The sequence below is a fragment of the Kocuria oxytropis genome (assembly GCF_040981195.1).
GTDB lineage: Bacteria > Actinomycetota > Actinomycetes > Actinomycetales > Micrococcaceae > Kocuria > Kocuria oxytropis.
The window spans coordinates 1-82,547 of the sequence record NZ_JAVFXA010000014.1; the positions used below are offsets into that span (position 1 = coordinate 1).

At 74.2% G+C, this 82,547-nt stretch carries 73 protein-coding genes, 1 tRNA gene and 1 pseudogene; 32 read left to right on the forward strand and 43 right to left on the reverse strand.

The features are described 5' to 3' along the window. The first annotated feature begins 271 nt into the window (after positions 1–271). From QYM41_RS13955 to QYM41_RS13975, 5 genes are all read left to right on the forward strand, one after another. Positions 272–1,084, forward strand: coding sequence for an alpha/beta fold hydrolase (locus QYM41_RS13955; RefSeq protein ID WP_368800380.1), 813 nt, complete (start codon positions 272–274; stop codon positions 1,082–1,084). Positions 1,085–1,257: 173 nt separating this feature from the next. Further along, on the forward strand, positions 1,258–2,196 hold the full coding sequence (locus tag QYM41_RS13960) for an SDR family oxidoreductase (protein ID WP_368800381.1): 939 nt from the start codon (positions 1,258–1,260) through the stop codon (positions 2,194–2,196). 137 nt (positions 2,197–2,333) lie between these two features. Then, positions 2,334–3,101 (forward strand): hypothetical protein, encoded by a 768-nt coding sequence (locus tag QYM41_RS13965; protein WP_368800382.1) that lies wholly within the window; start codon positions 2,334–2,336, stop codon positions 3,099–3,101. Further along, on the forward strand, positions 3,098–3,571 hold the full coding sequence (locus tag QYM41_RS13970) for a phage holin family protein (protein ID WP_368800383.1): 474 nt from the start codon (positions 3,098–3,100) through the stop codon (positions 3,569–3,571). The genes QYM41_RS13965 and QYM41_RS13970 overlap by 4 nt, the downstream gene beginning before the upstream one ends. Further along, positions 3,568–4,203: a DUF3618 domain-containing protein gene (locus QYM41_RS13975; protein ID WP_368800384.1), complete on the forward strand. Its 636-nt coding sequence runs from the start codon at positions 3,568–3,570 to the stop codon at positions 4,201–4,203. Before QYM41_RS13970 ends, QYM41_RS13975 begins: the two co-directional genes overlap by 4 nt. Positions 4,204–4,296: 93 nt before the next feature. On the opposite strand, the gene QYM41_RS13980 is transcribed toward QYM41_RS13975, so the two are convergent. Continuing rightward, entirely contained in the window at positions 4,297–5,142 is an 846-nt protein-coding gene (locus tag QYM41_RS13980) for an SGNH/GDSL hydrolase family protein (RefSeq protein ID WP_368800385.1), read from the reverse strand. A gap of 75 nt (positions 5,143–5,217) precedes the next feature. Then, on the reverse strand, positions 5,218–6,237 hold the full coding sequence (locus QYM41_RS13985; protein WP_368800386.1) for an LLM class flavin-dependent oxidoreductase: 1,020 nt from the start codon (positions 6,235–6,237) through the stop codon (positions 5,218–5,220). A gap of 145 nt (positions 6,238–6,382) precedes the next feature. Between QYM41_RS13985 and QYM41_RS13990 the strand changes: the two genes are divergently transcribed. The 4 genes from QYM41_RS13990 (at position 6,383) to QYM41_RS14005 (ending at position 9,245) form a co-directional block, all read left to right on the forward strand. Then, positions 6,383–7,090 carry an alpha-ketoglutarate-dependent dioxygenase AlkB family protein gene (locus QYM41_RS13990; RefSeq protein ID WP_368800387.1) on the forward strand — a complete coding sequence of 236 codons (708 nt, stop codon included), beginning with the start codon at positions 6,383–6,385 and terminating at the stop codon, positions 7,088–7,090. A 4-nt stretch (positions 7,091–7,094) separates the two neighbouring features. Then, on the forward strand, positions 7,095–7,646 hold the full coding sequence (locus QYM41_RS13995; RefSeq protein ID WP_368800388.1) for a flavin reductase family protein: 552 nt from the start codon (positions 7,095–7,097) through the stop codon (positions 7,644–7,646). 187 nt (positions 7,647–7,833) lie between these two features. After that, positions 7,834–8,520: a flavin reductase family protein gene (locus QYM41_RS14000; RefSeq protein WP_368800389.1), complete on the forward strand. Its 687-nt coding sequence runs from the start codon at positions 7,834–7,836 to the stop codon at positions 8,518–8,520. 128 nt (positions 8,521–8,648) lie between these two features. Beyond that, positions 8,649–9,245 (forward strand): YceI family protein, encoded by a 597-nt coding sequence (locus tag QYM41_RS14005; RefSeq protein ID WP_368800390.1) that lies wholly within the window; start codon positions 8,649–8,651, stop codon positions 9,243–9,245. 82 nt (positions 9,246–9,327) lie between these two features. Here the strand turns inward: QYM41_RS14005 and QYM41_RS14010 are convergent, their stop codons facing one another. Together QYM41_RS14010 and QYM41_RS14015 are read right to left on the reverse strand one after the other, a co-directional pair. After that, positions 9,328–9,534, reverse strand: coding sequence for a hypothetical protein (locus QYM41_RS14010; RefSeq protein ID WP_368800391.1), 207 nt, complete (start codon positions 9,532–9,534; stop codon positions 9,328–9,330). Beyond that, on the reverse strand, positions 9,531–9,932 hold the full coding sequence (locus QYM41_RS14015; protein ID WP_368800392.1) for a cell division protein CrgA: 402 nt from the start codon (positions 9,930–9,932) through the stop codon (positions 9,531–9,533). Before QYM41_RS14015 ends, QYM41_RS14010 begins: the two co-directional genes overlap by 4 nt. Positions 9,933–10,073: 141 nt before the next feature. Here QYM41_RS14015 and QYM41_RS14020 point away from each other — a divergent pair, with 141 nt between their 5' ends. Then, entirely contained in the window at positions 10,074–10,712 is a 639-nt protein-coding gene (locus QYM41_RS14020) for an anthranilate synthase component II (protein ID WP_368800393.1), read from the forward strand. Positions 10,713–10,808: 96 nt separating this feature from the next. Here QYM41_RS14020 and pknB read toward each other — a convergent pair whose 3' ends face one another. The 7 genes and pseudogenes from pknB to QYM41_RS14055 form a co-directional block, all read right to left on the reverse strand. Further along, positions 10,809–12,839, reverse strand: coding sequence for a Stk1 family PASTA domain-containing Ser/Thr kinase (gene pknB / locus QYM41_RS14025; RefSeq protein ID WP_368800394.1), 2,031 nt, complete (start codon positions 12,837–12,839; stop codon positions 10,809–10,811). A 3-nt stretch (positions 12,840–12,842) separates the two neighbouring features. Next, complete coding sequence (locus QYM41_RS14030; protein WP_368800395.1) at positions 12,843–14,579, reverse strand: protein kinase domain-containing protein; 1,737 nt, start codon at positions 14,577–14,579, stop codon at positions 12,843–12,845. Next, on the reverse strand, positions 14,576–16,021 hold the full coding sequence (locus tag QYM41_RS14035; protein ID WP_368800396.1) for a peptidoglycan D,D-transpeptidase FtsI family protein: 1,446 nt from the start codon (positions 16,019–16,021) through the stop codon (positions 14,576–14,578). Before QYM41_RS14035 ends, QYM41_RS14030 begins: the two co-directional genes overlap by 4 nt. Before the next feature lie 410 nt (positions 16,022–16,431). Next, positions 16,432–17,790, reverse strand: a pseudogene (locus QYM41_RS14040) (FtsW/RodA/SpoVE family cell cycle protein); the annotation flags it as partial. Then, a complete protein-coding gene (locus QYM41_RS14045; RefSeq protein ID WP_368800397.1) occupies positions 17,787–19,310 on the reverse strand; it encodes a Stp1/IreP family PP2C-type Ser/Thr phosphatase in 1,524 nt (507 codons plus the stop codon). The gene QYM41_RS14045 and the pseudogene QYM41_RS14040, both read right to left, overlap by 4 nt. Positions 19,311–19,313: 3 nt before the next feature. Then, entirely contained in the window at positions 19,314–19,811 is a 498-nt protein-coding gene (locus QYM41_RS14050) for an FHA domain-containing protein FhaB/FipA (protein ID WP_368800398.1), read from the reverse strand. After that, positions 19,812–20,582: an FHA domain-containing protein gene (locus QYM41_RS14055; protein WP_368800399.1), complete on the reverse strand. Its 771-nt coding sequence runs from the start codon at positions 20,580–20,582 to the stop codon at positions 19,812–19,814. Positions 20,583–20,754: 172 nt separating this feature from the next. Here QYM41_RS14055 and QYM41_RS14060 point away from each other — a divergent pair, with 172 nt between their 5' ends. The 3 genes from QYM41_RS14060 to rraA are packed head-to-tail and all read left to right on the forward strand — an operon-like array spanning position 20,755 to position 23,616. After that, entirely contained in the window at positions 20,755–21,486 is a 732-nt protein-coding gene (locus QYM41_RS14060) for a PepSY domain-containing protein (RefSeq protein ID WP_368800400.1), read from the forward strand. A gap of 19 nt (positions 21,487–21,505) precedes the next feature. Next, positions 21,506–23,095, forward strand: a complete 1,590-nt coding sequence (locus tag QYM41_RS14065; protein WP_368800401.1) for an MDR family MFS transporter — start codon at positions 21,506–21,508, stop codon at positions 23,093–23,095. Positions 23,096–23,136: 41 nt separating this feature from the next. Beyond that, positions 23,137–23,616: a ribonuclease E activity regulator RraA gene (gene rraA / locus QYM41_RS14070; protein ID WP_368800402.1), complete on the forward strand. Its 480-nt coding sequence runs from the start codon at positions 23,137–23,139 to the stop codon at positions 23,614–23,616. 12 nt (positions 23,617–23,628) lie between these two features. Here rraA and QYM41_RS14075 read toward each other — a convergent pair whose 3' ends face one another. From QYM41_RS14075 to QYM41_RS14090, 4 genes are all read right to left on the reverse strand, one after another. After that, a complete protein-coding gene (locus QYM41_RS14075; RefSeq protein ID WP_368800403.1) occupies positions 23,629–25,257 on the reverse strand; it encodes an amidohydrolase in 1,629 nt (542 codons plus the stop codon). A gap of 68 nt (positions 25,258–25,325) precedes the next feature. Continuing rightward, complete coding sequence (locus QYM41_RS14080; protein ID WP_368800404.1) at positions 25,326–27,362, reverse strand: oxidoreductase; 2,037 nt, start codon at positions 27,360–27,362, stop codon at positions 25,326–25,328. A gap of 70 nt (positions 27,363–27,432) precedes the next feature. Beyond that, complete coding sequence (locus tag QYM41_RS14085) at positions 27,433–27,984, reverse strand: hypothetical protein (protein WP_368800405.1); 552 nt, start codon at positions 27,982–27,984, stop codon at positions 27,433–27,435. A 37-nt stretch (positions 27,985–28,021) separates the two neighbouring features. Continuing rightward, positions 28,022–28,246: a hypothetical protein gene (locus QYM41_RS14090; protein WP_368800406.1), complete on the reverse strand. Its 225-nt coding sequence runs from the start codon at positions 28,244–28,246 to the stop codon at positions 28,022–28,024. Between the two features lie 197 nt (positions 28,247–28,443). On the opposite strand from QYM41_RS14090, the gene QYM41_RS14095 reads away from it, so the two are divergent. Further along, the gene (locus tag QYM41_RS14095; protein WP_368800407.1) at positions 28,444–29,007 is read left to right on the forward strand and encodes a Dps family protein; all 564 of its coding nucleotides are present in this window, start codon (positions 28,444–28,446) and stop codon (positions 29,005–29,007) included. A gap of 83 nt (positions 29,008–29,090) precedes the next feature. After that, on the forward strand, positions 29,091–29,858 hold the full coding sequence (locus QYM41_RS14100) for an endonuclease/exonuclease/phosphatase family protein (RefSeq protein ID WP_368800408.1): 768 nt from the start codon (positions 29,091–29,093) through the stop codon (positions 29,856–29,858). Positions 29,859–29,898: 40 nt separating this feature from the next. On the opposite strand, the gene QYM41_RS14105 is transcribed toward QYM41_RS14100, so the two are convergent. From QYM41_RS14105 to QYM41_RS14130, 6 genes are read right to left on the reverse strand one after another with little or no spacing between them, the layout of a single operon-like run. Continuing rightward, the gene (locus QYM41_RS14105; protein WP_368800409.1) at positions 29,899–31,533 is read right to left on the reverse strand and encodes an SLC13 family permease; all 1,635 of its coding nucleotides are present in this window, start codon (positions 31,531–31,533) and stop codon (positions 29,899–29,901) included. A gap of 38 nt (positions 31,534–31,571) precedes the next feature. Beyond that, positions 31,572–32,690 (reverse strand): ABC transporter ATP-binding protein, encoded by a 1,119-nt coding sequence (locus QYM41_RS14110; RefSeq protein WP_368800410.1) that lies wholly within the window; start codon positions 32,688–32,690, stop codon positions 31,572–31,574. Then, positions 32,687–33,724, reverse strand: coding sequence for an ABC transporter ATP-binding protein (locus QYM41_RS14115; RefSeq protein ID WP_368800411.1), 1,038 nt, complete (start codon positions 33,722–33,724; stop codon positions 32,687–32,689). Before QYM41_RS14115 ends, QYM41_RS14110 begins: the two co-directional genes overlap by 4 nt. Then, positions 33,724–34,692 carry an ABC transporter permease gene (locus QYM41_RS14120; protein ID WP_368800412.1) on the reverse strand — a complete coding sequence of 323 codons (969 nt, stop codon included), beginning with the start codon at positions 34,690–34,692 and terminating at the stop codon, positions 33,724–33,726. The genes QYM41_RS14115 and QYM41_RS14120 overlap by 1 nt, the downstream gene beginning before the upstream one ends. Next, positions 34,689–35,645 carry an ABC transporter permease gene (locus QYM41_RS14125; RefSeq protein ID WP_368800413.1) on the reverse strand — a complete coding sequence of 319 codons (957 nt, stop codon included), beginning with the start codon at positions 35,643–35,645 and terminating at the stop codon, positions 34,689–34,691. The genes QYM41_RS14120 and QYM41_RS14125 overlap by 4 nt, the downstream gene beginning before the upstream one ends. Continuing rightward, positions 35,642–37,180, reverse strand: coding sequence for an ABC transporter substrate-binding protein (locus QYM41_RS14130; protein WP_368800414.1), 1,539 nt, complete (start codon positions 37,178–37,180; stop codon positions 35,642–35,644). Before QYM41_RS14130 ends, QYM41_RS14125 begins: the two co-directional genes overlap by 4 nt. 242 nt (positions 37,181–37,422) lie before the next feature. Between QYM41_RS14130 and QYM41_RS14135 the strand changes: the two genes are divergently transcribed. After that, positions 37,423–38,148, forward strand: coding sequence for a DUF1028 domain-containing protein (locus QYM41_RS14135; RefSeq protein WP_368800415.1), 726 nt, complete (start codon positions 37,423–37,425; stop codon positions 38,146–38,148). Positions 38,149–38,239: 91 nt separating this feature from the next. After that, positions 38,240–39,460, forward strand: coding sequence for a CapA family protein (locus QYM41_RS14140; RefSeq protein ID WP_368800416.1), 1,221 nt, complete (start codon positions 38,240–38,242; stop codon positions 39,458–39,460). 3 nt (positions 39,461–39,463) lie between these two features. On the opposite strand, the gene QYM41_RS14145 is transcribed toward QYM41_RS14140, so the two are convergent. The 3 genes from QYM41_RS14145 to serA form a co-directional block, all read right to left on the reverse strand. Then, entirely contained in the window at positions 39,464–40,351 is an 888-nt protein-coding gene (locus QYM41_RS14145) for an endonuclease/exonuclease/phosphatase family protein (protein WP_368800417.1), read from the reverse strand. A gap of 157 nt (positions 40,352–40,508) precedes the next feature. Further along, positions 40,509–43,520 carry a glycosyl hydrolase family 65 domain-containing protein gene (locus tag QYM41_RS14150; RefSeq protein WP_368800418.1) on the reverse strand — a complete coding sequence of 1,004 codons (3,012 nt, stop codon included), beginning with the start codon at positions 43,518–43,520 and terminating at the stop codon, positions 40,509–40,511. 51 nt (positions 43,521–43,571) lie between these two features. Then, positions 43,572–44,768, reverse strand: coding sequence for a phosphoglycerate dehydrogenase (serA, locus tag QYM41_RS14155; RefSeq protein WP_368800419.1), 1,197 nt, complete (start codon positions 44,766–44,768; stop codon positions 43,572–43,574). Positions 44,769–45,057: 289 nt separating this feature from the next. On the opposite strand from serA, the gene QYM41_RS14160 reads away from it, so the two are divergent. After that, on the forward strand, positions 45,058–46,245 hold the full coding sequence (locus tag QYM41_RS14160) for a M14 family zinc carboxypeptidase (protein ID WP_368800420.1): 1,188 nt from the start codon (positions 45,058–45,060) through the stop codon (positions 46,243–46,245). Between the two features lie 94 nt (positions 46,246–46,339). On the opposite strand, the gene QYM41_RS14165 is transcribed toward QYM41_RS14160, so the two are convergent. Beyond that, positions 46,340–46,426, reverse strand: a tRNA-Leu gene (locus QYM41_RS14165). Between the two features lie 148 nt (positions 46,427–46,574). On the opposite strand from QYM41_RS14165, the gene QYM41_RS14170 reads away from it, so the two are divergent. After that, complete coding sequence (locus tag QYM41_RS14170) at positions 46,575–47,432, forward strand: formate/nitrite transporter family protein (protein ID WP_368800421.1); 858 nt, start codon at positions 46,575–46,577, stop codon at positions 47,430–47,432. Positions 47,433–47,436: 4 nt separating this feature from the next. On the opposite strand, the gene QYM41_RS14175 is transcribed toward QYM41_RS14170, so the two are convergent. Both QYM41_RS14175 and QYM41_RS14180 read right to left on the reverse strand, forming a co-directional pair. Then, complete coding sequence (locus QYM41_RS14175) at positions 47,437–48,219, reverse strand: metal-dependent hydrolase (RefSeq protein ID WP_368800422.1); 783 nt, start codon at positions 48,217–48,219, stop codon at positions 47,437–47,439. A gap of 147 nt (positions 48,220–48,366) precedes the next feature. After that, positions 48,367–48,654: a hypothetical protein gene (locus QYM41_RS14180; RefSeq protein WP_368800423.1), complete on the reverse strand. Its 288-nt coding sequence runs from the start codon at positions 48,652–48,654 to the stop codon at positions 48,367–48,369. Positions 48,655–48,700: 46 nt separating this feature from the next. Between QYM41_RS14180 and QYM41_RS14185 the strand changes: the two genes are divergently transcribed. Further along, positions 48,701–48,952, forward strand: a complete 252-nt coding sequence (locus QYM41_RS14185; RefSeq protein WP_368800424.1) for a hypothetical protein — start codon at positions 48,701–48,703, stop codon at positions 48,950–48,952. A 4-nt stretch (positions 48,953–48,956) separates the two neighbouring features. Here the strand turns inward: QYM41_RS14185 and QYM41_RS14190 are convergent, their stop codons facing one another. After that, positions 48,957–49,616 carry a YdcF family protein gene (locus QYM41_RS14190; protein ID WP_368800425.1) on the reverse strand — a complete coding sequence of 220 codons (660 nt, stop codon included), beginning with the start codon at positions 49,614–49,616 and terminating at the stop codon, positions 48,957–48,959. 170 nt (positions 49,617–49,786) lie between these two features. Between QYM41_RS14190 and QYM41_RS14195 the strand changes: the two genes are divergently transcribed. Beyond that, the gene (locus QYM41_RS14195) at positions 49,787–50,260 is read left to right on the forward strand and encodes an acyl-CoA thioesterase (RefSeq protein ID WP_368800426.1); all 474 of its coding nucleotides are present in this window, start codon (positions 49,787–49,789) and stop codon (positions 50,258–50,260) included. Positions 50,261–50,391: 131 nt separating this feature from the next. Here QYM41_RS14195 and QYM41_RS14200 read toward each other — a convergent pair whose 3' ends face one another. Continuing rightward, on the reverse strand, positions 50,392–52,257 hold the full coding sequence (locus tag QYM41_RS14200; protein ID WP_368800427.1) for a bifunctional sugar phosphate isomerase/epimerase/4-hydroxyphenylpyruvate dioxygenase family protein: 1,866 nt from the start codon (positions 52,255–52,257) through the stop codon (positions 50,392–50,394). Then, complete coding sequence (locus tag QYM41_RS14205) at positions 52,257–53,699, reverse strand: MFS transporter (RefSeq protein WP_368800428.1); 1,443 nt, start codon at positions 53,697–53,699, stop codon at positions 52,257–52,259. The genes QYM41_RS14200 and QYM41_RS14205 overlap by 1 nt, the downstream gene beginning before the upstream one ends. Before the next feature lie 172 nt (positions 53,700–53,871). On the opposite strand from QYM41_RS14205, the gene QYM41_RS14210 reads away from it, so the two are divergent. Then, complete coding sequence (locus QYM41_RS14210; RefSeq protein WP_368800429.1) at positions 53,872–54,642, forward strand: IclR family transcriptional regulator; 771 nt, start codon at positions 53,872–53,874, stop codon at positions 54,640–54,642. Positions 54,643–54,654: 12 nt separating this feature from the next. Here QYM41_RS14210 and QYM41_RS14215 read toward each other — a convergent pair whose 3' ends face one another. From QYM41_RS14215 to QYM41_RS14225, 3 genes are read right to left on the reverse strand one after another with little or no spacing between them, the layout of a single operon-like run. Next, the gene (locus tag QYM41_RS14215; protein ID WP_368800430.1) at positions 54,655–55,611 is read right to left on the reverse strand and encodes an aldo/keto reductase; all 957 of its coding nucleotides are present in this window, start codon (positions 55,609–55,611) and stop codon (positions 54,655–54,657) included. Next, a complete protein-coding gene (locus tag QYM41_RS14220) occupies positions 55,608–56,321 on the reverse strand; it encodes a tetratricopeptide repeat protein (protein ID WP_368800431.1) in 714 nt (237 codons plus the stop codon). Before QYM41_RS14220 ends, QYM41_RS14215 begins: the two co-directional genes overlap by 4 nt. A gap of 43 nt (positions 56,322–56,364) precedes the next feature. After that, positions 56,365–56,628 carry a PLDc N-terminal domain-containing protein gene (locus QYM41_RS14225; protein WP_368800432.1) on the reverse strand — a complete coding sequence of 88 codons (264 nt, stop codon included), beginning with the start codon at positions 56,626–56,628 and terminating at the stop codon, positions 56,365–56,367. Between the two features lie 146 nt (positions 56,629–56,774). On the opposite strand from QYM41_RS14225, the gene QYM41_RS14230 reads away from it, so the two are divergent. Continuing rightward, positions 56,775–57,893 (forward strand): DUF2382 domain-containing protein, encoded by a 1,119-nt coding sequence (locus QYM41_RS14230; RefSeq protein WP_368800433.1) that lies wholly within the window; start codon positions 56,775–56,777, stop codon positions 57,891–57,893. A 248-nt stretch (positions 57,894–58,141) separates the two neighbouring features. Next, positions 58,142–60,367 (forward strand): catalase, encoded by a 2,226-nt coding sequence (locus QYM41_RS14235; RefSeq protein ID WP_438612600.1) that lies wholly within the window; start codon positions 58,142–58,144, stop codon positions 60,365–60,367. Between the two features lie 100 nt (positions 60,368–60,467). On the opposite strand, the gene QYM41_RS14240 is transcribed toward QYM41_RS14235, so the two are convergent. Beyond that, a complete protein-coding gene (locus QYM41_RS14240) occupies positions 60,468–61,850 on the reverse strand; it encodes a TIGR01777 family oxidoreductase (protein WP_368800434.1) in 1,383 nt (460 codons plus the stop codon). Between the two features lie 230 nt (positions 61,851–62,080). On the opposite strand from QYM41_RS14240, the gene QYM41_RS14245 reads away from it, so the two are divergent. From QYM41_RS14245 to QYM41_RS14260, 4 genes are all read left to right on the forward strand, one after another. Next, complete coding sequence (locus QYM41_RS14245; RefSeq protein WP_368800435.1) at positions 62,081–62,290, forward strand: hypothetical protein; 210 nt, start codon at positions 62,081–62,083, stop codon at positions 62,288–62,290. Positions 62,291–62,370: 80 nt separating this feature from the next. Further along, positions 62,371–62,949 (forward strand): histidine phosphatase family protein, encoded by a 579-nt coding sequence (locus tag QYM41_RS14250; protein ID WP_368800436.1) that lies wholly within the window; start codon positions 62,371–62,373, stop codon positions 62,947–62,949. A 134-nt stretch (positions 62,950–63,083) separates the two neighbouring features. Then, the gene (locus QYM41_RS14255) at positions 63,084–68,006 is read left to right on the forward strand and encodes an NAD-glutamate dehydrogenase (protein ID WP_368800437.1); all 4,923 of its coding nucleotides are present in this window, start codon (positions 63,084–63,086) and stop codon (positions 68,004–68,006) included. Positions 68,007–68,014: 8 nt separating this feature from the next. Continuing rightward, positions 68,015–69,457: a phytoene desaturase family protein gene (locus tag QYM41_RS14260; RefSeq protein WP_368800438.1), complete on the forward strand. Its 1,443-nt coding sequence runs from the start codon at positions 68,015–68,017 to the stop codon at positions 69,455–69,457. 7 nt (positions 69,458–69,464) lie between these two features. Here the strand turns inward: QYM41_RS14260 and QYM41_RS14265 are convergent, their stop codons facing one another. Together QYM41_RS14265 and QYM41_RS14270 are read right to left on the reverse strand one after the other, a co-directional pair. Beyond that, a complete protein-coding gene (locus QYM41_RS14265; RefSeq protein ID WP_368800439.1) occupies positions 69,465–70,088 on the reverse strand; it encodes a lytic transglycosylase domain-containing protein in 624 nt (207 codons plus the stop codon). An 84-nt stretch (positions 70,089–70,172) separates the two neighbouring features. Then, on the reverse strand, positions 70,173–72,860 hold the full coding sequence (locus QYM41_RS14270; protein WP_368800440.1) for a multicopper oxidase domain-containing protein: 2,688 nt from the start codon (positions 72,858–72,860) through the stop codon (positions 70,173–70,175). A gap of 84 nt (positions 72,861–72,944) precedes the next feature. On the opposite strand from QYM41_RS14270, the gene QYM41_RS14275 reads away from it, so the two are divergent. Beyond that, positions 72,945–73,445: a DUF456 domain-containing protein gene (locus QYM41_RS14275; RefSeq protein ID WP_368800441.1), complete on the forward strand. Its 501-nt coding sequence runs from the start codon at positions 72,945–72,947 to the stop codon at positions 73,443–73,445. A gap of 180 nt (positions 73,446–73,625) precedes the next feature. On the opposite strand, the gene QYM41_RS14280 is transcribed toward QYM41_RS14275, so the two are convergent. The 6 genes from QYM41_RS14280 to QYM41_RS14305 all read right to left on the reverse strand — a co-directional run bounded on the left by QYM41_RS14280 (position 73,626) and on the right by QYM41_RS14305 (position 77,806). Continuing rightward, positions 73,626–74,993: a molybdopterin molybdotransferase MoeA gene (locus tag QYM41_RS14280; protein ID WP_368800442.1), complete on the reverse strand. Its 1,368-nt coding sequence runs from the start codon at positions 74,991–74,993 to the stop codon at positions 73,626–73,628. Continuing rightward, a complete protein-coding gene (locus QYM41_RS14285; protein WP_368800443.1) occupies positions 74,993–75,289 on the reverse strand; it encodes a DUF6457 domain-containing protein in 297 nt (98 codons plus the stop codon). Before QYM41_RS14285 ends, QYM41_RS14280 begins: the two co-directional genes overlap by 1 nt. A gap of 39 nt (positions 75,290–75,328) precedes the next feature. Further along, a complete protein-coding gene (gene mobA / locus QYM41_RS14290; protein ID WP_368800444.1) occupies positions 75,329–75,922 on the reverse strand; it encodes a molybdenum cofactor guanylyltransferase in 594 nt (197 codons plus the stop codon). Between the two features lie 4 nt (positions 75,923–75,926). Continuing rightward, the gene (locus QYM41_RS14295; RefSeq protein WP_368800445.1) at positions 75,927–76,193 is read right to left on the reverse strand and encodes a MoaD/ThiS family protein; all 267 of its coding nucleotides are present in this window, start codon (positions 76,191–76,193) and stop codon (positions 75,927–75,929) included. A 6-nt stretch (positions 76,194–76,199) separates the two neighbouring features. Then, positions 76,200–77,345 carry a GTP 3',8-cyclase MoaA gene (locus QYM41_RS14300; RefSeq protein ID WP_368800446.1) on the reverse strand — a complete coding sequence of 382 codons (1,146 nt, stop codon included), beginning with the start codon at positions 77,343–77,345 and terminating at the stop codon, positions 76,200–76,202. A gap of 125 nt (positions 77,346–77,470) precedes the next feature. After that, the gene (locus QYM41_RS14305) at positions 77,471–77,806 is read right to left on the reverse strand and encodes a biopolymer transporter Tol (protein WP_368800447.1); all 336 of its coding nucleotides are present in this window, start codon (positions 77,804–77,806) and stop codon (positions 77,471–77,473) included. A gap of 49 nt (positions 77,807–77,855) precedes the next feature. On the opposite strand from QYM41_RS14305, the gene QYM41_RS14310 reads away from it, so the two are divergent. Beyond that, on the forward strand, positions 77,856–79,088 hold the full coding sequence (locus tag QYM41_RS14310; RefSeq protein WP_368800448.1) for a molybdopterin molybdotransferase MoeA: 1,233 nt from the start codon (positions 77,856–77,858) through the stop codon (positions 79,086–79,088). 118 nt (positions 79,089–79,206) lie between these two features. Then, entirely contained in the window at positions 79,207–79,593 is a 387-nt protein-coding gene (locus QYM41_RS14315) for a hypothetical protein (RefSeq protein ID WP_368800449.1), read from the forward strand. Between the two features lie 48 nt (positions 79,594–79,641). Here the strand turns inward: QYM41_RS14315 and QYM41_RS14320 are convergent, their stop codons facing one another. Continuing rightward, a complete protein-coding gene (locus QYM41_RS14320) occupies positions 79,642–80,475 on the reverse strand; it encodes an alpha/beta fold hydrolase (protein ID WP_368800450.1) in 834 nt (277 codons plus the stop codon). A gap of 204 nt (positions 80,476–80,679) precedes the next feature. Here QYM41_RS14320 and QYM41_RS14325 point away from each other — a divergent pair. Continuing rightward, positions 80,680–82,547: molybdopterin-dependent oxidoreductase (locus QYM41_RS14325; protein ID WP_368800451.1), on the forward strand; the 1,868-nt coding region annotated here is incomplete at its 3' end.

The following is an 82,547-nucleotide window of genomic DNA, read 5'->3' on the forward strand; positions in this document are numbered from 1 at the left end:
CTAAGACCCACAGCGCCGATGGTACTGCACCCGGAAGGGTGTGGGAGAGTAGGACACCGCCGGACCACACCACCAGGGTCGAGCCCCCGCACACCAGAGTGCGGGGGCTCCCCGCATTAACCCCCGCACAGGCCCCACCACCACGGTGCGGGGCCTGCCCGCGTTCCAGGGGCCCGCCTGTTCCACCGGCCGGGGCGGCCCGGAGTCCACCATCGCCGTTCGCTACGCTGGGAGTGTTCCTGCCGTATGCCCGCGAGAGGGGTCTCCCACCATGCCCGACGTCAGTGCTGCCACCGCCCGGATCAACGGGGTCACCATGACCTACACGGACCGGGGGGAGGGGCCCGTGCTGCTGCTGCTGCACGGACACGCCTACGACCGGAGCATGTGGGCCCGCCAGATCGAGGTCTTCGCCGGCCGGGGGTGGCGGGTCGTCGCCCCCGACCTGCGTGGTTTCGGCGACTCGGAGATCACCGAGGGGATCGTCTACACGGAGGAGTTCGCCGACGACGTCGCGGGCCTGCTCGACCACCTGGGGATCGACCGGGCGGTCGTGGTCGGCTTCTCGATGTCCGGGCAGATCGCCCTGGAGCTCCTGCACCGTCACCCGGACCGGCTCCGGGCGCTGGTGATCAACGACACCGTGCCGGAGGCCGAGGACTCCGCCGGCCGGAGGCGCCGTCACGTCACCGCCGACGCCATCCTGATCGGCGGAATGGAGGCCTACGGGCGCAGCGTGCTCCCCAAGATGATCGCCGAGTCCACCGTGGAGTCCCGGCCCGGGGTGGCCGCCGAGGTCCTGGCCATGCTCCAGGGGGCTCCGGCGAAGGGCGCCGCCGCGGCGATGCGCGGGCGGGCCGAGCGCAGGGACTTCACCGAGGTGCTCCGCGGCGCCCGGATCCCCGTGCTGGTCGTGGTGGGCGCGGACGACGCCTTCGACGGGGGCGCGGGGCAGCGGATGGCCGAGCTGGCGCCCGCGGCAGAGCTCGTCGTCGTCGACGGCGCCGGGCACACCCCGAACATCGAGCAGCCGGCCGCCTTCGACGAGGCCCTGGACGGCTTCCTGCGTCGCCTGGAGGCCTGAGCGGCGACCGGGCGACGACGGAGGGCTGTCTCCGCGCCACCGCACCCCGTGCTCCCCGGCGGTTCCTCCGCCGGGGAGCACCGGGTGTGCTGTTCTCCGAGAGAGAACCGGTGACATCCCCGCGCAGTGATAAGTATGCTGTCCACATCAGTGCACGACGACAAGGAGTGGACATGACCGAGACGAACAGCGGCAATTCGGACGACGCCGACCGCGTGGCGGTGGACCAGCTCACGCTCCAGAACCCCGTGACGCGCTATCCCGCCGTCGCGCCCCCGAAGCAGGACCAGCCCGAACCCGGCCTGGACGTCGAGCTCGAGCCGAGCACCGACCGCGGGGAGTTCTCCTACCGGGGCACCGGCCGCCTGGAGGGACGCAGGGCCCTGATCACCGGGGCCGACTCGGGCATCGGCGCGGCCGTGGCCATCGCGTTCGCCAAGGAGGGCGCCGACGTCGCCCTGAACTACCTCCCGGACGAGGAGCAAGACGCGCAGGTGGTGAAGGGGATCATCGAGAAGGCCGGGCGCACGGCCGTCCTGCTGCCCGGTGACCTGACCGACAGGGCCTTCTGCGAGCAGCTCGTCGAGGACGCCGTGGAAGGACTCGGCGGCCTGGACGTCCTCGTCAACAACGCCGGCAAGCAGGTCGCGGTCGAGCGCCTCGAGGACCTGAGCGACGAGCAGCTCACCGACACTTTCACCGTCAACATCGTGGCGATGTTCCGGATCACCAAGGCCGCGCTGCGCCACCTCCCCGAGGGGGCGTCGATCATCAACACGACCTCGATCCAGGCGTACCAGCCCTCCCCGGACCTGCTCGACTACGCGTCGACGAAGGCGGCGATCAACAACTTCACCAAGGGTCTCGGCCAGCAGCTCGCTCCCCGGGGCATCAGAGTCAACGCCGTGGCGCCGGGTCCGTTCTGGACCCCTCTGCAGGTCTCGGACGGGCAGCCGAAGGAGGCGCTGCCCGAGTTCGGGCAGTCGACGCCCCTCGGCCGGGCGGGCCAGCCCACCGAGCTGGCCCCCGCCTACGTGTTCCTGGCGTCGCCCGAGTCCAGCTACGTCATCGGCGAGACGCTCAACGTCAACGGCGGCAGCCCCTCGCCGTGACGGCCCCCGCCCCGGGCCGTCGCGCGGAGGGGGCACCGACCCGCGGGCGGGGTCTTGGCCCCGCGCGGCCTCCGCTCTAGGCTGGGGACGAACCGCACCATCAGTGGACTTATGAAATGTTCCAGAAAGGCGGAATCATGACCACCAACCCCTATGACGCGACCCCCTACGAGGCGGGCTCGAGCCACCCGGCCGAGACCGGCGCCTCGAAGAAGGACGTCGCCGCGGAGCAGGGCAGGGCCGAGGCGGAGCATCTGAAGACCGAGGCCGTGGACTCCGGCCGCCGTGTCAAGGAGACCGCCAAGGACCAGGCCGTGACGGTCAAGGAGGAGGCCGCCCACCAGGCGCAGGACCTGTTCGGCCGGCTCCGGAGCGACCTCCGGGAGCAGACGGGACCCCAGCAGGACCGCCTCGCCTCCACCGTGCGCTCCGTCAGCGACGAGATCAACGCGCTGTCCCGCGGGGAGAAGCCCGAGTCCGACTACGTGACGGGTCTCCTCGGCAGCGTCTCCGGGCGGGTGGAGTCCCTCGCCTCCTCCCTGGAGACCAAGGACGCCGGGGAGCTGCTCGACGACGTCCGCCGGTTCGCGGCCCGCCGTCCCGGCACCTTCCTGGCCGTGGCCGCCGGCATCGGCCTGCTGGCCGGGCGCGCCACCCGGGGCGCCCGGGACAGCGACGACATCGCGACCGACCGTCAGGGCGCCCAGGAGTACTTCGGGGTCTCTGGCGACGCCCAGCAGTACGACCAGGGCTACGAGCGCAACCTCACCGGGACCGAGACCTCGGGCTACACGCCGGCCGATCCCTACGCCTACCGCTCCGACGAGCAGGGCGAGGCCGCCCGCACCTACACCGACCGCGTGCCCGGCACCGTCTACCCGGATCAGGAGGGTGACCCTCGATGAGCCATCCCCTTCCTCCCTCGGACGCCGAGCACAGGGCGGAGCGCGAGTCCCTCGGCGAGATGTTCACCTCGCTGAGCACCAACCTCTCCACCCTCATCCAGCAGGAGATCGCGCTGGCCAAGGCCGAGGCGACGCAGGCGGTGCAGGAGGCCAAGCAGTCCGCCACCGACGCGGGCAAGGGCGCTGGCATGCTCGCCGGGGCCGGAGTGGCCGGGCACTTCGTCCTGCTCTTCCTCTCCCTCGCCCTCATGTGGGCGCTGAGCAGCCTGGTGGGCCTGGTCTGGTCCTCGGTGATCGTGGCGGTCGTCTGGGCCGTCGTCGCCGGAGTCCTGGCCGCCCTCGGCAAGAAGAACATCGACCGGGGCAAGCAGGAGATGACGGACGCCACCCGGGATCCGCTGCCCCTGACCCGCGAGACCGTCACCGAGATCCCGGACACCGTGAAGCCCTCCCCGAAGGAGAACCGATGAGCCAGCAGAACCCCGAACAGATCCGGGCCGACATCGAGGCCACGCGCGCCCGGCTCGGCTCCGACGTCGACGCCGTCGCCGAGAAGGTGACACCCGGACGCGTCGTCGACCGGCAGAAGAGCAAGGTCCAGGACACGGTGCGCGGAGTGCGGGAGCGGGTCATGGGCTCCTCCGACGACCCCTACGCCGGGGGCGGCCGCTCCGGCGGTGACGTGAGGGACCAGGCGGCCCAGCGGGCCGAGCAGGCTCGGGACGCGGTGCAGCACGCCCCCGCCGCCGCCCGGGAGAGGACCCGCGGCAACCCGCTGGCCGCCGGGCTGATCGCCCTCGGCGCCGGATGGCTCGTCGGCTCGCTGCTGCCCTCCTCGCAGAAGGAGCAGGAGCTGGTCTCCGACGCGGCGGACCGGGTCCGTCCCCACGCCCAGCACGCGGTCGAGTCCGCGAAGGGCATGGCCCAGGAGGTCGCCGAGGACCTGAAGGTGCCCGCCCGCGAGGCGGCGCAGTCCGTCAAGGAGACCGCGCAGTCCGGCGCCCAGGAGGTCAGGTCGCAGGGCCAGGGTGAGGCCCAGCAGCTGAAGTCCTCCGCCCAGGACTCGGCGCGCTCCGTCAAGGACGAGACGAAGAACGCCTGAGCACGCCCGGCCGTTCGGCGGCCGAGGCCACGTCAGCACGGGGAGGGCCCCGGACCGGCAACGGTCCGGGGCCCTCCCCGTGCCGGCAGGTGGTCAGCGGGCCCGGGCGACCTGCCCCAGGAGCTGCGGGAAGTACCCCGAGAGGTAGCCGCGCTCGGTCGGGTGCAGGTTGTTCGGGTTCCCCGGGACGGTCGGGTCGAAGAAGATCCACGGGTCCTCCGAGCCGACCCCGTGACCGCGGAAGCGGTCGGTGACGTCCACGAAGACGGCACCCTCCTCCGTCACGGCCGCCGCGAGCTCGGCGTTGAGCACGTCGGCCCAGTCGTTGAGCTCCGCGGCCCGCTCCGCGGAGAGCAGGGGGGTGTCCTGCCGCTCGTCGAACAGCCGCGGGTAGCCGAGGACCACGATCCGCGCGTCCGAGGCCTCCTCGATGGCGGCGACGGTCCGGGCGGCGGACCCGGCGGCCTCGTCGATGCGGGCTGGCGCCTCCCCGAGCCGGGCGTTGCACGTCGCCGGTCCTTGGACGGCCTCGAACGGGGCACTGCACGCCTGGATGATCTCGCTCCACCCGATGTCGTTGCCGCCCATGGTCAGGGTCACCACGTCCGCCTCCTCGAGGGCATCGGTCACCGTCCCGTCGTCGAGGAGGTCCCGCACCTGCCACGTCTCGTACCCGGCGCAGGCCGCGTCCAGGGTCACCTCGACCCGGGGATGGGAGTCCAGCTTGTCGACGTGGTCCCGCCCCGTGCCCTGCAGGCAGCCCGGAACGCCCTCGACCGGCCGGATCCCGCCCGTGCCGAAGGCCGCGGAGTAGGAGTCGCCCAGGTTGACGAGCTGGACGGTGCGGGGGCTCGCGGCCGCCGGCGAGGCGGCCGCGGCGGCGAGGGCGAGCGCCGAGGCGAGGGCGGTGACGGTGCGACGAGCGGGCAGGGAGCGCATGGACAGGGCCTTCCGGGAGGGATGGGCGCCTCCCGGGGGCGGCGCCGTGGCGGCGGGGCCGCCGACTCCCTGAATTTACAGTCGGGATGCCCCGGACGGAAGGTCCGCAGTGCGGTCCGTTCCCCACGCCCCGGCCAGGAGGTCGAGGGAGCGCAGCACCTGCTCCTGGGTGGGGGAGGCGGGGGCGATCATGAGCTCGTCCGCGTCGGCCGTGGCCGCGAAGTCCTCCAGGCCCGCGCGGACCGTGTCGCCGGTGCCGGCGACCGACCAGTGCAGCATGTGCAGGATCTGCTGCGCGGCGGGGCTGTCCATCACCATGTCCAGCTCGGCCTCGCTCAGCTCGCGGCCGCGGCCCACCATGGCCCGCACCCGTTCGCGCCGGGCGGTCCCGAGCTGCTGCGCGGCGTCCTCGGCGGTGTCCGCGGCGATGACGTTGACGGCGGCGACGACGTAGGGCTCCGCGAGCTGCTCGGAGGGCCGGAACTGTGCTCGGTACGCGGCCACGGCCTCCACGAGGGCGTCGGGGGCGAAGTGGGACGCGAAGGCGTAGGGCAGCCCGTAGGCCGCGGCGAGCTGGGCGCCGAACAGCGAGGAGCCCAGGATCGTGAGGGGCACGTCCGTCCCGGCGCCGGGCACGGCGCTGACCCCGGGCACCACCGACCGCCCGCTGAGATAGCCCTGCAGCTCGCGGACGTCCTGCGGGAACTGCTCGGCCGCGGAGGGGTCGCGGCGCATGGCCCGCACCGTTCGCAGGTCCGTGCCGGGGGCGCGGCCCAGGCCCAGGTCGATGCGCCCGGGGTGCAGCTCGGCGAGCGTGCCGAACTGCTCCGCGATCACGAGGGGGGAGTGGTTGGGCAGCATGACCCCGCCCGCCCCCAGCCGGATGCCGGTGGTGTGCGCCGCGACGTGGGCGATCAGCACGGCCGGGGCGGAGGACGCGATCGTGGGCATGTTGTGGTGCTCGGAGTACCAGACCCTCAGGTAGCCCAGCCGCTCCGCGTGCTGGGCGAGCCGCACGGAGTCGGCGAAGCTCTCGCCCACGGACGCGCCGCGGCGGACGGTGGCGAAGTCGATGACGGACAGGGGCAGCGGCACGGCGGACCTTTCCTGGGGATCGGGGGAGACTCCACGCTACTCCTCCTGGCCCGGGAGCGCCGTGGCGGGCCCCACACGGGCCGGGGTGCCGGCCGGCAGCGGGCCGAGGTGCGCGGTCCCGGTGCCCACGGCTACGCTCGGCGGCATGACCGACCCCTCGATCCCCTGGGCGGCGCCCGAGCTGTTCGAGCTGCCCCGGGAGCGCGCCGAGATCGCCCCCGGGGCCGTCCACGTCCCGGGGTGGCTTCCGCCGCAGGCGCAGCGGGAGCTGGTGCTGCGGTGCCGGGAGTGGGCCGTGGGGCCGGCGCCCCTGCGCCACGCGGTGCTCCCGGGAGGCGGCCGGATGTCGGTGCGCTCCACCACCCTGGGGTGGGACTGGCAGCCCTACCGCTATCTGCGCACGGGGGACCGCAAGCGTGCCCCGGACATGCCCCCGTGGCTGAGCGAGCTGGGCCGCAGGGCGGTGCTGGACGCCTACGGGGCGGGCGCCCCGGACGTGCCGGGCTACCACCCGGACACCGCCCTGGTGAACTTCTACGACGCCGCCGCGCGGATGGGCATGCACCAGGACCGGGACGAGGCCTCCGCCGCGCCGATCGTCTCCCTCTCCCTCGGGGACGCCTGCGTCTTCCGCTTCGGCAACACGCAGACCCGTTCGGCGCCGTACCGCGACGTGGAGCTGCGCAGCGGCGACCTCTTCGTCTTCGGCGGCCCCTCCCGCTACGCCTTCCACGGGGTGCCGCGCGTCCTGCCGGGCACCGGACCCGCCGAGCTGGGCATGCGGGGCGGGCGGCTGAACCTCACCCTGCGGATGACGGGGCGGGCTGACGCGACGAGCCCCGTGCCACACTGACGGCATGGAACTGCCCGAGCCCGCACCGTGGCACCCGATCGACCCGGCGGCGCCGGACGCCGAGGACGTCGGCGCCTACCGTCTGCTCGCCGCCGACATCGCCTCCGGCGTGGCGGTCGTGGCCGCCCGGCACCGGCGGCGGGACGTCGCCGCGACCGTGACCGGGTTCCTCGACGTCTCCTACGACCCGCCCACCATGCTGGTGAGCCTGTTCGAGGAGGGGCGGATCTGCGACGCCGTGGAGTCCGCCGGGGCGTGGACGCTCTCCGTGCTGCGCCGGGACCAGGAGGGGACCGCCAACTGGCTCGCGAGCCCGGGCAACCCGGTGGAGGGACTGCTGGACCGGGTGGCCTTCCGCCGGGCGCCGCGCTCGGGGGCGCCGGTGCTGGACGGGGCGCTGGCGTGGTTCGAGCTCTCCACCGTGGCCGTGCACACCGCCGCGACGCACCGGCTCGTCGTGGGCGAGGTGACCGCGATGGGCCGCGGGGTCGCCGAGGCACAGGCCGACGACCCGCTGGTGCACTACGCCCGCGGCTACCGTGGCGTGACGCGCTGACCCGCTGCGGCGGCCGCCCGCCCGGGGCACGGACGGGCGGACGGCACTCGTGCAACACTGTGACGTCGGATGTCCTCCGCCCCGTCAGCGACGGAACCGATTGTCCCCGCGGCGGTTCTGGTCCTAGCGTGGTCCGGTGGGGCCGCCCGGCGGCACCCCTCCCACGGCTCTGCACGGAAGGAATCCCATGGCGGCCCAGCAGCACGAACGCCGACCTCGCCGAGGGCACGACGACGCCGCGCCCACCGGCGGACCGCCGGCGCCGGAGGAGTCCCCGCCGACCGCCCTCCCGCGGCCCGGCGCACCGGCCGAGCGCGCGGCCGCCGAGGTCGCCGACCTCGAGGTCCCGGCCGACCACCTCGAGGAGCTCGAGCACGTGGGCGAGGCGTTCAAGGCGGCGTTCGCCCACCACCCGGCCGGGGTCGCGATCATCACCGCGCGGGGTCCGGAGGGTCCCGTGGGCCTGACGGCGTCCTCGGTGTCCTCCGTGTCGGTCGTCCCGCCGATCCTGGGCTTCTCGCTGCAGGCACGGCAGGGTTCGGCCGCGCTGCTGGCCGAGGCCGACTCCTTCCTGGTGCACCTGCTGGACGCCGAGAACCTGGAGCTCGCCCGGTCCTTCGCCGTCTCCGGGGCCCCGCGGTTCGGGCCGGACATGCCCTGGAAGTACCTGGAGACCGGGGAGCCCCGGCTGCTGGGCGTCGCCCGGGTGCTGCGCGCGGTCCCGCTGGCCCGGATCAAGGCCGGACCGGCACTCGTCTTCAACGCCGCCGTCGTCGACGTCCTCGGCCACGAGGGCACGGGCATCCCGCTCGTCTACCATCGCCGCCGGTTCCACGAGCTCAACGACCGCTCCGCCCTCGACCCCGAGGCCTGAGCCCCGGGCACCCGGCCCTGCACCGCGTCGCGGACATTCTCCCATCTTGGTTGTTGACACATCACCAAGGTGCTCGTAGAGTAGTTGACGAAGCAACCACTTGCTCGTCACCCACCAAGGAGAACACCATGTCGCAGCTCAACGGTCTCGTCCCCGGTTCCTGGACCTTCGACCCCGCCCACTCCGAGGTCGGCTTCGCCGTCCGCCACGCCGGCATCTCCAAGGTGCGCGGCACCTTCGGCGAGGTCGACGCCCAGCTCGAGGTCGCCGAGCCGGTCGAGAACTCGACCCTGAACGCCACCGTCCAGATGGCCTCCATCGACACCAAGAACGCGGACCGCGACGCCCACGTGCGCAGCGCCGACTTCTTCGCGGTCGAGGAGTACCCCACGATGACCTTCACCTCGACCGCCGTGGCGTTCGACGGCGAGGAGGGCGCCATCACCGGTGAGCTGACCATCAAGGGCGTGACCCGCACGGTCGAGCTCGCCACCGAGTTCAGCGGCGTGGTCGTCGACGCCTTCGGCGTGACCCGCGCCGGCTTCTCCGCCGAGACCACCATCTCCCGCAAGGACTTCGGCATCACCTGGAACGCGGCGATGGAGGCCGGCGGGGTCCTCGTCTCCGACAAGGTCGTCATCAGCCTCGACGTCGCGTTCACCGCGCCGCAGGACGACCCCGCCGAGACCGTCGAGGGCCAGGAGGCCGTCTCGGCCCAGGCCTGATCCCGGCGAGCGCCTCGCGCTCACGCCAGCGGCCCGCACCCCGTCCGGGGTGCGGGCCGCTGGCGTCGGTGCCCGGCCGGCCTCAGCGCAGCTGCTGCACGAGGAACCAGACCGCGGGGCCCGCGATCAGCAGCAGCAGCGCCCACCGGCGCAGCCGCACCTCGAACCGCGCGGCGTCGATCCGCCGCCCCTCGGCCGGGCGGGACCGGGCGATCTCGTCCTCGAGGGGCCGGGGATCGGACTCGTGCGGGTCGCCGGACCCGGTGCCGGACGCCGACACGGAGGTCACCGCCACTTCGTGGTCATGATCAGCCCCGCCATCATGAGGGCCAGGCCCACCCCGATGTTCCACGTGCCGATCCCGGGCACGGGGTAGGCGCCCTGGAAGAGGTAGTAGAGGATCAGCCACAGCAGCCCGACCACCAGCAGGCCGAGCATGACGGCCTTGTACCAGGTGGGGGTGGGCGCGTGGGTCTCCGGGGAGCCGTGCCGGGAGCGCTCGGTGAGCTCCTGCGCCACCGCGTTGGCCGCAGCCTCCGGGTCGAAGGCGGTGGAGCCCCCGGGGAGGCCCTCCGCCGCCATCCGCGCCAGCTCCGCGTCGACGGTCGGGGCGGCGCCCGTCCCCGGGCGTCCGGAGCCGCCCGGGCGGCGGGTGGGCTTCTTGCGGCGGTTCTTGGACTCGGGCACTGATCCTCCTGGTCACCAAGCGGGCCGTCTGCACGGCGGGGGGTCCGCCCACCAGTCTAGCCGTCCGGTGCGCACCGTCCCCCGGGCGCGTAAGCTGGACGGGCGCACGCGCCGAGAGGCACCCCACTCCCAGGAGATCCTGTGACCGTCAAGATCCTCGTCGTGGACAACTACGACAGCTTCGTCTACACCCTCGTCGGCTATCTCGAGCAGCTCGGCGCCCGGACCACGGTCATCCGCAACGACGACCTCGGCACGGAGGCCGCGTGCGCGCTCGCCGACGAGCACCAGGGCGTCCTGCTCTCGCCCGGGCCGGGGGCTCCCGCCGACGCCGGCGTGTGCACGGCCCTGATCCGGCACGCCGAGCAGACGCAGCAGCCGCTGCTCGGCGTCTGCCTCGGCCACCAGGCTCTCGCGGAGGCGTACGGGGGGACCGTCACCCACGCCGAGGAGCTCATGCACGGGAAGACCTCCCGGGTGGAGCACAACGGCACCAGCGTCTTCGGCGGGGTGCCCAGCCCGTTCACGGCGACCCGCTACCACTCGCTGGCGGTGGTGGACCAGTCCGTGCCCGACGTCCTCGAGGTCACCGCGCGCACGCCGAACGGGGTGATCATGGGCCTGCGGCACCGGAGCGCCCCGCTGCACGGTCTGCAGTTCCACCCCGAGTCCGTCCTCACGGAGGGCGGCTACCTCATGCTCGGCAACTGGCTGGAGCTCGTGGGCCTCAAGGGCGCGGCCCGGGCGGCGGCCTCGCTGTCCCCGCTGATCACCGTCTGACCCGCGGCGGGCCCGCAGGGACCACGTCCGGGCGGGCCCGCCCGGACCACTCCGTCCGGACGGTCCCGTCCGGTCGTTCCGCCGGTCCCGTCCGGGCTACCGCTGGTCGCGCCCGCTCGGCCGGTCCCGGGGCTGCTCGAGCACCTCGCGGGCCCGGGCGGCCGCCGGCTCCGGGACCTCGTCCCGCCCGGCGAGGGCCTCGGCGTCCGGGGAGGACTCCGACGACTCCCCGGGGGAGTCGTCGGGGGAGTCCTCGGGCGAGCCGGTGGGCTCCTCCGCGTCGTCCGGGGCGGCGCTCTCCTCGGGCTCGTCCTCGGTCGGCTCCGGGGAGGGTGACGGGGTGGGCGAGGGGGAGGGCGGCGGAGCCGGGGCCGGCTCGGGGGCGACCGCCACCGTGAGCGTGATCGTCGCGCCCTGCGCCACGGACCGTCCGGCGTCGACGCTCTGGCCCAGGACCTGCCCGGCCGGCACCCCGGACCGGGGCGTGGTCACGACCTGGGCCGCGAGGCGGGTGTCGTCCGCGCCGAGGACCGCGACGGCCTCCTGCCGGCCCAGCCCCACGACCTGCGGCACGGTCACCCGTCCCGTGGACAGCACGAGCTCCACCTCCGAGCCGCTGCGCACCGTGGTCCCCCCGGCGGGGTCGGTGGCGACCACCATGCCCTCGGGCACCCAGGCGCTGTTGACCGAGCGGGTCCGGTCGGCGACCTCGAGTCCCGCGGACTCCAGCGCGTCCCGGGCGTCCTCCTCGGAGCGGCCCGCGAGGTCCCCGGGGACCTCCACCTCGGCGGGTCCCCTCGAGACGCCGAGGACCACGGTGGTGCCCTCCTCGACCTGGGTGTCGGCGGCGGGGTCGGTGCCGACCACGTCGCCCTCGGGCACCTCGTCGTCGAAGACCTCCTCGCGCTGCGGCACGAGCTCCGCGTTGCGCAGCACCGTCTCGGCCACCGAGGCGTCCATCCCGGCCACGTAGGGCACGGCGACGAAGGCCGGCCCGCTGCGCTGGTCCTGGACCCACTGGAGTCCCACGATCCCCAGGACGGCGAGGACCGCGAGGGAGAGGAGGGCGAGCAGGGCCGTGCGCAGGGGGCGCCGGCGTCGCCGGGCGGGGACCGGCCCGTCCTGCGGGGTCGCCGCGGCCACCGGCACCGGGGCCGTGGCGGGTCCCGCGGCCGGGGCCGCCGCGACCGGGACGGGCGGGAGGGTCTTGGTGTCCTCGTCCCGCTTCCGCACCGCCTGCAGGGGCTGGGTGGCGTCCAGGTCCTCCGGCACCGCGGGGCGGAGCTCGCGCAACGCCCGGCGCATCTGACCGGCGTCCTGGAAGCGGGCGGAGCGGTCCTTGGCGAGGGCCCTGGCCAGGAACTCGTCGACCCGGCCGTCGAGCCGGGGATCCAGCTCGGAGGGCGCCGGCGCTCGGTCCCGGACGTGCTGGGCGGCGATGTCCACCGAGGAGCCGCCCACGAAGGGCGCCCGCCCCGTGAGCATCTCGAAGAGCACGCAGGCGGCCGAGTAGAGGTCGGAGCGGGCGTCCACGGACTCGCCCCGGGCCTGCTCGGGGGAGAGGTACTGGGCGGTGCCGAGGACGGCCTGGGCCTGCGTCAGGGCCGGCGAGGTGTCCTCCACGGCCCGGGCGATGCCGAAGTCCATGACCTTCACCTGCCGTTCGGGGGTGACGATCACGTTGGCGGGCTTGATGTCCCGGTGCACGATGCCGGCCCGGTGGCTGTACTCCAGGGCGTCGAGGATCCCGAGCGTGATGTCCACGGCCTCCCGGGGGCTCACGGCGTTCTCGTGGATCAGCTCCCGCAGGGTCCGGCCCGGGACGTACTCCATCACGATGTAGGGGCGGTCCACGCCCTCGTCGGTCTCCGCGAGGATCTCGCCCGTGTCGTAGACCGACACGATCGCGTGGTGGTTCAGGGCCGCCACGGACTGGGCCTCGCGCTTGAAGCGCTCGTGGAAGGTGCCGTCCCGGGCCAGCTCGGGGCGGAGCACCTTGATGGCCACCCGTCGGCCCAGCCGCCGGTCCCGGCCGAGGTGGACGGTGGCCATTCCCCCGCGGCCGATGGTCTCGCCCACCTCGTAGCGGTCGTTGATCAGGGGGGGAACGGGGTTCCGGCCCGGCACGGCTCAGCCCTCCCGGCCGGGCCCGGTCGGTGTCGCGGTGGGCGAGGGCGACCCTTCGGCGGGGGAGGTCTCCGGGGCCGCGGCCACCCACATCTCGATGGTGTCGCCGGGCCGGACGGTGGACCCGCCCAGCGGCTGGGTGCGCAGCACGGTGCCGGGCTCGGCGTCCTCGGTGGTCTCGTCGTAGCGGATGATGTTGACGCCCAGGAGCCGGATGTCGTCGATCAGCGGATCCGCGTCCCGGCCGACCATCCCCGAGGGCAGCTGCACGGTGTCCGGGCCCGTCGAGTAGACCACCGTGATGGTGGCGTTCCGCGCCACCTGCCCCACGGGGTCCAGGGACAGCACGGTGTTCTCCTCCGCGTCCGAGGTCCGGCCCGAGCGCTCCACCGCGAAGCCCAGGTCCGAGAGCTCCTGCACCACCTGGTCCACCGGCCGGCCCTCGTACCGGGCGGCGAGGACCTCGACCGTGTCCGCCGCGTCCGGCGTCTGCGCCGCGGCGGAGGTGGGCGTGCCGGGCACCGGCGAGGTGGAGACGGTGCCCGTGGGGGAGGGCTCCTGGCTCACGGGCGCCGGCTCGCGCAGGAGGAAGAACCACAGCAGCCCCGCCAGCACCAGCAGCACGAGCAGCACCGGCAGCAGCCAGGACCACACCGAGCGGCGGTCCCCGGGCCGGTCCGCGCCGGGGTCGTCGTCCCGCAGGTCGTCCCCGGGGCCGCCGGGGTCCTCGACGACGTCCAGCTCGGCGGTGATGGGGCGCGCCGTTCCCGCCGCGGCGGCGCCGGCCGCCGCGGCCGCGCCCTCGCGGTCCAGGGGCCTGGTCGGCTCGTCGCGCACGGGGTCGAAGGCCTGGGTGGCGTCGTCGTCGGGCAGGTCGAGGAACGGGCGCATCCCGGGGACGGCCGCGACCGCGGCGTCCTCGTCCCCGCGCCGGATCGCGTCCACGGCGGTGCCCAGGGCCCCGGCCGTGGCCGGGCGGTCCCTCGGGTCCTTCGCCAGCATCGACATCAGCAGCGCCCGGACGGTCTCGGGCACGCTGTCGGCCAGCGGGGGCGGCGGGTCGTTGACCTGGGCGAGGGCGATCGCGATCTGCGACTCCCCGGTGAAGGGGCGGCGTCCGGCCAGGCACTCGTAGCCGATGATGCCCAGCGAGTAGATGTCCGAGGACCCCGTGGCGGTCTGACCGGTGGCCTGCTCCGGCGCGAGGTACTGGGCGGTGCCCATGACCTGCCCGGTGGCCGTGAGGGGCACCTGGTCCGCCAGGCGGGCGATCCCGAAGTCGGTGACCTTGACCCGGTTGTCCGGGGTGATGATGAGGTTGCCGGGCTTCACGTCGCGGTGCACCAGGCCCTGGGCGTGCGCGGCCGCCAGCGCCCGGGCCGTCTGCCCGATGTAGTTGAGCACCGTGTCCGGGGCGAGCGTCTTCTGCCGCTCGATGATGTTCGACAGCGGCTCGCCGGGGACCAGCTCCATCACGAGGAAGGCGGAGCCCTCCTCCTCGCCGTAGTCGAAGACGTTGGCGACACCGGGGTGGTTCAGCAGCGCCGTGTGCCGGGCCTCCGCGCGGAAGCGCTGCAGGAAGTTCGGGTCCCCGTTGTACTCCTCCTTGAGGATCTTCACGGCCACGATCCGGCCCAGGACGCGGTCCTTGGCCTTCCACACCTCGCCCATGCCGCCGATCGCGATCCGGTCGGTCAGTGCGTAGCGCCCGCCCAGGACGGTGCTCGACGATGGTCTCACTGGTTCAACACCGCCTCGAAGAGTTGCTTGGCGCTCGTGGTGGTCAGGGTGGAGCCGGTCGCCACGTCGACGTCCTCGAAGACGACGGCGAGGGCGACCTGCGGATCGTCGGCCGGGGCGAAGCCCGTGAACCAGGAGTCGTTGAGGCCCTCCTCCGATCCGATCTCGGCGGTGCCGGTCTTGCCGGCCACCTCCACCCCGGGCACGGACGCACCCTGGGCGATCCCGTCCTCCACGACCTCGACCATCAGGTCCGTGACGGTCTCGGCGACGTCCGCGCTGGTGGAGCGGCGCAGCTGCTCCGGGGTGAACGCGTCGATCACGGACAGGTCGGCGGAGCGCACGGTCTCCACGAGCTGGGGCTTCATCATCACGCCGTCGTTGGCGATCGTGGCACTCGTCATGGCCACCTGCAGGGGCGTGGTGCGCACGTCGTACTGGCCGATCGAGGACAGCGCGAGCTGCGCGTCGTTGAGCTCGTCGGGGAAGATCGAGGGCGTCACCTTGAGCGGGACCGAGAGGGGCTCGCCGTAGCCGAAGGCCTCGGCGGTCTGCCGGATCCTGTCCTCCCCGAGGTCGAGGGCGATCTGGGCGAACGGGGTGTTGCAGGACTGCTCGAGCGCGAACTCGAGGTCCGCCTGGGCCCGCGCCGTGCACCCACCGCCCACGAAGTTGGGCAGGGTCACGTCGGTGCCGGGCAACGGCAGCTCCTGGGGGTTCGGGATCAGCGTCTCCGTGGTGTAGTCCCCGGACTCGAGGGCGGCCACGGTGTCGATGATCTTGAACGTCGAGGCGGGGGCGTAGAGGTCCCCGGCGATCGCACGGTTGACGAGCGGCGCGTCGGGGTCCTCGTTGAGCCGCTCCGCGGCGGCGATCACGGAGCCCGCGTCGTGCGAGGCCAGCTCGTTCGGGTCGTAGCCGGGGCTCGAGACCATGGCCAGGATCGCCCCCGTCTCCGGGTCGAGCGCCACGATCGAGCCCTTCCGGCCCTCGAGCAGCCGGGCGGCGGTCTGCTGCAGCTCGGGGTCGATGGTGAGCTCCACCGACGCCCCCGTGGGCTGGCTCCCGGAGAACATCGAGACCACCCGGTCGTAGAACTGCTCGTCGGAGGCGCCGGAGAGCTCCTCGCCGAGGGCCGCCTCGAGCCCCGTGGCGCCGTAGACCAGGGAGAAGTAGCCCGTGAGGTGCCCGTACGCCAGCGGGTCCGCGTACACGCGCTGGTACTCGAAGTCGTCCTCCGAGGGCACCGAGGACGCCTTGGGGTCGCCGTCCACGAGGATCGCCCCGCGGTCCGCGCCGAACTGGTCGTAGAGGCTGCGGTTGTTCCAGGGGTGCGCCTCGAGGGAACGGGCCGCGAAGAACTGCACGTAGGTCAGCGCGAGGAGCAGCACGGTGAAGATCGCCACGCCGGCCACCCAGGTGTGTCGGATCGCCCGGTTCACGATGCTCCTCCGTTCTCGGTGCTCCGGGACCCTCCGGGGTCCCTGCGGTCCTGGTCGGTGAGGCGGGACATCGCCTCGGTGGGGGTGCCGCCGTGGTGCTCCGCGTCCTCCGCGTCGCGGCGCCCGCCGGGGCCCGCGGCGGCGATCGGCTCGGTGGCGGCGGTGTCCGGGGACACCGCCGGCCGGGGCACGGTGTCGGCACCGGCGTCCCGCGCGGCGGCCCGGTCCTCCCCGCCGGCCCGTGCCCCGTCCGCCCCGGTGCCGTCCGTCTCCGTGCCGTCCGCCTGCTTCCGGGGACGGCGGTCCTTGCGGCGTTCGAGGCGCTCGGCGCGCTCCTGGTCGTCCCGCCGAGCCGCCTCCCGCAGCGCGGCCTCGTAGGCGGCGACCTCGGCGAGGTCGGCCTCGGTGGCCGGGCCGGTGACCACCGGACGGCGGGCCGTGTGGGAGATCGCCAGGACGATCGCGGCGATGATCCAGTTGGACAGCAGCGAGGAGCCGCCGGCGGACATGAACGGCGTGGTGAGCCCGGTGAGGGGGATGAGGCGCGTGACGCCGCCCACGACCACGAACAGCTGCAGCACGATGACCGCGGACAGCCCGGCCGCGAGCAGCTTGCCGAACGCGTCACGGGTGCCCAGGGCCGCCCGGAAGCCGCGGGTGACGAACAGGAAGAACAGCACGAGCACCGCGCTGAGGCCGATCAGCCCCAGCTCCTCCCCGAACGCGGTCATGATCATGTCCGAGTTGGCGTAGGAGACGAGGTCCGGCCGCCCCTGGCCGAGCCCCTGCCCGAACAGCCCGCCCGAGGAGAGCCCGAACAGGCCCTGGACGATCTGCCCGGAGCCGCCCGGGGCGCGGTTGTACACCTCGGGGTCGAACGCGTTGATCCAGGAGTCCAGGCGGGCGGCCACGTGGCCGAAGACCTGGCTCGCGAAGAACCCGCCGACGAGCACGAGCAGCATCCCGATCACGATCCAGCTCAGCCGGCTCGTGGCGAGGTAGATCATGGCGAGGAACAGGCCGAAGAACAGGATCGCGGAGCCGAGGTCCCGCTGGAACACGAGCACGCCGATCGCGATGATCCAGGCCGCGAACATCGGGGCCATGTCCCGGAACCGCGGCAGGCGCACCGGGCCGAGCTTCTTGCCGGCCAGGAGGATGAGGTCCCGGTTGGTCGAGAGGTAGCCCGCGAAGAACACGGCCAGCGTGATCTTCGCGACCTCGCCGGGCTGGAACGTGCGCCCGCCCACCGAGATCCAGATCCGGGCGCCGTTGAGCTCCAGGCCCAGACCGGGCAGCAGGGGCAGCAGCAGCAGCAGACCGCTGAGCACCAGGCAGATGTAGGTGATGCGGCGCAGCACCCGGTGGTCCTTGAGGAACCAGAGCACCAGGCCGGCGGCCGTCATGGCGAAGGCCGTCCAGACCACCTGGGAGCTCGCCGCCGTCTGCTCCGTGGTGAGGTCGATCCGGTGGATCATGGCGATGCCCAGGCCGTTGAGGGCCACCACGATCGGCAGGACGTAGGGGTCGGCGTACTTGGCCCGCAGCCGCAGCACCACGTGCAGGACCAGGGCGCCGAGCCCCAGGACCAGCCCGGAGACGAGGATGTGGGGGTCCCCGGAGCCGAGCTGCTCGGGGTCCACCAGGATGTTGGCGCCCACGCCGATGCCCACGGCGACGACGAGCAGGAGCAGCTCGGTGAGCCGCCGCGGCTTCTGGCGCGGCTCCGAGTGCTCCTCGCGGGGGACGGTCCCGGCGGCGGTGCTCATCCGGCACCTCCCGGGGAGGCCGTGGGCGAGGGCGTGGGCGAGGCCGCCGGGGAGGCGGTGGCGCGCTGGACGGTGCCGGTCGGGCGCGGCTCGGGCCCGGGGGACTCCTGGGGCACGGAGTCCCGCAGCTCGCGCACGATCCGTTCCGCCTCCTCGAGGCTGTCCGCGGGGATGGCGTTGCGCACCCGCGCCTGGGCGAAGCCGGGAAGGTCCTCGACCCGCAGGTCCGTGGCGCGCTCGAGGTCGCTGAGGCTCACCGGTCCGAGGGACTGGGAGACGCCGTTGTAGATGGCCACGTTGCCCTGCTGCTCGCCGACGTAGTACTGGGAGCTGATCCAGGTGCCGGTGAGCAAACCCCCGGCCACCAGCATCAGGCCGGCGGTGGCCAGCGCGAGCACGGCGATGGCCCGCCGGTGGCGGCGCCGGCGCGGGGACGGGACGGTGGCGTCCGCCCGGTGCAGCGCCGACTCGACGTCCTGCGGGTCGGCCAGCGTGCCGGGCGCGGAGGTCTGCAGGAGGGTCGCGCGGCGTTCCAGGACGCTGTCGCTCACGGTGGGGATGCGCCCGGTCTGGGTGGCGTTGGCGGCAGCGCCCACCAGCAGGTGGGGGCGCGCGGCCAGGTCCCGGCGCAGCGCGGCGGCCGAGGACTCGGACGCGCTCCGCGCGGTGGCCTCACCGCCGGCCACCGCCCCGGCGGGGGCCTCGCCGGCGGTGATCTCGTCGGAGGTGCGGGCGAAGTCCGGGTCCGGGACCGCGCCGCGGGCCTCGCCCGCCTGCGGCACGGGCGCGGTGTCGTCGGTCGCGAAGACCTGGACGACCACCACGGTCACGTTGTCGGGGGCCCCGCGGTCCAGGGTCAGCTCCACGAGCGTGTCCACGATCTGGTTGAGGTCGTCGGTGGAGCCCAGCACCGACTGGATGGTCTCCGGGCGGACCACCGCGTTGAGCCCGTCCGAGCACAGCAGCCAGCGCTCGCCGCTCTCGGGGCGGAAGGTCTCCACGTCGATCTCCGGGGAGGCGTCGACGTCCCCGAGCACGCGCATCAGGACGTTCTTGTGCGGGTGGGACTCCGCCTCGTCCGGGCGCAGCCGGCCCTCGTCGATGAGCCGCTGGACGAAGGTGTGGTCCTTGGTGATCTGGCGGAACTCGTCGCCGCGGAGCCGGTAGGCCCGGGAGTCGCCGATGTGGGCCACGACGAGCTCGTCCTGGTCGGCCAGCAGGGCCGTGACGGTGGTGCCCATCCCGCCGAGGCGGGAGTTGCCCAGGACCAGCTTCGCGAGGTTCTGGTTGGCGTTCTGGATCTCGTCGGTGAGCACCGTGGCGCCGTCGCCCCGGTGGTCGGCCCGGTCCAGGCTCGTGAGGTCCATGACCGCGGAGGCCGAGGCCACGTCCCCGCCCACGTGCCCGCCCATCCCGTCGGCGACCACGGCGAGGTGCCGGCCGGCGTAGGCGGAGTCGTCGTTCTTCGAGCGGACCCGGCCCACGTCCGAGCGCGCGGCGTAGCGGAAGGCGATCGCCATGCGTCAGGACCTCAGTTCCAGGACGGTCTTGCCCACCCGGAACGGGGTCCCGGGCTCGAGCGGTACCGCCCGGGAGAGGCGCTGCTGGCCGACGAAGGTGCCGTTGGTGGAGCCGAGGTCCTCGAGGAACCAGCGGGAGCCCTGCGGGAACAGCCGGGCGTGCCGGCCCGAGGCGTAGTCGTCCCCGAGCGGGACGGTCGCCTCGGGGGAGCGGCCCAGCAGCACCGGGGCGTTGCCCAGGGGGTAGCTGCGCCCGCGCAGGGGACCCTCGAGGACCACCAGGGTCTGCGGGCGCGAGCGCTGCCCGGTGGTGGGGCCCGGGGCGGGCGGCACCGGCTTCTCCGCGGCGGCCCGGCGCTCGCCGCGGGACCGCGTGAGCACCGCCGGGAGCTTCCCGCCGACCGCCAGGTCACGTCCCTGGCTGGCGACGATGCTGAAGATGAAGATCCAGAGCAGGGCCAGGAACCCGAAGCGGAGGAGAGTAACGGTGAGTTCGGACATTCAGCGGTTCCCCTTCGGGGTCAGCAGGCGGAACGTGATCCTGGTCCGTCCCATGGTGATCACGGAACCGTTGACCAGTTCGGTGCGGCCGATCACCCGCTCCCCGTCCACGTAGGACCCGTTGGTCGAGCCGAGGTCCACGGCCACGAAGTGCTCGCCCTGCCGCCGGATCTCGAGGTGCTTGCGGGAGACCCCGGTGTCCTCCACGGTGATGTCCGCCTCGGCGGAGCGGCCCAGCACGATCGAGTCCGCGTTGATGGAGAACCGTGCGCCGTCGACGTCGAGCACCGGGATCCAGTGCTGCGCCGGCACGGCGCGCGTCTGCTCGTCCTCCTCCTGCCGGTGGCCCCGCGCGATCCGCTGCCCGCTCGGCGTGGCGGGCGTGTTGGGCGACTCCGCGGTGCGCTGGGCCGAGGAGTGCACGCGGAACTCGCCCGCCTCCACCTCCGGGTTGCGCGTGAAGGAGACCTTCACCGCCCCCTGGAGGGTGTAGGCCTGGCTGCGGGCGTGCTTGATGACCACGTCGCACAGCTCCTCCGCGAGCGGCGTGCCCCAGTCCTGGGCCCGCGGGAAGTCCTCGTCGGAGAACTCCACGACGAACACGTTCGGGGCCATGGTGCGGCCGGCGGAGATCGTGAACGCCTCGTGGTCGAGCTCCCGCCGCAGGGCGCTGGCGATCTCGACCGCCTCCACCCGCTTCCGGGAGCCGGTGGCGAAGGCGGCGCGGACGGCCTTCTCGATGTTCTTCTCGAGGCTCTCGAGGAATCCCATGCCGCCTCCTTCCTGGCGTCGATCATGGTGCGCATGCCCCCGGTCCCGGGTCAGGCGTTCTCCAGGATAGTAGACGCGACGCCTGTGAGCCCGGTGGGGGGTCCGCGCCGGGCGGGTCCGCGCCCGGGTCACGTCCTTGCCAGGGGGCCTGACGGGGAGAAGAATCCCGACCATGAAGCACACTGACAGAAGGCCCCTGTCCCTGGCCGCGCTCGCCCTCTCGGCCCTGCTCCTCGCGGGCTGCGGCGACGGGGGTGGAGGCGCCGGGGAGGGCGCCGCCACCGATCCGGCGGGGACGAGCGCGCCCGCGCAGGACACCGCCACCCCGGACGGCTCCGCGAGCCCCGACGGCTCCGCGAGTCCCGACGGCAGCGCGAGTCCCGACGGCAGCGCGAGCCCGGACGACGACGCCACCGACGACGGCACGGCCGGACCGTCCGGCAGCGCCTCGCCCTCGGGCAGCGCCGGCTCGGACGCCACCGGCGGTGGGGACGCGGCCGTGGTGTCCTCCGCCGTCGCCGCCGCGGAGGACGCGGTGGGCGGGGACGCCCGGGCCTTCGAGCTCGGGCGCGAGGACAGCCCCGCCAGCTGGCAGGTCGCCGTCACCGCGGACGACCGCGAGCACGAGCTGTACGTCTCCCAGGACGGCACGGACGTGATCAGCCAGGAGGAGGAGGGCGCCCTGGACGGCGACGACCGCGATCGGCTCGCCCGGGTCCGGGTGCCCCTCGAGGACGGGGTGCGCACGGCGCTGGGGACGGTCAACGGCACCCTCGACGAGGTCCAGCTCGAGACGGAGGACGGCACGACCGTGTGGGAGGTCGAGATCGAGGAGCCGAACGGCAACTCGGTGGACGTGTTCGTCGACGTCGAGAACGGCTCCGTGCTGAAGATCGACCGCTGACCCGGTGACCCCCGGCCCCGTGACCCCTGCCCCGGTGCCTCCCGCCGCGGTGCCGGAGGACCCCGGCCGCGCGGACCGCCGCCGGTTGCGGCTGACCTTCCTGGGGCTGCTCATGGCGGTGCTGCTGGCCGCCCTCGACCAGACGATCGTGGCCACGGCGCTGCCCTCGATCGTCGGCGACCTCGACGGGCTCGACCGGATCTCCTGGGTGGTCACGGCCTACGTGCTCGCCGCCACGGTGGGCCTGCCGGTCTACGGGAAGCTCGGCGACCTCTACGGGCGCAAGCGGATCTTCCTGGTGGCCGTCGTCGTCTTCCTGCTCGGCTCCGTGCTCGCGGGCGCCGCCCAGGACATGACCCAGCTCATCGTCCTGCGCGCCCTGCAGGGCCTGGGCGGCGGCGGGCTGCTCATCGGGGCGCAGGCGATCATCGCCGACCTCGTCCCCGCGCGCGAGCGCGGCCGGTACATGGGCGTGATCGGGGCCGCCTTCGGTCTCGCCTCGGTGAGCGGGCCGCTGATCGGCGGGTTCCTCACGGACCTGGTGAGCTGGCGGTGGGTGTTCTACATCAACCTGCCCCTGGGGCTGGTGACCCTGCTGTTCGTCCCCCGCTGCCTGCACCTGCCGCACGTCCCGCGGGGGCGGGTGCGCCTCGACGTCCTGGGCACGGCGCTGCTGGCCCTGGGCAGCGTGGCCTTCGTGCTCCTCACCACGTGGGCAGGGACGGCCCACGCCTGGTCCAGCCCCCGGATCCTCGGCCTCGCCGCGGCGACCGTGGTGCTCGGCGCCCTCTTCGTGCTGGTCGAGCGCCGGGCCCCGGAGCCCATCGTCCCGCTGCACCTGTTCCGCGTGCGCAACGTCGTGGTGCCCACCGCGGCGGCCGTCGGGATGGGCGTGATCATGTTCGCCACCATCACCTACCTGCCCACCTGGCTGCAGATGGTCGACGGCGCCTCGGCCACCGGCGCGGGCCTGATGATGATCCCCGTGACGGCCGGGATGCTCGTCGGCACGATCGGCACCGGCCGCCGCATCGCGCGGACCGGGCGCTACAAGCACTGGCCCGTGCTGGGGTCGGTGGTGATGGCGGCGGGACTCGTGCTGCTATCGCTGATCGACGACACCACCCCGTACGCCCTGACCGCCGCGGGCATGACCGTCACCGGCCTCGGCATCGGCTGCCTCATGCAGAACCTCGTGCTGATCGTGCAGAACGCGGTGCCGCCGGCGGAGGTGGGGGTCGCCACGGCGTCGTCGAACTTCTTCCGCCAGATCGGCGCGTCCTTCGGGATCGCCCTGTTCGGCTCGGTGTTCGTGGCCCGGCTCGAGACCGCGCTGGCGGGCCGTGACGTGCCCTCCCTCGACCTGGACGCCCTGAGCCCCCGGGTGCTCGCGGGCCTGCCCGCACCGGCGCAGCAGGCGGTCGCGGAGGCGTTCGCCCAGGCGCTGCCGCCGATCTTCCTGTGGGGCCTGCCCGTGGCGGTGGGCTGCCTCGTGCTGTGCCTGCTCATCGAGGAGATCCCGCTGGGCACGACCGCCGCTGCCGCCCGGGCCGGGACGCCGGGCCCGTCGCCGGAGCGGGCGGGCACCGACCGCGGCGCCGGTCGCTAGGCTGGTCCCGGAACCGCCACCGGATGCCCCAGGAGCAGCCCATGACCGATTCGCGCCCGTTCACCACCGCCGATCTCTACGACGAGCGCGGGGAGCAGCTGATGTCCTGCCCCCGCCAGTTCCTCGACCTCGGCGGCACGCCCGCGTTCACCGGGCCGGTGCGCACGGTCCGCTGCTTCCAGGACAACGGCCTGGTCAAGGCCGTGCTCAACTCCCCGGGCGAGGGCGCGGTCCTCGTCGTGGACGGCCACGGCTCCATGGGCACCGCGCTCATGGGGGACATGATCGCGGAGTCCGCGGTGCGCAACGGCTGGGCCGGGGTGATCATCAACGGGCCCGTCCGGGACCGGGTCGCGCTCGCGGGACTGCCCCTCGGGGTCAAGGCCCTGGGCTCCAACCCGCGCAAGTCCGCCAAGGACGGCGTCGGGGAGCAGGACGTGCCGGTCGTCATCGAGGGCGTCACCTTCCGGCCGGGCCGCACGGTCTGGGCCGACGAGGACGGGATCCTCGTCGAGGGCTGAGCGCCCGCCCGCTCAGCCGGCGCGGTGCGTGAGCCGGCCGCCCCGGTAGGTCGCGAGGACGCCGATGTGCTCGACCGACCCGCCCCGGCGGTGCACCTCGAGGGGGTTCTCCGCGAGCACCACCAGGTCGGCGAGCTTGCCGGGGGCGATCGAGCCGATCCGGTCCGCCATCCCCAGGGCCTTCGCGGCCTCGGTGGTGTAGGCGGCGAGGGCCTCCAGCACGCCGAGCCGCTCGCCGGCGGGGCCGAACCGTCGCCCGTCGCCGTCGAGCCGGTCGGTCCAGGCCTGGACCGAGCGCAGCACGTCGCCGTCGGCGACCGGGCGGTCGGAGCTGCCCGCGATCCGCACCCCGGCGTCCAGGAAGCTGCGGCCGCGGTAGGTCCAGTCCGTGCGCTCGGCCCCCAGGAGCCGGCGGAACTGGGTCGCCATGGGGCGCAGGAAGCCGATCTGCGGGGTCACCACGATCCCCGCGGCCGCGAGCCGCGGCAGCTGGTCGGGGCGGGTGATGCTCGCGTGCTCGATCCGGTTGGGCACCCGGCGGCGCCCGTGCTCGTCCTGGCACCGGGTGATCACGTCGATCGCGAAGTCGATCGCCCGGTCCCCGATCGCGTGGGCGGCCACCGACCAGCCCGCCCGGTAGGCGGCGTGGATCGCCTCCGCCATCTGCTCCGGGTTCTCCTGGAAGTAGCCGGTGGAGTGGCCCCCGCAGAACGCCTCGGTCACCGCGGCCGTCTCCCCGAGCAGCGAGCCGTCCACGAACACCTTGACCGGCCCCAGCCGCAGCTCGTCGTCGCCGAAGCCGGTGCGCAGCCCGAGGTCGAGCCCGCGCTCGGAGCCGTCACCGAGCCCGCCGATCCCGTGCAGGACGTCCAGCACGGGCATCACCTGCGCCCGCGCGTGCAGCACCCCGGCGTCCCGGGCCTGCTGGTAGGCCTGCAGCTCGGAGGGGTTGTGCCCGATCCACCCGGCGCCGACCCCGGCCTCCGCGAACGTGGTGATCCCCTCGGCCGCGTAGCGGGCGGTGGCGCGCTCGAGCGCGCCCACGATCTTGGCCACCGGATAGGGGCGGAACAGCTCCTGCACCACGGCCTGGGCGGTCTCCTCGACCAGGCCCGTGGCGCGCCCGGTGTCGTCCCGCACCACCCGGCCGCCCACGGGGTCCGGGGTGCCGGGGGTGAGGATCCCCGCCCGGCGCAGCGCCTCGGAGTTCACCACGGCCGCGTGCCCGGACGTGTGCCGGACGAACAGCGGCGTGCGGCCGGTGATGCGGTCGAGGACGTCGATGTCGGGCAGCGACCCGCCCACGGTGGCCGGGTAGAAGCCGGTGGCCATGAGCCACTCCTCGTCCGGCGGCTTCGCGGCCATGCCGCGCTCGAGAGCCGCGTAGAGCTCGTCCAGGGAGGTGCACCCGGCGAGGTCCACCTCGGCCAGACCGAGCCCGAACCACGTGGTGTGGCAGTGCGCGTCCACGAACCCCGGCAGCACGGTGGTCCCGCCCAGGTCCACGGTCCGTGCGGCCGGCACGTCCGGGTCGTCGAGGACCACGATCCGCCCCTGGTGCACGCCGAGGCTCGAGGCCGTCGGGCGCTCCGGTTCCATGGTCAGGACCGTCGCGTTGACGAGCTGGAGGTCGAGCTGCATGCCAATCCTTTCCGGGGGACTGCCCCCATGGTGGCACCCGCCGCCCGCCGGACGGGACGGGGCGGGGGTCAGGGGAGGGCGGCCACCAGCTCGGTGGCCTGCCGGATCGCGCGCTTGGCGTCCAGCTCGGCCGCGACGTCGGCACCGCCGATGAGGTGCACCGGGACGGCGTCCGTGTCGTGCCCGCCGCCGAGCAGGGCGTCGTGCAGTCGGCGCAGCGGCTCCTGCCCCGTGCACAGCACCACCGAGTCGACCGGCAGCACCTGCTCGGCCGGCTCCGTGCCGTCGGGGCCCGGCACGGTGAGGTGCAGCCCGTCGTCGTCGATCCGCCGGTACGTCACCCCGCTGAGGGTGCGCACGCCCCCGGCCCGCAGCGAGGCCCGGTGGATCCAGCCGGTCGTGCGGCCCAGCCCCGCCCCCGGCTTGCCGGGGGAGCGCTGCAGCAGCGTGATCTCGCGCGCGGGGCGCCCGGGACGGGGCGCCACCAGACCGCCCCGGGCGGACAGCGTCGTGTCCACGCCCCACGCGCGGTAGAAGTCCGTGCCCGGGGCGTGCAGGAGGAACTCCGCGACGTCGAAGCCGATGCCCCCGGCGCCGAGCACCGCCACCCGGCGGCCCACGGGGGCCCCGCCGTGCAGGACGTCCCGGTAGCCCACGACCGAGGGGTGGTCCACGCCCTCGACGGCGGGCACGCGCGGCTCCACGCCCGTGGCGAGCACGAGCCGGTCGAAGCCGCCGAGGTGCTCCGGTCCCGCCGGGGTCCCGAGGCGCACGTCCACCCCCAGCTCGGCGAGCCGCACGCCGTAGTAGCGCAGCGTCTCCGCGTACTCCTCCTTGCCGGGGATGCGCAGGGCCATCAGGAACTGCCCGCCGATCCGGTCCTCCGCCTCGAAGAGGGTCACGGCGTGCCCGGCCTCCGCCGCGCTGACGGCGAAGGCCAGCCCGGCGGGGCCCGCGCCCACCACGCCGATCCGCTCGGCCCGGCGGGTGGGCCCCAGGTGCAGCAGGGTCTCGTGCCCCGCCCGGGGGTTCACCAGGCAGGAGGCGGTCCGGCCCGCGAAGGTGTGGTCCAGGCACGCCTGGTTGCACGCGATGCACGTGTTGATCGCGTCCGCCCGCCCGTCGGCGGCCTTGGCCACGAAGTCGGGGTCCGCGAGCAGGGGCCGGGCCAGCGAGACCATGTCCGCGTCCCCGTCCGTCAGGATCCGCTCGGCGGTCTCCGGGGTGCTGATCCGGTTGACGGCGATCAGGGGGATCCCGACCTCCCCCTTGAGCCGGCGCGTGACCCACGAGAAGCCGCCGCGGGGGACGACCGTGGCGATCGTGGGGATGCGCGCCTCGTGCCAGCCGATGCCGGTGTTGAGCAGCGTGGCGCCGGCGGCCTCGACCGCCCGGGCCAGGGCCACGACCTCCTCGAGCGTGGAGCCGCCGGGGACCAGGTCCAGCATCGAGAGCCGGTAGACGAGGATGAAGTCCGGGCCGGTGCGCTCGCGCACCCGGCGGACGATCTCCACGGGCAGGCGCATCCGGTTCTCGAAGCACCCGCCCCACCGGTCGGTGCGGTGGTTGGTCTCGGCGGCGACGAACTCGTTGATGAGGTAGCCCTCCGAGCCCATGACCTCCACGCCGTCGTAGCCGGCCTCCCGCGCGAGCGCGGCGGTGCGGGCGAAGTCCTCGACGGTCCGCTCGATCTCCTCGGCGGTGAGCTCGTGCGGGACCACCGGGCTGATGGGCGCGCGCAGCGGGCTCGGGGCCACGGCGTCCGGCGTCCTGGCGTAGCGGCCGGCGTGCAGGATCTGCAGGGCGATCCGCCCGCCCTCGGCGTGCACGGCGTCCGTGACCGTGCGGTGGCGGGCGACCTCCTCCGGCGTGCGGAGCACGGCGCCGCCCGCGTGCGTGGCGCCCTCGGGGTTCGGGCCGATGCCGCCGGTGACGATGAGTCCCACACCGCCGCGCACACGCTCGGCGTAGAACGCGGCGAGACGCTCGAAGCCGCCGGGCAGCTCCTCGAGACCGGTGTGCATCGACCCCATGAGCACCCGGTTGGGCAGGGTGGTGAAGCCCAGGTCCAGGGGCGCGAGCAGGCGCGGGTAGGGCAGGGTCATGTGATACTCCTCGTCTCAGGTACTTGGGCCACCGTAGGCGAGCAGTGAACTGTCTCACAAGCGCGGCGCGTCAGGGGAGCGCGGCCAGCAGCTCCTTCCAGACCCCACGCCACCGGGCGACGTCCTCGGCGGAGGGCAGTCCCGTGTGCGCGACGGCCACCGTGGTGCGGCCGCGTCCCGCCTCCCCGAGGGTGGCTGCGACCCGGGTGCCGTCGGCGAGCCGGGCGCGCCAGTAGCGCCACTTCTCGGTCCTGGCCGTGCTGGGCGGCTGCCGGAACGGGACGCCGTCGACCTCGGTGCGCCCCGCCAGGAGCTCCGTCCAGCGGGTCAGCACCTCGTCCGGGGTGCCCGCCACCGTGCGGCTCGCGCTGGTCCCGAAGCTGCCGTCCCCCGTCTGCCCCGGGCGGCGCACCCCCGTGTGCTGCTCCCAGGCCACGGTGACGGACTGCGCCCACCACTCGTGGTTCTCGACGACGCCGTCCAGCTGCTCCGCGACGCGGCGGGCGATCTCGGCGTGGCTCATCGACCGGGCGCCGAGCTCCTCGAGCCGCGCCGTCCAGGTCTCCCAGGGAATGCCGGTGGCGCGGGCGATCCCGGCCGTGCTGGTGCCGCGAGTGCTCATGGGGACCACCCAAGGGGTGGCGTCCCGCCCCGCAGGGTCAGTCCCCGGCCGTGGGGCCGGGCCCGTCCGCGTCCACCCCGACGTCGGGGTCCGCGGGAGCAGCGGCGTCGCCGGCGCTCGGCACGCGCTGGCCGGCATTGGTCTGGCCCAGGGGCTCCTGGGCCGTCCCGAGGTCACGGGCCGGGGTGTCGGGCACCCCGACGTCGTCGGCCAGGTGCGGGTCGTCGGGAAGCGGGCTGCCGGCTCCGGATGTCGTGTCCATGGCTGCCAGCCAACCAGTGGCTGCCGGACCTGGCAAGGGGCGGTGCCGGGCCCGGATATCGCGGACAGCGAATGGACAGGGTGCTGACAGTCGGTGGGGGGCGTGCCATAGTGGGTCGGAGAGCCCGCTCCCGCGGGCCGCCCGAGACAGTCGACCCGGCCCGCCGCGCGGCGGGTCGGAGACGAGGAGACGAACCCATGGCTGCTTCCGACCAGCGCACCGCCCCCTACACCGTGCCCGGCCTGTCCACCGAGAACGGGCACGAGGTGGCCGAGACCCTGCAGCAGCGCCTGCACGCCCTCAACGACCTGCAGCTCACGCTCAAGCACGCCCACTGGAACGTGGTGGGCCCCAACTTCATCTCCGTGCACGAGATGCTGGACCCCCAGATCGAGCTCGTGCGCGGCTTCGTGGACGAGCTCGCCGAGCGCATGGCGACCATGGGCGTGGGCCCCAGCGGCCTGCCCGGCGACCTCGTCCGCAACCGCTCCTGGGACGACTACTCCGTCCACCGCGCCACCGCCGTGGAGCACCTGGCCGCCCTCGACGTCGTCTACAACGGCGTGATCGGCGACCACCGGGACGCGATCCGGAAGGTCGGGGAGCTCGACCCCGTCACCGAGGACATGCTCATCGGCCAGGTCCGGGAGCTCGAGCTCTTCCAGTGGTTCATGCGGGCCCACCTCGAGAACAGCGGCGGTGACCTCCAGCACGGAGGGGCCCGCACGGAGCAGGGCGCGGCGGAGTCCGCCGCCCGCTGACCCCGCCCGTGCCCGCGGCCACCCCGCCCCGCCCCGGCCCCGCCGACCCCCGCGGTCCGCGGGGCCGGGGCGCGTTCACGGCCATGACCTTCAACATCCGGCGCCCCCTGGGGGCGTACCGCCGGGCGGCGCCGGACGCCTGGTTCACCCGGGCGCCCGCGGTGCAGGCGGTGCTCCGGGCGCACCGGCCCCAGCTGGCCGCCCTCCAGGAAGTCCTGCCCGAGCAGCTCCATCCCGTGCAGGCGGCCCTGGGCCCGGACCACGTCCTGCTGGGCACGGGCCGGGACGGCGGGGGCCGCGGGGAGCGGTGCCTGCTGTCCGTGGACACCGCGCGGTTCGGGATCGAGCGGTGGGAGCAGCGGTGGCTGTCGCCGCAGCCGGAAGTCCCGGGCTCGAGGTGGCCGGGCGACCTCTTCCCGCGCACGCTGGTGCTGGCCGACCTCGTGGACCGGCGCACCGGGGTGGCCTGGCGGGCGGTCGCCACCCACCTGGACCCGTGGCCGGAGCACTCCCGGCTGCGCCAGCTCGCCGTCCTGCAGCGGCTGCTGCTGGGCCGGGACGGACCGCTGCTGCTCCTCGGGGACATGAACGCCGCGGCCGGCCGGTCCCGCACCTGGGACGCCGCGCTCGCCGGCGGGCTGCGCGACACCCTGCCCCCCGACGCGGCGGGCACCTTCCCCCGCTACCGCGAGCCCCGGGCGGGTGCGCCCCGGCTCGACTGGATCCTGTACGGGGGCCGCGTCCGCGTCCTCGGCTCCCGGGTCCTCGCGGAGCGGCCGCGGGGGGTGTGGGCCTCCGACCACTTCCCGGTCCTGGCCGAGGTCGAGCTCGACGACGGCCCCGGCGCCTGAGCGCGGGGGCCGCCGTGCGCCGCCGGACGGCGGGGACCGGTCAGTACACGATGCCGAACACCCACACCCCGAGGGTCATCGTCACCAGGGTGATCAGGGCGATGCCCACGATGTTCAGCCACAGCCCGCCCTTGATCATCTGCCCGATCGTCACGTAGCCGGAGCCGAAGGCGATGGCGTTGGGCGGGGTGGCCACCGGCAGCATGAACGCGCACGTCGCCGCCAGGGCGACAGGGATGGCCAGCAGCATCGGGTCCATGTCCAGGCCGAGGGCCACGCCGCCGGCGACCGGCAGGAACGTCGCCGCCGTGGCCGTGTTGCTCGTGAGCTCGGTCAGGAAGATGACGCCGGCGGCCACGACGAGGACGAGGACGACGACGGGCACGGCGCCCAGCGCCTCGACCTGGGTGCCGATCCACTCTGTGAGCCCCGAGGCCGAGAACTGGGAGGACAGCGCCAGGCCGCCGCCGAACAGCAGCAGCACGCCCCACGGCAGCCTGACCGCGGACTCCCAGTCCAGCAGCCGGACCCCGCGCTGGGCGCCCGCCGGCAGCAGGAAGAGCAGCACGCCGACGACCATGGCGATGCCGGCGTCGCTGATCGGCGGGGAGTCGAAGATCACGGGCACGAACACCCAGCTGAACGCCGCCAGCGCGAAGATCGCCAGCACGAGCTTCTCGCCGGTCGACATGGGACCGAGCTTGTGCAGCTCGTCGCTGATGAGCTTGCGCCCGCCGGGGATCTCGTCGATCTCCGGCTTGAACAGCACCTTGGTGAGCAGGAACCAGGCGATCGCGAGCATCACCACGGACAGCGGCACTCCCACGAGCATCCACTGGCCGAAGCCCACGGTGATGTCGTGCGACTCCTGGAGGTAGCCCACCATCAGCGTGTTCGGCGGTGTGCCGATGATCGTGCCGAGGGAGCCGATCGACGCGGCGTAGGCGATGCCGAGCATCATGGCCGTGCCGAAGTTCGAGGCGATGACCGCCTCCTTCACCTGCTCGCTCCGCGGGTCGGCGTTCTCGAGGTCGGCGTCGGCCGGCTCGGCGCCGGCCGCGGCGGCGGCGTCGTTCATCAGGTTGGGCAGCAGCAGCAGGACGGACACGCCGATGGGGATCATCATGACGGCGGTGGCGGTGTTCGAGACCCACATGCTGAGGAAGCCGGTGGCGACCATGAAGCCGGCCACCATCTGGGCGGGCTTGGTGCCCATGACCCGGACGGTGCGCAGGGCGATCCGGCGGTGCAGGTTCCAGCGCTGCATGGCCAGCGCCAGGAGGAACCCGCCCATGAACAGGAAGATGATGTTGCTGCCGTAGGATGCGCCCACGTCGTCGACGGCGACGTTCGGGGCGAGCACCGGGAAGATGATCAGCGGCAGCAGGGCGGTGGCCGGGATCGGGATGGCCTCCGTCATCCACCACACGCCCATCAGCACGGCGGTGGCGGCCGTGAGCCGCGCGTGCGGGGCCAGGTCCGCCGGCAGGAGGACGTAGATGAGCAGGGCCAGGACCAGCCCCCCCACGAGCCCGGCCCACTTGATCCGGTGCGTCTTGTGGTGCTCCGCCGGGGCGCGCTCACCCGGCGAGCGCTGGTCGACCTCCTGCGTGCTGCGGGGTCCCCGGGCGTCGTCCTGGACGCGGGATCCGGGGACCGATGGCGTGCTGCCCATGTCTGCTCCTGGTGTGCTCGTGGTGGTTGCGGGATGGTTCAGGTCCCGGACGGCCCGGCGGCCCACGGCGCGGGGCGGGTGCTGCCCGTGCCCGCCGGGTCCGGGCGCCGCCCGTCCGCGGGGCCGGGACCGCTGCCGGAGGCCTGCACCTCCGGCAGCCGGATGCAGGCGGCGAGGTGCTCCCGGGTGCTGCGGCGGTGCTCCGGGGAGTTGCCGGGCGGGGGGACGGGCGGCGGGACGGTCCGCGCGCACTCGGCGGCGGCCCACGGGCACCTCGTGCGGAAGACGCACCCGGACGGCGGGTCGAGGGGGGAGGGCACCTCGCCCTCGAGCGGGGCCGTGCGCCGACGGCGCTCGGCCACGGGGTCCGCCGAGGGGGCGGAGGCCATCAGGGCGCGGGTGTAGGGGTGGGCGGGGGCCTCGAAGAGGTCCCGGACGTCGCCGTCCTCCATGAGCCGGCCCAGGTACATCACGAGCACGTGGTCGCTCATGTGCTCCACGACGGCGAGGTCGTGGGCGATGAACAGGTACGTGAGGCCCAGCTCGCCCTGCAGCCGGTTGAGCAGGTTCATGATCTGCGCCTGCACGGAGACGTCCAGGGAGGCGGTCGCCTCGTCCAGGATGATCAGGTCCGGCTCGCCCGCGAGCGCCCGGGCGATGGACACGCGCTGTCGCTGCCCGCCGGAGAGCTCGTGCGGGTACCGGTCCAGGAAGCGCCCGGAGAGACCGACCAGCTCGAACAGCTCCGCCACCCGGCGGCGGCGGCCCTCCTTGTCCCCGCCGAGGCCGTGCACCTCGAGCGGCTCCGCCACGGCGCGGGAGACGTGCTGGCGGGGGTCCAGGGACGCGAACGGGTCCTGGAAGACCATGGCGATGCGCCGCCGCAGGGCCTTGAGCTCGCGCCCGCGCACGGAGGTGATGTCCTGGCCGTCGAGCAGCACGGTCCCCGCGCTGGGCTCCACCAGGTGCATCAGCGCGTTGGCCACGGTGGACTTGCCGGAGCCGGACTCGCCGACCAGGGAGACCGTCTGTCCCCGGTGGACGTCGAAGTCGATCCCGGCCACCGCCTGCACCACACCCTTGCCGCGGTCGGTGGTCACGGGGAAGCGGACCTGCAGGTCCCGCACGCTGAGCAGCGGCCGGTCGTCGGCGCTCATCGGTGGCCTCCTCGCCGGCCGGAGCCGTCGGTGCGGTCGCCGTAGAAGCTGCGGACCACGTGCTCCGGCCCCACCCGGGTCTCCGGGGGACGCTCGGTCTCGCAGCGCGGGTCCCCGCGGACGGGGCAGCGGTCCCAGAACAGGCAGCCCGGGGGCAGGTGCTTGGGGTCCGGCGGGCTGCCGGGGATCACGGCGAGCTCGCCCTTGCCGCGGGCCGTCTGCGGACGGGCGGCCATGAGGCCCCGGGTGTAGGGGTGCCGGGGGTCGGTGAAGAGCTCCTCGAGGGGCGCGGACTCCACGATCTGCCCGCCGTAGAGCACGGCCACCCGGTCCGCGATGCCCGAGACCACCCCGAGGTCGTGGCTGATCCAGATCACGCTCATGCCCCGGGACTCCTGCAGCTCCTTGACCCGCTCGAGGATCTGGGCCTGCGTCGTGACGTCGAGCGCGGTGGTGGGCTCGTCCGCCACGAGCAGCTCCGGGTCGCAGGCCAGGGCCACGGCGATCATCACGCGCTGCTTCATCCCGCCCGAGAGCTGGTGGGGGTAGGAGGAGAGCCGGGACGGCGGGTCGGGGATGCCGACCGCCTCGAGCAGCTCGAGCGCCCGCCGCCGGGCGTCGCGGCGGGTGAGGCCGAGGTGGAAGCGCGGTGCCTCCGTGAGCTGCTGCTCCACGGTCAGCACCGGGTTCAGGGACGTGGCGGGGTCCTGGAAGATGAAGCCCACCCGCTTCCCGTGGACGCCGCGCAGCCGGCGGGGGTCCATCCGCACGATGTCCTGCCCGTCCAGCAGGGACTGCCCGCTCACCCGGGCGGGCGGGGAGTCGATCAGGCCGGTGGCCGCGAGCACCGTCATGGACTTGCCGGACCCGGACTCGCCCACGATGCCCAGGGTCCCGCCCCGGGGCACCGAGAAGGACACGCCGTTGACGATCTCGGCGGGGCCGATCCGCACGGTGAGGTCCCGCACGTCGAGCAGCACGTCCCCGTCGGAGGGCGCCGGGGCGGCGGGGCGGGGGTGCTCGGTCGTGCGCATCAGGCGCTCCTGCGGATCTCGTCGGCGGTCCGCTGGCGCGGGTCGAGGACGTCGCGCATCCCGTCGCCCACCAGGTTGAAGGCCAGCACGGTGAGGAAGATGGCCAGGCCCGGGAACACGCTCATCCACCAGGCGTCGTAGATGAACGCCTGGGCGTCGTAGAGCATCCGTCCCCACGAGGGCTCGGGCGGCTGGACGCCGAGCCCCAGGAAGGACAGCGCGGCCTCGGAGAGGATCGCGAAGGCCAGGGAGAGGGAGGTCTGGACGGTGATGGGCCCCATGATGTTGGGCAGCACGTGGCGGCGCAGGATGAGCCCGTCCGAGGCCCCGACGGCCTGGGAGGCCTTGACGTAGAGCTCCTCGCGCACGGCCAGCGTGGAGGCCCGCGTGATGCGGGCGAAGATGGGCGTGTACACCACCCCGATCGCGATCATCGCGGTGGTCAGCCCCGGGCCCAGGACGGCCACGATGGCCATGGCCAGCAGGAGGATGGGGAACGCGAAGAGCACGTCCGCGCTGCGCATGATGATCGTGTCGAGCCAGCCGCCGAAGAAGCCGGCCACGAGGCCCAGGGCCACGCCCACCACCAGGGCGATGCCCACGGCCACGAGCCCCACGGTCAGGGAGATCCGGGCGGAGAGCACCACGCGGGAGAACACGTCCCGGCCCAGCTCGTCGGTGCCGAACAGGTGCGCCCACGAGGGCGGCTGCAGGGCGTTGACCACGTCGATGTCGTTCGCGCCGTAGGGGGCGATCCAGCGGCCGAGCACGGCGAGCAGGACCACCAGGACGAGGATGACCAGGCCGGCGGCGGTGACCTTGTTCGAGACCAGCATGCGCAGGGTGCCGGTGCGGCTCACCTCCTCCGGGGTCTCCGCCGGCTCGGCGGGCCGGGTGCCGGGGACGGCGCCGCCGTCCCCGGCACCCGCGTCGCGGCGGTCGGGCGAGGGCGTCTCGGAGCGGCTCATGACACACGGATCCTCGGGTCGACGACGGCGTACAGGATGTCCACCAGCAGGTTGATCAGCAGGAAGATGAGGGCGATCAGCAGCACGGCGCCCTGGACCACCGGGTAGTCGCGGGCGGCGACGGCGTCGAAGACCAGCCGGCCCAGACCGGGCCACGCGAAGACCACCTCGATGACGATGAGGCCGCCGAGCATCGTGGCGGCCTGGACGCCGGCCACCGTGAGGATCGGCACGAGCGCGTTGCGCAGCACGTGCCGGCCGATCACCGTGCGGCGGGGCAGGCCCTTGGAGCGGGCGGTGCGCACGTAGGAGGAGCCGACGACGTCGAGCACCGCGGAGCGCACGTAGCGGGTCATGATGGACCCGGAGACGACGCCCACGGCGAGCCCGGGCAGGACCACCCGCTGGAGCCAGCCCCACGGGTCCTCCGTGAAGGGCACGTACCCCGACGGCGGCAGCAGCCCCAGCATCGTCGAGAAGACGATGATCAGGAGCAGGCCGAGCCAGAAGTCGGGGACCGAGACCCCGAACTGGCTCACGGCCCGGATCCCGCCGTCCGCCGCGGAGCCGCGGCGCAGGGCGGCCCAGGTGCCGAGCGGGAACGCGATGAGCAGGGCGATCGTGATGCCGGCGAGCCCGAGGGAGACCGTGGCCGGCAGCCGGTCCAGCAGCACGAGGGTCACCGGCTCGCCGCTGCGGAAGCTGACCCCGAGGTTGCCGGTGAGGGCGTTGCCGATGTAGGCGAAGAACTGCACGAGCAGGGGCCGGTCCAGCCCGGAGGCCTCCCGCAGGGCGTCGTAGGACTCCTGGGTGAAGCGGGTGCCCAGGGCGACCCGCACGGGGTCGCCGGGGACGAGCTGGAGGAGCGCGAAGACCACGACCAGCACCCCGAAGAGCACCACCACGGTGTGCAGGAGGCGCTTGACGAGAAATCTCAGCAGCGGGCTGCTCATGCGCCGTCCTCCTCGAGCCGGACGTCCTTGAACCGGATGGCGCGGTCCGGGCGGGCCTCGTAGCCCTGCAGCTCGGGGCTCCAGGCCTGGACCACGTCCGGGTTGTACAGGTAGACGTAGCTGGCGTCGTCCACGATCTGCTCCGCCGCCCGGTCGTAGAGCTCCTTCCGGGCGTCCTGGTCGGTCTCGGTGCGCCCCGCGTCCAGGAGCCGGTCGACCTCGGGGTTGCTGTAGCCCTGCGCGTTGTTCGCGCCCTCCGAGTGGTGCTGGTTGTAGTAGTAGTCATTGACGTCCACGTTGCCGAGCCAGCCCAGCAGCAGCATGTCGAAGTCCCCCCGCGCCTGCTCGTCGAGCCAGGTCGCGAAGTCGAGGGTGCGGATGTCGGTGGAGACCCCGATCTCCGAGAGGTTGGCGGCGATCACCTGCGCCGCCGTGACCGTCTCCGGGAACTCGTTGGTGACCATCAGGTCCACGGTCTGCCCGGCCAGCCCGGAGCTCTCGGCGAGCTCGCGGGCGCGGTCGAGGTCCTGCTCGAAGGGCGCGTACTCGTGGTACCAGACGGAGGTCTCCGGCACGGCGGTCTGGTTCACGGTGGCGTTGCCGTACCAGGTGACCTGGGCGATGGCCTCCCGGTCGATGGCGTGCGCCACGGCCAGGCGTGCCTCGAGGGAGTCGAAGGGCGGGCGCTGCTGGTTCATGGTCACGTACCAGTAGTCGGTGGACGGCACGCCGGCGACCTCGACGTCCGGGTTCTCCCGCAGCGAGGTCACCCGCTGCGGCGGGATGGAGTCCGTCCAGTGCACCTCCCCGGCCGTGAGGTCCGCGAGCGCCGTGGTGCCCTCCGAGATGAACCGGTAGACGACCCCCGGGACGTGGGGGCCCTCGCCCCAGTAGTCCTCGTTGGCCCGCAGGGTCACGGCCGTGCTCGCGGAGTTGCCCACCACGTCGAACGGTCCGGTGCCCACCGGGTCGAGCTGGACGTCCCCGCTCTCCACGTTCTGCCGCTCCACGATGGCCATGCCCTTGTACCCGCCGATCGCGGCCAGCAGGGCGGGCGTCGGCTGGGACACGTCGATGCGCACGGTGTGCTCGTCGACCGCCACGACGTCCTCCACGGCGGACAGGCGGTAGGCGTTGGCCAGCTGCTCGTCGATGATCCGGTCGTAGGAGTACACGACGTCCTCGGCCGTGAACGCGGAGCCGTCGTGGAACGTGACGTCGTCCCGCAGGTGGAAGGTCCAGGACAGCTGGTCCTCGCTGACCTCCCAGGACTCGGCGAGGGCCGGCTGCATCTCGAGGTTCTCGTCGGGCTCCACCAGGGTGTCGTAGACGTTCTCGAGGATCTGGAAGGAGAAGTAGGCGCTCGTGTTGTGGGGGTCGAGCTGGTCCGGCTCCCCGGCGATGGCCACCTGGAGGTAGTCGTCGGTGTCGATCTCCCCCGCGCCCGCCAGGTCCACGCCCTCGCCCGCCGAGCAGGCGCCCAGGACGAGGCACGCGGCACCGGCCAGCGCGACGATCCGTGCTCCGCGTGCCATCCGCCGCCTCCCGGTGGTAGGAATGAGCCGTCCGCCCGGGAGGACCCGGCGGGTCGGCCCGTCCGGCCGCCCTGCCGGTGCGCACCCGGTCGTGGGTGTCGTCCCACCCTATGCACCCGGGACGGCCCGCCACCACACCCCCGGTCCCGGCGTGCCGGGACCGGGGACGTCGGCCCCGGTCGGAGCGGGCCGGACAACGACAACGAACCGGTCGTCATGCAGATGACGGCCAGGAGGTGCCTGTGACCTACACCGTGATCGCCCGGAGCGCGGACTCGCGCCTGCTCGGGGCCGCCACGGCGAGCTGCTCGCTCGCCGTGGGCAACGCCGTGCCGGCCCTCGTGCCCACCGCCGGGGTGGTGGCCTCCCAGGCCTGGACCAACCGGCGGCTGCGCTTCGAGATGCTGCGCACCCTGCACCACGGGGGCACGGCCGAGGACGCGATCGCAGGCCTCACCGACGCCGACCCCGACCTGGCCCTGCGCCAGGTGGCCGTGCTGCCCGTGGCCGGGCCCGGGGCGCACCTGACCGGCAGCCTGTGCACGCCGTGGGCCGGCGGCGTGGCCGGGACCGACTTCGTGGTGATCGGCAACTACCTGACCGGCCCGGAGGTGGTGGAGGCGATGCGCGCGTCGATGGACCGCTCGCTCGCGGTGCCGGGGGAGACCAGCATCGGGATGGCGCGGGCGCTGCTGGCCTGCCTGCGCGCGGGCCAGGACGCGGGCGGGGACAGCCGGGGACGGCAGAGCGCGGCGGTGCTCGTGGCCGACACGCTGGCCGGCTTCCAGTACCCCGTGCTGCTCGACGTCGACCTGCGCGCGGACAACTCGCCCACCCCGCTGGACGACCTGGACGAGATGCTCGCGCTCAAGGGCAGGGCCCACCCGGCGCCCGCCGAGGTGGTGCCCAGCACGCCGGTCCCGCACCGGCCCGAGGACGAGGGGCTCTGGTCGACGGTGCTGTCCTGACCGGTGCCGTCCCGACCGGTACCGTCCCGGCCGGTGCTGTCCCGACCGGTCCCGGGTGGGCGGCCCGCGCCGGGTGGCCTACCCTCGGTCCATGACCACTCGCCGCCACCTCCCGCCGGGGCACCGGCGTCCCGCGGCGGGGCCGGCCGCGCTCCTGCTGGCCGGGGCGACGCTCCTCGCCGGCTGCGCCGCCCAGCCCGCCGGGACCGACCCGGACGGCGCCGGGGCGTCCTCGCCGATCCCGTCCCCGGTGCCGAGCACCGCGCAGCCGGCCCCGGACCGGCTGGAGGTCGTGGTCACCGGCGACGTCCTGCTGCACCCGGGGCTGTGGGCGCAGGCCGAGGCGGACGGGGACGGGGAGCTGGACTTCGGCCCGCTGGTGGAGGGCCTGCGCCCGTTCACGGAGGACGCCGACCTCGCGATCTGCGACATGGAGACCCCGCTCGCCGCCCCCGAGGGCCCCTTCTCCGGCTATCCCTCGTTCGAGGTGCCGCCGCAGATCGTCCCGGCCCTGGCGGAGATCGGCTACGACGCGTGCACCACGGCCACGAACCACGCCGTGGACGCCGGCCCGGAGGGCCTCGAGCGCACCCTCGAGACCCTCGCGGACGCCGGGATCGCCACCACCGGCACCTACCGCACGGCGCAGGACGCGCGGCGGCCGCTGGTGCTGGACGTCGACGGCGTGCAGGTGGGCCTCGTGACCGGGACCTACGGGCTCAACGGCAACGTCCCGGACGCCGCGTGGCGGGTGGACCTGCTGGACGTGCCCGAGATGGTCCGCAAGGCGCGGGCGGCGCGGGAGGCGGGGGCGGAGCTCGTGCTCGCCGCGGTGCACGCCGGGCAGGAGTACTCCTCGGCGCCCGACCGGCAGCAGCTCGAGGTCACGCACGCGCTCGCCGACAGCGGGGAGTTCGACTTCGTCTACGGCCACCACACGCACTCGGTGCTGCCGATCGAGAAGCACGGGGACACGTGGATCGTGCACGGCCTGGGCAACAGCCTCTCGGAGCACGCCACCCGGGTCCCGGTGAACAACGAGGGCCTGACGGTCAGCATGTCCTTCTCCCGTCAGGACGGGCAGTGGGTCGCGGGCGACCCGGTGTGGACCCCGCACATCCTCACCCTCGACCCGATCCGGTGGTGCGCGCTGCCGGCCGAGGACGTCTGCCGCTCCCCGGAGGAGGACGCGGCGTCCCTGGCGCGCACCGCGCGCACCGTGGGGTCGATGGGCGCGGAGGCCGACGGCGCCCGCCCGTGGCGCCCGCTCACCCTCGCCCCGGCCGGGCCGCGGCCGTCCCCCGGGCCGTAGCGCTCAGTCCTCGCCGACGGTGACGAGCGCCTGCACCGGGGCGTGGTCGCTGGGGTGGCACCCGGCGAAGCGGGACGGGTTGATGGCGCTGCGGGCCACCCGGACGCCGGGGCTGGCCAGCACCCAGTCGATGCGCTCCTCGCCCTGCACGGCCTCGCCGTAGTCCGGGAAGGTGCCCCACGCGGGGGTCAGCCGCTCCCGGGCGCTCGACCAGGTGTCCTCGAGCACCCCGGAGCCCACGAGCGTCGTGTAGGCGCGGGAGCCGCCCGCCTCGGCGTTGAAGTCCCCGGTGACCACGGTGGGGGTGTGCGGGTGGAAGCTGTGCACGAGATCGACCAGGGCCTCCGCGCTGCGGTCCCGGGCGTTCTCGGAGTGGTGGTCGAAGTGGGTGTTGACGAGCACGAGCTCGGTGCCGGCGCCGCGGTCCAGGAAGCGGCCCCAGGTGACGATCCGCGGGATGTCGTTGCCCCACGTGGTGGAGCCGATGAGCTCGGGCGTGTCGGAGAGCCAGAACTGGTCCCACTCGAGCAGCTCCAGGCGCCGGGCGTCGTAGAAGATCGCCGAGTACTCGCCCTTGCTGCCCCCGGCACGGCCGTAGCCGACCATGCGGTAGCCGGGGGGCAGGGCCTGCTCCACCGTGGGCAGCTGGTGGTGGAGGGCCTCCTGCACGCCGAGGAGCGTGGGCTGCTCGAGCTGCAGCAGCCGTGCCAGCCGGGGCGCGCGGTCCGGCCAGTGGTCCGGGTTGCCGGTGTGCGTGCCGCTGTGGTGGAAGCGGATGTTGTAGCTCATCACGTGCAGGTCGCGCCCCGTGGCGGGGCCGATGAGCGGCGTCACGGGGTCGTCGGTGCCGGCGGTGGTGCGACGGTCGAGAAGGACGGTGTCTGCGGACATCACTGCTCCAGGGTGGGGGAGTGCGGGCTCGTCGTCGTCCCATGGTGGACCGGGTGGTCCGCCCAGGGTGCCGTCGGGGGCGAACCCCCGGTGGCCGTCGGGTGAATTCGCGGGGTCCTCCACGGGGACCGCGGCGCCGTGGCCGCCGGTGCACTGCTCAGGCATCGGGCACCGCCAGGGGGAACTGCCGGAGCTGCCCGGCGGTGAGCTCGTGGACCTGGCCGTCGACGTTCACGCGCACGGGTTCGGCGTGACCGGGGGCGAGGTAGAGCCGCAGCGCGGAGCGGGTGAGCTCGATCTGGATGGGCTGGTCCCGGTAGCTGATCGCGAAGGACACCGTGGGCAGCTCCGGCGGGATCGCCGGGTGCAGCCACAGCGTGTCGTCCCGGACCTCCAGGCCCGTGTAGCAGCGGGTGAGGATGTCCACGGACCCGGCCATGGCCCCCAGGTGCACGCCCTCCCGGACGGTGTCCCCCTGCGCGTCCACGAGGTCGCTGTTGAGCGCGCGGGTCAGGAAGGACCAGGAGCGGCGGCGGTCGCGGCGGGCCTCGACCCAGGAGTGCACCACGTTGGAGAGCGTGGACCCGTGCGAGGAGCGGTCGCAGTAGAAGGCGACCGTGGCCCGGACCGCCTCCGGGGGGAAGTCGTAGCCCATCTGCCCGAGCAGCTCCCGCAGCTCCTCCGCGGAGAACAGGTACAGCAGCATCAGGACGTCGGCCTGCTTGGCCAGCCGGTAGTCGTTGGTGGACCGTCCCTCGGCGTCGAGGATGAGGTCGAGGCGCCCGATGTACCCGTAGCGGGCCCGGTAGTCCTCCCAGGCGAACTCCGGCAGCTCCTCGTAGCCCTCGAACTGGGCCAGGACGCCGTCGGCCAGGAACGGGACGCGCAGCCGGGTCCGGACCCGGTCCCAGCGGGCCACCTCGTCCTCCCGCAGGTCCAGGCGCCGCCACAGGGGCCCCCCGTAGTCCCGGCCGAGGCGCTCGACCATCTCGACCGCCCGCGTCAGCAGCCAGGCCGTCATGACGTTGGTGTAGGCGTTGTTGCGCAGCCCCGACCCCGGGCTGCCGGGCTCGCCGTCGTGGAACTCGTCCGGGCCCATGACCCCGGTGATCACGTAGCGGTCGTCCTCCGGGTCGTGCACCGCGAGGCTGGAGAAGAACCGGGCGATCTCCACCACGAGCTCGGCGCCCTGCTCGATCAGGTACCGGGTGTCGCCGGTGGCCTGGTAGTACTGCCACACGCTGTGCGCGACCGCCAGCCCCACGTGGCGCTGCAGCCGGGAGTGGTCGGGGATCCACCGCCCGGTGCGGGGGTTGAACAGCGCCAGGGGGGTCTCCTCCCGTCCGTCGCTGCCGCTGCGCCAGGGGAACATGGCGCCCTCGTGGCCGGCCGCGCGGGCCGCCGCCCGCGCCTCTGGCAGGCGCCGGTACCGGTAGGCCAGCAGCGCCCGGGTCCACTCGGGCCGGCGCAGGGTGAGCATGGGGTAGACGAACATCTCGTCCCAGAACACGTGCCCGCGGTAGCCTTCGCCGTGCAGGCCGCGGGGCGGGACGCCGGCGTCCAGGTCCGGGTGCGCGGCCGCCACCGACTGCAGCACGTGGAAGGTGTTGAGGTTCACGGCCAGCCCCTGCTGGCCCCCGGTGTCGGTGGCCACGGCGAAGGCGGACCACAGGGCCTGCCAGGCGACCACGTGCGCGGAGAGCAGCTCGTCGACGCCCCCCGCCCGTCCCAGCAGCGTGGTCGCGGCGAGCGCGGGCGTGGAGATCGCACGGTCCTGCGAGGTCACGACGGCGACGACCTTCTCGACGCGCACGGGCCGGCCGGGGTCCATCCGCAGCAGCAGCTCGTGGCCCACCATCCCGGGCGCGGGGCGGACCGGGGTGAGGGAGAGGAGTCGCTCCCCGGCGCCGCTGCGGAGCACCCGCGTGCGGGCGGCCACGGCGATCCGGACCCCGGACTGGGACGTGGCGACCTCGACCAGGGCGGTGCCGTGGCCCCGGTCCTCGAGGCGGGGCTCCCCGAGGTGCCGGCCCGTCAGGGGGGAGTCGTCCGCGGCGTTGCCGTTGCGGACGTCGGCGTCTACGAGGCTGCGCACGGTCAGGGTCCCGGTCCAGTCCTCGGCCTCGAGGACCGTCTCCTGACCGGCCAGGTGGCGCTGGTCCTGGGAGACGAAACGGCGGGTGGTCACCCGGGTGGTGCGCCCGGCCGCGTCCCGGAAGCGCAGGGAGCGGGTCAGCACCCCGGTGCGCAGGTCGAGGTCCTGGTGGTGCTCCAGCACGGTCTCCGGGGTGGGCTCGAACCAGGAGCCGTCCTGGACCCGGTACTGCAGCAGCAGCCAGTTCGGGGCGTTGACCAGGTCCTCGTGCTCGGGGACGGGGCTGCCGGGCTCGGTGCGCAGCCGGTTGTAGACGCCGGCGAGGTAGGTGCCGGGGTAGTGCGTGCCGTCGGCGCGGAACTCGCACGCGGCGCCGCGCACCGCCAGGTACCCGTTGCCGAGCGTGCACAGCGACTCCCGCATCCCCTCGCGGGGCGGGTCGAGGCGCGTGTAGGTCAGGTTCCAGGGCCCGCCCTCGCCGCCGCAGCCGCCGCCCCAGCCGGGGTCCCCGGCGGTCGCGGCGACCGGGATGTCCAGGTCCGTGAGGCCGTTCACCACGAGGTGGGCGCCGGCGGCGAGCAGCCGGCCCCGCCGGCCCGCGCCGTCGAGGCCCACCACCAGCCCGAAGCCGTGGGCGACGGCGGCGCGGACCAGGCGGTCGCTGTCGCTCACCACCACGATGTGCTCCGGCTCCACCGCGAGCCGGCGGGAGGCCAGCAGCAGCGCGGCGGCCGGCGGGTGCCGGTCCGGGGCACCCTGTTCCGGGGCGTCCCGGCGCGGGGGGTCCGCCGCGACCACGATGTCCGCCGGGGGCCCCTCGGGCAGCTCGGGGTGGGCGGTGACCAACGCCGTGAGCACGCCCTCGGCGTGCAGGCGGGCGAAGAGCTCCGCGGCGTCCGTCCGGTGGCGCGGGGGCAGGGCGCCGCCGGAGGGGGATATCGGGACCGGGGCGTCGTCGCCCGCGCGGGCGGCGTCCTCGGGGCCGGGGGCCGCCCCCGCCGGTGCGAGGGCGAGCACCACCGCTCCGTAGGTGCTCCTGCCGTGCACGGCAGGCTGCTCCAGGACGCCGCTCATGCGGTCATTGTGCCACCTGCCTCCGTCAGGCACGGGAGGCGGACGGGCGCGTCAGTTGATCGTGCTCAGGCGGATGGTCTCGGGCAGCCCGAGGATCTGCTCGATGACCTCCCGGGTCACGCCGTTGCCGGCGTCCGTGACGAGGTAGCCGGTGTCCCCCCGGGTGGACAGCTGCTGGCGGTCGATGTTGATGCCGTGGCCGCCCAGGACGCTGTTGACGGTCGCGAGCACACCCGGGACGTTGCGGTGCAGGTGCAGGAGCCGGGTGCCGCTGACGGCGGTGTCCAGCTGGACCTGCGGCATGTTCACCGACAGGGTCGTGGAGCCCGAGGTCACGAAGGACGAGAGCTTCCCGGCCACGAACCGCCCGATGTCCACCTGCGCCTCCTGCGTGGAGCCGCCGATGTGCGGGGTGAGGATCACGTTGGGCAGGCCCTGCAGCACCGAGCTGAACGGGTCCCCGGCGACCTTGGGCTCGTTGGGGAAGACGTCCACGGAGGCCCCGGCGATGTGCCCGCTGACCAGGGCGTCGCGCAGGGCGTTGTAGTCGACCACCATGCCCCGGCACAGGTTGAGGAACAGGGACCGGGGGCGCATCCGCTCGAACTGCTCCCGGCCGAAGAGGCTGTTGTTGCTGGTGCGCCCGTCCACGTGCAGCGAGACGGTCTCCACCCGCTCCAGCAGCTCCTCCAGGGTGTCGCAGCGCTGGGCGTTGCCCAGGGGCAGGCGGTCCACCACGTCGTAGTAGTAGACCCGCATCCCGAGCGTCTCGGCGAGCACGGACAGCTGGGAGCCGATGTTGCCGTAGCCCACGATCCCGAGGGTGCGGCCGCGGACCTCGTGGGCGCCCTTGGCGGACTTGTCCCACACGCCCTCGTGCATGTCCTTGTTCTTGTCGGTGAGGTGCCGGGCCATCGAGATGATCTCGGCGACGGCGAGCTCCACCACGGACCGGGTGTTGGAGTAGGGGGCGTTGAAGCACGTCACGGCGTGCTCCGTGGCGGCCGTGAGGTCGATCTGGTTGGTGCCGATGCAGAAGGCGCCCACGGACAGCAGCTGCGGGTGGGCCTCGAACACCTCCCGGGTCACCTGGGTCTTGGACCGGATGCCGAGCAGCTCGACGCCCTCGAGGGCCTCGATCAGCTCACCGGTGTCGAGGGCGCCCTTGCGGGTCTCGACCTCGATGCCCTTCTCGGACAGGATGCGTTCGGCCTCGGGGTGGACGTTCTCCAGGAGCAGTGCTTTCACAGTGACCCAGTCTATGGCTCCGGCGCGGGGGAGGGCGACGCCGGGTGCCGTCCCCGCGGCGGACGTGACCCGGATCACCGCACCCGGCGGTACGGCGGAGTCCGAGACCGGCCCCGCCCTCCGGTGCGGCCCCCGTGGACGTTCCGGCCGCAGGGGCTGCGCCACGGGTCGGTCCGTCCACCGTCGGCGTGCCTCCGGTGACGGGCGTGTGCGATCGTGACTAGCATCACGAGCACCCTCGGCCGGCGCCGCCCCGGCGCCGGCCCTCACCCCCCAGGAGGACCAGCACGTGATCCCTCAGCACCCCGGTTCCGCGACCCCCCGCCCCGCCGGCCGCCGGCGCCGCCGCGCCGCGGCGGCGCTCGCGCTCGCCGCCGCCCTTCCCCTCGGCGCGGCGGCCCCCGCCGCCGCGGACGCCACGTTCCCCTCCACCGAGGGGAGGGCGGGCACCTCGAGCATCCTGACCCCCGACGACGTGGTGCGCGAGCTGCAGAAGCTCGAGCGGACCAGCCGCTACGGCGTGGACGCGTTCACCCTCGCCGAGGCCGGCACGGAGGTGAGCACCTCCGAGCAGGGCCGGGACCTGTGGGTCGCGACCGTCGGCTCCGGGCCGGAGCACGTGTGGCTGCAGGGGCGGATCCACGGCAACGAGCCCTACGGCACCGACGCCCTGCTGAGCGTGCTCAAGGAGCTCGGCAGCAACGGCTCGGCCGACCACGAGCTGCTGCGGGAGGCGTTCACCTTCCACGTCATCCCGATGTACAACCCGGACGGCGCCGAGGCGAACACCCGGCACACCGTGCTGTGGGACCGGGTGGCGGACGCCCCGGAGGGCGGGACGCCGCGGCGGATCGACCTCAACCGCGACTGGACGGAGGACGGCTTCGCCGCGGCGGAGTCCCGGGCGTTCTACGAGTACTGGACCACCGTGGACCCTGCGTGGGGCATCGACATCCACCACCAGGGCCTGAAGCAGCAGTACGGGACGGGCGACGACGTCACCCTCTCCCTCGGCATCTCGCTCGCCCCCGGCGGCCCGACCCTGTCCGGGATCCAGGACGGGGCCTACGACCGGCTCACCCGCCAGATGAACGTGCACGTCTACGACGAGCTCTCGAAGTACGGCTCCATCACCATGGACCGCTACCAGGTCGGGGGCAGCTACGAGATCGACATCAAGGGCGGCGTCGTCTCGGCGATGATGCTCGGTCTGGACCACGACGGGCTCAACCCGGAGCGGCACTCGCACCCGGTCGTGTTCTTCGAGACCTCGGGCAACACCTCGGACGGCAGCCTCGGCCAGAAGGCCCGCGGCAAGAGCGTGCGGCAGAACGTGCTCGCCGTGGAGGAGCTGCTGCTGGGCCTGGCCACCGGCGAGGTCCAGCAGGAGGACCCGGAGCGCTGGGCGGAGATCCCGCACGCGCCGGTCACCGGCTACCAGACCGACTACGCGGGCATCCTCCCGGTCGGCGGCTGAGCCCGGTCGCCGAGGAACTCCCGGGGGCGGCGGCGACCCGGGGGCACGAAAAAGGCGAAGCGGGACACCGGATGGATGTCCCGCTTCGCCTGCGTGGTGCGCGAGGGGGGAGTTGAACCCCCACGCCCTTTCGGGCACACGGACCTGAACCGTGCGCGTCTGCCTATTCCGCCACTCGCGCTCGTGGATCACAGCGGCGGACCGCTGTGGGCAACGACGACAATCCTACCCACACTCGGGCCCGTTGGCCAATCGCGTCCCCGGCGGGGCGCCCCAGTAGGCTGGCGGCATCCCGGCCAGGGACGGACGACAGCGCACAGGGGGCAGGGATGGAACCGGACGACGCGAACCTCGAGGAGAAGCGCAAGGAGCTGGGCCGCACCGACGAGCCGCTCGAGGACGAGCTCGTCGAGGAGTTCGAGAACACCGTCACCGAGGGCGCGGAACGGCTGACCCGCACCTGGCGGGCCCTGATCATCACGGGCTTGTTCGGCGGCATCGACGTGGGTGTGGGCATCCTCGCCTACCTGGCGGTCAAGGAGGCCACGGGCTCCGACCTGCTGGCCGGCGCCGCGTTCGGCTTCGGCCTCCTGGCCCTCCAGCTGGCCCACTCGGAGCTGTTCACGGAGAACTTCCTGGTGCCCATCTACGCGGTCGTCTCCCGGCACAGCACCTGGCTGCAGCTGGCGCGCTTCTGGCTGGTGACGCTGCTGACCAACCTGCTGGGCGGGTGGCTGTTCACCTGGTTCGTGGTGGCGGCCTTCCCGCAGTTCAACGACGTCCTGGAGGAGTCGGCGCGCTCGTACCTCGAGGGCGGTCTGACCTTGGAGTCCGCGGCCCTGGCCGTGCTGGCCGGCAGCACCATCACGCTCGGCACGCGGATGAGCCAGGGCTCGAGCAGCGAGGTGGTGCACACGTTCATCGCGCTCATCGACGGCCTGCTGGTGGTGGGGCTGGGCATGCTGCACGGCGCCCTGAACTCGGCCATCATCTTCGGCGCGATGCACGCGGGCGCGGAGATCTCCTACCCGGAGTGGGCGCTGTGGATGCTCTGGGTGATCCCGCTGAACATGGCGGGGGGACTCGTGGTCATCACCCTGCCGCGGCTCGTGCGCACGCTCGAGCTGATCAAGAAGGAGCGCGCGGAGCAGAACCGCCGGCACGCCGACGACGGGCGGGCGGTCTGAGCGCTCAGGCGACCACCAGCCCCGTGGTCAGGGCGAACGCCCCCCACAGGCCCGTCAGGGCGAAGAGCGTGATCGGGGCCAGCAGCGCGATCTCCGCGGCGGAGCCGGCGTTGCCGATGAGCGGCACCGTGAGGAAGGACCGGTTCTTGTACACCGACCGGGGCAGGGGCAGCGGCATCCGCAGCGGGTAGAGCAGGTGGATCCCGCGCGTGGTCACCAGGTCCCCGGCGAGGTGGGCGACCACCCCCGTGGCCACGGCCGCGGGGAACCACCACTCGTGCGCGGGCGGGTGCAGCCCCACGACCACGCCCAGTCCGATCCCCACGACCCAGTTGAGCTTCGCGACCCGCTCCGGGACGAAGGCGAGCACCTGCACCGCGAAGGCGATGAGCAGCACGGACATCACGGCGGCGAGCGGCCACACCCAGCCGAGGCCCTCCACCGGGATCCCGATCTTCTGGGCCGCGGCCGCCAGCCCGGTGAACACCGCCACCCCCAGCACGGAGTGGGTGCCGCGCCGGTGCCCGCCGGCGAGCCGGCAGATCCCGCGGGCCAGCCAGCTGGAGAGCGGGCGCAGGGACCGGGCCACGGTGCCGTCCGGGTGGTCCAGGTCCGGCAGCAGCGCCGCCCCGGCGGTGACGAGCGCGCCGGTGAGGACACCGGTGTCGCCGACGTCCAGCACGCCCCAGCCGATCGGCACGGTCAGGCCCTGCAGCCGCAGCTGGTAGTCGGCGGTCAGCGCCACCCATGCGGCCGCCCCGCAGGCCGCATGGCTCGGTCCCATCATGACAGCGACGTCCTCCTCGGATCCCCGGTTCCGGGGGCCGTCCGGCCCCACCAGCGGAAACCCTAGGTCCCGGGCCGGACAGCACAACTCGAGGGGCCGGTCCGGCAGGCCCCGTCGCGGCCGCCGGACGGGCCCGCCCGGTCCGCGTCAGGGAGCGGGCACGGACCGCCACCCCGAGGAGTCCACCGCGACGACGGCGGGCGCCCGCCCGCCCAGCCCCTGGTGCCGCAGCGCCGCCTCGATGTCACCGGCCGGCGCGGCGACCACGAACGTCTCGCCGCGGAACAGGTCGGCCGAGTCCTGCACGAGCGACGTCAGCTCCTCCGGGCCGCGGGCCGCGAACCGCCCCGCCACGCGCAGCCGCGCGGTCCACGGCGGGGCGGGCGCCGTGTCGTCGAGGAGGACGGCGGTGGCCGGGCACTGCAGGTCGGTCATGCCCCCAGTCTTCCCCCGGGGGCCGCGGCGGGGGAAGACTGGGGGCATGACCGACCCCGTGGACCCGATCACCGCCGCCGCCGCCCGCGCGCGGAGGGCCGCGGACGCCCACCGCGGGGAGGACCCCGAGGCCTGGACCGGCGGGATCGCCGCCTCCGGCGGCCCCCACCGGCCCGGCGCGCCGCGGCCCTCCGCGGGGGACGTCCTCTCCGGGCGGGACGACGCCCACACGGTCGCCTCCGAGGGGGACCGCCGGTCCGCCGAGCGCAGCCGCGACCTCGCCGACCGGGACGGCTGAGCGGTCAGTCCACGGACTTCGGCCGCCACGGCAGCTGCTGGTCGCAGCCGGGGGTCAGCCAGGCCTTCACGAAGCCGCCGGACTGGTAGACGAACTCCCGCAGCACGCCCCGCGGCACGTCCGGGTAGTCGAAGGAGAGCACGTCCAGCTCCCCCGTGTAGCAGCGCTGCAGCAGCAGCCGGGACCGGGCGACGTGCTGGCGGTAGGTGAGCACGCTGACGTGGTCCCAGCCCCGCTGCTCGCTGAGCGCACGCAGCTCCATGGCCTCGCCCTGCGTGGTCGAGGGGTCCGGGCGGAAGCAGATCACCTCGTAGCCCCGGCCGCCGTCCCGGTTCCCGTCCTGCGCGCAGGTCTGCGCCGCCCGCGCGTAGTACACCTTCCCGGAGGCGTCGCCGAGGTCCCGGGTGCCGGGGTTCGCCACGACCAGCACGGGCGCCACCCCCGCGTCCATGAGCCGCAGCGCCTCGGCCATGCGGGTCCGGTCCGGGGGGCCCAGGACGAGCAAGGCGTCCGAGCGCGCCGGGGCGTCGGTCCGGGGGTGCTGGAACACGACCCAGCCGGCGATCAGCCAGACCAGTCCCAGCGCCAGCACCGGGACGAGCGCCCGCACCGCCCACACGGAGCGGCGGGTGGTGCCGCGGGTGGTGCGGGCACTTCGGGGCATCGCGCCGCTCCTCGCGGGTCGTCGGGACGGGGTCCGGGTCAGCCGACATTGTCGCACCCGCGGCCGGGCGCGGGCCCCGTGTGACGGGGCGGCCTACCATGGAGCACTCCGGTGCCGTGCCCGCAGGCGCTCCGCGCGCCGGAGACCGACGACCGAGGGAGACGGACCGCATGACGGTGGAGGACGAGGCCGGGGTGCTGTGCCGGGTGCCCATGCGCTGGGGCGACATGGACCCGTACGGGCACGTGAACAACGTGGAGGTCGTGCGGCTGCTCGAGGAGGCGCGGATCGCGGCCCTGGGCGTGCCCGTGGGCACCGGCGACCAGGTGGAGCCGCCGCGGATCCCCTTCTTCTCCGCGCTGCCGGAGGGCACCCAGGCGCTGATCACGGAGAACCGGATCCGCTACCTCCGCCCCCTCGAGTACCGCAACACGCCGGTGGAGATCCGGGTGTGGGTGGTCTCCGCCCGCGGCGGGTCGCTGACCCTGGGCTTCGAGATCACCGACGTGGTCTCCCGCCGGGCGTGCGTGCGGGCCGAGACCCAGCTCGCGTTCTTCGTGCCGGCCACGGGCACGGTGCTGCGCATCTCGGCGCAGCAGCAGGAGCTCCTCGCGCCCCACGCGGGCCCGCGCGTCTTCCGCTGACCCCCGGTCCCTCCCGCCGCCGCGTCCGCACTCCGGCCGGGTCCGGCCTCGGCACGTCCGCCCGGGACGAGCCGAGGGCCGGCGCACCGCGGGCGGGCGTGCCGCGGGCGGCACCCGGCGCGGCGGCGGGGTCAGGCCTCCGTGCGGGGCCGGTGCGCCGCCTGGGAACGCCGGTACTGGGCCGCGAGACGGACCGGGGCGTTGGGCGCCCCGAAGCCGGTGTACCCGTTGCGGCGCTCGACCACCTCGAAGAACACCGTGCCGAGGGTCTCCGTGTAGAAGTGCAGGAACTCGCCCCCGGCGTCCCGGTCGTAGAGCAGGTGCAGCTCCTGCAGGGACGCCACGAACCCGGGGTCCAGGTCGAAGCGGGCGTCGAGGTCCTCGTAGTAGTTCTGCGGCACGGGCAGGAACCGCAGCCCGCGCCGGCGGGCCCGCCGGGCCACGGCCATCACGTCCGTGCAGGACAGCGCCACGTGCTCGGGGTAGGCCGCGCCCACGAAGGAGCCCTGTTCGGCGGCGGTCGGCGCCACGTTGAGCGGCATCCGCACCGCGCCGTGGGCCGAGCGCATCACCTGGCTGCGCACCAGCCCCGAGGGCCCCGGGACGTCCTGCGAGGCCTGCGCCTCGAGCGCGAGCACCGAGGTGTAGAACAGCACGGCCTCGTCGTAGTGCTGCCACGGCTGGGCCATGTTGAGGTGGTCCACCCCGGTCACCAGGGCGCCGGGCTCGGGCTCCTCGTCCGCGCCGAACTCGCCCAGCCACGCGGGCACCCCGTCCGCCGTGCGCTCGCAGAAGAAGATCTCCGTGCCGTCCGGGGCGAACACCCCGCGCAGCACCTGCTCGCCGGGGCCCTGGGAGCGGGGGACGGGCGGGGCCTTGAGCCGGGCGGCCCGCTCGACGGCGGCGTCCGGGTCCGCGACGTCGACGCCGATCGCGGCGACCTCGGTGGGGGAGCCCTCCGGGACGGCGTCGTTGACGACGACCCGCACCGGCCCCTGCACCCACACCTGCACGTTCTCCTTGGACTGGTGGTGCCCGCCGAGGGCGAAGCCCAGCTGGTGCAGCAGGCGGGTGGTCTCCCCGAGGCGCCCCGTGCGGATCTCCACGAAGTCGAAGCCGCCGGGCTCCTCGACCGCCGGCAGCGCCTGGAGCTCCAGCACGTCGCGGGTCCGCTCGCCGGCCAGCGCCCGCCGGGTCCGGTCCTCGAGCCAGCGCAGGGAGCGCATCCCGTCCACCGCCGTGCGGTGGACGTCGGCCTGGCGGAAGGTGTCGTTGAAGATCTCCAGGGACACCGGCCCGTCGTAGCCCGCGCGGACCAGGTGGGACAGTAACCCGACCATGTCGAAGTCCCCCTCCCCGGGGAACACCCGGTGGTGCCGGGACCAGGACAGGACGTCCAGGCTCAGCAGCGGGGCGTCGGCCAGCTGCACGAAGAAGATCTTCTCCGCCGCGATGTCCTCGATCGGCGCCGGGTCCCAGGCGCGGGAGAGGATGTGGAAGCTGTCGAGGCAGGTCCCCACGCTCGGGTGGTCGGCGAGGTCCACGATCCGCTGGGCGTGCTCGAAGTCGTCGACGAACCGGCCCCACGCCAGCGCCTCGTAGGCGAGCCGCACCCCGTACCGGGCGGCGAGATCGCCGAGCCGGCGCAGCTGCCCGGCCGCGACCTCGTCGTCGTCGATCTCCGCGGTGGCCACGTTGGAGCACACGAGCACGGTCTGCACGCCCAGCCGGTTCATCAGCCGGAACTTGGCCTCGGCCCGCCGCAGGTTCGCGGCGAGCCGCTCCGGGCCCACGGCCTCGAAGTCCCGGAACGGCTGGTAGAGGTCCAGGCTCAGGCCCAGCCGCCCGGCGAGCTCCCGGATCTGCTCGGGGGAGGAGGGGGAGACGACCAGGTCCTGCTCGAAGACCTCGATCCCGTCGAAGCCCGCGGCCGCGGCGGCGTGCATCTTCTCCTCGAGGGTGCCCGAGAGGCAGACCGTGGCAATCGAGGTGCGCATCAGCGTCCGGCCCCGGAGACGGCCGGCTCCTCCGCGTCCCGGCGCCCGGTGCCCTGCTCCGCGAGGACCTCGGCGCGCAGCTCGGCCGCCTCGGCGCGGGAGGTGTGCAGGGCATCGATCTCGTCGAGGGACCTCTTCGCCGTCTCCTGGGCGGTGAGCGCGGCGCCGCCGGAGATCAGGCACGCGACCGTGACGAACACGGCCACGCCCAGCCAGTTGTCGCCGGCGGGACCGGCCACGGCCGAGGCGAGGACGGGTGCGAAGCCTCCCGAGACGGCGAACCCGATCTGCGTGCCCAGGGCCAGCCCCGTGACCCGCACCCGCAGCGGCAGCATCTCGGCGTAGAACGAGGGCCAGATGCTGTTGGCCATCGAGTAGAAGCACCCGGACATGAGCGCGCCGAGCACGAAGATCAGCGGCCAGTTCCCGGCGTGCACCGCCGCGAGGTACGGGTACATCAGCACGGCGGGGCCGAGCACCCCGGTCAGGAAGACGGGCTTGCGGCCGATCCGGTCGGCGAGCACCGCCACGGCCGGGATCACGACCAGGGCGATCGCGTTGGCCAGCACGGAGACCCACAGCATCGTGGAGCGGTCCAGGCCGACCACGGAGGTCGCGAACGAGAGCGACCAGACCGTGAAGACCACGTTGACGGTGTTGATCATCGCGGCGGCGGCGATGCGGACCACGGCGGCCCGGTGGTGCCGCAGGAGCACCCGCAGCGGGGACTCCGGCCGCTCGGCGGGCACCTCGGCGCGGGCCTCCCGGAACGCCGGCGGCTCCTCGAGGTGGCGGCGGATCAGGTAGGCGGCCACCACCACCGCGGCGGAGAGCCAGAAGGGCACGCGCCAGCCCCAGCTGAACAGCGCCTCCTCCGGCAGCAGGGTGAAGGGGATGAACACGGCGGTGGCCAGCAGGGTCCCGAACTGGGTGCCCTGCAGGGTCCAGCTGGTGGTGTACGCCCGGCGGTCCTCGTCGGCGTGCTCGAGCGACATGGAGATGGCGCTCGCCTGCTCGCCCGCGGCGGAGAGGCCCTGCACCACGCGGCACAGCACGAGCAGCGCCGGGGCCAGCATCCCCACTTGGTCGTAGGTCGGGAGGCATCCGACGGCGAAGGTCGCCCCGCCGATCATGAACAGGGTCAGCATGAGCACGAACTTGCGGCCGAACCGGTCCGCCAGCGGACCCATGACCAGCGCCCCCAGCGGCCGCACGGCGTACGCAACGCCCACGGTGCCCATGGCGAACAGGATGGCCACGCCCGGGGAGGTCTCGGCGGGGAAGAAGAGGTGGTTGAGCACCAGGGCGGCGGCGGTGCCGTAGACCGCGAAGTCGTAGTACTCGAGGGCGCTGCCGATCCAGCTGGCCAGAGCGGCCCTGCGGGGGGTCCTCTCGGACGGCGGTGGGGCCGTGGCCCCGGCGGTCGTCGCGGCTGAGCTCATGGGGGTCCTCCGGTCCGGTCCACAACACGACGGTATTCTCATATTGTGAAAGCTACTGCTACTGTGTGACTATGGTTGCTGTGAGCTGGTCCACATGTCAACCGCAGGACGAACGGAGCGTCGCCGTGAGCACACCGAACCGCACCGGGTCCCGGGCCACCGGGTGCCTCCGATGACGGCCCCCGAGGCGGCGGGGAGTGCCCGTCCGGACATGGTCGGCAAGGCCCTCCGGCTGCTGGAGCTGCTGGGGGAGCACCCGGGCGGGCTCACCGCGGCCGAGGCCACCAAGATCTGCGGCTATCCCTTCAGCACCACGTACCGGCTGCTCAACGCCCTCGTCCGGGACGGCTTCGCCGAGCTGCAGGAGGACCGGCGCTACGTCCTGGGGCTGAAGATCTTCCACGCCGCCCACAGCGTGGCCCAGCGCCTCGGCATCACCGGGACGGTCGTGCCCGTGCTGCGGCGGATGGTCGAGCGCACGGGGGAGTCGTGCCTGTTCGCGGTCCTGGACGGGGACCGCTTCCACACCCTCGCCAAGGAGGACGGGCCGGACTTCCGGGTCACCTCCGACCCCGGCTACCGCGGTGCGCTGCACTCCTCGGCCCTGGGGCTGTGCCTGCTGGCGTTCGCCCCGGAGGACGTGCGCGAGCACCTCCTCGGGACCGTCGAGCTCGAGCGGCGCACCCCGAGCACCCTCACGGACCGGGACGAGCTGCGCCGGCGGGTCGAGCGGGTCCGCCGGGAGGGGTGGGCCACCCAGGACCAGGAGCACGACGTGGGGATGATCGCCGTGGCGGTGCCCGTCCTGCGGCCCGGCGGGGGCTGCGCCGGCGCCCTGGCGCTGTCCGCACCGGTGTTCCGCCACCGGCTCGAGGACCTCGTGGACATGGTGCCCGCCCTCCGGGAGGCGGCGGAGGAGCTGGGCGCCCGGCTCACCGGCTGAGCGGCCGCGCGCTCAGGGCACGGCGTCGCCGCGCGCCGCCGTCAGCAGCGCGTACCAGTCCTCGTGGCCCAGCCGGGAGGCCAGTTCCTCCGCGCCGGCGCACGCGGCGATCCGCTCCGGGGCGGTCGTGCCCAGCACCGGGCGGATCCCGCCGGGGTGCCGCATCAGCCACGCCAGGACCACCGCCTCGCCGGAGGTGGCGTGCTCCGCGGCGATCCGGTGGGCCGTGGCCGCGGTGGCCGCGGCGTGCTGGTCCTCCGGGGGGATCGGCGCGCCCGTGTACAGGCCGCGGGCCAGCGAGCCCCACGCCTGCACCTCGATGCCGTCCGCCGCGCAGTATTCCAGGATCCCCTCCGGGAACGAGTGCTCGGCGCCCTCCGGATGGTTGGCCAGGATCTGCTGCTCCACGAAGCCGCGGTGCCGCAGGCTCAGCTCGAGCTGAACCGCCGTGACGGGCGTGCTCAGCAGCTGCTGGTAGAGGGACACCTGGCGGGTGGACATGTTGGACAGCCCCACCGAGCGGATCAGGCCCTCCCGGCGCAGCTCGTCCAGGGCGCCGGCGACCTCCCGGGTGTCGGCCAGCGGATCGGGCCGGTGCAGCATGAGCCGCTCCACCGAGTCCACGCGCAGCCGGCGCAGGGAGCCCTCCAGGCTGCTCCGGATCGTGTCCCGGTCCAGCCGGTAGTGGACCGGGGCGCCGGGGGCGGCGGTGTTGCCGGGCAGGCGCACCCCGCACTTGGTCTGGAGGATCACCCTCCGGCCCAGCTCCGGGTCCTCGGCGAGGAGCTCGCCGAAGACCGCCTCGGACTTCCCGTGGGCGTAGATGTCGGCGTGGTCGAAGTCCGTGATCCCCGCGTCCAGGGCGGCGTGCACCGCGGCCCGGGCACGGTCCACGGTCCCGGCGTCCACCGGGGTGTCGTCCCAGGCGCCGCCGATGGTCATGCAGCCGTAGATCAGGCGTGAGCTCACGGGCGCTCCTCCCCCTCGGGAACTCCGGCGTCCTGGGCGGGGGTCTCCCGCTCCGGTCCCTGCTGCTCCGGTCCCTGCTGCTCCGGTCCCTGCTGCTCCGCGGACCAGCGCAGCCGGGCGGCCGCCGCGTACGCGGCCCCGGACTCCTGCATCCGGCCCGCGCGCTCGTAGAGCCGGCCCAGGGCGGTGAAGCACTCCGCTTGGTCCGTGGCCGTGGCCTCGGTCTCCTGGTAGAAGTCCAGCGCCCGGTTGTACGCCGTGATGGCCTGACTGTGCCGTTCGCCCAGCTCGTAGACCCGCCCCAGGTTGACGTGGCACTGCGCCTGGTCCTGGGCGTCGTGCGGTGCGTCGAGGTACTGGCCCAGGGCGTCGAGCAGGTGCTCCTCGGCGTCGTGCGCACGGTCCAGCTCGAGCAGCAGGCTGCCCAGGATCAGGTGCGTGCGGGCCTTGTGCTTGCCGCTGCCCGGGATGCCGGCGAAGAGCCCCAGGGCGCTCTCGTAGGCGGTGAGCGCCCGGCCGGGGCGGTTCATCCCGAGGTAGAGGTGGCCCAGGTTGTAGTGGCAGGCGGCCTGCTCCTGGAGGGAGTCGCCCTCCTCCTCGAAGAGGACGATGGCCTGCTGGTAGGCGGTCTCGGCCTCGTCGAGCCGTCCGCGGTCCTCGGCGTCGAGGGCCCGGGAGAAGAACCCGTGCCCGTCCTGGGTGTAGCTCATGCGGATTCCTTTCTCGGCCGGGCCTCCCACGGGGAGGAGGGCGCTACACGGGATGCGGGTCCTGGGGGCGGGGCGCCCGGCGGCCGAGCGCGAACCACAGTCCCGCGCCGGCGACGGGGAACGCGAGGATCACGAGCAGCCACAGCAGGCGCAGCACGGGGTCCTGGGCCGGGCTGCGCAGCAGGGAGAGCGAGGCGGCGACCATCAGCACGACGACGACCGCTCCGGCCGCCGTCGCACCGCTCTCCCACGCTCCCGTCCGCACGGCCTCGGTGCCGCCGGCCGCGAGGACGGTCAAGGTGCTCATGCATCGATACTGGCACCGCCGCGGCGGGTGGACAAGGGCGCGTGCCGTGGCGTGCCGGTCCCCGGTCCCCCGGAGAGTGGTCTCCATCACCGCTCAGCAGACTGATAAAATCGGTGTGACGACTGCAACCCCGAGGAGAGTCCACGATGTCCACCTCCGACGACCGCCCGTACGACCAGGAGTCCGCCGCCGAGGAGCCCCCCGCCGGGCGCTCCACCGGGGACCCCGACGACACCGGGGTGGAGCGCCACGCGCCCAGCTCGGCCACCGAGCTCTGGGACCACAACGCCTACGGCCGGGAGGACGGGGACATCGGCGGCTCCGCCACCTCGGGACCCACCGACACCCGCGACCCCCGCGGCGGCGCCCCGGCCTACAACATCGACGCCGGGGACGACGACGCCGTCCGGCACGGCGACGACTCCGGCGGCGACGACGGCACGGACGCCCGCCGGACGGGCGAGTCGCTGACCGGGCCGGACGCGACGGCCGGCGACCGCCGCGAGAGCGTCGGCGGCGGGGTGCGCGAGGGCCGGGCCCAGCGGTCCCCGGGCGCCGGAGGGGGCGCCTTCGACCAGGAGGCGCCCGACCCGGACGCCGCGGACCGGGGCGTCGACGACCGCGACGCCACGGACCGCGACCTCCCCGCCGGGGACACCGCGGTCCCGGGGGCGCGGGCCGGCGCGGACGCCGGGCCGGTGGAGCGCGGGGCCGGCCCCCGCGCCGCCGCGGACGGAGAGCCCGGGGCCGTGCCGGGCGAGCGCTCGGAGGAGGGCCCCTCCGTGGTCCGTCACGAGGAGCGTCTGCAGGTCGGCACCGAGCGGGTCGGCGCCGGGCGGGCCCGGCTGCGCAAGTACGTGGTGGAGGAGCCGGTGCGCGCGGAGCAGACCCTGGCGTCCGAGGACGTCGAGGAGATCCGCACTCCCGTCACCGAGGATGAGCGCGAGGCGTTCCTCGCCGGGCAGGAGCTGCCGGTGGGGGAGGACGAGGTCATCCTCTACCGGGAGGTGCCCGTGGTGCGGACGGTGCGGGTGCCCTACGAGCGGGTCCGCCTGGCCGTGCGCCGCACGGAGCGCACCGAGGTGGTCGAGGAGACCGTGCGCCGGGAGCGGGTCGACGTCGACACGGACACCGCTGCGGACACCGACACGGACACCGCTGCGGACACCGGCGCGGGCACTGCTGCTGACACCGGCGCGGGCACTGCTGCGGACACCGGTGACGGCATCGGGGAGGCCGGCCCGGGGGGCGCCGACCGGCGCTGAACTCCTTCGGCGGACGGACCCCTCGGCCCCGCGGCCGGGGGGTCCGCCGCCGTGCCGGGGCGCATCCGCGCAGGCCCGCCCGCCTGTTCACCCAGCGCGGAGCCCCGGCCAGGGGGTTGTGCCCCGGCGCACGGGGGTGAAGTAATGATCAGTGAGCTGGTTGTTCCGGTCCGTGCGGGCCGGGGCGGACCGGTGCCGACGACGTGACGACGACCGGGAGGTCCCCCATGCGCAAGAGGCTCAACAGGATGAGGCAGAGGACCGGGGAGCAGCCCTCCATGACCCCCGGCGTCCCCGGCAGCGAGACGGCGCCCGTCGCGGAGCCCACCACGCCCCGGCCGCCGCTGCCGCCCAAGCCGGACCAGGGCACGCCCGAGCCCGTGAGCCCCACGGGCCGGGACACCGGGATCGACCCCGCCCTCAACGCCCAGGGCGGGGAGCACCTGACCACCGCCCACGGCGCCCGGCGCAGCGACACCGACCACTCCCTGAAGGCCGGCCGGCGCGGGCCCGTGCTCCTGCAGGACCACCACTTCCGCGAGAAGATCAGCCACTTCGACCACGAGCGCATCCCGGAGCGCGTCGTGCACGCCCGCGGCGCCGGCGCCCACGGCGTGTTCCGCTCCTACGGCACCGCGAGCCGGATCTCCTCCGCCGCGCTGTTCCAGAAGGACGTGGAGACCCCGGTCTTCGTGCGCTTCTCGACCGTCCTCGGCTCGCGCGGTTCCGCCGACCTCGCCCGGGACACCCGCGGCTTCGCCACGAAGTTCTACACCTCCGAGGGCACCTGGGACCTCGTGGGCAACAACATGCCCGTCTTCTTCATCCAGGACGCCATCAAGTTCCCGGACGTCATCCACGCCGGCAAGCCCCACCCGGACCGGGAGATCCCGCAGGCGCAGTCCGCCCACGACACCTTCTGGGACTTCGTCTCGCTGCACACGGAGGCCCAGCACCACACCATCTGGAACATGTCGGACCGCGGCATCCCCCGCTCCTACCGGACGATGGAGGGTTTCGGCATCCACACCTTCCGGCTGGTCGACGACTCGGGCCGCAGCGTGCTCGTGAAGTTCCACTGGAAGCCGAAGCTCGGGGTGCACTCGGTGCTGTGGGAGGAGGCCCAGATCGCGATGGGCATGGACCCGGACATGCACCGCCGCGACCTCGCCGACGCCATCGAGGCCGGCGCCCACCCCGAGTGGGAGCTCGGGGTGCAGGTCTTCGAGGACAACGAGGAGCAGACGTTCGAGGGCATCGACCTGCTCGACCCCACCAAGATCGTCCCGGAGGAGCTCGCGCCCGTTGAGCCGGTCGGGCTGATGACGCTCAACCGCAACCCCTCGAACTACTTCGCCGAGACGGAGCAGGTCGCCTTCAACCCCAACAACCTGGTGCGCGGCATCGACGTCACCAACGACCCGCTGCTGCAGGGCCGGCTGTTCTCCTACCTGGACACCCAGCTCAGCCGGCTGGGCGGGCCCAACTGGACGCAGCTGCCGATCAACCGCCCGCACGCCCCCGTCAACGACATGCTCCGGGACGGCATGCACCAGAGCGCCGTGCACTCCGGCGTGGCGCCCTACCACCCGAACTCCCTGGACGGGAACAACCCCTTCCCCGCGGAGGAGCCCGCGCGGCCCTTCATCGACCACCCGGCCCCGGTCGCAGAGTCGGTCAAGGAGCGCGGGAACCCCGTGTCCTTCGAGGACCACTACACCCAGACCCGCCTGTTCTGGCTGTCGATGAGCGACGTGGAGAAGGAGCACATCGCGCAGGCGTACACCTTCGAGCTCGGCAAGTGCTGGGAGCAGTCCGTCAAGGAGCGCCAGCTGCAGGCGCTCGCCAACGTCGACGAGAAGCTCTGCGCCGTCGTCGCCCAGGGGCTGGGCCTGCCGGCGCCGAAGCCGACCGTCAAGCACGGGCGGATCACGCCCAGTCCGGCCCTGTCCCAGGTCGGCGGGCAGTGGCCCCTCGACGGCCGCCAGGTGGGCATCGTGGTGGGCCCCGACCCGGACGAGGACGACCTCGTGGCCGTGGTCTCCGCGATCGACGACTCCGGCATGGTGCCGCTGGTGATCGCCCCGCACGGCGGGCCGGTGGGGCGCCGCGGACAGGTCGTGGCCCACCGGACCTACCTCACGGCGCGCTCGGTCGAGTTCGACTCGCTGCTCGTGGCCGGTGCCGTCCCGCCGGCCCCGGACGCCCGCCCGGGCCTCGACGCCAAGGCCGGGGCCGTCGCCGCCGGCGACGTGGACCCGCGCGTGCACCTGCTGCTCGGCGAGGTGTTCCGGCAGGCCAAGGCCATCGGCGCCTGGGGAGCCAAGGGCCAGGTGCTCGCCGGGGCCGGTCTGCCCGACCGCGCCCCCGGCGTGGTCTCGGGCAAGGACGCCGCGGCCGTGGTGGAGCAGGTGGTCGGCCTCATGAAGAGCCACCGCGCCTGGGAGCGGTTCCCGGTCTCCGGGCGCCTCTGACCCCACCGCCCCTCACGACGTCACCACGTCCGCCCGGGAACCCTGCTGGACGGCAGCGGTCCCGGGCGGACGTGGTGACGTCGGGGCGGGGCGGAGCCGGTCAGAAGCGGCCGAGCTCCTCCCGCAGCGCCGAGCCGAGGTCGGGGTGGCGGAACCGGTAGCCGCGGTCGATGGCCCGGTCCGCCGAGACCCGCTGGTCCGCGAGCGCCATGAGCTCCGCGCCCTCGGACCCGAGCACCAGCTTCGGCCCGAATCCGGGCGTGGGCAGCAGGGCCGGCCGGCCGAGGACCTTCCCGAGGGCCCGGGCGTACTCGCGGCCCGTCACGGGCATCGGGGCCACGGCGTTGAGGGGCCCGTGCAGCCCCGGGGTGAGCACCGCGTGGGCGAACAGGCCCGCCGCGTCGTCCAACGAGATCCAGCTCAGCCACTGGTCCCCGGAGCCCAGCCGTCCGCCCAGTCCGGCGAGGAACAGGGGCAGCTGGGCCTTGAGGGCGCCGCCGGCGGGGGTCTGCACCACGCCGGTGCGCACCGTGACCACGCGCGTGCCGATGGCCTCGGCGTCCAGGGCGGCCCGTTCCCAGGCCGTGCAGACCTCGGCGAGGAAGTCCTCGCCCGGTGGGGACTTCTCCGTGACGGTCTGCCCGTGGGTGTCCGCCCCGTAGTAGCCGATCGCGGACCCGTTGACCAGCGCGGAGGGGGCCTCGTCGCCGAGCGCGGTGAAGGCCCGGACCAGCAGCCGGGTGCCGAGCACCCGGGAGTCGTGGATCTGCTCCTTCGCCGCGTCCGTGAGCCGCCCGCCGATGGTCCGCCCGGCCAGGTTCACCACCACGTCCACGCCCCGCAGGGCGCCGGGGTCCAGCTCCCCGGAGGCCGGGTCCCAGGAGATCTCGCGAGGAGTGCGCGCCTCGCGCCGCACGAAGCGCTGGACCGTGTGGCCGCCGGTGCCGAGCAGTGCAGCCAGCTGCACGCCGATGGTGCCCGAGGCCCCCGTGACGGCCACGGTCAGGGGCCGGCCGGGGTAGCGGGCGTGCAGCTCGAGATCGGCGGCCAGGCGCCGGGAGCGGGCCTCGAACTGACGTCCCAGCGCCGGGCCCATCAGCCGGTCCCCGAACGCCCGGTTGCCGGGCAGCGCCGCGTACTCCACCGTGTCGGTGACCACGGTGCCGCCGTTGCCGTCGTCGTCGAACCGGTGGTGGTGCTCCCACGAGGCGAGCGGGCCCCGCACCATCCGGTCCCGGAACTCCCGGCCCGGGACGAAGCCGTGGTGCTCGGCGGTCCAGGGCACCGAGGCCAGCCCGTAGGAGCCCGGCACCGCGACGCGCAGCCGCGAGCGCGTCCCGTCCTGCAGCGGGGGCGAGGACTCCTCCACCACGGAGCCCGTCCAGGCCGGGGTCAGCCGTGTCAGCGCCCCCGGGCGGGCGTGCCAGGCGAAGACGTCCTCGACGGGATGGGGCACACGGGAGCTGTACGTGAAGGTGGTCATGCGTGCCACTCAACCCGCATCGGCCCGGTTCGTCCAGGACCACGCGCCGCCGGCCGTCCGTGTCCCCGCCCGGACCCTTCCCCGCCCATCCGCCGTTCGCTAGGGTGGACGCACGTTCGCGGTGCGGCCCCCGGCCCCGCCCGCGGCACTCCCGCCGCGGTCCCGGGCCGGCGCAGCGCCGTCCCACCGAGGCCCCGTTGCGGCGGGACCCGCCCAGCAAGGAGACCGACATGGCCGAGCGAGGCAGCACCAAGCACAGCGCGGAGCTGGACGACCAGATGAAGCAGGAGGTCGCCGGCGAGGTGGCCGGGGTCCAGCCCGACCACGTGGAGGAGCACCGGCAGACCGACCCGTGGGTCGACGACACCGACAGCCCGGAGGTCCGCTCCGCCGTGGAGGAGCGCGAGCGCGCCCCCCGCCCGGAGGACCGGCAGCAGTAGCGGGTGGTCGCGGCCCGTCCGGGCGGCCCTGCGCGGCCGTCCCGCTTGCCCCCGGGCGGTCCGTCGCCCAGAGTGGGGGCGTGAACACCCCCGGACACATCGCCCTCATCCGCCACGGCCAGACCGACTGGAACCTCGAGGAGCGGCTGCAGGGCGCCACCGACATCCCGCTCAACGACGCCGGGAGGGAGCAGGCCCGGGTCGCCGCCGGGCACCTGCGCTCCGGGGCCGTCCGGTGGGACGTGCTCGTGTCCTCGCCGCTGGGCCGGGCGGTGGAGACCGCCCGGATCATCGGCGGGGTCCTGGGCCTGGAACTGACGGCCACCTACGACGATCTCGTGGAGCGCGGCTTCGGCCCGTACGAGGGCTCGCGCCTGGCCGGTCTCGAGGGGGCCGCGCGGGAGCGGATCCTCGACGCGGGGGAGCCGCCGGAGGCGGTCGCCCGCCGCGGCCTGGCGGCCCTGCGCCGGATCCGCGAGGACCACCCCGGGCGCAGCGTGCTGGTCGTCGCGCACGGTTCGCTCATCCGCCTGACGGTCTCCGAGCTCAACGGGGAGGCCCACCCGCGGGTCCGCAACTGCGAGGTGGTGCCCGTGCGCGCGGAGGCCCTGGAGGCGGCGCGGCGGCGAGATGACGTGGCCGAGTCCACCGCACCCTGACAGTCCCGGGTTCGTTCAATAAGCTGAGGCCACCAGGGACGGTCCCACGAGGTGCCGTCCACCCCTGCGGCGGCGACGGTGGCGCACAGAACGTGCCACCGGCCCGCCCACGGCGACGAAGGCGTGATGCGGCTGTGGCCTCTGACCAGTACACGATCCCCGACGAGGACCGGACCGAGGCGATCCGGGTGATCCCGAAGGCCCCGGAGTGGAGCGGGGACCGGGAGTGGATCAACGAGTACTACCGCCACGTGCCGCAGGACGACCTGCTCGCCCGCACCGAGGAGCAGCTGCGGGAGCGGGCCGAGCACCACCACGAGGTGGCCCGGGTCCGGGCGCCCCGGGAGATCGCCGTGGGCGTGCGCCAGGAGGACTCCACCTCCGTGGTCTTCGTGGTCACCGAGGACGTCCCGTACCTCGTGAGCACCGTGTCCGCGGAGATCGCCGCCAAGTGGGGCGGCGCCCGCCTGCTCATCCACCCCGTGCTCGTCGCCACCCGGGACGCGGACAGCCACGAGCTGCGCGAGCTGCAGCAGGTGCCGGACTTCTCGGCCACGTCCAGCGGCGACACCACCGCCCTGCCGAGCCTGGCGGGCTTCCGCTCGGACGGCGGCACCACGCACGTCGTGGAGTCCTGGATCTCCGTGGAGCTGTCCCGGCAGATCTCGGACGGGACCGCCCGGGAGCTCGAGGACCGGCTCTCCAGCCTGCTCGAGGACGTCCAGCGGGTCGACGACGACCAGTCGGAGCTCAAGGAGCGCGTCGGCCGGCTCGCGGACGAGCTGGACCGGCTGCGGCAGCTGGACCTGCCCGAGGGCGGGCACCCGCCGCTGATCGGACCGTCCCAGGAGTTCCTGCGCTGGCTGTCCCGGGGCAACTTCATCCTCATGGGGTTCAAGGAGTACGACCTCGAGGACACCGGTGACGGACTCTCCCTGGTCAGCCGCCCGGGGACCGGACTGGGCCTGCTCGTGGAGCACGACCGCAAGCCGCACCGGCAGGTGCTCACCGGGCTGGGCCGGGAGCACGCGCGCGAGGCCGGCACGCTGTTCATCACGAAGGCCAACCGCCGCTCGTCCATCCACCGCCGGGAGTACCTCGACTACATCGGCGTCGCGAAGTACGACGACGAGGGCCGGATCGTGGGGGAGTACCTGGTGCTGGGGCTGTTCACCCGCCGCGCCTACAACACCCCGGCCCGCGAGACGCCGCTGATCAAGGACAAGATGGCCGAGGTCGCCGAGCGGTTCGGCTTCCTCGAGGACTCGCACTCGGCCCGGGACCTCATGGGCAACATCGAGGACTACCCGCGCGACGAGCTGTTCCACATGACCGCGGACGAGCTCTACGACATCATGAGCGGCGTCATGGGCCTGGACGAGCGGCGCCAGACCCGGCTGTTCCTGCGCCAGGACCACTTCGGGCGGTTCATGTCCGCGGTGGTCTTCCTCCCCCGCGACCGCTACAACACGTCGGTGCGCGGGCGGATCGAGGCGGAGCTCGAGCGCACCTTCGACGCCGAGTCCATCGACTTCGACGCCCGGCTGTCCTCCTCGACCCTCGCCCGCCTGTTCTTCCGGATCCGGCTGCCGTACACCGGCGAGGTGCAGTCCTTCGACCGCGCGGGCCTCGAGGCGCGGCTGCGGGCCGCGGTGCGCTCCTGGTCCGAGGCGCTGGCCCGGGCGATCCACCGGGCGTTCCCGGAGGAGCTCGCCCGGGCGCACGCCGAGAACTGGGCGGAGGCGTTCCCGGACGCCTACCGCGCGGACTACGAGATCGAGGAGGCGGTCGAGGACCTCCAGCGCTGCGAGGAGCTGTGGGGCCGGGACCCGGACCTGCCCGCGGAGGTGCGCGTCGTCGACGACCCCGGGGGCGTGCGGCTGAACATCTACCTCACCCGCTCCCTGTCCCTCACCGCGCTGCTGCCGATGCTGCAGAACCTCGGCCTGACGGTCCTGGACCAGAAGCCGTACGAGGTCACCCCCGCCGACGGCCGGCACTTCCAGCTCTACGACTTCGGGGTGCGGCTGCCGGAGGGCGTGGACGCGACCGGCCCGGAGGACGCCAAGACCGAGGACCTCATCGAGGACACCCTGTGCGCCGTGCTGTCCAACCGCTCCGAGTCGGACTCCCTGAACCGGCTGGTCCTGACCGAGCGCATGACGTGGCGGACCGTGGCGGTGCTGCGCTCCTACGTCCGGTACCTCCTGCAGCTGGGGCACCCCAACTCGTTCGACTACATCGCGGACACGCTGCTGGGCTTCCCACGGGTCACCCGGGCGCTGGTCGAGTTCTTCGACGCGAGCTTCAACCCCGCGCTCGACGACGCCGTGCGCGGCTCCCAGCGCGACGCCGCCCACGGCCGGCTCACCGAGGCCCTGGACGAGGTGCCGACCCTGGACGCGGACAAGCTGCTGCGCGCGCTGGCCGAGATCATGGCCGCGACCCTGCGCACCAACGTGTTCCGGCACCGCCCCACCATGGCGTTCAAGCTGGACCCCCGGCGGATCAGCACGGCCCCGCTGCCGCACCCGATGTTCGAGGTGTGGGTGTGGTCCCCCCGGGTCGAGGGCACGCACCTGCGCTTCGGCCCGGTGGCCCGCGGAGGCCTGCGCTGGTCGGACCGCCGCGAGGACTTCCGCACCGAGGTCCTGGGCCTGGTCAAGGCGCAGATGGTGAAGAACTCGGTGATCGTGCCCAACGGGGCGAAGGGCGGGTTCTACCCCAAGCAGCTGCCGGAGCCCGCGGTGGACCGCGACGCCTGGGTGGCCGAGGGCCGGGAGGCCTACAAGCTGTTCATCGCCTCCCTGCTGGACATCACGGACAACCTCGTGCGGGACGAGTCCGGCCAGGACGTCGCCGTGCACCCGGAGCAGGTGGTGCGCCGCGACGGCCAGGACTCCTACCTGGTGGTGGCCGCGGACAAGGGGACGGCGTCCTTCTCGGACACCGCCAACGCGATCTCCGCGGAGTACGGGTTCTGGCTCGGGGACGCCTTCGCCTCGGGCGGCTCGGTGGGCTACGACCACAAGGCCATGGGCATCACCGCCCGGGGGGCCTGGGAGTCGGTGAAGCGGCACTTCTTCGCGCTGGGCGTCGACACCCAGGCCGAGGACTTCACCGTGGTGGGCGTGGGTGACATGTCCGGCGACGTGTTCGGCAACGGCATGCTGCTGTCCGAGCACATCCGGCTGCTGGCCGCCTTCGACCACCGGGACATCTTCCTCGACCCCGACCCGGACCCGGCCGTCTCCTACGCCGAGCGCGAGCGGCTCTTCGGCCGTCCCCGCTCCTCGTGGCAGGACTACGACCCGGAGAAGATCTCGGCCGGCGGCGGCGTGTACTCGCGCACCGCGAAGTCCGTGCCGATCTCCCCGCAGGTCCGCGAGGCCCTCGACCTCGACGACGGCGTGGAGGAGCTCTCCCCGATCGAGCTGATGCGGGCGATCCTCTCGGCACCCGCCGACCTGCTGTACAACGGGGGGATCGGCACGTACGTGAAGTCGGAGCAGGAGACGCACACGGACGTGGGCGACAAGGCCAACGACGCCATCCGCGTCGACGGCCGGGACCTGCGGGCCAAGGTCGTCGGCGAGGGCGGCAACCTGGGCTTCACCCAGCTGGGCCGCGTGGAAGCCGCGCTGAACGGGGTGCTGATCAACACCGACGCGATCGACAACTCCGGCGGCGTGGAGTCCTCCGACCGCGAGGTCAACATCAAGATCCTGGTGGACCGCATGGTCGTGGCCGGGGAGCTCTCCGCGGACGAGCGCGCCGGCTTCATCGAGGCCATGACCGACGAGGTCGCCGGGCTGGTGCTCGAGACGAACGTGGCGCAGAACGTGCTCCTGACCACGGAGCGCTCCCGGGTGCGAAACCTCAACGAGGCCTACATCCGTTTCATGCACTGGCTCGAGGAGGAGGCCGACCTCGACCGGGAGATCGAGTTCCTGCCCACCGACGAGCAGCTGCGGGAGCGGACCCGCACCGGCCAGGGGCTCACCTCCCCGGAGCTGTCCGTGCTGGCGGCCTACGCCAAGATCCAGCTCTCCGAGGCCCTGGTCGAGGGCGGCCTCGCCGAGGACCCGTGGTTCGTGGAGGTCCTGGAGGCCTACTTCCCGGAGCAGATCACGCAGCGCTTCGGCGAGCTCGTCGCCACCCACCCCCTGCGCGCCGAGATCATCGGCACCGTGGTGGCCAACCAGATGGTCAACTACGGCGGCATCCCGTTCGTCTACCGGGTGATGGAGGAGACCGGGTGCGGGCCCGTGCAGGTGGCGCGGGCCTTCGTGGCGGCGGTGCAGATCTACGAGATCGACCGCTACGCCCACCAGCACCGGGAGCTGACCGCGGACGTGCCCACCGAGATGTGGGACCGGATGTTCCTGGACATGCGCCGCCTGCTGGACCGCGTGGTGCGCTGGCTCATCAACCGGGAGGAGACCGCCCGCCCGGTCGCCGAGGTCATCGACCGCTACAAGCCCACCGTGGACATCCGGTTCCTCGAGGACAAACTTCTCGGGGAGGACTCCCGGCAGCGGGTGGACTCGCGGGCCGAGGCCGCCGTGCGCCAGGGCATCCCCGGGCCGCTGGCCACCGAGTGGTCGCAGCTGCTGGACGCGTTCGCGCTGCTGGACGTCGCCCGCCTCGCCCACGCCTCCGGCGAGGCGGTCGCCGAGGACGGCACCCTGGACGAGGAGCAGATCAAGACCATCGCCAAGGTCTACTTCCGGCTCTACGACCGGTACCGGATCGAGAGCCTGCTCAACCGCATCACCGCCCTGCCGCAGACCACGCGCTGGGAGAACCTCGCGCGGATGTCCATGCGGGAGGACGTGTACGCCACCCTGGTGGCCCTCGCCGACCAGGCGCTCGAGGCGCCCGGCCGGGACGCGCGGGAGAAGGTCGAGTCCTGGGAGTCCAGCAACGAGTCGCGGCTGGGCCGGCTGCGCGAGGTGCTGGGGGAGATCGAGGCCGAGGACACCGGCGAGGCCTCCGCCGAGCTCGCGTCCCTGTCCGTGGCGCTGCGGACCATGCGCAGCGCCCTGGCCGGATAGGGCCGCCCGTGCGGGGCACGGCCGCGGTCGTCGGCTCGGGGCCCAACGGACTGGCCGCGGCCGTGGTGCTGGCCCGCGCGGGCCTCGACGTCACGGTGCATGAGGCGGCGGGCGCGGCCGGGGGCGCGGCGCGCTCCTCCGCCGCCCTCGGCGCCGGCACCGTGGTCGACCTCGGCTCCGCGGTGCACCCCTTCGGCGTGGCCAGCCCCCTGTTCGCCCGGCTCGGCCTGCACCGGCACGGCCTGGAGTGGCTGCACCCGCCGGTGGTCGCGGCGCACCCGCTCGACGACGGCCCGCCGGGTCTGCTGCACCGCTCGCTCGAGCGCACCGCGGCCGGGCTGGGCGTGGACGGCCGGGCGTGGTCCCTGCTGCACCGCGGCGTGGTGGAGCGCTGGGAGGAGACGGTCGAGTCGGTGCTGGGACCGCTCGTGCGCGTGCCCGAGCACCCGCGGGCCCTGGCGGCCTTCGGGCTGCGCGCCCCGTGGCCCGCCGCGGCCACCGCGCGGGCGCTGTTCCGCACCGACCAGGCCCGCGGACTCTTCGCCGGGTCCGCGGCCCACGCGGTCCTGCCCCCGCGGCAGGTCCTGACCTCCGCGTTCGGGACGCTCTTCGGGGCGGCCGCCCACGCCACCGGGTGGCCGGTGGCGCGCGGCGGGTCCCAGGCCGTGGTCGACGCCCTCGTGGCCGATCTCGAGGAGCACGGAGGCCGGGTGCTCCTCGACTCCCCGGTGACGGACCTCGCCCGGGTGCGGCCCGCCGACGTCGTCCTGCTCGACCTCACCCCCCGGCAGGTGCTGGGCCTGCGCGGGCTCGAGCTGCCGGACCGGTACCGGCGGGCGCTGGCCCGGTGGCGCTACGGCACGGCCTGCTACAAGGTGGACCTGCTGCTGGACGGCCCGGTGCCGTGGCGGGACCCGCGGGTGGCGGAGGCCGGGACCGTGCACCTGGGCGGGACGCTGACCGAGATCGGCGCCGCGGAGGAGCAGGCCCGGGCGGGCCGGCTGCCGGAGCGCCCGTTCGTGCTCGTGGCCCAGCAGGGGGCCGCGGACCCCTCCCGGGCGCCCGCGGGCCGGCAGGTGCTGTGGGCGTACGCCCACGTCCCGCACGGCTGCGACGACCCGGGGGCGGGGGAGCGGGTGCTCGGCCAGCTGGAGCGCTTCGCCCCCGGGGTGCGGGACCGGGTCCTGGCGCGGGTGGACACCCCGCCGGCCCGGCTGGAGGCGTGGAACGCCAACCTCGTGGGCGGGGACATCGGCGGCGGCGCCCTGGACGGGCTGCAGCAGCTCTTCCGGCCCGCGGTGCAGACCGACCCCTACGCCACCGGCGTGCCGGGGGTCTGGCTGTGCTCGTCGTCGACCCCTCCGGGCGGCGGGGTGCACGGGATGGCCGGGTACCACGCGGCCCGCCGGGCGCTGCGCGGGCTCGCCAGGACCCGGCGGGGCGCCGGCTGACCGGGGCTCAGGCGCCGACCTCCGCGTACGTCGTGGCCGCGAGCTCACGGATCTGCGCCACGTAGCCCCGGGTCTCCGCGAACGGGGGGATCCCGCCGTGCCGCAGCACCGCGGTGGGCCCGGCGTTGTAGGCGGCGAGCACGAGGTCGACCTCCTCGCGGGCGGTGGCGGGCGCCAGCCCCTGCACCATGCGGCGCAGGTCCTTGAGGTAGAGGCCCTGGGCGCGGATGGCGGCCCGGGGGTCGAAGGGATCGCCCCGCCCGTAGCGCTCCCACGTGTCCGGGACGAACTGGGCGAGGCCCTGCGCCCCGGCGTGGCTGACGGCCCGCGGGTCCCAGCGGCTCTCGACGTCCAGCTGGGCCGCCACGATCCCGGGCGGGATCCCCGAGAACTCGGCGGCGGCCAGGACGTCGTCGCCCCACGGCTCCGGCACGGGGGCCGTGCGGCGGGGCCCGTCGCCCAAGGGCGGCTCGCAGCACCCGGGGGTGTTGGCGTGGAAGAGACCGCCGGTGCCGATCAGGAGCAGCAGCACGGAGGCCAGCAGGATCCACGGGGAGCCGCGCGGGGCGGGCTCCCCGGGGCCGGCGTGCTCGGTGCCGGGGCGCGCGGGATCCAGGACGGTGGTGGCCATCCGTCCCAGGCTAGGAGGACCCGCCCGTCCCGGTCTGCGGCCTCTTGGGGGGACAGCACCGTCCCGCGCGGCGGGCGGGACGGGTCAGCGGGTGACCTCGATCAGGCCACGGGCTCCTCGCTCGGCCTCCACGAGGGAGTGGTTGACGAAGGGGTACGTGCCCGGCTCGGTGAACTCCAGCTCCACGAAACCGCCCTGCGCGGGGGCGAGGTCGAGGCTCTGGGCCCCGCCGGACCGGGTGCCGCCGGGCTCCAGGAGGTAGGCGCCCTCCTTGTGCACGGTGTCGAACTGAGCGCCCACCACATGGAAGCTCAGCCCCGTGGACGGCCCGGCCACGAGGACCCGGATCCGCACCCGCTCGCCGGTGCGGGCGGTCAGCGGCTCGTGCAGGTACTGGGTGGCGTGGCCGTTGAAGACCGTCAGGCTGGGCACCCCGCCCGGGATCCTGGCTGGGTCCACGACCGCGTCCGCCCCTGTCCCGTCGCCGGCGGGCTCCCGGGACGGTCCCAGATACGTCTCGTTCTGCACGAGGAGCCAGTCGTGGTCCACCTCCGGGAGCCCCGGCGGGTCGATCACCACGGCACCGAACATGCCCGCCGCGACGTGCGTGCTCATCGGCGCGGTGGAGCAGTGGTAGAGCCAGGTGCCCGAGCGCACCGCCTCGAAGCGGTAGACGAGGGACTGCCCCGGGGCGACGGTGCGCATGTTCTCGTCGGGTGCCACGGTGCCGGCGTGGAAGTCCACCGAGTGTCCCATCGTGCCGCCGTTGCGCAGAGTGATCTCGAAGACGTCGCCGACCTCCCCGTGCAGCGTGGGGCCCATGTAGCGGCCGTTGTACGTCCACGCCCGCATGCGCACACCGGGGGCGATCTCGTGCTCGCCCTCGGAGACGTCGAGGTCCACGCGATGCACCCTCCGACCGTCCTCCGGCACACCCTCCCCGACGGGCTCGAGCACGGGCGAGCGAACCTCGGCGCCCTCTCCCGGGGCGGCCGCCAGGTCCGCGCCGGCGGCCGGATCGGTGCCGGCCGGGACCGGTCCGGGCACCCCCTGCTCCACCCCGGGCCCGGTGGGCGCGTCGCGGGGGGCGCCGTCCGCGCCGACCGCGACCACGTCCAGGGTCATGCCCATGGTGCGGTGGCCGACGATCGAGCACCACCCCTCCACGGAGCCGTCGACCACACCGGCCTCCACGGTCACCGTCTGCCCGGGGGCGACGCGCCCGGAGCTCGTGCCGGAGGCCAGGACGAGGTCGTGGACGTTGGTGGGGTCCTCGTTCGTGAGCTCGATCACCAGCTCGTCGCCGAGGGGGACCTCAACGGTGGAGGGCTCGAAGCGCATCCCCTCCAGGGCTCTGACCTGCACAGTGGTCCTCCCGCCCGTGGCCGGGACCCCCGAGGCATCGCCGCGCAGGTCGAGACCCGCCGCGGCGGGGTTCACGGCGATGCCCGCCGCGACGCCCAGGGTCACCACCAGCACCCCGGCGACCGCCTCGCGCACCGGGCGCGCCTGCGCGACCGGTGCGACGGCCTCCGGCTCCCTGGGTGGGCGGGCCCGGCGCCCCGCCACCGAGATCCGGGCGGCGGAGACCATGAGCGGCACGAAGGCGAAGAGCACCGTGGCACCCAGGAGGGAGACCACGACCCGGACCCAGGAGGGCACCGCGCCCGGGGGGAGGGCGAAGAGCAGCACGCACAGGTTGACGACCACCACGCGGAACGTCCCCGCCCGGTTGATGGCCCGATGGGCCGCCCGCACCGTCACCGGGCCGCCCCCCATGGTCACCGGCAGGAGGTAGGTCATGGCCCCCAGCAGCACCTGGACGAGGAAGCCGGCCACGAACGGGACGGTCAGCAGTCCCAGAGCCGCCGCGTCGAACCCGCGCAGGGCCACGACGAGAACGGCGGCGACCACGGTGGCCGCCCACCACAGGACGCCGGCCGCCACGGACCAGCCCGCGTAGTCCGCGGGGCGGGACCGCACCGCGGCCTGCGCCATCACCGCGACCACGGCGCCCAGCCCCACCGCGTACAGCACGAGTCCCGCCGCGGCGAGCTCGGAGGACCCCGCCAGTGCCGCGGTCCCGGTGAGCAGCAGCCCGCCGGTCAGCACGGGCAGCGCCGCGGAGCCGACCCGCGTGGAGCGCTCCGGCAGGCGCGTGCGCAGGATCGTGGGCCACAGGGTGAGCACGGTCCCGGCGACGGTCAGGCCCACGAAGCCCAGGACGTTGACGGTCTCGTGGGCGAGGAGCAGTCGCGCGTGCCAGGCGGCGGCGGGGCCGGCGGCCAGGAGCGCGCCGAGGAGCGCGCCGACCGGCAGCAGGAAGGCCGCGGTCACGTAGTAGCGCACGGCCACGGCGAACCGGGAGGGCAGCGCCGTGCGCAGCTGTCGGAGCAGGGCGGCCCCGTGCCAGGCCACCGCGGTGCCCACGGCCGTCGACGCGACGAGGACCAGTCCGTACCAGTCCGTGAGCAGTCCCAGGACCAGCAGCACGGTACCGGCGTTGAGCAGTCCGATCCGGATCAGCTGCCGGGCCCGGGCGTCGTCCGGCACCCGGTTCTTCAGCAGGGAGTCGGTGAAGTGCTGGGACCACACCAGCACCGAGTTCGTCACGAGCCCCAGGGTGACGACGTGCACCAGCAGCCACCGGGTCTCGGGGATCCAGCGGTGGAGGAGAACCACGAGCAGCAGGACCGCCATCCACAGGCGGACCGGGCGGCCGGCCCGGCGGTGCCAGGAGGACCGCCCGCCGGGGCGTGCGGAAGCGTGCACGGATCTCACCTGCTCTGTTAATCTGCCAATCAAATACCAGTATAGGGGGCGGTGGTCGCTCGGAGCGCCGCCTACGATGAGCACGTGACTGCCGAGATCATCGCGACCCTCATCACCGCCGTCCTGCTCGTCGTGGGGTGCCTCGGCGTCGTGGTACCGGTCCTGCCGGGCTCGGTCCTGATCGTGGTGGGGCTGCTCGTGTGGGCGTTCACGGTCCAGGCCGTCGAGGGCTGGACCGTCCTGGCCGTGGGCTCCGTGCTGGCGATCACCGGGATGGCCGCCAGCGCCGTGCTCACCGGGGCCCGGCTCAAGCGCCGGCAGATCCCCAACCGGTCGCTGCTCTACGCCGCGGCGGGCGCCGTGGTGGGGCTGTTCGTCATCCCCGTGGTCGGGATCCTCGTGGGCTTCTTCGTGGGCCTGCTCCTGAGCGAGACCGCCCGCCGCCGCGACCTCCGGGCGGCGCTGGACGCCAGCTGGGCCGGGCTCAAGGCGGCCGGGCTGGGGATCGTCGTGGAGTTCGCGTGCGCGCTCGCCGCCTCCACGGTGTTCGTGCTGGGCGCTCTGGTCCTGTTCACGACCGCCTGAGCCGGGGCGGCCGGGGCGGGCCGAGGGCCCGGACACCTGCGGTGTCCGGGCCCTCGGCGTCTCGCGGCACCCCAGTACCCGAGGAGCCGTCCTGTGCTGCGGCACCGCTCCGTGCTCAGGAGGGGCTCAGCGTTCACGAGGGGCTCAGCGCTCAGGACGTGCACGGCGCTCGCGGGCGGCTCAGCGCCAGGGCAGGGGGACCACCTCGACGTCCTGCCCGGCGGCCACACCGCTCGGGGGCACCACGGCGATGACGTCCGCGTGGGCGAGACCGCGCAGCATGTTCGCACCGACCCGGTCCCGGGGGGACACCGTCCCGTCCCGGAGGTAGCCGGGCACGAGGGCGGTGACCTTCTGGCCCGGCAGGTCCTCGGCGGCGGGCAGGGTCCGGGTGGCCGGGGGCTGGTCGCCGTGCAGCTTGGCCAGCAGGGGCTCGGCCACCGTGAAGATGCTGGTCATCGCCGCCAGCGGGTTGCCGGGCAGGCCCACCACGAAGGGGCCGTCCTCGGGCAGCCGGGCCAGGAACGTGGGGTGGCCGGGGCGCTGGGCGAGGCCGTCGAGCAGGAAGACCGCGCCGAGCTCGAGCAGGGCCGAGCGGACGTGGTCGGCGTCGGAGTGCCCGGTCCCCCCGGTGGTGATGACCACCTCGGTGCGGGCGTCCAGCACCGAGGCCATGCCGGAGGGTGCCTCGGTCAGGGCGGAGAGCATCGCCTTGGCGGTGTCGTCGACGCGCCGGAGCTGGTCCACGGACCCGCCGAGCATCTCCACGAAGGTGGGCAGCTGCGGGCCGAAGGCGTCGCGCACCTGGCCCGGCTCGGGGATCCCGTCCTCGACGACCTCGCTGCCGGTGAGCAGGATGGTCACGCGCGGACGGCGGCGGACCGGGAGCATGTCGTGGCCGCTGACGGCGGCGAAGGCGATGTGCGCCGGGTTGAGCAGGCACTCGGCGTGCAGGATGACGTCCCCGGCCGCGACCTCCTCGCCGGTGCGGCGGATGTTCTGCCCGTAGGGGATGTCCTCGGCCGAGGGGGCGTGGTCCGCGATCGTGAGCACGGTGCCCTCCTCGGACAGGTGCGCGTACTCGTCGCGCAGCACCGCCCGGGCCCCGGCGGGCACGAGACCGCCGGTGACGATGCGGGTGGCCTCTCCCGGCTCCAGGTTGAGCACCGGCCGGTAGAGCTCCTTCGGCGGGATGGTCAGCATCTTCCGGGGGTCGGTCTCGACCGGCTCGGGGAAGACCACCGTCCACGGCTGGGGGCCCGCCACGGCGTAGCCGTCCATGGCGGAGGAGGCGTAGTGGGGGACGGGGATCGGGGCGGTGACGTCCTCGGCCAGGACCTCGCCGAGGGCCTCCTGCAGGGGCAGCCAGTGGCTGGGCAGCGCGGTGGCGATGTCGTAGGAGAACTGCCGTGCCCGGTGCCACTCGGCGTCGTGGATCGCCTCGACCTGCTCCGGGACGCTCTCGGGGGTGCCGCTGTCGTCCTCGATGACGGGCAGTGCGTGCGTGTAGGGGCTGTTGGTGTCGTGGGGCAGGGGCAGTCCGGACATCAGTTCTCCTCGGGGGTCGGGCGGGTGCGGGGGACGAGGTCCCCGACGGTCTGCAGGGCACGGCGCAGGACGTGCTGCTCGTCCTCCCCGGCGGCCACGGCACGGGCCACGTGGTAGCCGAGCAGGTAGGCGGTGGGCGGGACGGCGGGGCGCACGGTGCCGTGGGCGATGCGGCCGGTGAGGCCCAGCACGGCGTCGAGGGGCAGGTCCGCGCCGGGGACGTCCAGGGCCGCGCGCACGCTCGCGAGCCACTCCTCGAGGGTCTCCTGCTCGGCCGGGCTCAGGTCCTGGGGCATGCGCTGCTCCTCCCGGGCGGCGGGGCCGCCCGCTCGTGGTCAGGTCAGGTGGTGCCTCTGCACATCGTCCCACGTATCGACGTCCGCGGTGGCGTCCTCCGGCACGGTGACGTCCCGCAGCGGCAGGTCCCGGACGAAGGAGAGCACGGACCGGTCCGCGGGGTCCTGCCCCGCGTAGGCTCCGCGCAGCACGTCGGTGCGGTAGAGCGCGGCGAGGGGCTGGCGGCGGCCTCCGGGCGGGACGCAGACGTAGCCGGCGGCGCCGGGGCCGGCGCGGGCCGCCTCCAGCAGGAGCGGCACCGCGCGCGCCACCCCGGGCATGTCGCAGGCCAGCGTCAGGGTCCAGGCCGCGCCGGGCAGGCGACCGAGGGCGTGCAGTCCGGCCGCGATGCCCGCGGCGGGCCCGGAGAACGGCGGCTCCTCGCGGGTCCGCAGCACGCCCTCGGGGACGGGGAGGTCCGGGGGCCCGACGACGACGACGCCCGCCGCCTCCCGGACCGCCTCCAGGGTGAGCTCCACGAGGGTGCGCCCGTCCTGCCGGAGCCGGGCCTTGGGCCGCCCGCCCAGGCGGGTGGAGCGGCCCCCCGCCAGGACCACGGCGTGGAAGAGCGGGGCCGGGCCCGGGGTGCGCACCCGCTCACCCGCCCGAGAAGGGCGGCAGGACGTCCAGGGTCGCCTCGTCCGGGACCTCGGCGTCCGGGTCCGGGCAGGCCACGCCGTCGAGCAGGAAGCTGGACCGGGCCAGCACCTCGGCCAGCGGCGGCTGCCCCGGCGGGGGCTGCGGGTGCCGCCGCGCCAGCAGCTCCTCGACCTCTCGGCGGGGCCGGGCGGGCCGGTCCAGCGGCACGGTCTCGGCCTCGGTCCCGGCCGCGGCCCGGGCGGCCGCGAAGTAGCGCACCAGCATGTGGCCTCAGCCCCCGATCGCGCTCATGGAGCGCTCCGGCTGGACGTAGTCGGCGGAGTCCAGGCCCACATGGTCCATCCCGTGGGCGGCCGGCTTGGCCCACATCGCGGCCCGCCAGCGCTCGGCCAGCTCCCCGTCGCTCGCCCCGGCGCGCAGCAGCGGGAGCAGGTCGACCTCCTCGTGCGAGAACAGGCAGGACCGCACCTTTCCCTCGGCGGTGATCCGGGTCCGCTTGCAGTCGGCGCAGAAGGGCTCCGTCACGGACGCGATCACCCCCACGGTGCCCAGCGGCTCGTCCCCGGCACCGGCGTTCCCTGCACCGGGGTCGGCGGCGGGGTCCTGCGCGGGGTCCGCGGAGGCCGCGGGGTGCACGTCCCACAGCTCGGCCGGGGCGCCCTCGCGCGGGCCCGGGTGCGGGGACAGCCGGAACCGCTCGCCGAGCCGGCCGCGGATCTCGGCGGCGGTGACCATGTCCGCCCGGGTCCAGCCGTGGTCGGCGTCCAGGGGCATCTGCTCGATGAAGCGCAGCGCGAAGCCGCGCTCGAGCGCCCACGCGAGCAGGTCGGCGGCCTCGTGGTCGTTGACCCCGCGCATCAGCACCGCGTTGATCTTCACCGGGGACAGCCCGGCGGCGGCTGCGGCCTCGGCCCCGGCCAGGACGTCGGCGAGGCGGTCGCGGCGGGCCAGGGCCCGGAACGTCTCGGCGCTGAGGCTGTCCAGGGAGATGTTGACCCGGGTCAGCCCCGCCTCCACGAGCCCCCGGGCGCGTCCGGCCAGGCCGATGCCGTTGGTGGTCAGCGAGACCGGCAGCGCCGGGTGGGCGGTGCGGACCCCGGCCACGATCTCCTCGAGGTCGCGGCGGACCAGGGGCTCCCCGCCGGTCAGGCGCAGCTCGGTGATCCCCAGCTGCGTCACGCCCACGTCGACGAGCCGGGTGATCTCGTCCGCGCTCATCAGTTGCGCGGCGGGCAGCCAGGGCAGCCCGTCGGCGGGCATGCAGTAGGTGCAGCGCAGGTTGCACTTGTCGATCACCGACAGCCGCAGGTCGGTGGCGCGGCGGCCGTGGCGGTCCACGAGCCCGGCCTCGGCCGGCGCGCCGCTCGGTGCCGGACCGGCACTGCGGACCTGCGGAAGTCCCAGGGAAACGCTCATGTCACCGCCTCGGTGGTTCCGTCCGGCACGCAGGGCCCCGGCGCCGGGATGTCCGCCCAGTGTATGCAGGCCCCGGCGCGCCGGGAACGACCCGTGCCGTCCCGGGCGTCATCTCCGGCCCGCGGTCAGCCGTCGTCCCGCTCCGGTGGGGCCTGGGCGTCCAGCTGCCGGAGGGCCGCGGACCACCGGGCCTCCCGCTCGTCCGGCGGCTGCTCCCACCACGGCGTGCCGCGCTCGCCGAGGCCCAGCTTGGCGAGCCCCACCCGCTCCCGCACGGCCCGCAGCTCCTCCTCCGTGCCGTCCCTGCGCACCGTGCGGACGGCCGCGCGGGCCCGGCCCAGGTGGGACCGCAGCCGGGCCGCCGTCTCCGGGGGCAGGGCGGGGTCCTGGCGCCGCCACCGGCGCCCGTCCACCACGATCCACCGGCCGTCCGGCGTGTGCTCCACGTCCCGTCGCGTCATGGCCACGATCCTGCCAGGGCGGACCGGCCCCGGCACCTACCCTGGGGGGATGAGCAGGCACGCGCAGCACCCGGTCCGCGGCATCGACGAGCACCGCCGTGCGGTCGAGGACGCCCTGCGCGGTCTCGGCGCCCGGACGGAGACGGTCCCCCTGGCGGCCGCTCCGGGCCGGGTCCTGGCCGGGGACCTCGTGGCGCCCCTGAGCCTGCAGCCCTTCGACAACTCGCAGATGGACGGCTTCGCGATCAGTGCCGCCGACAGCCGGGCGGCGCCGGGGGAGGACGGGCGCGTGCCGTTCGCCGTCGTCGCCCCGGTGCCCGCCGGCCACGTCCCGGGCCCGCTGGCCCCCGGGGAGGCGGCCCCCGTCATGACCGGCGCGCCGCTGCCGCCTGGAGCGGACGCGGTGGTGCCCGTCGAGGAGTCGCTGCCCGGGGGGTTCCCCGCACCGGGGACGCTCGTGCGGCTCCCGGCGGGCCAGCCGGCCGGGCGGTTCGTCCGCCGTGCGGGCGAGGATGTCGCCGCGGGGGACACGGCGCTGGTCGCGGGGCAGCGGCTGACGCCCGCCCGGATCGGCCTGGCCGCGGCCCTCGGGTGCGCGGAGCTGACCGTGCGCGCCCGTCCCCGGGCCGTGCTCTACACCACGGGCGACGAGGTCGTGGCGCCGGGGACCGTCCGCGGACCCGCCCAGGTCTTCGACGCGAACGCGGCGATCCTGCGCGCCCAGCTCGCCGAGGCGGGCGTCGAGGTGATCGGCGCCCACCTGCTCTCCGACGACGCCGGCGCCTTCGCGGCACGCCTGGCCGAGGACACGGCGGCGCGGCCCGACCTCTTCGTCTCCTCGGGCGGGGTCAGCGAGGGCGCCTACGAGGTGGTGCGGCAGGTGCTGGCGCCCCACGGGGAGTTCGTGCACGTCGCGATGCAGCCCGGCGGGCCGCAGGGCCTGGCGGCGCCCGGCGGCGTGCCCTTCGTCTGCCTGCCCGGCAACCCCGTCAGCACCCTCGTGTCCTTCGAGATGTTCCTCCGCCCGGCCCTGACCGGGGTCCTCGGCGCCCCGGCACCGCGGGCCCGCGCCATGGGCCCCCTCGCGGAGGCCGTGCGGCCGCTGCCCGGCCGCACCCAGGTGCGCCGTGCCGTCTGGGACGGCGCCGAGGTCAGGATGGCGGGCGGGCCGGGCTCCCACCTGCTGGCCGCGGCCGCCCGGGCCAACGCCCTCGTGCTCGTGCCGGCCGGCGGGGCCGAGCTGCCGGCGGGCACCCGGGTGGAGCTGCTGCTGCTGGACTGATCCGCCGCGCGGCCGGCCCGCCGCCGGGCGGCCCGGGGACGAGGGCGCCGCGGTGTGCTGCCGCCGCTCGTTAGACTGGTCCGCGCCCCGACCGGACGATCGCACAGAACAGGTCCCCATGACGTCCCTGCTCGCCCCGCTGCTCCTCGCCGCCACCGCCGTGATCCAGGCGCTCGGCCGCTACGAGTACCACCAGAACGGCATCACCGTGGTGGGCCAGATGCTCTTCCCGATCTTCTTCGCCGTCCTGGCGATGTTCCTCGCCCGCCGCGGCGAGCGGGGCTCCTTCGGCACCGCGCACCTCGGTCTGCTCGTGGTCGGCGCCGTCCTGTTCGTGCTCACCCTGGTCGGCTGGAACGGCACCGTCCCCCAGCTCTACCCCTCCGTGTGGATCTACTACGCGGCGTTCGCGCTGCTGGCGGTCCAGGCCGCGCTGCGCATCGCGGGGACCCCCGGGCGCCGGCGCAGGGACGCCCCGGCCGAGGACCCCGCCCCGCGCGGCTGACCACCGCGGGGCGGGCCGCTGCGTGACCGGCGGCCGCGGGGCGGAGCGCTACCCGGCGGCCGCGGCTCCGCCGACGCGCTCGAGCACCAGTTCCGCCAGCTCCCCGGCCCGGGTCTCCGGCAGCCAGTGGCCGGCGTCGAGCTCCACGAACCGATAGGGCCCCCGGACCTGCTCAGCCGTGAGCTCCGCGGCCCGCCGGCCCAGGGCGGGGTCCCGGCTGCCCCATGCGTACGTGGTCGGGACGTCGACGAGCCCGGTGCGCAGCCGGGACAGCGGCAGGGCGCGGTACCAGTTCAGGGCCCCGGTGAGCGCGCCGGGCTCCTGCATCCGGGCCGCGTAGCGGGCGGCGTCCGCGGCCGGCAGGCCGGACCGGCGCAGGAGGTCCTCGAGGCACGGGCCGAGCAGCGCCTCGGGCAGGATCGGCAGCTGGAAGGCCCCGACGTAGGCCGAGCGCAGCACCTGCGGCGAGCGCGTCAGGGACCGTGCCAGGGCCCGGGGGTGCGGCACGGAGGCCACCGTGAGGGAAGCCACCCGGTCCGGCCGGTGGGCCGCGAGCGCCCACGCCACGATCCCGCCCCAGTCGTGGCCCACGACGTGCGCGCGCCGCACCCCCGCGGCGTCGAGCAGCGCCACGGCGTCCTGGACGAGCAGCTCGAGCCGGTAGGCGCGACGTCCCCGCGGCCGCGCGCGCGCGGCGCAGCCCCGCTGGTCGGGCACGAGCGTGCGCAGCCCCGCGCGCCGCAGCACGGGCGCCACGCGGGACCAGCACGTGCCGTCCTGCGGGAAGCCGTGCAGCAGCAGCACGGGCACACCGTCCCGGGGCCCGTCGTCGCGCACGTCGAGGTGGAGGCCGCCGGAGGGGCGGCGGGTCGGCCGGTCCATTCCGTCAGGCTAGCCCGACGGCGTCCGCGGGGGCCGCCGTGGCGATGTCTTCCCCGTTCCGGCGAGGAAAACAAGGGAAAAGGAATTCATGACGGACCATGAATTCTGTGCTTGATATGTCATGAATTCCTTTTCACCGAATAGGCATTCATTGGTCCAGGAAAAAATCCCAATTCCTGATGCCTCATTGGATAGGTTGGAACCATGGTTGCCAGCCCCACACCGCCGGGCACAGACGGCCCCGCGTCCAACGCCCTGCTCAAGCTCGGGAAGTTCTTCACCCGCTGGGAGGAGTCCCAGGACGGCCGGGCCGTCTACCGCGAGGGCGGGCGGGCCGGTGACGCCTTCTACCGGAACCGGTGGAGCCACGACAAGGTGGTCCGCTCCACGCACGGGGTGAACTGCACGGGCTCGTGCTCGTGGAAGGTCTACGTCAAGGACGGGATCATCACCTGGGAGGCCCAGGAGACCGACTATCCGTCGGTGGGCCCGGACCGCCCCGAGTACGAGCCCCGCGGCTGCCCCCGCGGGGCGGCGTTCTCCTGGTACACCTACTCGCCCACCCGGGTCCGCTATCCGTACGTCCGCGGGGTGCTCCTGGAGATGTACCGCGCGGCCAAGGAGCAGGTCGGCGGGGACCCCGTGCTCGCCTGGCAGGAGGTCGTGAACGACCCCGCGAGGCGCCGGGCCTTCCAGCAGGCCCGCGGCAAGGGCGGCCTGGTGCGCTCGAGCTGGCAGGAGGCCCTCGAGCTGACCGCTGCCGCCCACGTGCACACGGTCAGGACCTACGGCCCGGACCGGTGCACCGGGTTCTCCCCGATCCCGGCGATGTCCATGGTCTCCCACGCCGCGGGGGCCCGGTTCATCAACCTCATCGGCGGCGTGATGAACAGCTTCTACGACTGGTACGCGGACCTGCCCGTGGCCAGTCCCCAGGTCTTCGGCGACCAGACGGACGTCCCCGAGTCCGGCGACTGGTGGGACGCGACCTACCTCATGATGTGGGGCTCCAACGTCCCGGTCACGCGCACCCCGGACGCGCACTGGATGGTCGAGGCCCGCTACCGCGGCACCAAGGTCGTCTCCGTCAGCCCCGACTACGCGGACAACACCAAGTTCGCCGACGAGTGGCTGCCGGCCCAGGCCGGCACGGACGCCGCCCTGGCGATGGCGATGGGCCACGTGATCCTGCGGGAGAACTTCGTGGAGCGGCGGGTGCCGTTCTTCGAGGACTACGTCCTGCAGTACACCGACCTGCCCATGCTGGTCACCCTCGACGAGCGGGAGGACGGCGCCGTGGTGCCCGGCAAGTTCCTCACCGCCGCCGACCTGGGCGGGGACGAGGCGGGAGCCTCCGACGCCGCGTTCAAGACCGTGCTGATCGACCGCGACGCGGGCACCCCGGTGGTCCCCAACGGGTCCATGGGCTTCCGCTACAACGAGCAGGACGAGGGGAGGTGGAACCTCGACCTGCAGGGCGTGCGCCCGGCGCTGTCCGTCGCGGACGCCACCCCGGGGGCGGGGGCCACGAGCGTCGTGGACCTGCCCGCCTTCACCGACGCCACGGGGGAGGGCTCGGTGCTGCACCGGGGCGTGCCCGTCACGGAGGTCGCCGGGCGGAAGGTCACCACGGTCTTCGACCTCATGCTCGCCCAGTACGGCGTGGGACGGGAGGGCCTTCCGGGGGACTGGGCGGCCGGGCTCGACGACGTCGCGACCGCCTACACCCCGGCGTGGCAGGAGGAGATCACCTCGGTCCCCGCGCAGGCCGTGATCCGCACCGCCCGCGAGTTCGCGGCCAACGCGGAGAAGTCCGGCGGCCGGTCGATGATCATCCTGGGCGCCGGCATCTGCCAGTGGTACCACGGGGACGTCACCTACCGGGCGATCCTCGCGATGCTCATGCTCTGCGGGTGCCAGGGCCGCAACGGCGGCGGGTGGGCGCACTACGTGGGCCAGGAGAAGGCCCGCCCCATCACGGGCTGGGCCGCGATGGCCGCCGCCACCGACTGGACCCGCCCGCCGCGCTTCATGATCGGCACCGCGTTCTGGTACATGCACACCGATCAGTG

Coding starts and splice junctions, on each gene's coding strand:
- QYM41_RS13955 (WP_368800380.1), top strand. CDS start 272: ATGCCCGACGTCAGTGCTGCCACCGCCCGGATCAACGGGGTCACCATG.
- QYM41_RS13960 (WP_368800381.1), top strand. CDS start 1,258: ATGACCGAGACGAACAGCGGCAATTCGGACGACGCCGACCGCGTGGCG.
- QYM41_RS13965 (WP_368800382.1), top strand. CDS start 2,334: ATGACCACCAACCCCTATGACGCGACCCCCTACGAGGCGGGCTCGAGC.
- QYM41_RS13970 (WP_368800383.1), top strand. CDS start 3,098: ATGAGCCATCCCCTTCCTCCCTCGGACGCCGAGCACAGGGCGGAGCGC.
- QYM41_RS13975 (WP_368800384.1), top strand. CDS start 3,568: ATGAGCCAGCAGAACCCCGAACAGATCCGGGCCGACATCGAGGCCACG.
- QYM41_RS13980 (WP_368800385.1), bottom strand. CDS start 5,142: ATGCGCTCCCTGCCCGCTCGTCGCACCGTCACCGCCCTCGCCTCGGCG.
- QYM41_RS13990 (WP_368800387.1), top strand. CDS start 6,383: ATGACCGACCCCTCGATCCCCTGGGCGGCGCCCGAGCTGTTCGAGCTG.
- QYM41_RS13995 (WP_368800388.1), top strand. CDS start 7,095: ATGGAACTGCCCGAGCCCGCACCGTGGCACCCGATCGACCCGGCGGCG.
- QYM41_RS14000 (WP_368800389.1), top strand. CDS start 7,834: ATGGCGGCCCAGCAGCACGAACGCCGACCTCGCCGAGGGCACGACGAC.
- QYM41_RS14005 (WP_368800390.1), top strand. CDS start 8,649: ATGTCGCAGCTCAACGGTCTCGTCCCCGGTTCCTGGACCTTCGACCCC.
- QYM41_RS14045 (WP_368800397.1), bottom strand. CDS start 19,310: ATGGCGATCGCCTTCCGCTACGCCGCGCGCTCGGACGTGGGCCGGGTC.
- QYM41_RS14050 (WP_368800398.1), bottom strand. CDS start 19,811: ATGTCCGAACTCACCGTTACTCTCCTCCGCTTCGGGTTCCTGGCCCTG.
- QYM41_RS14055 (WP_368800399.1), bottom strand. CDS start 20,582: ATGGGATTCCTCGAGAGCCTCGAGAAGAACATCGAGAAGGCCGTCCGC.
- QYM41_RS14060 (WP_368800400.1), top strand. CDS start 20,755: ATGAAGCACACTGACAGAAGGCCCCTGTCCCTGGCCGCGCTCGCCCTC.
- rraA (WP_368800402.1), top strand. CDS start 23,137: ATGACCGATTCGCGCCCGTTCACCACCGCCGATCTCTACGACGAGCGC.
- QYM41_RS14075 (WP_368800403.1), bottom strand. CDS start 25,257: ATGCAGCTCGACCTCCAGCTCGTCAACGCGACGGTCCTGACCATGGAA.
- QYM41_RS14080 (WP_368800404.1), bottom strand. CDS start 27,362: ATGACCCTGCCCTACCCGCGCCTGCTCGCGCCCCTGGACCTGGGCTTC.
- QYM41_RS14085 (WP_368800405.1), bottom strand. CDS start 27,984: ATGAGCACTCGCGGCACCAGCACGGCCGGGATCGCCCGCGCCACCGGC.
- QYM41_RS14090 (WP_368800406.1), bottom strand. CDS start 28,246: ATGGACACGACATCCGGAGCCGGCAGCCCGCTTCCCGACGACCCGCAC.
- QYM41_RS14095 (WP_368800407.1), top strand. CDS start 28,444: ATGGCTGCTTCCGACCAGCGCACCGCCCCCTACACCGTGCCCGGCCTG.
- QYM41_RS14100 (WP_368800408.1), top strand. CDS start 29,091: ATGACCTTCAACATCCGGCGCCCCCTGGGGGCGTACCGCCGGGCGGCG.
- QYM41_RS14105 (WP_368800409.1), bottom strand. CDS start 31,533: ATGGGCAGCACGCCATCGGTCCCCGGATCCCGCGTCCAGGACGACGCC.
- QYM41_RS14110 (WP_368800410.1), bottom strand. CDS start 32,690: ATGAGCGCCGACGACCGGCCGCTGCTCAGCGTGCGGGACCTGCAGGTC.
- QYM41_RS14115 (WP_368800411.1), bottom strand. CDS start 33,724: ATGCGCACGACCGAGCACCCCCGCCCCGCCGCCCCGGCGCCCTCCGAC.
- QYM41_RS14120 (WP_368800412.1), bottom strand. CDS start 34,692: ATGAGCCGCTCCGAGACGCCCTCGCCCGACCGCCGCGACGCGGGTGCC.
- QYM41_RS14125 (WP_368800413.1), bottom strand. CDS start 35,645: ATGAGCAGCCCGCTGCTGAGATTTCTCGTCAAGCGCCTCCTGCACACC.
- QYM41_RS14130 (WP_368800414.1), bottom strand. CDS start 37,180: ATGGCACGCGGAGCACGGATCGTCGCGCTGGCCGGTGCCGCGTGCCTC.
- QYM41_RS14140 (WP_368800416.1), top strand. CDS start 38,240: ATGACCACTCGCCGCCACCTCCCGCCGGGGCACCGGCGTCCCGCGGCG.
- QYM41_RS14145 (WP_368800417.1), bottom strand. CDS start 40,351: ATGTCCGCAGACACCGTCCTTCTCGACCGTCGCACCACCGCCGGCACC.
- QYM41_RS14150 (WP_368800418.1), bottom strand. CDS start 43,520: ATGAGCGGCGTCCTGGAGCAGCCTGCCGTGCACGGCAGGAGCACCTAC.
- QYM41_RS14170 (WP_368800421.1), top strand. CDS start 46,575: ATGGAACCGGACGACGCGAACCTCGAGGAGAAGCGCAAGGAGCTGGGC.
- QYM41_RS14175 (WP_368800422.1), bottom strand. CDS start 48,219: ATGATGGGACCGAGCCATGCGGCCTGCGGGGCGGCCGCATGGGTGGCG.
- QYM41_RS14180 (WP_368800423.1), bottom strand. CDS start 48,654: ATGACCGACCTGCAGTGCCCGGCCACCGCCGTCCTCCTCGACGACACG.
- QYM41_RS14185 (WP_368800424.1), top strand. CDS start 48,701: ATGACCGACCCCGTGGACCCGATCACCGCCGCCGCCGCCCGCGCGCGG.
- QYM41_RS14190 (WP_368800425.1), bottom strand. CDS start 49,616: ATGCCCCGAAGTGCCCGCACCACCCGCGGCACCACCCGCCGCTCCGTG.
- QYM41_RS14195 (WP_368800426.1), top strand. CDS start 49,787: ATGACGGTGGAGGACGAGGCCGGGGTGCTGTGCCGGGTGCCCATGCGC.
- QYM41_RS14200 (WP_368800427.1), bottom strand. CDS start 52,257: ATGCGCACCTCGATTGCCACGGTCTGCCTCTCGGGCACCCTCGAGGAG.
- QYM41_RS14205 (WP_368800428.1), bottom strand. CDS start 53,699: ATGAGCTCAGCCGCGACGACCGCCGGGGCCACGGCCCCACCGCCGTCC.
- QYM41_RS14210 (WP_368800429.1), top strand. CDS start 53,872: ATGACGGCCCCCGAGGCGGCGGGGAGTGCCCGTCCGGACATGGTCGGC.
- QYM41_RS14220 (WP_368800431.1), bottom strand. CDS start 56,321: ATGAGCTACACCCAGGACGGGCACGGGTTCTTCTCCCGGGCCCTCGAC.
- QYM41_RS14225 (WP_368800432.1), bottom strand. CDS start 56,628: ATGAGCACCTTGACCGTCCTCGCGGCCGGCGGCACCGAGGCCGTGCGG.
- QYM41_RS14230 (WP_368800433.1), top strand. CDS start 56,775: ATGTCCACCTCCGACGACCGCCCGTACGACCAGGAGTCCGCCGCCGAG.
- QYM41_RS14235 (WP_438612600.1), top strand. CDS start 58,142: ATGAGGCAGAGGACCGGGGAGCAGCCCTCCATGACCCCCGGCGTCCCC.
- QYM41_RS14240 (WP_368800434.1), bottom strand. CDS start 61,850: ATGACCACCTTCACGTACAGCTCCCGTGTGCCCCATCCCGTCGAGGAC.
- QYM41_RS14245 (WP_368800435.1), top strand. CDS start 62,081: ATGGCCGAGCGAGGCAGCACCAAGCACAGCGCGGAGCTGGACGACCAG.
- QYM41_RS14265 (WP_368800439.1), bottom strand. CDS start 70,088: ATGGCCACCACCGTCCTGGATCCCGCGCGCCCCGGCACCGAGCACGCC.
- QYM41_RS14280 (WP_368800442.1), bottom strand. CDS start 74,993: ATGTCCGGACTGCCCCTGCCCCACGACACCAACAGCCCCTACACGCAC.
- QYM41_RS14285 (WP_368800443.1), bottom strand. CDS start 75,289: ATGCCCCAGGACCTGAGCCCGGCCGAGCAGGAGACCCTCGAGGAGTGG.
- QYM41_RS14295 (WP_368800445.1), bottom strand. CDS start 76,193: ATGCTGGTGCGCTACTTCGCGGCCGCCCGGGCCGCGGCCGGGACCGAG.
- QYM41_RS14300 (WP_368800446.1), bottom strand. CDS start 77,345: ATGAGCGTTTCCCTGGGACTTCCGCAGGTCCGCAGTGCCGGTCCGGCA.
- QYM41_RS14305 (WP_368800447.1), bottom strand. CDS start 77,806: ATGACGCGACGGGACGTGGAGCACACGCCGGACGGCCGGTGGATCGTG.
- QYM41_RS14310 (WP_368800448.1), top strand. CDS start 77,856: ATGAGCAGGCACGCGCAGCACCCGGTCCGCGGCATCGACGAGCACCGC.
- QYM41_RS14315 (WP_368800449.1), top strand. CDS start 79,207: ATGACGTCCCTGCTCGCCCCGCTGCTCCTCGCCGCCACCGCCGTGATC.
- QYM41_RS14320 (WP_368800450.1), bottom strand. CDS start 80,475: ATGGACCGGCCGACCCGCCGCCCCTCCGGCGGCCTCCACCTCGACGTG.